Origin of the sequence: Nonomuraea sp. NPDC049684, assembly GCF_044465345.1 — a bacterium.
In the GTDB taxonomy this organism is placed as follows: domain Bacteria; phylum Actinomycetota; class Actinomycetes; order Streptosporangiales; family Streptosporangiaceae; genus Nonomuraea.
In genome coordinates this window covers 1-115,343 of the sequence record NZ_JBITLO010000003.1, presented here as the reverse complement: position 1 = coordinate 115,343, position 115,343 = coordinate 1, and the positions used below count along the sequence as shown (strand labels likewise).

Sequence of the window (115,343 nt, the reverse complement as noted above, 5' to 3'; positions counted from 1 at the left end):
CCATGCTCATGGTGACCACGTCGGCCCGGTCGACGCTGTTCGCGCCCAGGTCGGTCAGGGTGCCCTCGGTCGTCACGTCGCCGGGCCGCAGGTCCGGCAGCACCCTCAGGACGTTCTGCTTGACGGTCTCGAAAATCTCCGCATTGGTCATGGTGCCAGCCATTCGTAGGTTCGGTGGTAGTCCTTCGTCCCGGTGTTCACCAGGAGATCGCGGTCGAAGCGGGCGCGGCCGAGCAGATGCTCGTAGGCGTCCACGTCGACCTGCCTGTCCCGCTCCGGCACGAGGCAGGTCAGGGTCTCGGGCAGCAGCGCCGCGTACTCGTCGAAGGCGAGCTCGCAGCGGCCGTCCAGGTGCTCGCCGATCCGCATCGCGGCCAGCGTGCTCGCCGACTCCTCGTCGATCAGGCCGCTGAAGAACTCCGACGAGCAGCCCGAGCCGTAGGAGTAGAGGCCGACCCGGGCCGGGCCGTCCAGGGTGGCGTGGTCGATCAGGCTGGCCAAGGCCAGGTAGACCGAGCCGGAGCAGAGGTTGCCCACCCGCCTGGGGTAGGCGAGCGAGGGCAGCACCCGCCGCTCGAAGTCCTCCTCGACCGACGCCGTGCCGCCGCCCGACTCGCGCATCAGCTTGCGGTGCGCGGCCTTGACCATCCCGGCGAACGGGGTGTGCATGGCCAGGTGGTCGAAGGTGGTGGCGAAGTCGGCGTCCTCGACCCTGGACCGGTAGCCGGCCAGGCAGCTCGTCAGGCAGTCGAGGTAGGCGAACAGCGAGCGGTCGGAGTCGGCGATGTCGAACGTCGGCCCCGGCCGGGCCGAGTCCATCGTCTCGTAGCTGTGGTTGCCGAACGCCCCCAGATCCAGGTCCAGGACGCGCGGCCGGTCGCTGATCAGCACGGCCGCCGCCCCGGCGCCCATGGCGGGCTCGGCGTAGGCGGCTCGCTCGTCCACCAGCGCCACGTCCGTCGCGATCACCAGCGCCTTCGCGCCGGGCGAGACGCCCGAGGCGACGTACGCGGCGGCGAGCTGGACGGCCGCCGTGGCCGCGTAGCACGCCTGCTTGACCTCCACGACCCGGCAGCTCCTCGGCAGCCCCAGGTACTCGTGCACGTAGGAGGCCACCGACTTGCTGTAGTCGAGGCCGGACTCGGTGGAGGTGATCAGGATCTCGATCCGGTCGTCGCCGGCGATCGGCCGGGCGGCGTTGACGGCGTTGGTCACCGGGTCCTCGAAGGGCAGGCCGACCGAGCGGTTGCGCATCATCAGGTTGCCCAGGCGCTCGGCGTCGAGCCCGCGCCCCTCGAACAGCTCCGGCACCGGGATCTGGGCCAGGCCGCAGTAGACGTTGAGTGCCTCGATTCCGACGTTCACCTCACACGCTCCCACAGGAAGTCGACCAGGGCGTCGATGCTGGGCACGCCGCCGAAGGAGGACAGCGGCTCGCGCACGCCGAGCCGGTCGAGCACGGCCAGGATGATCTCGACCCGGTCCACGGAGTCCGCGCCCAGGTCCTTCAGGTGCGCCCGGCCGTCGATCTCGACGCCGGGCAGGATCTCGTCGATCGTCTTGTGCACGACGCCCTCGACGTGGTCACGCGTCGTCATCGGTGTCTCCCCTCCTGAGAACTCGCAGGGTGCTGACCGCGATCGTGCGGCCCCGGTCCTCCATGACGAGGTTGACGATCTCCTCGTTCTCGTCCTGCGGCGCCGGCCAGCACTCCAGGCTCACCCGCAGCACCGAGTCGGCGTTCGCGTTGCCCAGGTAGCACAGCCGCTGGTCGAGCACGACCCGCCGGAGGAAGTCGGCGACGCCGATCCCCCGGCTGCGCCAGAAGCGCAGCAGCACCCAGTCGACGATCGCGAAGTAGGAGGCGAAGTAGAGCAGGCCCACGCCGTTGAGGTCCCTGGACGGCTCCACCGGGTAGTCGGCGGTGAAAGTGACCGGGTCGTCCGGTTTGCGGGCCAGGAACGTGCCGGTGCTCCTCGCGTGGCCGTAGACCTTCCTCGGCGAGTACGCGCCGGGCAGCGTCGGCAGGTGCTCGTGCCTGAAGTCCACCGGCGACGACTTGACCAGCCCCTCGTTGCTGCCGGGGGCGCTGCGCGAGATCCAGCGGTTGAAGGTCTCGACGTAGATGCAGCCGGGGTCGTCGAAGGCGTAGAAGCGGTCGGGGTCGAGCTCGCCCGCCCGGCCGCCGCCGCGGCCGATCCGGTGCAGGGCCAGCACCGACTCGCTGCCGAAGCCGAACAGCCGGGAGGTGACCTCCAGCTCGTCGCCGAACGTCAGCGCGTTGACGTGCAGGTCGCGGCTGCCCCTGACGTGGAAGTAGTAGAACGACAGGTACGTCGGGTCGCCGGCGGCGTTGCGCGCGTCGAAGGCGTTCGTGCCGCACAGCGCGCTGACCGTGTCCCAGGTCCAGTCGCCGACCTCGCCCATGAACAGCGAGCTGGGCCCGCACATCCCTGGCTTGACCAGCTCGGTCCTGGTCACGGTGCTGTCGTCAATTCTGTTCATCATGGAACTCGCAGATCAGCCGGTTGACGTGGTCGGGGCTGGTGAGCTGCGGGAAGTGACCCGCGTCGGGGATCTCCTCGTACCGGGAGTCGGGGATCAGGGCGTGCAGCAGGTGCGCGGTCTTGGCCGGGATGACGGTGTCGTACCGGCCCTGGACGATCAGCGTGCGCGCCCGGATCTCCGGCAGCCGGTCGCCCAGGTCCGGGCGCTCGGCGAACACGTCCAGGTAGCGCAGGCCGACCTGCGGGGCCATGCTCTCGGCGCGCAGCAGCAGCCGCATCAGGGCCTGCCGCCGCTTGCGCAGCCGCTTGGACCCGCTGCCCTCGATGACCCGGTCGAAGTCCTGGGTGGCCACCACCTCCAGCTTGTCGATGTCGCCGACCCGGTTGCCGATGCGGCAGGAGCTGCCGATCAGGATCAGCGACTCGGTGTCATCGGGGTGGTCGAGCGCGTACGCCAGGGCCACCAGCCCGCCGAACGAGGCCCCGGCCACGTGCGCCGGGCCGCCCGCCACGTCGTGGCAGAGCCGGGCCAGGCCGCCGAGCGACAGGTCGGCGGCGGCCGTGGTCGCGCCGACGCCCGGATGGTGCACGCTCGTCACGCGGTAGCGGTGGGCCAGGCCCTCGAACTGGCGGGCGTAGACGCCGGCGCCGACGTTGAACGGGTGCATGAGCAGCAGGGCCGGTCCGGAGCCGGCGCTGAACAGCTCGACGTCGCCGTCCGCGGTGGTGACGATCTCGTGCTCGACGTCGGGGTTGTGCTCGCGCAGGATCGCCAGGTTGGGATTGTCGGGGTTCCTCCGCCTGCCGGCCTCGGCTTTTCGGGCGTCGGCTTTTCGGGCGTCGGCTCTTCGGGTGTCGGTTTCTTGGGTGTCGGTTTCTTGGGTGTCGGGTTTTTGGGCGTCGGTGCTCAGGAGGGCGCCCAGGCGGGCGGCGGCGTCCTTGGCCTCCTCGACGCTCAGGCCGACCGGCACCGCCAGGCGCACCACGCCTTGGCGGCCGAAGTGCGGAGCGCCCCTGATGCCCGTCTCGCGGAAGATGCGCACGTGGTCGGCGTCCTTCAGCAGCACGCAGTGGCCGCCGGGCGGGCCCTCCAGCGCGACGCCCGCCTCCGACAGGCCCTGCCGGAGCGCCGCCACCGCCTCGGTCCGGGCGCGCACCTGCTCGGCCACCGTCTCGCGGTCCTCCAGGGCGGCCGCCATGATCCGGCGGTTGGCCAGGCCGACGTCCCTGCCCCAGGTCTCCAGCCGCTCGGCGACCCGCTCGCGCAGGGCGTCGTCGCGGGTGGCGAGCAGGCCGCCGAACGGCACCCCGAAGTCCTTGGACAGGCTGATCGTGGCGCTGTCGGCCAGTTCCAGCAGCTCTCCGACGACCTCCCACACGTCCCGGCCGTCCGCGACCGCCACCGCGTTGTCCACCACGCGGGCGCCGTCGATCACCAGCGGGACGCCGTGCCGGGCCGCGGCCTCCTTGACCGCGCGCAGACTCGCCAGTGAGGTCGGCGCGCCGCCGGCCGCGTTGTTGGACACCTCCACGCAGACGAACGACACCGGCTCGTCCCCGGCCAGCTCCGCCTCCAGCGCCTCGACGTCGATCTCGGGGCCGCCGGGCAGCTCGACCGGCTTGAAGCCGTTGTCGGCCAGGCTCAGGAACCAGGTCGGGAACAGGCCGTTGTGCAGCACCCGGCCGCGCCGGCCCGGCCACGACCGGCACAGCAGCGCCTCGGCCGCCCGGCCGGAGCCCGTCGGGACGACGAAGGGGAACGGCAGGCCGTCGATCTCCGTGTCCGGGCGGGCGGCCGAGCGTTCCGTCAGGCGCCGCAGCCGCTCGGCGATCCAGGGGGCGTCCAGCTCGGCCCAGGAGTCGGTGATCAGGTCGGTGGTGACGTGGTGGGCGGGGACCCGGGCCGGCTCGCCGCCGTACCGGGCCAGCAGATCCTCCGCGCCCGGCTTGTCCGCAGCCCGCTTGTCTTCGCCCGGCTTGTCCTCTGCCGGGTCGTCTTCCACCGGGTTTCCGGTGGTGGCGGGGCGCAGGTCCGGGTCGGCGATCATGAGGATGATCTCCGAGACCGGCGTGCGGTCCTCGCCCTCCGGCTGGCACAGGTAGATGGGCACGTTCACCGGCCGGAACTTGTTCTTGAACTGGAAGTTCCCCTCGCCGAAGATGCCCGCGGAACGCAGCTCGTCCAGCGCCTGGCGCACGTCCGGGGCGGCGTTGGCCGACTCCTCCGTCTCGACGCCGAAGCTGGCGCCGAAGCTGAACATCGTGCAGCCCTCCTCCACGAGCTGCTCGATGATCTGGACGATCGCGAACTCCAGCCCGCCGAGCGGCATGCCCTTCGGGTAGAACTCGACGTCCAGCAGGTAGCCGTTCTCCGACGGGATCTTCGTGATGACGACGGCGTTGGCCACCTCGTCGTCCAGGTAGGTGACGAAGACGCGGTGCCTGTCGTCCAGGCGGCCCTCCTCGATCTCCCGCCGGACGACCGACACGTACGGGTTGACCATCTGCTTGCGGCCGGCCCACTCGTCCACCAGCCGGGCCAGCCTGCGGTCCATCGCGGGGTCCTCGCCCGAGCGGTACTCGTCCGTCCGGCACTCGCCCGCCTTGCAGAAGCGCCGCACCATGTAGCGCAGGCGTTCCATCCGGCCGCCCTTCAGCGTGAACGAGCCCAGGTCGTCGAGCCGCTGCACGGCGCCGAACGGCGTCGCGCTGTACGGCTCCCCTGCCACCTCGCGCACCGGGAGCAGGGACAGGAAGTTGGGCCGCAGGCCGCGTCCGCGCGCGTAGGCGGTGTACTCCTCGACCAGCTCCTGGAAGTACTCCTCCGAGCCGGCGTAGCTCCAGGCCAGCAGGTTGCCGCCGTTCTCGGAGACGTGCAGGTAGCCCTCGCGCGCCGAGCCGATGAAGGCCAGCGGCGCGATGTCGCGTCCGGCCAGGCCGCCTTCCTTGGCGTGGCGGCGGTCGATGCCGGCCACCAGGTCCCGCAGGTCCGGGTGCCGGTGCAGGTCCCGCTTCAGCAGCACGGCCGGCTCGCCGTCGCGCGCCCGCGTCTCGAACGGGGCCGGTCCGTCCGGCTGCTCCGGGAGGCGTACGGACTGCGCGCCGCGCTCGTCGCGCAGGTGCGCGGCCAGGTCGGCGAGCGTGGGGTGGTCGAACAGGAGGGTCTTGCGCAGCGCGCCGACCTGCTTCTCCAGGACGCTCACCACACGCAGCATCTCGAACGAGGTCAGGCCGTTGTCGGCGAAGCTGCGGGCGTCGTCGAACGGGCGCTCGGTGATCGCGCCGACCAGCTCCGCGAGCTGGTCCTCCAGGGCGCCCGCCTTCTCCCGGGCCTTGGCCCGCGCCGGGCCGGGCGCCTGCGCCCGCGCCTGCTCGGACGTGCGGGTGCGCTTGGGGGCGGGTTCTGCGGCCTTCTGCGCGGGTTTCGAGGCCGGTCTCCGAGGCGGTTTCGAGGTCGGTTCGGTGGCGCGCGCTGGGGTGGGTTTCGGCTTACGGGCGGGTTTCGGCTCTTGGGCGGGTTTCGGTTCTTGGGTGGGGGCGGAGTCGGTGATGGCTGATTCGACGGCGCGGGCGAGCCGGTCCACCGTGTCGTACTCGTACAGCTCGGCTGCCTGGAGGTCGAGGGAGAAGGCGGTGTTGATCGCCTTGACCAGTTCCATCCGGAAGATGGAGTCGAGTCCGAGCTCCTCGAAGGGGGTGTCCACGTCCACGCCGGCGGGGTCGGCGTCCAGGATCGTGGAGAGCCGTTCGCGCAGCATCTCCTCCACCCCGGCGGGCCCGCCGGCGCTCCCGGCGGGCGCGACCGGCGTCTCCTCCAGCCGCGCGGCCTCCGCCCGCTCGGCGGGGGCGGGGGCGTCCGGCGTCCGGCCGCCCTTGGCGGCGCGCAGGCGCACCTTCCCGTCGCTGGTCCGCCGCACGACCCCGCCGTCCGAAGGCGCGGCGGACGGCACGGCCCCTGACGCGGCTGCCGGGGCGGCGGCCGAGGCGGCGGCGGGAGACGGCTCGGGCGCGGTGAACCAGTGCTCGACGCGGGCGAAGGGCGGGCCGGGCAGCGAGACCCGCACCGGGCGCGGCCCCTGCCACAATCCCTGCCAGTCCACCTCGCTACCGGAGACCCACGCCTCGGCGAGCTCCTCCGGCCCGGTGCCCCACGGCGCCGGGGCGTCCCTGCGGGCGGTGCCCCTGTGCACGCCCGCCGGTTCGCCGCTCAGCGCCCGTACGGCCTGCTCGCGATCAGTGACCACCACGGCGAGCCGTTCGGACAGGTGGCGGCGTCCGTTCTGGAGGGTCCAGGCGATGCGGTCGAGGCCGATCTCCGGATGTTCCCGGATGTATCGGGCGACGTTCCCCGCGTACTCCTCCAGGGCCTCCCGGCGAGAAGCCGACAGCACCAGGACCCGCGGCTCCCCCGCCTTCTCCGGCGGGACCTCCTGCCGGTACGCCTCCAGCACCACGTGCGCGTTCGTGCCGCCGAAGCCGAACGAGCTGACCCCGGCCACCCGGTCCGGCCCGTCCCACGGCGTGAGCCGCGTGTTGATGGTGAACGGGCTGCCCTCCAGCCGCACGTACGGGTTGGGGCGCTCGTAGTGGATCGTCGGCGGCAGCGCCCCGTGGCGCATGCAGAGCAGCACCTTGAGCAGCCCGGCGATGCCGGCCGCCGCCTCCAGGTGGCCGATGTTGGTCTTCACGGTGGCGAGCGCGACGTGCGGGACGTCCGGCGCGGGCCGCCCGCGGTCGGCGTACAACCGGGCGAACGCCTTCTTCATGCCCTCGATCTCGATCGGGTCGCCGAGCCTGGTGCCGGTGCCGTGCGCCTCGATGTAGGTGACGCGGGCGGGGTCGACGTCCGCCTTGCGGTAGGCGTCGACCAGCACGCGCGCCTGCGCCTCGGGATTGGGCGCGGTGAGCGAGCTGGCCCGGCCTCCGTGGTTGACCGCGCTGCCCCTGATCACGGCGAGGATCTGGTCGCCGTCCGCCAGCGCCGTCCGCAGCGGCTTGAGCAGGACGGCTCCGCAGCCCTCGCCCCGGCCGTAGCCGTCGGCGCGCTCGTCGAACGTCTTGCAGACGCCGTCCTCGCTGATCATGCCGGACTTGGCGAAGGCGATGTAGAGCCCCGGGCTGAGCGTCAGGTTGACGCCGCCGGCGATGGCCGCGTCGCACTCGCCGTCCTCGATGGCGCGTACCGCGTGGTGCAGGGCGACGAGCGAGCTGGAGCAGGCGGTGTCGACCGCCTCGCTGGGGCCGCGCAGGTCCAGCAGGTGGGAGACGCGGTTGGCCAGGATGCAGTCGGCCACGCCGCTGGCCGTGTGCGCCTCGACCGGCACGCCGTGCTCGCGCAGCAGGTCGTCGTAGTCGCACGCGGACACGCCCGCGAACAGGCCCGTCCTGGTGCCGGCCAGGTCGGCGGGGCGGTAACCGGCGTCCTCGACGGCCCGCCAGACGGTCTGCAGGAACAGCCGCTGCTGCGGGTCCATCATCGCCGCCTCCTTGGGCGAGATGCCGAACAGCGCGGCGTCGAAGGAGCGCACGTCGTCCAGGAAGCCGGCGCGGACGTTCGCCGTCTCGGGGTTCTCGCGCAGCTCGCGCCGGTCCTCGGGGACCGGGCGGGTCAGGTCGCGGCCTTCGGTCAGGTGGCGCCAGAAGTCGTCCAGGTCGGCGGAGCCGGGCAGCATGCCCGCCATGCCGACGATCGCGATGCCGCCCGTCGCGGGGGTGGCCGTCGCGGGGGTCACCGTCGCGGTCGCAGCCGGGGTGCCGGTCGCGGTCCCGGTCGCTGTGCCGGTCGCTGTGGTCGGTGGGTTGTCTGGGGCGGTCGGGGAGGTCCCGGCGCCGGGCCGTGGGGGCGAGGTCACGGTCTCCGGCGCCGGGCCTGGCTCGGCGTCCTCCTGCCGTCCGGCGGGGGCGGCGAGAGGTTCTGCGGCGGGGGCGGGTGGGGTGGCGGGGGCGGGCGAGCTGTGGGCGGGGGCTGGTGCGGTGTGGGCTGCGGCGATCTCGGCCCGGTGCTCGGCGAGCAGGTGGTCGCAGAAGGTGGCCAGGTCGGTGGCCTCGAAGAGCACGGTCGGCAGCAGGTCGAGCTTGTACCGCTCGTTGACCTGGTCCACCAGCTCGGCCATGGAGATCGAGTCGAACCCCATGTCCATGAGCTCGGCGTCGAGGTCCACGTGCTCCTCGCCCACCAGCAGGAAGCCGGCCGCCGCGCGGCGCAGCTCCGCCCGTACCGCCTCGATCAGATCGTCGTCGGACCCGGTCGTCTCCGTCGCGGACATGGGCTCACTCATCTCCATAACCTCGGATTCGGGGTTCGCGGGCGGCTGGGACCCTTCGGGGGCGGGCTCGGCGGGGCCTTCGACCACGGCGAAGCTCGTCTCGGCTCCGGCCAGCCCTCGGGCGAAGGCGGCGAGCCCGGCGGCGGTGCTCATCGGGACACTGCCCCAGCGGCGTGCGAACAGCCGGCGGGTGGCGTCGTCCACCTTCATGCCGCCGTCCTCCCACAGCGGCCAGCCGACGGCGAGCGTCCTGCCGTGCCCGAGGCGCTCGCGCCGCTCGGCGAAGTGGTTGAGGAAGGCGTTGGCGTAGGCGTAGTCGATCTGCCCGATGTTGCCGGTCTCGGCCGCCACCGACGAGAACAGCGCCAGGAAGTCCAGCGGCTGCCCGCGCAGGGCCTCGTCCAGCAGGACGGTGCCCAGGATCTTGGGCTCCAGCACGGCCCGCGTGTCCTCGGGACGTTTGCGCACGGCCCGCGCGTCCCGGTGGATCCCGGCGGCGTGGATGACGCCGTGGAAGGGGCCGTACCGGTCGCACAGGTCACGCAGGTCAGCGGCCGAGCACACGTCGGCGCGCACGTACACGGCGGGCAGCCCGGCGATCCGGCGCTCGATGTCGCCGCCGGGCTCGGAGCGTCCGGTCAGGACGAGCTTCGCCGCCCCGCGCCCGGCGAGGAAGCGGGCGAACGCCAGCCCGATGGCCCCGGCGCCGCCGGTGATCAGGTACGTGCCGTCCGGCCGGACGTCCAGCGCGGGAGGCGGCGGCTCGTACGGCTCCATGCCCTTCACCAGACGGGCGCCGTCGCGGCAGGCGACCTCGGAGACCCGCTGCTCGGGGGCGGTCCCGGCGGCGGGCGCCCGCAGCTCGGCCGCGACCTGCGCCGGGGTGGCGCCGGTGACGCACACGCCGCTGAACCCCGTGTGCTCCAGGGCCAGCGTCCGCAGGGCGGCGGCCAGGGCGGTGTGGTGCGGCTCGCCCGTCGTGGCGGACACCACCACCCTGAGCGGGCCCCCGTCACGCAGGACGGCGGTGGCCGTGCGCAGCAGGACGTCGAAGGCGGCGGTCCCGGGGAACGGGTCGGAAGGGGCGATCACGACGGCGTCAGGAGCCCGTCCCAGACCGCCGAACCGCCGGGCGGCCTGTTCGGGGGCATCGTCCGGTGGGGAGGCGTCGTCGGGGTGGAGCCGGGTGCCGCCTAGTTCTTCGGCCAGCCGGTCGTCGGCGGTGATCACCAGGAGGGCTTCCGGTTCCCGGGGGCCTTCGGGGAGTGCGGTGGGCGTCCAGCGGGGGCGCAGGTAGGTGCAACGCCCGTCCGCGGCCTCCCCCGCTCCCTGAGCGGACGCCGACCCGGCGGCGAGCTCGGAGCCCGCCCGAGGGGCGGCCGCGTCGGCGTGAGTCGGCTGAAGGGCGGGAGGCCGGGGCGTGCTGCCGGGCTGGTCGCCGGGCCCGCCGGTGGGGGCACCGGCGGTCTGGTCGGTGGGCTTGTGGGCGGGGTCGCCGCTGGTCTGGTTCGTGAGGCGGTCGGCGGGGTGGGACGCGGGCTGGTCGGCGGGGCGGCTGGTGGTCTGGTCGGTGGGGTGGGTGTTGGTTCGGTCGGTGGGGTGGGTGGCGGGCTGAGAGGTGGGGAGCCAGTAGGGGCGGCGGTCGAAGGGGTAGGGCGGGAGGGTCACGCGACGCGGGTGGGGGGTGGGCCAGTTGGCGGCCCAGTCCACCCGGGCGCCTGCGACCCATCCGGCCCCGAGCCCCTCCGCGCCGCCCTCCGGCGAAGCCTGGCCGACGCCAGCCTTCGGTGGAGACTGACCAGCCCCGTCCGAAGGCGGAGTCTGGCCGACGCCGTCCGAAGAGGGAGGCTGGCTGGGGCCGGGCTTCGCCGTCCCCACGAGGACGCCTTCTGCCTCGCCGGTGCCGGCGAACGAACGCAACCGGGCGGCGAGCTCGTCCAAGGTGGTTGCCCGGACGGCGAGCCGTTCGGGCAGCTCGGCGCGGCCGACCTGGGTGGTGTAGGCGAGCTCGGCGAGCCCAGCCCGCCCGCTCGCCGCGACGTCGGCGACCTGGCCCGCCATGGCGCGGAGCTGGTCGCGGGTACGCGCCGAGAGCAGGATCACCTGCTCCCCCGCGCCGTCGGGCAGCGCCGGCGCCCCGCCGGTGGGGACGTACTCCTCCAGGACGACGTGCACGTTGGCCCCGCCGGCCCCGAACGAGCTGACCCCCGCCCGGCGCGGGAACGTCTCGCCGTCCAGGAAGGGCCGCCGCCAGTCGGTCAGCCGGTCCGGCGGCCGGAAGGGGGACGCGGCGAAGTCGATCTTGGAGTTGGGCGTCTCCAGGTTCGCGCAGGGAGCCACCTGGCCGTGCTGGAACTGCAGCAGCACCTTGGTCAGCCCGGCGATGCCCGCCGCACCCTCCAGGTGCCCGATGTTGGCCTTGACGGAGCCGACCATCCGGTCCACGCGGTCCGCGTCCCCGAAGTCCTGGGAACCGAAGGCCCTGGTCAGGCTGGCGATCTCGATGGGGTCGCCGAGCGCGGTGCCGGTGCCGTGGGCCTCGACGTACGAGATGGTCCGCGGGTCCAGCCCGGCCCGCCGGACCGCCTCGGAGACCAGGGCGGCCTGGGCGCTCGGATTGGGCACGGTGTACCCCGCGGTCTTCCCCCCGGCGTTGGCGAAGGCGCCCTTGATGACGCCGTAGATCCGGTCGCCGTCGCGTTCGGCGTCGGCCAGGGGCTTGAGCAGCACCGCCCCGACGCCCTCCCCCGGCACGAACCCGTCCGCCGCCTCGTCGAACACCTTGCAGGCGCCGTCGGCGGAGAGCATGTTCAGCGAGCAGAGCGCCACGAAGTGGGCGGGGTGCAGGATCAGGTTCACGCCGCCCGCGATGGCCTGCGCGCACTCGCCGCGCCGCAGGCTCTCGCAGGCGAGCTGGACCGCGGTCAGCGACGACGAGCAGGCCGAGTCGACGGCGAGGCTCGGCCCGCGCAGGTCGAAGAAGTACGACACCCGGTTGGCGATCGACCAGTACGCCGAGTGCGCCCCCGCGAACCTGCCCTCCGGCCAGCCCTCGGCCGCCGCCATGCGCCCGTAGGAGCCGTACATGGTGCCGACGAAGACGCCGGTGCTCGGCTGCCTGGTGTGCTCGCTCAGGTAGCCGGCGTCTTCGAGCAGGGTCCAGGCGGTCTCCAGGAACAGGCGTTCCTGCGGGTCGGTGATCTCGGCGTCGCGCGGCAGGATGCCGAAGAACGGCGCGTCGAACTGCTCCACGCCCTCGATGAAGCCGCCCCACTTGCTGTAGGTGCGCTGCCTGCGTCCGCGTTTGGGGTCGTACAGGGCGTCCAGGTCGAAGCGGTCCGCCTCGGTGATGCAGTTCGCGCCGTTCGCCAGGTTGCTCCAGAAGGCGTCCAGGTCGGGGGAGGCCGGGTAGCGTCCGGTCACCGCGACCACGGCGATGTCGAGGGCCTGCGCGGCGGGCTCGCGGCGCGGCGCGGGCCGCGCCGGCTGCTCCGGCGAGGGTTCCTGGCCCAGGGCCGCGCGCAGGCGCTCGCCGTGCTCGTTCTCCAGGTACGCGGCCAGCTCCTCGATCGTCAGGTTCTCGAACAGCAGGGTGGACGGCAGCGGCCCGAGATCCTGCTCGAACCGGTGGATGACGTTCTGGCTCACCAGCGAGTCGATGCCGAACGTCTCGAACGTGGCGCGCTCGTCCAGGTCGGTCGTCCCGTACTTGAGCACCTCGGCGAACACCCGCTTGACGTAGCCGCGGGCGCCGGTGCCGGTGGCTGTGGCGGGGGCCGTCTCGCCCACCAGGACGCACTGATCGAGCTCGGCGACGGGCGTGCCGGGGATGCCCAGGGTGCGGGCGGGGGTGAGACCGGCGGCCCGGAACGCCCGCTGCCATTGCGGCGCGCCGAGCAGCGGGCTGTGCGGCAGGCGCAGCTCCTCGTCGGTGAAGCGCCACCAGCCCGGGGTCAGCCCGAACGTGAGGGTCAGGAAGTCGGCCGCCCTGGTCACCTCGTTGACCAGCAGCCGGCCGCCGGGACGCAGCAGCGCGGCGGCGTTGCGCAGCGTCCGGCCGACGTCGGCGGTGGCGTGCAGGACGTTCGTGGCCAGCACGACGTCGTAGGACCCGGGTTCGAAGCCCTGCTCGGCCGGGTCGCGTTCCACGTCGAAGAGGGCGAGGACGAGGTCCGGGCGGCGCGCGCCGAACTCCCGCTCGCCGTGGCGCAGGAACCCGGGCGAGACGTCGGTGTAGGTGTACTCGACGTCCTGACCTTCGAGGGCGTCCAGCACGAAGCCGGTGCTCGCGCCCGTACCGGCGCCGATCTCCAGGACGCGGCGGGGGCCGCCGCGGGCGACCTCCCCGGCCAGCAGCCGGTTGAAGTGGTCCGAGACCGCCTGCCCCTTGTAGACCTGCTCGACCAGGCTCATCGAGCCGCCGGGGAACAGCACCTCCATGGGGTCGCGCTCGCCCGCCAGCACGCCGGGCAGCGCCTCGACGCAGGCGGTCAGCAGCTTGACGTGCGGCTCCAGGTCGGGGAAGCGGGCCAGCACGTCCGCCGGCGACGTCTGCGGCGCGGGCCCGTCCAGCAGGTCGAGCACGGCGGCGTGCAGCCGTCCGCGGTCCGCGCGCACGTCCTCGACGGCCCTGACCCGGTCGGCCGACCGGTGCAGCAGCCCGCGGGCCAGGTCGTCCAGCGCGGCGAACGCCGTCCGCGCCCGTTCCAGCTCCCCGTGCTCGGTGGCGGCGTCCGGGGTGCGGACGCCGATGTGGGCCAGGCCCTTCGGCTCCGCCTTGACGACGAGCGCTTGCCGCGCCCCCGAGCCCAGGACGGACGCCAGCGCCGCCATGCCCTCCTCCGGCTCGATCGAGCCGATGCCCAGCTCGGCGAACCGGCTGTCGTAGCCGCCGCCGGAGACCGCGCCGACGCTGCCCCAGTAGCCCCAGTTGATCACGCTGACGGGCCGGTCGGGCAGGCTCAGCGCGTAGGCGTCCTCGAACGTGCTGGCGGCCGCGTAGTTCGCCTGGCCGCCCACCTCGACGAACGAGGCCGCCGAGGAGAAGTAGGCCAGGAAGTCCAGCGGCAGGCCCGCCAGCGCCTCGGCGAAGACGGCGGCGCCGGCCACCTTGGGCGCGAGCACCTGGGCGAACGCGTCGTCGTCCATGTTGGCGAGCGTCATGTCGCGCAGCACCAGGGCGGCGTGGAAGGCGCCGTGGAGCTCGCCGAACCGCTGCCGCGCCGCCTCGACGGCCCTGCCGAACGCGGCCCGGTCGGCCACGTCGGCCCGCAGGTACACGGCCTGGCCGCCGAGCGACTCGATCTCGGCCAGTTGCTCCCGGATCTCGGGGCTGATCTCGCGCCGCCCGACCAGGGCCAGCCGCGCCCCCGCGGTGGCGGCCAGATGCCTGCTCAGGGTGCGTCCGAGGCCGCCGGTCCCGCCCACGATCAGGTAGGCCCCGCCGTCCCGGTACGGGCTGCGGCCGGCGGTCAGGGGCAGGGGTTCCATGGTGCGGAGGTGGCGGTGGCCGTCGCGGAGGGCGACCAGCTCGTCGGCGCAGCTCTCGGCGCGTACCAGGCGGGCGAGGTCGGCGGTGGGCTGCGGCGCGGCGCCGACGTCGATGACGGCGACGGTCCAGTGCGGGTGCTCGGCGGCCACCGCCCTGGTCAGGCCGATCACGCCGGCCGCGTGCGGGACGATCTCCTCGTCCCCCGTCACCCGCACGGCTCCGGCGACGATCACCTTCACCGTGGGGCTCCAGCCGCCGCGCCCCTGCTCGGAAAGCTGCTTGACCAGGCGGAACACGTCGTGGGTGGTTCGGTCGTCGGCGGGCGGGACGTTCCGGTCGGGCAGGGCGAGGACGTACACGGTGTCGTAGTCGTACCGTCCGTCCGGCGGGGCGGGGGCGGTGAGTGGCGCCAGGCGGCCGTCCTCGTGGATGTCCAGGAGGGCGCGGGCCAGCGGCTCGGCGGCGGGGGTGTGCAGCACGAGCGCCCGCCCGCCACCCGCGCCTGGCCCGGCGGTGGATTCGGTGGCGGGCTGGGTTCGGCGCCAGACGGGGGCGAAGGTCATGCCGTCCGCCGGGCGGGCCGGGCGGCGGGTGCGCAGGACGAGCCCGCGGAACTCGGCCCTGACCTGCCCTGTGGCGTCGGCGAGGCGGACCGTGTACCCGTCCCGGCCCTCGTCGGTCACGTGGGCGTGGGCGGGGCCGGTGATCGGGCCGTCCAGCTCGGCCGACTCCACGCTGAACGGCATCGCGGGCTCACCGTCCTCGGGACGCAGCGCCGCGACGGTCTGGAGCGCGCCGTCCAGCAGCGCCTCCCAGCCCGCGCCGTCGCGCAGGACGCCCAGCGCCTCGCCGTCGCCGACGCGGACCTCGCGCAGCACCCGGAACCCGGTTCCGTAGTGCAGCCCGGCGCGGTCGAAGGAGCGGTAGAGGTCGTCGGCCGGACGGCTGTCCGCGCAACGGGCCTCGACCTCGGCGACGTCCAGCCGCCCGAGTGGGCCGTGGCCGGTCCGCAGGGTGCCGCGGGCGTGCCCGTCCAGCTCGAAGCCGCCGTCGTCGCGCACGAGCACGTCCAGGGGGCGGGCCTCGCGCACCTCGAACGGGCGCAGCCACCGTACCCGCTCGAAGCGCACCGGACCGGACCGGCCGCCGCGCTCGGCGGCGATCGTCAGGAGGGCCACGCCGGGCAGCACGGGCGTGCCGCCGATCCGGTGGTCGGCGACCAACCGGTCGTCGGGGCGGATCCACGTCCCGGGGGTGGGGCCGGTCGGGTGGTCGGCGGGGCGGATCGACGTCCTAGGGGCGGGGCCGGCCGGGTGGTCGGCGGGGCGGATCGACGTCCTAGGGGCGGGGCCGGCCGGGTGGTCGGCGGGGCGGGTCCGTGGCCCGGGGGTGGGGCCGGTGGGGTGGTCGTCGTCGCCGCCTATCCAGTGGCGGCGATCGTCGGCGAACGGGTAGCCCGGCAGTGGCACCCGCCGCCCGCCCGCCGTCAGGTCGTCCCAGGGGAGGTCGTCGCCGCCGGTGTACCGCTCGGCGAGGCGTGCCGCCTCGCCGCGTGCCGGGCGGGCGCCGTCGCGCAGCTGTGCGCGCAGGTCGGCGAGGTCCCCGGCCACGTACGCGCACCGGGCCCCGGCCAGGTGCGGCCTGCCGACGGCGAGCGTGCGGGCGACGTCGCGCACGTCCAGCTCGGGGTGGGCGTCGAGGTGACCGGCCAGGCCGGTGCGCAGCCGGGCCAGTGCCTGCTCGTCCGACGCCGACAGGGGCACGACGACGTCCTCGCGCCCGCCGGCCCGCAGTTGGCGGGAGGGCGGCTCACCGGCCCGCAGTTGGCGGGAGGGCGGCTCGGCGGGCCGCGGTTCGCGGGAGGGCGGCTCGGCGACGACGACGTGGCAGTTCGTCCCGCTGAAGCCGAAGCTGCTCACCGCCGCGACCCGCTCGCCGGAGCGGCCGGGCGTCCAGGGCGACAGCTCCGTGACCACCTCGAGCGCGCCGTCCGCGAAGTCGATCTTCGGGTTGGCCCGGACGAACCCCGGCGACGGCGGCAACTGCCGGTGCCGCAACGCCAGCAGCGTCTTGAGCAGCCCGCCGATTCCGGCCGCCATGGTGGTGTGGCCGACGTTCGCCTTGAGCGAGCCGATGCGGCACGGGCGCTCGCGGTCCGCGCCGAACACCTTCGCCAGCGCCTTGACCTCGATCGGGTCGCCCAGCTCTGTCCCGGTGCCGTGCGTCTCGACGTAGTCCACCGCGCCGGGACGGATCCCGGCCCGCCGGTGCACCTCGGCCAGCAGTTCCGCCTGGGAGGACGCGCTGGGCGCGGTGATGCCGTTGCTCGCGCCGTCGCCGTTGACGCCGCTGGCCCGGATGACGCCGTGGACGTGGTCGCCGTCCGCCAGCGCCCGGTCCAGCCGCTTCAGCACGACCACGCCGACGCCCTCGCCCAGCACGATGCCGTCGGCCGACTCGTCGAAGGGCGCGCAGGTGCCGGTCGGCGAGAGCATCCCGGCCTTGCTGCACCAGATGTGCATCCGCGGGGTGTTCATCACCGCCACCCCACCCGCGACCGCCGCCTCGCACTCGCCGCGCCGGATGCTCTCGCAGGCCAGGTGCACGGCCACCAGCGAGGACGAGCACGCGGTGTCCACGGCCATGGTCGGCCCGCCGAAGTCCAGCAGGTACGCGATCCGCGCGGGCAGCACCGAGGAGGCGTTGCCGAGGAAGGCGTGCCCGGTGTCGTCGCGTCCGGCCGCCGCGAGCAGGCCGGCGTAGTCGCCCGCGCCGCAGCCGACGAAGCAGCCCCACGGCCTGCGGCCGGACCTGGCGGCGTAGCCGGCGTCCTCCAGGGCGTGCCACGCCTCCTGGAGGAACAGCCGCTGCTGCGGGTCCATCGTCTCGGCCTCAAGGGGCGAGATGTTGAAGAAGGCCGCGTCGAAGGCGTCGACGTCGGTGAGCATGGCGGCCCACTTGCTGTACGTCCGGCCCGGCGCCATGCGGTCGGCGTCGTACACCCGCGACACGTCGAACCGCTCGGGGGGCACCTCGCGGATGCTGCACCGGCCGTCCGCCAGGTTCCGCCAGAACGTCCGGAGGTCGGGCGCGTCCGGGAACCGCCCGGCCATGCCGATGACGGCGATGTCCCCCTCCCGGGCGGGCGTCTCCTCCGGGGCCGACGGCTCCTCACGGGTGGAGGGCTCCTCACGGGTGGAGGGCTCCTCACGGGTGGAGGGCTCCTCACGGGTGGAGGGCTCGGCTGAGGGTCGCACCGTCTCCAGGGTGACCGTGCCGGTGCGCGCGGGCGGCTGGGCGGCCGTGGTGTCCGGCTCCGCGCGGTCGCCGTCCAGCGAGGGCAGCCGGACCTGGCCCGCCTCCGGTTCGCCCGGTTCGGGGGTCTCGTCACGCTCGGCGGGAGTGGGTTGCCGCGGTACGAAAGGCCGCTCCTCCGGGACCTGCTGCTCGGGGGCGGGACGCGGCGGGGGCACGGTCACCCCGTCGGCGGCCACGGCCTCCCGCACGGCCTCCACCAGCGCGGGGACGGTCGGATGGTCGTAGACGGCGACGGAGTCCAGGTCGAGCCCGAAACTCCGGTTCAGGTCCCGGACGATCTCCACGGCGCCGATCGAGTCCAGCCCCATCTCGCTGAAGCTCAGCGAGTCGTCCACCTCGTGGGGCTGGAGGTAGAGGTGGCTCATGAGCGTGCCCTCGATGACCCGCCGCACCTCCTCCGCCTCAGGGCCGTCCGCGACGTCCCCTGCTGCGGAGGTTCTTGCCTCGGGGGACCCCTTCTCGACGGAGTCTGCGTCGGTGGACCGCTTCTGGGCGGCGCCCGCCTTCGGGGCTTCGGCCTTCGGGGCGCCCGCCTTCGGGGCTTCGGCCTTCGGGGTGTCGGCTCTGAAGGTGTCCACCTTGGCGAAGTAGTCGTCGACGCGGGCCAGCGACTCCTCCCCCAGCACGCGCTCGTGCATCCCCGCCTCTCCCGCGATGACGCCGGTCAGCCGGTCGAGCACCCGTCCGGCCAGCTCGGACTTGAGCGCCCGCAGGGCGGGCAGCGGCAGCGCGGCGATCGAGCGGGCGTGCCTGAGCGCCGCCTTCAGCACGGCGTCCTGCGGCAGGACGGTCACCCCGGCCCCCCGCCGGGCCAGCTCCTCACCCGTGACGGACCGGCCGGTGTAGAGCATCTCGTGCGCCGCCGACCGGCCGAGCCGCTCCTCCAGGATGTACGTCGCGCCCATCCCGGGCGTGAAGCCGAACTTCATGAAGTTGGCGCTGTAGACGCCCTCGGCCGCCATGATGACGAGGTCGGCGAACAGCCCGAAGGCCAGCCCGCCGCCCGACGCGTGCCCCTGGACGGCGGCGATGACCGGCCGGTCGCACCGCAGCAGCCCCTCGTACAGGAAGGGCACGTCGGTGAAGCGTCCCTCGCCGCCCGCGAGGGTGCGCAGGGCCTCCGGGGTGGCGCCCATGCTGAAGACGTTGCCGCTGCCGGTGAGCACGACCGCCTTGACGTCCTCGCGCCCGGCGATCTCGGCGAACGCGGCCTGGAGGTCGTCGATCAGCTCCCTGGTGAACATGGACGCCCCGGACCCCATCACCACCAGCGCCACCCCTTCGGGCAGCACCTCGAACCGCAGCCCTTCCCCGTCCGGCACGAGCTCCACGACCTGCTCCTCCGGCGTCTCCACGGCGGGCGGCCCGACGGGCGACTCGGCAGGCGACTCGACGGGGGGCTGGGCAGGCGGCTCGGCGGCCGTGGTGGCGCGTTGCCAGCGGCCGAGCCAGCAGCTCTCCTCCTGGAACGGGTAGACCGGCAGCGACACCAGCCGCCCGCCGTCGTGGCACTCGCGCCACGGCACCTCGGCTCCTCCGGCCCAGGCGGCCGCCACCTCTTCCAGCCGTCCGTCCCGGAACAGCCGGACGCACTCCGCCGCCGACGGCGTCCCCTCCTCGCCGCCGGAGCCGGTGGTGCCCCCGGAGCCGGTGAAGACGCCGGGGCCCGGGTTCGCGCCGGCCGCGTACGCCTCCAGCCCGTCCCGCAGCTCGGCCACGTCGTTCACGACGAGCGCCAGCCGCTCGGCCATGCCGGTCCGTCCGACCTGCGAGGTGTAGGCGAGGTCGGCCAGAGACGTGCCGGGCCCGGCCAGGTCGGCGACGGTGTCGTCCAGCGACAGGCCCGGTCCGAGCTGGATCAGCGCGGCCGGGTCCAGGCCGAGGTCGCCCAGCGAGTCGGCGGGGTCGAGCTGGTCGGCGGGGATGCCGAGCAGCGCGGCTACCCGTTCGACGCCGCCCCGGGAGCCCCCCGGAGAGCCTGCCGAGGAGCCTGCCGGGGAGCCGTCCGCCGTGGCGGCGGTCTCGGCCAGGAAGCGGGTCCAGGCGCGGGCGTAGTCGCGCAGCGCCTCGGGCGTACGGGCGGAGAGCACGACCAGGCAGGGCCCGTCCGCGCCCGGCCCGGGAGCGGGCTCGGGCGCCTCCTCGACCAGGACGTGCGCGTTCGTGCCGCCCGCGCCGAACGCGCTGACCCCGGCCCGCCGGGGTGTGCCGTCCGCGCTGGTCCAGGGTTCGAGCGCGCGCTGCACGTGGAAGGGCGTGGCGGCGAAGTCGATCTTCGGGTTGAGCTCGTCGGCGTGCAGGGACGGCACCAGTTGCCCGTGCTGGAGCTGGAGCAGCACCTTGGTCAGCCCGGCGATCCCGGCCGCGCCCTCCAGGTGGCCGATGTTGGACTTGACCGAGCCGATCGCGCAGTCGGCGTCCGCCGGCAGGGCCTGGCGCATGCCCTCGACCTCGATCGGGTCGCCGAGCGAGGTGCCGGTGCCGTGCGCCTCGATGTAGCCGATGCTCGCCGGGTCCCAGCCGGACCTGCGGATCGCCGTGCCGATGAGCTGGGCCTGCGAGCGCGGGCTGGGGACCGTCGCGCCGCTGGTCCGGCCGGTGTGGTTGACGGCGGTGGCGGCGATGACGCCGTAGACGTGGTCGCCGTCCGCCCTGGCCTGCGAGAGCGGCCTGAGCAGCACGGCCCCGACGCCCTCGCCGGGCACGTACCCGCTGCCGCCGGCGCCGAAGGCGCGGCACCGTCCGTCCTCCGACAGCCAGTGTCCCTGGGCGAGTTGCAGGTACTTCTGCGGGTGGACGGTCGCGTTCACGCCGCCGGCCAGGGCGAGGTCGCACTCGCCGCGCCGCAGGCTCTCGACGGCCAGGTGGACGGCGGTCAGCGAGGAGGAGCAGGCGGTGTCCAGCGCGATGCTCGGGCCGTGCAGGTCGAGGGTGTAGGAGACGCGGTTGGCGATGGAGGCGTGCATGGCCGTGGGGGCGACGCCGCCCTCCCCGCCCTCGACGAGCTGGTAGTGGTTCCACATGACGCCCGCGAACACGCCGACGTTCTGCGCCGACAGCGACTCCGGCGGGTGGCCGGCGTCCTCCAGCGCGTGCCAGCAGGTCTGGAGGAACAGCCGTTCCTGCGGGTCCATGCGTTCGGCGTCGCGGCGGGAGATGCCGAAGAAAGCGGGGTCGAAGCGGTCGACGCCGTCGAGGAAGCCGCCCCACTTGCCGTACGTCCTGCCGCGGGCGCCCTTCTCGGGGTCGTAGATCTCGTCGTGGTTCCAGCGGCCGTCCGGGATCTCCTCGATGCAGTCGCGTCCCTCGGCCAGGTTGCGCCAGAAGGCACGCAGGTCGGGGGCCTGCGGGTAACGTCCGGCCAGCCCGACGACCGCGATGGGCTCGTCGCCGCGCACCCCGCCGGGCTCGCCGCCACCCGCCGGCCGCGCCTGCGCGCGGGGCGTGGCGGGCGCGGGCCGCGAGGCCGGGCGGGGCGACGGTTGCGGCGGGGCGGGCGGCAGCAGCGCCGGGATGCGGTCCGCGTCGCCGTGCAGCACCGTCAGGACGTCCTCGGTCCCGCTCAGGGCGCGGTCGAACACGTCGAGGGCGGCCTCGGTGGGCAGCGGGACCATCCCGGTGGCCGTGCGGGCGCGCTCGATCGTCTCCGGCCCGACCCGCATCCCGCCCTCGGCCCAGTACGGCCACGCGACCGCCAGGGTCCGGCCCGGCCGGTCCCGCCGCGCCGCCCGCCGCCGGGCGAACTCCTCCAGGTACGCGTTCGCGAAGGCGTAGTCGGCCTGCCCCGGGTTGGCCAGCGACGCCGACACCGACGAGAACACTACGAAGCAGTCCAGATCGTCGTCCTTGGTGGCGGCGTCCAGGTGGCGCACGCTCAGGGCCTTGGCCGCCACCACGGCCTCGATGTCGGCGGCCCGCTTGCCCGGGTAGAGCCCGTCCCGGTTGACGCCCGCGCAGTGGACGACGCCGTCGATGCGTCCGTGGCGCGCCCGGACCGTGGCGAGGGCGCGCTCGACCTGGTCGAGGTCGGTCAGGTCGGCGGAGATCTCCGCGTTCCTGCTGACGGGCACGGCGGTGGCCTGGTGGCGGCGTTCCAGGTGCTCGGCGAGGAGGCGGCCGATGCCGCCCGTCCCGCCGGCGATCACGTACACGCCGCCCTTCCTGATCGCGACGCGCCCGCCAAGCTCGCCGGGCTCGCCCGGTCTGGACGGTTCGCCAGGCTTGGACGGTTCGCCCGGCTCGGCCGGGAGCCAGCGGCGCACCAGGCGTTCGCCGCGCTCGTAGCGGATCTCGGGCTCGGCGGAGGCGTCCCGCAGCACGTCGGCGGAGGCCGGGACGTCGGCGGAGGCGGTGGAAGGGGCAGGGGCAGTGGCAGTGGCGGCGGCGGGGTCCAGGCGGATGGTGCGGCAGCGGATCAGCGGGGTCTCGGCGGTGATCGTCCTGGCCAGCGCGCCGACGGCCTCGTGGGCGGGGTCGTCGCCGGTGTGGGCGTAGGTGAGGGTGACCGGTCGCTCCGGCTTCGCGGCGAGGACGGCCTTCGCCGTCTCCCAGACGGCCAGGCACGGGTCGGCCGGCTCCCCCGGCGTGGCCCGGAGCACCAGGTGCCGGGAGCCGTCGTACCGGGCGCCGGGGGTGATCTCGCGGTACTCGCCGGGGTCGTCGCCGTCCTCGGGGAGCGGCACCCACACGTCGCGGAAGCAGCGCGTCTCGCCCGGCTCGGGCTCCGGCTCCCCAGGGGTGAGGTCGTAGGCGGAGGACAGGTGGGCGGCGAGGCTGTCGATGTCGCCGTACTCGAACAGCAGGGTCGGGTAGAGCCGCCGCCCGACGATCTTCTCCAGCCGTTCGCTGATGTCCACGAGCGTGACCGAGTCCAGGCCGAGGTCGTAGAAGCCGGTCCCGGTGGGCACCTCGCCGGGCTGGCGGCCGAGCGGCCCGGCGACGAGTTCGCGCAGGCGGCCCACCAGGTCGCCGGAGCCGTTGTGGCCGGTGGCGGACGGCTGCTCCGGGCGTGCCGGGTCGTCGAGCAGCCGCTCGATCAGCCGCGGCGACCTGATGCGCTTGCACGACAGCCCGCCGAACCCGGCGACGAAGCGCCCCCGCTCGTCGTAGAGGCCGAAGTCGTTGGTGATCACGTCGCCGGACGGCGCGATGCTCTCCGGGCGCGGCGCGTACACGTGGAAGGCCGCGCCGAGCCGCCGGGGCGCGCGGAACTCTGCGATGTAGACCGGGATGAACGGCTCCCGCCCCGACGCCTGGGTCTGGCCGAGCCCGGCCAGGGTGGCCGCGTCCAGGCGGGCGGGGTGCAGGTGGAAGCCCTCGTGGCCGGGGGCGGGCGAGTCCTGCCGCAGCTCGGCGAGCAGGTAGCCGTCGCCGTGGTGCAGCCGTCCCGCGCATTTCATCGGGGCGCCGTGACTGATGTCCTCGGCCCTGGCGCGGGCGTACAGGTCCTCCATGTCGCCGTGCCGCCGGGCGCCGCGGCGGAGGGCGTCCAGGTCGATCGGGCCGGGTTCGGGGCCGTTCGGCGTGCCCACCTTGCCGGTGAAGTTCCGCCGCCAGCCGGACAGCGGCGTCCCGTCCCTGCTCCAGCGGCTCTCCGCCCGCACGTCGGAGCCGTCGACGGTGACGCGGATCTCCCGGTCGGCCTCCGGCTTGGTGACGATCGCCTCGGTGAACAGCACCTCGCGCAGGACGATCTCCCCGGGGTCGCGCCCGGTCGCCATCAGCGTGCGGAACACCAGATCGAGGAACGTCACCCCGGGCATGACGGACACGTCGTGCACCCGGTGGTTCCGCATGATGAAGTCGGTGTGCTTCAGCGTGGTGTGACACTCGATCGCGGGCATGGAGTCAGCGCCTCCCCGTGGTGATGTTCAGGTCGAGCAGCGAGCTGGCGTCGTCCGGTGGACCGGGATCGGGGCCGGGGCCGGAGGCGCCGGCCGGGACCGGGTCGCGCGCCGGGTCACGGGCCGGGTCGCCGGCCGGGGCCGGGTCGCGCTCCAGCCACAGTCGCCTGCGCCGGAAGACCGGCGCGGGGGCGGGCTCGCGTTCCGGCCGCACGCCCGGCCGCGGGTCCGGCTCGCTCAGCACGAGGTGCGCGTTGGTGCCGCCGAGCCCGAACGAGCTCACGCCCGCGACCCTGGGCGAGGGCCAGTCCCGCGGCTCGGTGACGGGCTCGAAGGGCGAGGCGGCGAAGTCGAAGCGCGGGTTGGGCCGCTCGCAGGACAACGTCGGCGGGATCCGCCCGTGCTCGACGGCCAGCGCCGCCTTGATCAGGCCAGCGATCCCGGCCGCGCTGAGCGTGTGCCCGATGTTGCTCTTGACGCTGCCGATCGCGCACGTTCCCGGGTCGCCGCCGCCCTCGGCGAACACCCGTGTCAGGGCGCGCAGCTCGATGGGGTCGCCGATGAGCGTGCCGGTGCCGTGCGCCTCGATCAGGCCGATCTCGGCAGGCGTGCGGCCGGCCGCCGCCAGGGCCCGGCGGACCACGTCGGCCTGGGCCTCGGGGTTGGGCGTGGTGACGCCCATGGTGCGGCCGTCGTTGTTCACCGCGACCGCCTCGATGACCGCGTGCACCCGGTCGCCGTCGGCCAGCGCCGCGCGCAGCGGCTTGAGCAGGACGACCCCGCACCCCTCCCCCGGCACGAAACCGTCGGCGCGCTCGTCGAACGTGTGACACCGTCCGGTGGGCGACAGCGCCTTGGCCGCGCTGAGCTGGAGGTAGTCGTTCTCGTCCAGGAGCACCTCCACCCCGCCCGCCAGGGCCACCTCGGCCTCCCCGGCGAGCAGGCTCTGCGCGGCGAGCTGCACGCCGACCAGCGAGGAGGAGCAGGCGCTGTCCACGACGAGGTTGGGGCCGCGCAGGTCGAAGTGGTGGGCGACCCTGGCCGCGATGAAGTTCTGGTCGGAGGCCAGCCCGCCCGGCCGGACGCCGACCCGGCGCCCGTAGTCGGACATGCGGGCTCCGGCGAACACCCCGGCCCGGCGTCCGCGCAGCTCGGCGGGGTCGTAACCGGCGTCGGCCAGGCAGGCGGCGCAGCACTCCAGGAACATGCGGATGGCCGGGTCCAGAGCGCGGGCCTCGTCCTCGCCCAGGCCGAAGTAGTCGTTGTCGAAGTCCTCGATGCCGTCGACGAAGCCGCCCCACTTGCTGATGCTGCGGCCGAGGGCCGGTTCGGGCGAGTACAGCTTCCGGTGGTCCCAGCGGGAGGCGGGCACCTCGCGCACGTCGCACCGGCCCTCGGTGAGGTTCCGCCAGAACGCGGCCACGTCCGGGGCGCCGGGGAACCGGCAGGCCATGCCGATGATCGCGATCCTGCGGTCCTCGGCGACACCGGGAGGGGCAGGCTCGGGGGCGTCCGGGCGGCTGACGGTCGGCGAAGGGGCTGCCGGGCGGTCGGCGTCGGGCTCCGGGACGTCCGGGCGGTCGGCTTCCGGCTCGGGGGCGTCCGGGCGGTCGGCTTCCGGCTCCGGGACGCGCAGGCGGTCGCGGAGTTGCTCCAGCGTCGGGTAGTCGAGCAGCAGCGACGGTTCCAGGCTCTCCCCGAGCCGTTCCTCGATGCGCTGCACCAGCTCGGCCAGCATCACCGACTCGACGCCGAGGTCCCCGAACTCCGCCGTCGGGTCCAGCGCGTCCACGGGGATGCCGATCGTCTCGGAGAACAGCACGGCCAGCCAGTCCGGGCCCCCGGCGTCCCGCGCCGGCCCAGGAGCCGGACGGGCGGCGGCCGGACGGCGGCCGGCCCGCTCGGGCAGCCGGATCAGCGCCGGGACGTCCACGGACGCGCCGGACGGCGGGCACGGCAGCACGGTCGCGCCGCGCGGCAGCCCGATCACCCGGTCCAGCACCCGCAGCCCGTCGCGGTCGCCGAGGGACGCGAGCCCGACGGCCTCGCCGACGTTCGGCTTGCCGCGCGCCCCGCCGGACTCCCGCCACTGCGGCCAGTCGACCGACCGGAACTCGGTCCGCCCGGACCGCCGCCTGACCCCGGTGCAGTAGTCGAGGAAGGCGTTGGCGGCCGCGTAGTCGGCCACCCCGGCGGCCAGCGCGGGCACGGCGGCGCACACGGAGGAGAAGGCGACGAAGAAGGCCGGACGGTCCCCGGCGCAGGCTTCGTCCAGCGCCTCCAGCAGGTCGGCCTTGGGCGCGAGCACGGCCCGCAGGTCGTCCTCGGACTTGTGGGCCAGCGACGGGCGGCCCTGGCTGGAGCGTCCCGCGCAGTGGACGACGCCGCCGATCGGGCCCAGCTCGCGGCGCACGCCGTCCAGGAAGGCGGCCACCCCGGACGGCGGCCCGGTGTGCACGACCACCCGGGCGCCCGCGCGTTCCAGGTCGAGGACGGTGGCGACGGCCTCCTCGCCGGAGCCGTCCCACTGCTCGCGCGGCGGCAGCGGACGCACGCCGAGCAGGGCGAGCCGGCGCGCGCCGCGATCGGCCAGGTGGCGGGCCACCAGCGCGCCCAGCCCCCTGGTGCCGCCGCTCACGACGTAGACGGCCGCGGGATCGAGCCGCGGCTCGGCGTACGGCGCGGACAACTCCCGCAGATCCGGACGGAACCGCTCGCCGTCGCGGTAGCAGACCTCCCCGTACGGCTCGTCGGCCGCCCATTCGGCGCGGATCTGCGCGGCCGTGGGCCGGTCGCTGTCCAGCACCGTGGCCGTCACCGACGGGTACTCGGCGGCGAGCATCCGCACGAACCCCGCCATCCGCGCCCCCGCCAGGCTCGGCGACGCGCCGCCGAGGTCCAGCAGGCCGCTGGTCACGTGCAGGATCCGGAGCGGGCGGCGCCGGGCCAGGGCGTCCCGCAGGACGGCGAGCCGGTCCAGCTCGCCCGCCGGGTCGGCCTCGCCCAGGTCGCGCAGGTCGATCCAGCCGGTGAACTCCTCCGGGACGGGGTCGCCCGCGCCCACGGGCACGACCTGGTCGCCGAGCGAGCGCGCCAGCTCCTCGGAGGCGTCGCCGAACAGGCACACCACGGTCCCGTCGCCGAGCGTCCCGGGGTCGTGGGCGGGCTGCCCGGACGGCGTCCAGATCCGCTCGAAAAGCGGCACTTCGGCTGCGGCCGGTTCCCGGTCGCCCGAGGCGGGTTCGAAGGGCCAGCAGCGCATCCGGTCGAACGGGTACGACGGCAGCCCCACCAGCCGCGCGCCCGGCGTCGGCGTCCAGTCCACGTGGCCGCCGTCCACCCAGTGCCGTCCCAGCTCCAGCAGGTCGCCGGGCCGTCCGGACTGCTGGTCGCCGGGCCGCCCGGACGGCGGGACGCCGGGACGGGTCCGGCCGCGCAGCACGTCGGCGGGCTCCGACCGGGCGAACCGCGCCAGCCGTTCGCACAGCTCAGCAACGTCCGCGACGACGAGGGCGAGCCGTTCGCGCAGCGGTTCCCGTCCGACCCGGAGGGTGTGGGCGACGTCGGCGAGGCTCTCGGGCGTCGCGCGCAGGTGGCCGGCCAGCCGGTCCGCCATGGCGCGCAGCCGCCGCTCGTCGTGGGCCGACAGCACGATGAGCTGCGGCCCGGCGTCGGGCGTGCCGGTCGCGGCGGGCTGGGCGGGCGGGGCCTCCTCGATCACCGCGTGCGCGATCGTCCCGCCGGCGCCGAACGAGCTGAGGCCCGCCCGCCGGGGCGCGCCGCCGGGCCCCGCGGGCCAGTCGGCCGCCTCCCGCTGCACGCGGAAGGGGATCTCGTCCCAGGCGATGTCCGGGTTGAGCTCGTCGGCGTGCAGGGAGGGCACGAGCCGCCGGTGCCGGAGCTGGAGCACGATCTTGGTGAGCCCGGCGATGCCGGCGCCCGACTCGACGTGCCCGAGGTTCGACTTGACCGAGCCGATCGGGATGCTGCCCGGCGCGACCCCCGCCTGCCCGAACACCCGCATCAGGGCGTTGATCTCGATGGGGTCGCCGAGCGCGGTGCCCGCGCCGTGGCATTCCAGGTAGCCGATGTCTGCCGGGTCCACGCCCGCGTCGGCGAGCGCGCGGGCGACGAGCTCGCCCTCCTCGACGGGGCTCGGCACCACCCAGCCGTTCGTCCGGCCCGAGTGCACGACGGCGGTGCCCCTGATCACGGCGTGGATGCGGTCGCCGTCCGCCTTGGCCCTGGACAGCGGCTTGAGCAGGACGACCCCGGCGCCCTCGGCGGGCACGAAGCCGTCGCCGCCCGCGCCGAAGCTGTGGCAGCGCCGGTCACCGGCGGTGAGCCGCATGCGTGCGTGCTGGACGAACTTGTTCGGGTGCAGGTTGAGGTTGACGCCGCCGGCGATCGCCAGCTCGCACTCCCCCTGGCGCAGCGACCGGACCGCGAGGTGCAGCGCGGCCAGCGACGACGAGCACATCGTGTCGACCGACATGCTGGGCCCCTTGAGGTCCAGGTGGTAGGAGACGCGGTTGGCCACGCCGCCGAGGGTCGCGCCGGTGTCCTGGGGCGTGCCGCGCAGGCTCTGCTCGACGCCGAAGAACGGGTACTCGTTGTACATCACGCCCGCGTAGACGGCGACGTTCGAACCGTGGCGGTCGCGCAGGCGGGTGCGCGGGTAGCCCGCGTCCTCCAGGGCCTCCCAGGTGACCTCCAGGAAGACGCGCTCCTGCGGGTCCATGAGGGCCGCGTCGCGCGGGGTGATGCCGAACAGCAGCGGGTCGAAGTCGGTGACGCCGTCGAGGAAGCCGCCCCACATGAGATCCACGGGCCAGCCGTCGCGGGTCCTGTCGGCGGGGACGCGGGAGAGCGAGTGCCGTCCGGCGGCCAGGTTCTCCCAGAACGCGCCCAGGTCGGGGGCGTCGGGGTAGCGCCCGGCGATCCCGATGACGGCGATCGCGCCGTCATCGGCGCTGTCCGGCCCGGCCGAGCGCGGCCCGGTGCGGTCGGCCCGATCGGCCCGGACGGCCCGATCCGGCTGGTCCGGCTGGTCCGACTGGTCCGGTTCGTTCGGCTGGTTCGGTTGGTTCGGCTGGTCAGTTGGGCGCGGGGGCGGGGCGGGGGTTCTGGCGGACAGTGCGGCGGCGACGCCGGCCAGGTCCTTGTGCTCGAAGAAGAGCGTGCGCGACCGCTCGCCCAGGTCCCGCTCCAGCCGCGCGTTGAGCTCCACGATCTGGGACGACGTCAGCCCGTACTGCTCCAGCGGCACCCGCGTCCCCAGCCGGTCGGCGTCGATGCCCGAGACCTCGGCGTAGACGCCCTTGAGGTAGTCCTCCATGTCGTCGGCGGCGGCCTCCGGCGCGACCGGCTCCGCCCGTTCGATCCAGTACGGCTCGGCCTCGAACGGGTAGGACGGCAGCGCGACCCGCACGGGCGGCTCCGGCCAGAACCGGGCCCAGTCGACGTCCTGCCCGGCCACCCAGGCGGCCGCCGCCCCGGCCTCTGAACCGGCCGCTGAACCGGCCGCTGAACCGGCCTCTGCGCCAGCCCGTGTGCCGGTCGGGCGGTCGCCGGAGCCTTCGGTGAGCACGGACGGGTGCGTCCTGCCCGCCGCGAACGCCTCCAGCCCCTCCCGCAGCCCGTCCGCGTCACGGCAGACGACGGCGAGCCGGTGCGCGAGGGCGGCGCGCCCGGTCTGGGTGGTGTAGGCGATCCGGCGCACGTCCCGCTCCCCGGCCTCGGCCAGGCGACGGGCGGCGGTCACCAGCCGTTCCCGGGTCGCGGCGGAGACCAGGACGGCGTGCTCCCGGCCGTCCCCGGCCGCGCTGCCCGGAGTCCCCTCGGGCGCGCTGCCGGGGGTCCTCTCGGCCGCGCTGCCCGAGCTCTCATCCGGCGCGCTGCCCGGGGTCTCCTCGGGAAGGGGCGCGCGGACGACGGCGTGGGCGTGCGTGCCGGTCGCGCCGAAGGCGTTGATCAGCGCCCGCCGCTCGCCGGTCCACGGCTGCGGCTGCTCCGGCACGGTGACCGCGTCGGTGGGCGGCTCGGCGAGCAGGGTGGGCGCCAGCCGTCCGTGCCGGAGCTGCAGCAGCACCTTGGCGAGCTGGGAGGCCCCGGACGCGGCTTCGAGGTGGCCGATGTTCGGCTTGAGCGTGCCCGCCGCGACGGGCTCGGCCCGCTCGCCGAAGACCTCGGCCAGCGCCTCGGCCTCGGCCGCGTCGGCCAGCACCGCGCCGGCCGCCGCGCACTCGACGTAGGAGACGTCGCCGGGCCCGGCCCCGGCCCGCTCCAGGGCGCCGCGCATGGACGCCGCCATGGCCTCGGCGCTCGGCGCGGTGAACCGCCCGGTACGTCCGGTGTGCGCGACCCAGGTGGCCTCGACCACGCCGTGGACGGCGTCCCCCGCCCGGACGGCGTCCGCGACGGGCCGCAGCAGGAAGGAGCCGGCGCCCTCGCCGACGGTCCAGCCGGGCCGGTCGGGGTCGAAGGCGGCGGCGCCGGCCTCGTCGGCCAGCAGGCCCAGCCCGGCCAGCAGCCCGGCGTGGTAGGGGTCGGCGAGCAGGTTGACGCCCGCGACGACGGCCGCGTCGCAGTCGCCCGTACGGATGGCCTGGGCGGCCAGGTGCAGGGCGGTCAGCGTGGACGAGCACGACGTGTCCACGGCGATGCTCGGCCCGGTGAAGCCGAAGAAGTACGAGACGCGGTTGACCATGTCGGACGCGGTCGCCGACACCACGGCCGGGCCGCCCGCGCGCCAGGCGGCGGCGCCCGCGTGCTGGTAGTCGTGCCACATCGAGCCGACGAAGACGCCCACCCTGGGAGCGGTCGCGTGCAGCGAGCCGGGGGTGTGACCGGCGTGCTCCAGGCACTCCCAGACGCTGTGCAGCAGGAGCCTGAGCTGCGGGTCGAGCGTCGCGGCCTCCTTCGGCGAGATGTGGAAGAGCAGGCTGTCGAAGCGGTCGATGTGCTCCAGGTAGCCGCCGGGACGCTCACCCCTGGGGCTCGGGCCCAGGCTGCGGGCGCCGGTGCTGAGGTTGCGCCAGAAGCCGTCCAGGTCGTCGGCGCCGGGGTAGCGTCCGGCCATGCCGATCACGGCCAGCCCGCCCGGCCGCTCGTCGGGCACCGGCTCCCCACGCCGGGCCGCCTCGGTGCGCTGGGCGGCCTCGGTGCGGGGTGCGGGCTCGGTGCGCTGGGTGGGCTCGGTGTGAGGAGTGGGCTCGGGGCGGGGGGTCGGTTTCGGGTCCGGGGTGGCGAAGACGGGGGTGGCGTCGCCGGTCGCGTACTCGGCGGGGCCGCCCAGGAACGCCTGGAGGAAGCGGTGGCCGTCGTCCAGGTCGAACTGGTCGCGCACCTGGTCGAAGGCGACCTCGCCGATGGGGCACAGCCCGATGCCGCAGGCCGCCTGGCCGGTCATCAGGAGCTGGCCGAGGTAGCCCGCCTCCAGGGTCAGGTAGCGCAGGCTCTGCTCGCCGTACAGGGGCTCGATGCCCTTGGTCTGGCCGATGAGGTAGAGGCTGAAGCCGGCGCGGTCGTACAGGTCGCGGTTGTAGACGAAGTGGGCCGTACGGTCGAGCTCGGGGCGGCCGTTCACGAGCTGGAGCGCGTGCTCGACCGGGTTGTAGTAGTAGATCCCCTCGGCGACCCCGCTGATCGCGCCCTTGGCGACGTGCAGGTACGCCTGCACGGCGTAGGTGTCCCCGGCCGACGGGTACAGGTGGCGCGCGCGGTCGCCGAGCCGCCGTTCGCGCAGCAGCCCGAGCAGCCGGCACAGCGACCGGTACGGCAGCGAGCCGGGCGCGAAGTCGCGCACGCTGGCCCGCCAGGCGAAGTGCTCCTCGGGCACGTCCAGGCGGTCGAGGCGGATGAGGCTGGCGTCGGGCTCCAGCGGGCGCAGGTTCCATCGGCCCGCTTTGAACGCCTCCCGGTCCTCGGGCGAGAAGAAGTCGACCTCCCCCGGCCCGTCCGCCTCGCCCCCGGCCCGCACGGGCTGCTCAAGAGGCTGCTCGACGGGCTCACCAGCGGCGGGCTCATAGGTGGCGGGCTCATCGGTGGCGGGCTCATCGGTGGCGGGCTTCTCCGTGGCGGGCTTCTTCGTCGCGGGCTCGCCGGCGGGGGCGCCGACGACGGCGGCGATGCCGGTGACGGTCGGGTTCTCCAGCAGCAGCGCCACCGGCACCCGCCTGCCGTACCGCTTCCGCAGCGCCTTGGAGACCTGGACCATGGTGAAGGAGGTGACGCCCTGGTCCCACAGGTCCTGGCCGGGATCGACCTCCTCGACCCCGATCAGCTCGGCGAACAGCTCGGCGATCTCCGCCACCGTCCGCCCCGCCACCTCGGGCTCGGGCTCGGGCTCGGGTTCCGGCTCGGGCTCCGGCTCGGGGGCGCGGTCGGTGAGCGGCCACGGGAGGGCGTCCCGGTCCAGCTTGCCGTTGGAGGTGGCCGGGAACGTGCTGACGAACGCCACGTGGTTGGGCACCATGTACGCCGGCAACGTCCCGGCCGCGTGCGCCCGCAGCTCCCCGACGTCCGGCTCCGCGCCCTCGGCCATCACGTACGCGACCAGCTTCCGCTCCCCCGACCGGTCGTCGCGGGCCAGGACGACGACGTCCCGCACGCCCGGATGCTGCCGCAGCCGGTGCTCGATCTCGCCCAGCTCCACCCGGAACCCGCGGATCTTCACCTGGTTGTCGGCCCGCCCGAGGAACGTGATGTTGCCGTCGGGCAGCAGCGCGGCCCGGTCGCCGGTCAGGTACATGCGCCCGCCCGCGAACGGGTCCGGCACGAACCGCTCGGCGGTCAGCTCCGGCTGGTTGCGGTAGCCGAGGCTCAGGCACCTGCCGCCGATGAACAGGTCGCCCTCCACCCCTTCGGGGCAGGGCCGCCGGTCCTCGTCGAGGATGTAGTAGAGGGCGTCGTCGATCGGCCGCCCGTACGGGATGCTCCGCCACGACGGGTCGACCTCGCCCACCTCGAACCAGTTCGACCAGACGGTGGCCTCGGTCGCGCCGCCCAGGCTGACCACCCGCGCCCGCGGGAAGGTCGCGCGCACGGCGTCCGGCAGCGGCAGCGGCGTGTAGTCGCCGCTGAGGAAGACCAGCCGCAGGTCGCCGGTGCCCTCCCCGCCCTGCCGCTCGGCGAGCAGCGGGGCGAGCTGGTTGAGCGTGGTGGGCGCGGAGTTCCAGAACGTGATCGGCTCGTCGATGAGCACGTCCAGCAGCAGTTCGGGGTCGCGCTGCTGGCCCTCGTCGGCGATGTAGAGCGAGGCGCCCCGGCCGAGCAGGCCGAAGATGTCGAACACCGACAGGTCGAAGCCGAGCGAGGTGACGCACAGCCCGACGTCGGAGGCGTCGAAGCCGAAGGTGCGGTAGCACCAGTCGAGCAGGTTGAGCAGCGGCCGGTGGCTGACCTCGACGCCCTTGGGCTTGCCGGTGCTGCCCGAGGTGAAGATCACGTACGCGAGGTCGTCCACGGTGCCGGCGAGGGGCGGGTCGCCGCGGTCGTCGCCGCGATCGTCGGGGCCGGTGTCCAGCTCGACGGCGCGCACGCCCTCGGGCACGGCCCAGCCGGGCGTCCCCGCGCAGGTGAGCACCAGACCGGCGGCGGCGTCGTCCAGCATGACGGCGGCCCGCTCGTCGGGCAGGGACGGCTCCACCGGCAGGTAGGCGCCGCCCGCCTTGTGTATACCGAGGACGGCGGCCACCATGTCGGGCCCGCGGCACAGGCGCACGGCGACCACCGTCCCCGGCCCCACGTCCAGCTCCTTCAGCCGCCAGGCGACGGCGTTGGCGCGCCGGTTCAGCTCCCCGTACGTCATGGTGCCGCCGGCGTGCCGCAGCGCGACCGCGTCGGGGCGGGCGGCGGCCTGCCGCTCGAACAGCCGGTGCGCGGGGCGCAGCCGGTCCTCGAAGGCCGCGAACAGCTCGGCGAGGTCGGGGAACTCCGGCTCCAGCGCGTCCCAGTGGTAGTGCAGCCGGTCGCCCTCCCTGATGACGATGCAGTCGAGCGCGACGTCCGGGGTGTAGGTCATCCAGGGCCCGGCCTCGACGCCGTCCGGCAGGGGGTGCTCGGTCAGGTCGAGGGTGCTGGTGTAGACGACGGGGAAGGCGTAGGCGCGGCGGCGGCGTTCCTTCATGACGTGGCCGCGCAGCGTGGCCAGGCCGGTAAGGGCGCCGTTCGCGGCGTCGGCGGCGATCCGGTCCGGGTAGGACTCGGCGTCGGTGACCCAGCTCAGGGCGGTGTGCTCGCCGGGGCGGCGCGGCTCGGACTCGGCGGTCCACCGCACCACGGACACGCTGAACGGATCGGCGAAGCGCCCGCGCAGCGCGCCGGCCAGGGCGGCGAAGACGGTCTCGTCGGACACCGCGGCGACGCTGCCGCTCAGCCGGACGCGGCGCGCGGGCGCAGTGGCCACCTCGGGCCCCGGCGGCAGGTCGCGGAACCGCTCGTCCCAGTAGCCCCCTTCGCGCGGACGTTCCGGGGCGGCCGGGGCCTCGGCGGGCGGGCGCGGCTCGGCGGACGGGTCGGCGTACAGCCGGAACAGCTCGCGCAGCACGATGTGGATGCTCCGGCCGTCCAGCACGGCGAGGTCGACGGCCACGTGCACCGTCTCGCCGCTGACCCGCAGCTCCCAGTGCGGCCAGCGGCCCAGCGGGAACGCCCGCCCGGCCATCTCCCCGGCCAGCTCCCCGAACTCGACGCCGGGGGTCTCGGGGATGCTCCAGTTCTCCGGCGCGTGCGGCCTGACCCGCAGCGTCCCGTCGTGGGTGACCTCCGAGCGCAGCGCGTCGTGCGCGGCCACCAGCCGCAGCCAGGCCCGTTCGAGCCGGTCCCGGTCCAGGTCGCGGACGTGGAAGCTGTGGTGGACCTGGCAGCCGTCGTACGGGTGCGAGCCGCCCGCGCGGGCCACGTAGTACGCCTTCTGCAGCTCGTTGAGCGGCCGGATCTCCTCCTCGCCGGTGTCGGCGGCCAGGGCGCGCAGCGCGTTGGTGAAGCGGGCGAACAGGACCTCCGGCTCGCCGGGCGCGAAGCAGCCGGGCACCAGGTCCCAGCGCACCCGCAGCTCGCCGTCGTGCTCCCACATCTGGTGGTCGAGCGCGACGCCGGAGGTCTGGCTCAGCGCGTACGTCACCGGCGGCACGGCCTCGTCCGGCCGGGCGTCCAGCAGGCTGGTGAAGACGACGGGCAGCGCCGTGCGCTCGCGCAGCTCCCGCATGACGGTCACGCCGGGGACGCCCGCGTGGCCGAGGTCGCTCCACAGCCGCCGGTGCACCTCCTGGACCGCCTCAGGGAGCGGCTCGCCGAGCGTGCTCCCGGCGGCGAACACGGCGGTGCCGGTGAACGGCCCGACCACCTCGTCCACCTCGCGCGGCAGCCAGGCCCGGCCGGTCGTGGTCAGGGCCAGGGAACAGTCCTCTCCCCTGCCGACCGTCTCGGCGAACAGGGTCAGCACCAGCGCGGTCGGCGAGACGTCCAGCTCGGCGGCCCTGGCGCGCAGGGCGCCCCACTGGGCGGCGGTCAGCGAGCCGGTCAGCGCGGAGCGCGGCGACCCGTCGGGCACGCCGGCGGCGGGGCCGGGCGGCAGGTCCGCCAGGCGCTCCCGCCAGTAGTCCAGGTCCTCCTGGTGGCGGGGGCCGCGCCGCTGGGCGTCCAGCGCGAGCAGGCAGTCGCGGACGGACAGCCCGCTCTCCTCCAGCGTGTGGCCGGGGTCGCGGTAGCAGCGCCACCAGTCGCGCAGCAGCACGTCGAGCCCGCGGCCGTCGGTCACGCTCGCGTCGATGCCGAAGTGCACGGTCCCGGGCGTGGTGACCTCGACGGCGAACGGCGGCCAGACGCCGGGCTCGTAACGCCGGTGCGCGAGGCGTTCGCGGGCGCCGGGCTCGTCCACCGGCAGGTCCCAGGAGGGGGCCTGCTCCAGGATCCGCTGGGTGCCGTCCTCGCCCAGTTGCAGGCGCAGGGCGTCGTGGTGGTCGACGACGCGTTGCCAGGCCGCGCGCAGGCGGGCGGGGTCCACGCCGGGCACCTCGAACTCGCGGTAGACCTGGCAGCCGACCGGGTCGGGGGTGGCGTCCTCGTCCGCGCCCATGACGTACGCCTGCTGCAGGGGCGTCAGGGGGAACGGCTCGTGCCGGTCGCCGGGGGCCCGGGTGATCGTCCCGCCGGTCACGGGGGTGTCGTGCTCCGCCGTCCCGGCCAGCTCGGCGATCCGCGCGGCCAGCTCGGCCGGCGTCGCGCAGCCGCCCAGCCGCTCCACGGGGAAGTCCAGCGAGAACTCCCGCTGGATCTCGAACCACACCCGTACCGCGGAGATCGAGTCGAGTCCGCTGTCCTTGAGTGAAGCGTCGGGGGTCAGCTCCGCACCGCCGGGCAGCACCTCGGCCAGCAGGCGGATGACCGTCTCCGTCACGCGCTCGTCGTGCTCCATGGGCCTCCTCCCTCACTGCGACGCTAGTGAGGACGGCGCGCGCTGCCTGCTCAAGACTGAGCAGGCAGCGCAAGGCGATCGGCCGTAACTTTCTGACCATGCCTGGTTCCTGGATAGCGGGCGGCGAGCCCAGAGCCGACGCCCGCATCAGACTGTTCTGCTTCGCGCACGCGGGAGGCGGGTCGGCGCTGTTCCGCAAATGGGACGAGCACCTGTCGCCGGACGTCGACGTCTGCCCGGTGGTGCTGCCGGGGCGCGAGTCGCGCCTGCGCGAGCGGCCCTACAACCGCATGGAGGAGCTCGTCGGGCCGCTGTCGGAGGCCGTCGAGCCGTACACCGACCGGCCGTTCGCGCTGTTCGGGCACAGCATGGGGGCCGTGGTGGCCTGGGAGACGGCCCGCCGCTTCCCGCCCGCGGTGCTGTTCGTGTCCGGACGCCGCGCGCCGCACCTGCCGACCCGCCGCCGCCGCTTCACCGACCTGTCGGAGGACGAGCTGCTGAGCGAGCTGGGCAAGCTGAACGGCACGCCGTCGGAGGTGATGGACCAGCGCAGCCTGCTGGAGGTGTTCCTGCCGGGCCTGCGCGCCGACTTCGAGCTGAACGAGTCGTACTCGCCGCTGCCCGGCCCGCGTCCGGACTGCCCGATCTCGGCGCTGACCGGCGACGCCGATCCGGAGGTCGACCCGGACGAGATCAGCGCCTGGGCCGAGGCCACCGGCGGCGGTTTCACGCTGCGCGTGTTCGGCGGCGACCACTTCTACCTCAAGGGCCCGCGGCCCGAGGTGCTGACGGCGGTCCAGGAGGACCTGAACCGCCATCTGCTCAACGTCTAGCCGTCCTTCAGCGGCTAACCGTCCTCAGTGTCTAACCGTCCTTGGCCAGGTCGCGCAGCCGGGCTTCGAGCAGCCCGGCTGCGGCCTCCATCAGCCGGTCGGCGATGACGTCCACGTGCCTGGCCCGCCAGTCGGCCAGCTCCGTGCCCGCCACCCACCGGTTGAACGCGCCCATCGCCGGCCCGCAGTGGACCTGGTAGTCCACCTGCCGTCCGGCCTCGCCGCGCAGCGCCAGCCTGATCGTGTGCACGAAGTACCAGCGGAAGACGAGCGCCATCCGGTGCTTGGGGTCGCGCTCGGCGCGGGCCAGCTCGGCCGGCCGGCGCGCGGCCAGGAAGGCCCGGGTCTCCTCCCACACCTCCTCGAAGGAGCGGCGGAAGAATTTGTCCTGGATCGTCCGCCTGGTCCGCTCGTCGATCTCCTCCAGCGAGCCGTACTGGCGGTAGAGCTGGTAGAGCTTGTTGGCGCGGGCCGGGAACAGCGTGCCCTTCCTGGCGACCTGCACCTGCGCGCCCATCTCGAACATGTCGCCGGCCGGGGCGTAGGCGGTGTCCTGCACGTCGAGCCCGGCCAGCAGGTCCTTGACGGCGTCGGACGTCCCGGCCTGCGGGGTGCACTGGTTGACGCTGCCGGTGACGATGAAGTCGGCGCCGAGCACGAACGCGGCGGCGGCGGCCTCCGGTGCGCCGATGCCGCCGGACGCGCCGACCCTGATCCGCCGGGCGTAGCCGTGGGCGGCCATCTCCTCGTCGCGCAGCCGCAGGATCGCCGGCATCAGCGCGTACGGCGAGCGCCCGTCGGTGTGCCCTGCCGAGTCGGCCTCGACGCAGACGTCCGCGCTGACCGGCAGCTCCGCGGCGACCTCCGCCTCGGCCGCGCTCAGCGCCCCCTCCCGGACGAGCCGGTCCAGGACGGCCTGCGGGGCGGGCCGCATGAACGCGGCGGCGACCTCGGGCCTGGAGACCTTGGCCACCACGTGCCGGACGGCGACCGGCCGCCCGGCCGGGTCGCGGTGCGCGCCGCTGTAGCGGTAGCGGACGAGGGGCGCGGTGATGTGCGGGTAGGCGGCGGCCTCGACGTACCGCACGTCGCGGCGGAGCAGCAGGTCCACCGTCTCGCGTTCCAGACCGTCCTCGTCGAAGCCGTAGAGCAGGTTCACGCCGTAGGCGCCGTCCGGGCCGAGGGCGGACTGGACGGTGTCGAGCGCTTCGGAGATCTGGTCCAGGGTGAGGCCGCCGGCGCCGAGGAAGCCCATCAGCCCGGCCCGGCCCATCCTGATCACCAGCTCGGCCGAGGCGATGCCCTTGAACATCGACCCGGCCAGGTAGGCGTGGCGGACGCGGTAGTCGGCGCGGAACTCGGCCGAGCCGAGCGCGATCCCGGCCTCCCGGACGGCGGCCGACTCGACCGGCTCCCGGACGGCGGGCGACTCGACCGGTTCCCGGACGGGTGGCCTGGCCGCCGGCTCGCGGGCGGCGGGCGTCTCCGCCGGCTCCTGGGCGACGGGCGTCTCCGCCGGCTCGGGCGGGTGGCGGCGGGTGACCGTCCACAGTTTGGTGAGCACGTCGCCGGGGCCGATCTCCTCCAGCTCGGACACGCCCTGGTCCATCAGGTAGCGCAGGCCGTCCACCCACCGCACCGGGTTGCAGATCTGGCGGCGCAGCAGCTCGGCCGCCTCGCCGGCCCGGTACGGGCGTCCGGTCACGTTGGAGATGACGGGCACCCGCGGCTCCTCGATGCGCACGCCGTCCAGCGCCTCGGCGAAGGCGTCGGCGGCCGGTTCCATGTAGCGCGAGTGCGAGGGCACGCTCACGCTCAGCGGCACCCACTTGCCGGGGCCGCCGCGGCTGAGCGCGTCCAGCTCGTCCTTGGGCCCGGCCAGGACGACCTGTTCCGGGGAGTTGTAGTTGGCGATGTCGACGCCGGTGCCCGCCAGCAGCTCCTCCAGCCGTTCCCGGTCGGCGCCGAGCACGGCGGCCATGGCGCCGCCGCCCGCTGCCGACATCAGCTCGCCGCGCCGCTTGACCAGGCCGAGCGCGGTCTCGAAGTCGAAGCAGCCGGCCGCGAACAGCGCCGCGTACTCGCCCAGGCTGTGCCCGGCCAGGTAGTCGGGCCGGCCGCCCTCCTCCTGCCGGGCGAGGAAGCTCAGCGCGTTGACCGTGAACAGGGCGGGCTGCACGTAGCGGGTCTCCCGCAGCCGCCTGGGATCGTCGCACAGCTCGGCGACGGAGTAGCCGAGGATCTCGTCGGCGCGGGCGCACAGGTCGGGGTACCGCTCCAGGACGCCCGCGCCCATGCCCTTGCGCTGCGACCCCTGACCGGGGAAAACCCACACGACGGACATCAGGCGCGTTCCTCTCTAGCGTTCCCAGGGGAATCTCTTCTCGGTCGCGTAGTCGACGAGCCTGCGTCGCACCTCGGGGCTGGACATGAGCCGGCCGAACTCCTTGACCGCCACCTGCTCGGTCTCGTCCGACAGGATCCACAGCTCGCGGAAGTAGCGCTTCATGTCCGTGACGATCGACCGGTCCAGCTTGGTCAGCCGGTAGGCCAGCCGCCGCACGAGCGCCTCCGGGTCGTCCGACACCTCGTCCACCAGGTGGAAGGCGGCGGCCTCCGCGGCGCTCACCGGCTGGGTGCTCAGCGTCATCGCGTACGCCTTCTGAAAGCCCGTGCGCCGGATCAGGAACGGCAGCACGCAGCACGGCAGCAGCCCCCACAACGCCTCGGGCAGGCTGAAGGTGCTGCGCTCGCTGGCGAAGACGAAGTCGCTGGCCGCGGCCAGGCCGACGCCGCCGCCGGCCACCCGGCCGTCCACCCGGGCCACCACCGTCACGGGCGTCTCGGTGAAGCGGCGCAGCAGGCCGTAGAAGGCCCGGCCGCCGTCGGCGACGTCGCTGCCGGCCGCCTCCTCCAGGTCCATGCCGGTGCAGAAGACGCCGTCGCCGCCCTCCAGCAGCAGGATGCGGCAGCCGGGCGCGCGCTCGGCCTCGTCCAGGGCGGCGCCCAGCTCGTCGATGGCGCGGTCGTCGATCGTCCGGCCGCGCAGCCGGTGCCGCAGGGTCGCCGAGGTCAGCTCCATCTGTACTCCCGGTGGAAGTCCGCGATGCGGTCCAGCACCAGCAGGCCGCGACCGCCGAAGGCGTCCTCGTACAGGTCGCCGTACGGTTTGGGGTCGAGCACGGCGTCCCGCACCCCGAAGGCGCGGTCGGCGCTCAGCTCGGTCAGCGCGTCCAGCTCCGCGACGCCGATCTCGCGCCGCTCGTCCAGCGCCCGGCCGATGCCGCTGCGGCCCTGGGCCGGGATCACGCCGCTGTAGAACTCCGACGCGCAGCCCGACCCGTACGAGAACAGCCCCGCCCGTTTCGGCGCGTCGAACGCGCCGTGGTCGATGAGCGAGCACAGCGCCAGGTAGAGCGCGGCCGAGTAGGTGTTGCCCACCCGCACGCCGTAGGCCAGCGACGGCGCGACCCGCGCCGCGAAGTCGGCCTCGATCTCCCGCGCCCCCATGCCCTTGAGCTTGCGCAGCAACATCCGGTGCGCGCCCTTCACCATCCCGGCGAACGGCGTGTGCAGCGCCAGGTAGTCGAAGGTGTCCACGATGTCGGCCCCGGCCACCCGCCGCCCGTAGGCCGCGAAGCACTCCTCGGCGCAGCGCATGTACGCCAGCAGCGACAGGTCCGGGTCGACCGCGTCGGTGTCGTGGCGCGGCCGGGCCGTGTCCATCACCTCGAAGGTGTGGTAGCCGCTGGCGCCGGGGTCGAGCCGCAGCACCCGCGCGTCCTCGCCGACCAGCATCGCCACCGCGCCGGCGCCCTCGGAGGGCTCCCAGTAGGTGGACTTGGCGGTGCCGCTGGCCGCGTCGGTGGCGATGGCCAGCGCCTTCACGCCGGGGATGGGGCTCGCGCCGACGACGGCGGCGGCGCACTGGAGCGCGGCCGTCCCGCCGTAGCAGGCGTGCTTGACCTCGAACGAGCGGCACGCCGGGTTCAGCCCGAGGTGGTGGTGGATGTAGGTGCTGATCGGCTTGCCGAAGTCGAGCCCCGACTCGGTGCCCACGACCAGCAGCTCGATCCGGTCCTTCTCCTCCGGGGCGAGCGCGTCGAGCAGCGGGCGGGCGGCGTTGACCGCGTTGGTGACCGGGTCCTCGCAGGGCAGGTTGACCGAGCGCTGCTCCATCATCAGGTTGCCGAAGCGGTTCACGTCCAGGCCGCGCGCGTCGAACAGCGCGCGGACGTCCGTGTACGCCCTGCCGACGTACGCGTTGATCGCCTCGATCCCGAGAGCCATGGCCTAGGGCACCATCAGGACGTCGTGGATGCTGGTGGGCACGAACAGCCGGTCCCACTGCCCGCCGCCGTGCCGTTCGGGGACCCGTTCCACGTCGTAGACCTCCTTGCGCATGCCCTCGCCGCGGTCCACCTCCCGCACGGCCTGGTAGTCGTCCAGCTCGCGCAGGTGGATGAGGGCGTGCAGGCGGTCCTGGCGGCCCCACGTCTGCTCGTAGATGAAGGCGGTGGCGCGGCCTTCGAGGTTGGCGTTGAGGTAGCGCGACCAGTCGTAGAGGAACTGCCGGCCCTCCTCGCGCAGCTCGTAGCGGGCGTCGGCGGTGCGCAGCACGATCGCCCCGGCGGTCGCCGAGTTGAGCTGCTCCCGCTGCGTGGTCTGGTACGTCGCGGGCGGCACGAACGTGCCCGGCACGTCGTGCACGTCGTCGCTGAACCCGTGCTGCGGGCACATGACGGTCTCCTGGAGACTGCCGTGGACGAACATCTTCTCCCAGTTGCCGCCGCCCTTCTTGGGCAGCCGGTCCTTGAGCGAGATCTGCTGGAACGCCTCGTCGTGGTCCACCATCTCGATGAGCTTGCTGTACTTCTCGGGGGACTTCATGTGCACGAACCAGTGCAGCCGCTCGCGTACGCCGAAGACCTCCTCGTAGCAGAAGGTCGTGGCGACGCCGGCCTGGGCGCGGTTCATGTAGTCGAGCAGGTCCACGCTGAAGTCGCGGCCCTCGCGGGCCATGCCGTACTCCAGCATCCCCACGCGGTGGATGATCAGGCCCGCGTTGCCCGAGTGCAGCAACTGGTCGGGGGGCAGGGTGGTCTGATACTGCGCCGGCTTCGTCATGCCCCGAATGTCGCCCACGGGCGCGGGAAGCTCCGCTCAATATTGAGCAGGCCCCCGGGGGTGTCCGCCGCGGGCGGGCTCAATATTGAGCAGCAGGACGACGGCCCGATCGGCCTAGCCTCTCCTGTGCCTGACATGCCTCTGGGAGCCCACGAACTGCTGGTCTTCATGCTGCAGCTGGGCCTGCTCCTCGGTCTCGCCGTCCTGCTCGGCCGGCTGGCCGTGCGCCTGCGCATGCCCGCCATCGTCGGCGAGCTGACCGTGGGCGTGCTGCTCGGCCCGTCGCTGCTGAACCACCTCGCCCCCGCCCTGAAGTTCACCCAGCTCCACCTGCTGGACGCGGTGGGCCAGGTCGGCGTCCTGCTGCTGGTCGCCATCACCGGCATCCAGCTCGACTTCGGGCTGGTCCGCCGGCGCGGCGCGACGGCCGTCAAGGTGAGCGTCGCCGGTCTGGTCGTGCCGCTGGCGCTCGGCGTGGGCGCCGGTTTCCTGCTGCCCGCCTCCCTGCTCGTCGAGGGCACCAGCGTGACCGTCTTCGCGCTGTTCCTGGGCGTGGCGACGTGCGTCAGCGCCATCCCCGTGATCGCCAAGACGCTGACGGACATGAAGCTGCTGCACCGCGACGTCGGCCAGCTCTGCCTGACCGCGGGGATGGTGGACGACGCCTTCGGCTGGTTCATGCTCTCGGTCGTCTCGGCCATGGCGACCACCGGCGTGCGCACCGGGCAGATCGTGCTGTCGCTGGTCTACCTGGCCGCGCTGGTGCCGTTCGCGCTGTGGGTGGGCCGGCCGCTGGTCCGCTGGACGATGCGGGCGGCCACCCGCTCGGCCGAGCCGGGCCCGGCCGTGGCCGCCGCCGTGGTGCTGGTGCTGCTGGCCGCCGCCGGCACGCACGCGCTCGGCCTGGAGGCCATCTTGGGGGCGTTCGTCTGCGGCGCGCTCATCGGGCGGTCCGGCCACGCCGACGCCGCGTGGCTGGCCCCGCTGCGCACGGTCGTCCTCAGCGTGCTCGCTCCCCTGTTCTTCGCGACGGCCGGCCTGCGCATGGACCTCACGCTGCTGTCCAGGCCGGACGTGCTGGCGGCGGCCGGGGTCGTGCTGGGGGTGGCGATCGTCGGCAAGTTCCTGGGCGCGTACCTGGGGGCGCTGCTGAGCCGGATGGGCGCGTGGGAGGCGTTCGCGCTGGGCGCGGGCATGAACGCGCGCGGCGTCATCGAGGTGATCGTGGCGATGGTCGGCCTGCGCATCGGCATCATCGACACGGCGATGTACACGATCGTGATCGTCGTCGCGATCGTCACCTCGCTCATGGCGCCGCCGATCCTGCGCGTCGCGATGAGACGCGTCGAGCTCACCGCCGAGGAACGCCTGCGCCGGGCCGAGCAGGAGCAGCTCGTCGAGCCCGGCCGCCGGGGCTGACGACCCTATCGGGGGACGACGATCGCCGTGGCCAGCAGCCCGGGGGCGGCCGTCCAGCGGCCCGCGAACTCCGCCAGGGGGGCGTCCGGCGGCAGCAGCCGGGCTCGGAAGCGGCCGTCGAGGGAGAAGGCGAGGGAGCCGTCGTGGAACCCCAGCCACTCGCCGGTCAGCGGGAACCACGCCTTGTAGACCGACTCCTTGGCGCTGAACAGCAGCCGGTCCCAGCAGGTGCCGGGGCGCAGGGCGCGCAGCTCGCGGACCATCGCGGCCTCCTCCGGCCTGGCCACCATGCGGAAGACGCCTTCGGGGAGCGGTTCGTGGGGTTCCGCGTCGATGCCGATGCTGCGCACGTCGCCGGCGTCGGCCACGGCCGCCGCGCGGAACCCGGCGCAGTGCGTCATGCTGCCCACCGCGCCCGCCGGCCAGCGCGGCGCGCCGCGCCGGCCGGGGACGATGGGCGCGGGCGGGATGCCGAGCGCCGCCAGCGCCTCGCGGGCGCAGTGGCGGACGGTGGCGAACTCGCGCCGGCGTTTGGCGACCGCCTTCCTGACGGCGTGCCGCTCCTCGGGGAAGAGCCGCACACCGGGCGGGTCGCCGTAGGCGGTGGAGACGGCGACGTTGTCCGGGACGAGCGTCTCGATCATCGAGTGTCCCTCCTCCTGGGCCTGCGGGTGCCCCTGCGTCTACCCACAGGCCGCCGTCGTCACCGCTCGGCGGCGAGCGGTTCGAGCACGAGGACGGGGATCCGGCGCTCGGTCCTGGCCTGGTAGCCGGCGTAGTCGGGGTAGGCCGCCACCGCCCGCCGCCACCAGGCGTCCTTCTCCTCCCCCGACACCTCGCGCGCCCGGTACACGCCGGTCGCCGTGCCGTCCTGGAGCTCGACGACGGGCTCGGCGAGCACGCTCGCATACCACTGCGGGTTGACCGGGGCGCCGCCCAGGGACGCGACGGCCGCGTAGCGCCCCTCGTGCTCGACCCGCATGACCGGCGTCCTGCGCAGTTTGCCGGTCTTCGCGCCCCGGTAGGTCATCAGCACGACGGGCCGGTCCTTGATCGTGACGCCGTCGGTCGTGCCGGTGCGCATGATCTGCTCGACGTGCTCGCGGACCCAGTCCGCGGCACTGGGCTCGTACTCGCCGGTCGGTCCCTGACCGGCCCGCCGCGCCGCGTCGTGCCGCCGGCCGGGGCGCCTGTCCACGTTGTCGGTGAGGGTGTTGATCAGGGCGGGCAGGCCGGCCACCGTCTCGGCCGGCAGCCCGGCCACGGTCTCCTCGGCCAGGTCGCACCAGAGCCGCTTCACCTGGTCGGCCAGCGCCCGGCCGCTGTCGGTGAGCTCGACCACGCTGGCCCGCCTGTCGGACGGCGCCGGCGTGCGGCGGATGTGGCCGGAGGCCTCCAGCTTGCGGGTCATGAGCGTCACGCTGGGCGGCTCGCAGCCGAGCGCCTCGCTGAGCTGCGCCTGGATCCTCGGCCCGGTGCGGGCGAGTTCGAGCAGGAGCGCCTCCTGCCCGGGATGCAGGCCGAGCGGCGCCAGCAGGGCGGCGGCCCTGGCGCGGTGGCGCAGGCTCAGCAGGCGGATCGCCTGGTTGACGGCGTCGGCTTGCGCGAAGTCCATGATCGCTCCTTGACGGAAATTAGTTATCTGCATAATAGTTATCCGCGTAACCAAATCCTACACGGCCGGGCACCGCCCGCAGAAGCCGGGATCACGTAGAGCCCCCGACGCGGCGCGTCCACCGGGCCAAGCGGACAAGAACGGAACACCTCATGACGAGCATCGGCGCCGCCGCCCGGCGGGCTGCCCCGCGGACCATCCCGTCCTGGCTGATCCTGGCACTGGCCTGCGCCGGCCAGTTCATGGTCATCCTGGACGCCTCCATCGTGAACGTCACCCTCCCCGCGATCCGCGCGGAGCTGGGCTTCTCCCCCACCGGGCTCGCCTGGGCGGTGAACGGCTACCTGCTCGCCTTCGCCGGCTTCATGCTCCTGGGCGGCCGGGCCGCCGACCTGTTCGGCCCGCGCCGGACGCTGGTCGCCGGGCTGCTGCTGTTCTCCGCCGCCAGCCTGGCCGCCGGCCTGGCGACCGCGGCGGAGGTCCTGGTCGCGGCCCGCGTGGCCCAGGGCGCCGGAGCCGCCATGATGGCCCCCGCCACGCTGGCCGTGATCAACACGTACTTCACCGAGCCGGGCGCGCGGGCCAGGGCGTTCGGCGCCTGGTCGGCCGCGGGCGGCGTCGGCGGGATGATCGGCGCGGTGGCCGGCGGCGCCATCACCACCGGGCTGTCGTGGCGCTGGGTCTTCCTGATCAACGTGCCGGTCGGCGCGCTGCTGATCGCCGTGGCCCTCGCGGCGCTGGTCACCGTGCGCGGCGCGCGGCGCGAGCCGCTCGACCTGGCCGGCGCGGTCACCGGCACCGCCGGGCTGGCGGCGCTGGTCTACGGCGTCATGCAGAGCGCCGAGCACGCCTGGTCGTCCGGACGGGTGCTCGTGCCCGTGCTCGCCGGCCTGCTGCTGCTGGCCGCCTTCGTCGTGGTCGAGGCGCGCTTCGCCGGGCGGCCCATGCTGCCCCTGCGGCTGCTCCGGATCCGGGGCGTGGCCGTCGGGAACGGCATGCTGCTGCTGTTCGGCGGGATCACCATCGCGATGTGGTACTTCACGTCGCTGCTCCTGCAGAACGTCCTGGGCTTCAGCGCGCTGCTGGCGGGGCTCGGGCAGACGCCGGCGGCGGTGACGTTCATGCTGGTCGCACGGGCGTCGGCGGCCCTGCTGCCGCGGGCCGGCGCGCGTGCGCTGACGCTCGGCGGCGGCGCGCTCCTCGTGGCCGGGTTCGGCTGGCTGTCGCCGGCGCAGGCCGGCAGCGGCTACCTCACCGGCGTCCTCGGGCCCACGCTGCTCGTCGCGGCCGGCATCGGGCTGACCTTCCCCACCCTCATGGCCGCGGCGACCGCCGAGGCGCCCGAAGGCGCGGCGGGCGTCGTCGGGGGCCTGGCGAACACCACGAGCCAGGTGGGCTCGGCGATCGGCCTGGCGGTCCTCGCGACGGCCGCGGGCTCTTCCGAAGCGCTCGCCGACGGCTACGGCCTGGTCTTCCTCATCGCGGCCGGGCTCGGCCTGGCCCTCGCGGCGGGCGGCTTCCTGCTGCCGCGCCGCGCCTGATCCACCACCACCCCTTCCAGCAAGGAGACCTCCATGTCCATCGCCTTCGACCCGATCGCCGTGGGCGGCACGAAGCTGGCCAACCGGGTCGTCATGGCCCCGATGACCCGCAGCCGCGCCCGCGGCGGGCTGGTGACGAGCCTGACGGCGCAGTACTACGCCCAGCGCGCCTCCGCCGGGCTGATCGTCACGGAGGGCGTCCAGCCGTCGGTGATCGGCCAGGGCTATCCCTTCACGCCCGGCCTGCACAGCGCCGCGCAGGTCGCCGCCTGGCGCGAGGTCACCGGCGCGGTGCACGCGGCGGGCGGGAAGATCTTCGCCCAGCTCCTGCACACCGGCCGGATCGGCCATCCGATGCTGCTGCCCGAGGGGGCGGTCCCCGTCGCGCCGTCGCCGGTGGCCGCGCGCGGGCGGCTGTTCACCCCCGACGGCGTCAAGGAGTTCGTCACCCCGCGCGAGCTGACCGAGCCCGAGATCGAGCAGACCGTCGCCGACTTCGCGGACGCCGCCCGCAACGCCGTCGAGGCGGGTTTCGACGGCGTGGAGGTGCACGGCGCCAACGGCTACCTGATCCACCAGTTCCTCGCCCCGGGCAGCAACCGGCGCGCCGACGGCTGGGGCGGCTCGGCGGCCGGGCACGCCCGGTTCGCCGTGGCGGTCGTCTCCGCCGTGGCCGGCGCGATCGGCGGCGACCGCACCGCGCTGCGGATCTCCCCCGGGATGCCGAACAACGACATGCACGAGCCCCGCCCGCTGCCGGTCTACGAGGAGCTGCTGGGCCGGACGTCCGGGCTGGGGCTGGCGTACCTGCACGTCATGGAGGCCGCCGACCGGGAGCTGACGCGCGCCCTGCGGCGGCTCTTCCCCGGCCCGCTCGTCCTGAACCCGCACACCGGCGACCGCCCGACCGGCCCGGAGGACCTCGCGCTGATCGAGGACGGCACCGCGGACCTGATCGCCTTCGGCCGGCTCTTCCTCGCCAACCCCGACCTGCCCCGCCGGCTGGCGACCGGCGCGCCGCTCAACGCCCCGGACCCGGCCACCTTCTACGGCGGCGACGCCGCGGGCTACACCGACTACCCGGCCCTGCCCGCCTGACCGGCCGGTCGCGGGCCGCGGGCCGGTTCGGGGGACGCCATCCTTTTTGATCTTCAAGGATGGCGTCGGCCGGATTTTCGGTCGGCCGATAAAGCGGCCCCATCCGGAGAAGGCGGTCGGAGGCGGTGTCAAGGAAGGTCCGCGCGCCACGTCCCGGCGGCGATTGGCCCGGACCCGCGCGAACAGGACGCGACCAGCCTCGATGCGCACCTCCACCCGCCGAAGTCACCGAAACGTGATCGGCGCGCTTTTTCCCGACGCGGAGCCGCTTATTCTGCCGTCCGCGAATGATTCAACGGAAAACAATTCCCGGCTCATTCGAAGCGGGCGGACCGCCGGAAATTCGCCGCCGTCCGCCTGCTATTTGAATGGATCGGGAAAAGCGCATTGTCCGATCGGTCATTTCCCGGAATTCACCGGTCGGAGTTGCGGAACCGGCGTGGAACGATCCATATGCGAGCGGCCGCGGGAGATGCCAGCATCGTCAGATGACCCGAGAGGTGGAATCGATGACCGAGCCCGCGATCCGTCCCAACGAGACGACGGTTCCGGTGCTGCCCTGCCCTTCCCCCGAGCAGACCCTGGAGTTCTTCGAGGCGCTCGGGTTCACCGTCACCCACCGGCAGACCCGGCCCTACGTCTATCTGGCGATGCGCTGGAGCGGGTTCGACCTGCATTTCGGGCCCGCCCCGAAGGACCTCGACCCCGCCCGGCAGGCGACCGGGGCGTGCCTGGTCCTGGTCGACGCCGTGGCGCCGTACCACGCCGCGCTGGTCGCGGCCATGCGCCGGGCCTACGGCAAGGTGCTGAGCTCGGGCCTGCCGCGGATCACCCGCTACCGGCCCGGCGCGTCCAGGTTCACGCTGATGGACCCGTCCGGGAACTCGATCATGTTCATCCAGCGGGACGAGCCGGCCGAGCTGGAGTACGGCGGCTCCACGAAGCTGACGGGCCTGGCCAAGGCGCTGGACAACGCCCGGATCCTGCGCGAGTTCAAGAACGACGACCTGCAGGCCTACCGGGCGCTCAAGTCGGCCGTGCGCAGGCACGGCCCGCAGGCTCCGGCGGCCGAGCGGGCCATCGCCCTGTGCCACCTCGCCGACCTGGCCACGGCGCTCGGCGAGCCGGCCGAGCCGTGGCTGGCCGACCTGCGCGGCACCGAGCTCACCCCCGACGACAGGCGGCGCGTCGAGTCCGAGCTCGGCCACCTCGCCGACCTGCGCGAATGGCTCGGGCCGAGCTGACGACGGACGGCCCGGCGACGGACGGCCGGACGACGGGCGGCCCGGCGACGGACGGCCCGGCGACGGACGGCCGGACGACGGGCGGCCCGGCGACGGACGGCCCGGCGACGGGCGGCCGGACGACGGGCGGCCCGGCGGCGGACGGCCGGGCCGCGGCGGGCGTCAGGAGGCGGGGGTGTTGTGCATGATCTTGACCATCCGCACCTTGCCGTTGGGCTCAGGGGTGATGCTGTCCACCGTGCGCGCGGTCACCTCGAAGTCCGTGGCGACGGCGGCCACGGCGTCGCGCACCCGCCGGGCCAGGTCGGCGGGGGCCGACGGCGAGGGCACCAGCAGGATCTCCACCGCGCCCGGCCGGTACTGGAGCACCTGCACGCCGCGCACGCCCGCCGTCGGCATCACGACCGGGTTGGTCAGGAAGTTGGCGTGCACGGTACGCCCGTCGGCGGCCACGACGCGGTCCTCGGTCCGCCCCTGGATCCGGCGGATGATCGGGGTGTGGAAGGCGCGGCACGGGCAGTCGTCCGGCTCGATGAGCACGCGGTCGCCGAGCCGGTAGCGGATCAGCGGCATCGCCTCGGCGTGCAGCCGGGTCACCAGGACCTCGCCCTCGCCGTCGGCCAGCGACACGCCGCCGTCGTCGTGCAGCACCTCCACCACCACGTCGGCCGAGCGCAGGTGCATCGCGCCCTCGGGGCAGGTGCGGCCGATCGTGTACGCCTCCACCGAGGCGTACACCTCGTGGCCGCGCGCCCCGAAGTAGTCCAGCACGTGCCGGCGGGCCTCGGGGGTGAGCGTCTCACCGGCGAAGATGACGGTGTGCACGCCCCGGTAGGCGATCTTCCTGCGGCGCAACTCGTCCACCAGGGTGACGATGCAGCCGGGGAAGCCCCACAGGAACGTCGGCCGGCCGCGCAGGAACGCCTCGACCTGCTCGTCCAGGGGCCGGCTGGTGTTGACGTGGACCGTACGGGCCAGGCCGAGCCGCTGGAGCCGGTGCGGCCGGAACTCGCCCACCCGGAAGTAGCCGATCCGGTCCCAGGGACGCAGGCCCGAGGCCAGCAGGTCCTGGAGGTAGGTGGCGCGCAGGTAGCCGAGGTCGCCCTCGGAGTAGAAGGGACGGATGGGCACGCCGGAGGAGCCGCTGGTGGGCGCCTCGCGGGTGTTGTCGGGGGTGAACCCGGCGGCCATCAGCTCGGCGGGCGGCAGGTCCCGCAGCGTCGCCCGGTCCAGCATCGGCAGGGCGGCCAGGTCGGCGGCGGTGGACAGCGCCGCCACGGCGTCGGCCGGGAACACGCGGCGGTAGTACGGCACGTTGGCGTGCGCGTGCCGGACGAGCCCCGTCAGCAGCCGGTCCTGCACGACCTGGAGCCGGGCCGGGTCCATCCGGTCCCGCGAGCGCGCCAGGTACAGGTTCCGCACCACCGGCACCACCGGGATCGTGCTGGGCAAGCCCTTCATGAGGTCTCCTTCTTCAGCGTGGCCAGCATGACGCCGCCCTTGACCACCTCGCCCGCGCAGTACGCCAGCAGCGCGCCGAACGCCGCCGCGGCGGGCACCAGGAACCAGCCGGCGGCGGCGACCACCGCGAACTGCAGGCACGCGGCCACCGCGGCCAGCCGCCGTCCCCGGTCGTCGGTGTTCTCCACCAGCAGGAACGCGGGCAGCACGGCCACCGTCAGGGCGGCCTCGGCCAGCAGCGCCGCGCCGGTCGCCACCATGCCGCGCTGGCCGCCCGCCAGCACCACGCCGAGCACGACCACCGCCAGGGCGCCGGCCGGCACGGCGGGCGCGAGGATGCGCCGCGCCATCCGGCGGGCGCCGGCCTCGCCCGTGCCCTCGATCCAGACCGCCACCCGCGGCTGGAGGATGCGCAGCAGGTACGACACGCCCATCACGACCACCGACAGCGCCACCGACCACACGTAGAAGACGCTGGTCTTCTGCGCGTCGTCCAGGTGCGCGAAGTACGCGAACGTCACCGACGTGGCCGCGACGGCGGTCACCTCGCCCACGCTGAGCAGCGCCGCCGCGCGCACGGCCGGCCGGTAGGCGCCCTTGTCCGCCCTGCCGGCGCGCCCGCGGATCAGCCCGGCCGCCAGCACGGCGTTCAGCACCGCCAGCACGCCGACGTGCAGGGCCAGCAGCGCGTTGGCCCGCATCCCGGTCAGGGCCACCAGCCCCACGCCGGACGCCTGCGCGACGGCGAGCGTCAGGTAGGCGAACACGTCGGCCCGCGCCCGCCCGCGCAGCCGGTTCAGCGCCGCCATGACCGCGCAGCAGCCCAGCCCGCAGGCGTAGGCGGCGGCGGCCGCGTACCGGGCGGGCGCGCCGCCGGGGTCGGCCGCCGCCAGGGCCAGCCACACGGGCACGGCCAGCGCGAACGGCGTGGCCGCCAGCAGCATGAACAGCGGCCGCAACGTCTGCCCGCCGCGCCGCGGCACCAGCGCGAGCGCGGCCTTCTCGATGCCGCTGGACGTCAGCGCCAGCAGCCAGCCCGACACGCCGTTGGCGGTGGCGTACAGGGCGAACTCGTCGGCGCCCCAGAGGCCGAGCAGCACCAGGTTGGCGGTCCACAGGGCGGCGCGGAACGCGCCGCGCCCGGCGAACAGGGCCGCCGTCACCGCCACGAGGCGTGGCGGCGGCCTGCGGCGCAGGCTCACGGTCACGGGCCGGCCTGTGCCGACTCGACGAACCTGCCCTTGCCGCCGGGGGTGAGCGTGACCCGGTCGGCCTGCTCGAAGCGCACCTCGACCGGGCCGCCCACCTGCTTGGCCAGCCCGTCCCGGTAGGCCGCGGCCACCTCGTCGAAGTCCCGTCCCGCCTCGGGGACCAGGTGGACGGTGACGTTGCCGTCGGCGTCCTGGCGGACCATGCTCTCGGCCACGCCCGGCGTCCACATGGCCAGCGACAGGAACGTGGCCGTGTAGACGCGGTGGCCGCCGGGGAAGGTGATGTAGTCGTCGGACCGGCCGCCGGTCACCCGCATGCGCGCGAACCGGTTGCCGCAGCCGCACTCCCCCGGCACGATCATGCCGCGGTCGCCCAGGCGGTAGCGGATCAGCGGCATCGCCCGTTCCCTGAAGTGGGTCACCACGACCGCGCCGTCCTGGCCGTCGGGCACCGGCGCGCCGTCGTCGTCCACGATCTCCAGGCGGACGCGGTCCTCGTCCACGTGCATCGCGCCCCGGTCGCACTGGGTGGAGACGGTCAGCACCTCGTAGGCCGAGTACTCGTCGTACACCGGGACGCCGAAGCCGTTCTGCAGCAGCTCGCGCACCTCGTCGGTGAGCAGTTCGGAGTCGGTCATGACCATGCGCAGCGTGCGCCGCAGCTCGGCCACCTGGGCCGGGGTGGCGGCGCGCAGCAGCCCGCGCAGCACCACCGGATAGCCCATGATCAGGTGCGGGCGCACCTTCAGCACGTCGGCCAGGATCTTCGCGTCGCCCTGCCCGGCGCCGATGACGGTGCGCGGGAACAGGCCGAGCCGCTGGAACCAGCGCAGCGGGCGGGGGAACGGCTTGATGTGCGCGATCCGCCACCACGGCCGGTAGCCCGACAGCAGGAAGCGGCGGAAGATGGTCGCGCCGTGGTAGCCGTAGGCGGCCACGTCGTGCCGGACCTCCAGGACGCGTCCCGTGGTCCCGCTCGTACGGTCCAGCCGGTACTCCTTGGCGCTCAGGCCGGGCGCGTGGAAGCGGGACAGGTCGCCGTCCAGCACGGCGGCCTTGTCCAGGATCGGCAGCTTCGCCAGGTCGGCCAGGCTGTGCAGGGGCACGTCGTAGCGCGGGTCGGCGTAGTGCGGCACGTGCGCGCGGGCGAAGGCCAGCAGGTCGCGCAGGCCGTCGAGGGTGAGCCGGTCGGTCTCGGCGCGCGGGCGGCGGATGGCGCGGAAGGCGTCCACGACATGCCGCACCTCCCGCACGGCGACGCCCAGTCCATGACTCACAGGCCGTCCCCGATCTCGAAGCGGAGCAGCCCGGTGGCCTCGGCCAGCGCGCCGGCCAGGGCGTCCCGGCCGGAGGCGGCGGCGGTCAGGTAGCCGAGCTTGGCGCCCGCCCGCGTGTAGCGCTCGACGTGGTCGCCGGGGGCGGCGGCCAGCACCAGGTCGACGACGCCGGGCAGCGCCCTGACCTGCTCCTCGCCGTCCACCCGGACCAGCTTCCCGTCGCGTTCCGCGTTGAGCACGCGGACCGCGCCGTACCGGGTCGCCGCCGGGGTCAGGGACGGCGTCTCGCCCATGGCCGACAGCACGTACTGCTCGACCACGTCCACGCCGTGGACCAGTCCCAGCAGCTCGGCCAGGCCGTTGCCGCCCAGGCGGGCGCCCATCTCGACGAGCACGACCTCGCCCGTCCCGGTGACCAGCACGTCGGCGCTGAGCGGCCCTTCGCGCAGCCCGGTCTCGGCGCACACGGCGTCGAGCATCGGCCGGACGGCGTCGGTGACGTGGGCGGGGCCCGGCATGGTGTGCTGGACGGTGATGAACAGCGGCGGCGGGGTCAGCTCCCGTTCGGCCAGGCCGATCAGCGCCACCTTGCCGCCGATCACGAACGCCTCGGCCGTGTAGTGGGCGCCCTCCAGGAACTCCTCGGCCACGACGCGGCCCGACAGCGACCACTCCCTGGCCAGCCCCACGGCCTCGGGCAGCTCGTCCGGCGCGCGGCACAGCGACACGCCGCGGCTGCCGGAGGAGTCCACCGGCTTGACCATGAGCGGGAAGCCCAGGCCGGGGGCGTCGCGCAGCACCTCCTCCGCGGCGCCGCTCACGTGGCGGGGGCCGGGCAGTCCCAGCCGGGCGCACATCGCGCGGAACCAGCCCTTGTCGACCGAGCCGCGCACCGCGCCCTCCGACAGCCCGCACGGCAGGCCCAGCCGGGCGGCCAGGGCGAGCTGCGAGGGCAGGTTGACGTCGCTGGCCGGGGAGACCACGCCGGCCAGGTCGTCGCGCTCGGCCAGGGCCCGCGCGACCCGCGGCACGTCGCGGGTGCTGAGGTCGAGGAACTCGTCGGCGTGCGCGACGCCGGGGGCGTCGGCCCGCATGTCCACGCAGATCGTGCGCACGCCGAGGCGGGCCGCGGCGCGGATGGTGCTGATGGCGCCGTCCGCGCCGCCGAGGACCGCGATGGCGCGGCGGGCGCCGGTCACGTGAGCCTCCCGGCGAGCAGGTCAGCGGAATCGACCGGCACGTTGGCCTCCCGTACGAGGAACAGCGGCGGACGGGCCTGACCGCGAGAGATGTGCAGAAGCGTGCGGGCCATCATGGTCAGCCCGAACAGGGCGGCGGCCAGCGCCAGCCCGAACAGCAGCGCGCTGCCGGTGATCCCGGCCAGCAGCGCCACGGGCAGGCCGATCAGGCCCGCCCACACCGCGGCCGCGATGGGCCGCGTCGAGAAGCCGAAGAACAGGTCCAGCGAGTGCCTGGCCAGCCCGCGCACGGTCACCTTGGACGAGCCGTGCACCCGCGGCCGGTGCGCGGTCGGCACGGTCGTCCAGGCGCGCGTCAGGCGCGGCAGCGTGGCCAGGAAGTACGGCGTGCCGAGCCGCAGGTCCACGATCCGGCGCGCGATCTCCGTGCGGACCAGGCGGAACGTCGTGGCGCGCGGCGGGATCTCGATGCCCAGCAGCCGCCGTGCCAGCCAGTCGTGCACGATCGAGGCCGTCCGCCGCGGCCAGGGGTCCTTGCGGTCCACCCGGATGCCGAACACCGCGTCGTACCCGTCGGCCGCGCGCTCGATCAGCCGCTTGGCCTCGGTGGGCGGGAACTGCAGGTCGGCGTCCAGGTGCAGCACCCAGGGGTTCCGGGCGTACCGATATCCGGCCGAGAAGGCGGCTTCCACGCCGAAATTCTTGGACAACGATATGAACGACACGCGATTGTCACTCTCGGCGATCGCGCGAATGCGCGCGAGCGTGTCGTCCGTACTGCCGTCGTCGACGAAGAGTATTTCGAGTTCCCCCTGGTCACCCAGCGCGTCTGCGATTTCGCGATAGGTGTCAGGGATGTTGTCGGCCTCGTTCAGGCACGGAACGACCACGGTGAGTGCCAGGCCGTCCGGCGGAACCGGAAGCGGATGCTCATTCATGGAACGGTCTTCACCACGTGTATCAACCCCGGTTCACCCTGTGACAGGGCCCGGGCATTCCCACCCGGCTACGACCCCGGTTGCGGAATATATCCATACGTGTCAGACAAAAGCTAGGTATTGATTTCTTTACGGCCGGTTTGTTAGGAAGATCTCCGACGCGGGGCCGCTGGGTCATGCGCATTGTCAGGGGGCATTCATGTTTGTGCTCGGCATCAGCCAGGTCCACGACTCGGCGGCGGCCCTGGTGGCCGACGGGAAGATCGTGGCCTTCGCCGAGGAGGAGCGGTTCACCAGGGTCAAGCACGACGGCCGGTTTCCCGCGCAGGCCGTGCGCTACTGCCTGGAGGAGGCCGGCATCACGCTGGCCGACGTCGACCACGTCGCCTACTACTGGCAGGCGCCCCGTGAGACGTTGCACGCGCTCGGCCACTTCGCCCGGCACCTGCCCCACACGCTGGCCGTCTTCCGCAACGACGCCGGCGACTACGGCGACAAGGCCAGCGGCCTGCTGGAGACGCTGTCCGACCAGAAGGGCCAGGCCCACCCGGACGACTACAACGTGGGCGGCGCGCTGCTGCTGCACCTGCGGCGCGGGTTCACGCTGGAGAAGATCCTGCGCGAGTCGCAGAACTTCCGGGGCCGGACGAAGTTCAAGGTCCACCTGATGGACCACCACCGCGCCCACGCCGCCAGCGCCTTCTTCATCTCGCCGTACCAGGAGTCGGCGATCATCACCTGGGACGGCATCGGCAGCGACGGCACCTCCACCTACCTCGGGCTGGGCAAGGGCGGCCGGATCCACGACATCCGCCGGGTCAAGTTCCCGCACTCGCTGGGCGCCATGTACGCCGGCGTCACCGGCTACCTCGGCTTCAACCCCACCCGGGACGAGGGCAAGGTCATGGGCCTGGCCGCGTACGGCACCGACCGCTACGTGGACGACTTCGCCGACCTGGTCCGCCTTGGCCCCGACGGCCACTTCGAGCTGGACCTGAGCTGGTTCCGGCACCACGCCACCGGCAAGCACCAGATGTCGGCCAAGTTCCTGGAGCGCTTCGGCCCGGCCAGGCCGCGCGAGCGCGCCATCCCCAACCAGCACTACGCCGACGTCGCGTACGCGCTGCAGGCCACGCTGGAGCGCACCGGCCTGCACGTGGCGCGCTGGCTGCAGGCCAAGACCGGGCAGACCCGCCTGGTCACCGCCGGCGGCGTCGCGCTGAACAGCGTCATGAACGGCCGCATCCTGCTGGAGACGCCGTTCGAGGACTTCTTCGCCCAGCCCGCCGCCGCCGACGACGGCTCGGCGCTGGGTGCGGCGCTGCTGCTGGGCGTGGAGAAGTACGGCATGCGCCGCCCGCGCGACGAGGAGTACATCTTCCTCGGCCCGCAGTTCGGCGAGGAGGAGATGGAACGGGCGCTCCAGGACGCCGGCCTCGACTACCGGCGCACCGAGGACATCAACGACACGACGGCGCGGGCGCTGGCCGACGGCAAGATCGTCGGCTGGTTCCAGGGCCGCATGGAGTGCGGGCCGCGCGCGCTCGGCAACCGCTCGATCCTGGCCGACCCGCGCCGCGCCGACGCCAAGGACCGGCTGAACGAGAAGGTCAAGCACCGCGAGCCGTTCCGCCCCTTCGCGCCCTCCTGCCTGGCCGAGCACGCCGGCGAGTACTTCGCCAGCGGCTACCCCTCGCCCGTGATGCTGCTCGTGTTCGACGTGCTGGAGCACCAGCGGGACAAGGTGCCGGCGATCACGCACGAGGACGGCACCGCCCGCGTCCAGACGGTCTCGGCGGCCGACAACCCGCGCTACCACGCGATGATCTCCCGCTTCGCGGAGCTGACCGGCGTGCCCATGGTGGTCAACACCTCGTTCAACGACAACGAGGAGCCCATCGTGTGCACCCCCGAGGACGCCGTGCGCTGCTACCTCAAGACCGACATGGACGCCCTGGCCCTGGGACCGTTCTTCACCGAGAAGGACGTTCGTTGAGGCGTTGGCTGTGGCTGGCGCCCGCCGTCCTGGGCGCCGGGGCGGCCACCATGATCATGGTGATCCTGCCGCCCGACCGTACTCTGGACAACCCGCTCGAAGCCCTGTGGAAGGTCAGCCCGCTGGTGTTCGCGGTGCTGGCCGTGGCCGGGTTCCCCCGGCGTCCGGGGCTGGGCATGGCGCTGATGTGCGCGCTGGTCGTCGGCTACATGGGCGTGCTCGACACGGTCAACGTGCTGCACATCTTCTCCTACGCCGAGTCCGCCGACCAGAAGGCCGCCTTCCCCGAGCTCTACCAGTTCATGCTCTTCATGAACTCCTTCACCGTGCTGGCCGTGCTGTTCGCCTACCGGCTGGGCGGGGCGCGCTCCGACCGCGTGCTGAAGGTCGGGCTCGCCAGCGTCCTGATCGTGATCTCCGGGCTGAACGACCTGTCGATGTGGCTGCTCGGCGACTGGCCGCAGGGCCGGCCCGGCACGCTGACGTGGGCCTCGCACATCGCGGTGTTCGTCGGCGGGCCGCCGAGCGTCGCCGTGGCAGTGATCTTCTTCCTCGTCCACCTCGTCCTGGCCGGGGTCGTGCTGGCGCTGCCCGTGCGGCGGTGGCTGGACCGGCTCGTCCCCGCAGCCGCATGAACGCCGACTTAGTCGTCGTCGGCTCCGGCCTGTTCGGGCTGACCGTGGCCGAGCGGTGCGCGTCCGAGCTGGGGATGCGCGTGCTGGTGCTGGAGCGCAGGGACCACGTCGGCGGCAACTCCTACAGCGAGCGCGAGCCGCAGACCGGCATCGAGGTCCACCGGTACGGGTCCCACCTGTTCCACACCTCCAACGCGCGCGTGTGGGAGTACGCCCAGAGGTTCACGTCGTTCACGCCGTACGAACACCGGGTCTATTCGGTGCACAAGGGGCAGGTCTACCCGATGCCCATCAACCTGGGCACGATCTGCGCCTTCTTCGGCCGCCACCTCAGCCCCGACGAGGCCCGCGACCTGGTCGCCCGGCAGGCCGCCGAGGTGACCAGCGCCGGCAACCTGGAGGAGAAGGCGATCTCGCTGATCGGCCGGCCGCTGTACGAGGCGTTCATCCGGGGCTACACCGCCAAGCAGTGGCAGACGGCCCCGGCCGAGCTGCCCGCCGAGATCATCGGCCGGCTGCCGGTGCGCTACACCTTCGACGGCCGCTACTTCGACGACCTCTACCAGGGCCTGCCCACCGACGGGTACGCCGCCTGGCTGGAGCGCATGGCCGACCATCCCAACATCGAGATCCGGCTCGGCGCCGACTTCTTCGACCTGCGGGAGAGCCTGGCCGGTGCGGTGCCCGTCGTCTACACCGGGCCGCTGGACCGCTACTTCGGCTACGCCGAGGGCGAGCTGGGCTGGCGGACGCTCGACTTCGAGACGTCCGTGCTGCCGACCGGCGACTTCCAGGGCACGTCGGTGATCAACTACGCCGACGAGGACCTGCCGTGGACGCGCGTCCACGAGTTCCGCCACCTGCATCCCGAACGCACCTGGTACCCGTCCGACGCCACCGTCGTCATGCGGGAGTACTCGCGCTTCGCCGGCCGGGCCGACGAGCCGTACTACCCGATCAACACGCCGCAGGACCGCGCCCGGCTGCGCCGGTACCGCGACCTGACCAAGGGCGAGCGGGACGTCTGGTTCGGCGGCCGCCTGGGCACCTACCAGTACCTCGACATGCACATGGCCATCGCCGCCGCCCTGACCCTCTACGAGAACCGCCTGCGCCCCCGCTTCGCCGCGTAGGGCGCCTTCGGCGGACCAGCGGCCGGACGGTTGTGCCGGACGGTTGTGCCGGACGGTTGTGCCGGACGGTTTGTGCCGGACGGTTGTGCCGGGCCAGGGGGCGGGCCACACTTCTGGCATGCAGGTAATCGTCCGCCTCGACGGCGAGACGCCGACCGCCCCCGCCCTCTCCTCCCTGGAGCGCCAGCTCCGCGGCGACAGCGCCTTCCGGGGCATGGAGATCCGGCCGCTGCCCGGCCCGCCCGAGCCCGGGTCGATGAACGGCGCCGCCGACGCCCTCATGCTGACGGCCTCGGCCGTGTCCGGCGGGCTGGGAGTCTCGATCGTCCAGGCGCTGGCCGGGTGGCTCAGGACGCGGCGTCACAGCTTCACGGTCAAGGTCAGCCATGGCGAGCGCACGCTGGAGCTGACCGTGGAGGCGGCCAAGGACCCGGCGAAGGTGATGGAGGTGGCCCGGCGGCTGGCCGAGATGCTGGAGCCTCCCGCCCCATGAGCCCCTGGCCCGACCCGGCCCGCTGCCGGGCCGTCCTCGTCGGCACGACGACGTACACCGACCAGGTCATGTGGCCGGCCCTGCCGGCGGTGCGGGCCAACGTCACGGACCTGGCCGAGGTGCTCACCGGGCCGCGCTCGTGGGGGCTGCGGCGCGACCACTGCGCGCAGCTCATCGACCCGGCCAGCTCCGACCACGTCCTCGACCTCATCCACGACGCGGCGACCGAGGCCGCCGACACCGTCTTCATCTACTACTCCGGCCACGGCGAGAAGACCGAGAACGACCTGCTGCTGCCGATCGCCACCACCCGTCCCGACCGGCTGCGCATCGGCGGCGTGCGGTTCTCCGTCATCCGGGAGATCATCCGCGAGCGCCGCGCGCCCCGCGCCGTCGTAGTGCTCGACTGCTGCTACAGCGGCATGGCGCACGGGATGAGCGGGCCGGCCCTGCGCGGGCTGATCGACACGACCAGCGCGTACGTCCTGACCTCCTCGGCCAGGGACACCCTGTCGCTCGCGCCACCCGGCGAGCGCCACACCGCCTTCACCGGCGAGCTGCTCAGGATCCTCCAGGACGGTGTTCCCGCCGGGCCCGCCGACCTGTCCATCGGGGACGTCACCCGCGCGCTGCGCTACCGCCTGCTCGACCGGCGGCTGCCGCTGCCCGAGTACAGCCAGGCCGGCGCGGCCGACGAGCTGCCGTTCGTGCGCAACAGGCCGGCGCCGCCCCGGACGCCGCCCCGGGCCGCCCCCGCCCCGCCGCCGGGGATCCACCTGGCCGGGGCCGCCCGCCGGACGGGCCGGGCGGTCGGCATCTGCTTCGGCGCGGCCAACTCCGTCGTCACGGTCGTCGAGGGCGGCGAGCCGGTCGTCATCCCCGGCTCCGAGGGCACGCGGGCCACGCCGTCTGTGGTGGCCTTCGCCAAGGACGGCGAGGTCGTCGTCGGGGAGGCCGCCAAGCGGCAGACCGTCACCAACCCGGAACGGACCGTGCGCTCGATCGTCCTGGAACTGGGCACCGAGTGGTCGGTGGCGATCGACGGCTCACGGTACTCCGCGCCCCGGATAGGCGCGCTCGTGCTGGGCAGGCTGAAGCAGGACGCCGAGGCGTACCTCGGCGAGCGGGTCACCGACGCGGTGATCACCGTCCCGGCCTACTTCGACGACGCCCAGCGCCAGGCCGTCACCGAGGCCGGCACGCTGGCCGGGCTCAACGTGCTGCGCCTGATCAACGAGCCCACCGCGGCGGCGCTGGCGTACGGGCTCGACGCGGAGGAGAACCGCTCGATCCTGGTCTTCGACCTCGGCGGGCGCAGCTACGACGTGTCCGTGCTGCACATCGGGGACGGTTACATCGAGGTGCTGGCGACCCACGGTGACATCCGGCTCGGCGGCGACGACTGGGACCAGCGGATCGTGGACGAGCTGGCCAGACGGTTCAGGGAGAGCCACGGCGTCGACCTGACCGGCGACAGGATGGCGCTGCAGCGGCTGCGCGAGGCCGCGGAGCGGGCGAAGATCGAGCTGACCGCCGCGCGGCAGGCGCACGTCAACCTGCCCTACCTCACCGCGGGCCGGCAAGGCCCGCTCCACCTGGACACGACGCTGACCCGGCGGGAGTTCCAGAGCCTGACCGCCGACCTGCTCGGCCGGCTGCGGGGGCCGTTCCGGGGCGCGCTCCAGGACTCCGGCCTCAAGGTGACCGACCTCGCGCACGTGGTGCTGGCCGGGGGCGCGAGCCGGATGCCCGCCGTGACGGCGCTGGTCACCGAGCTGTCCGGCGGCATGCCCCCGCTCATGGGGCTGAGCCCCGAGGAGGTCGCCTCCATCGGCGCGGCGCGGCAGGCGAGCGTGCTCAAGGCGGACCTGATCCCGGTGACGCTCGGCCTGCGGGGCAAGGGCGGTGTGCTGCGGAAGGTCATCGAGCGCGACAGCCCGGTCCCGGTCGAGCGGACGGTCACGTTCACCACCACCGCCGACGACCAGTCGACCCTGCGGGTCGAGGTCTTCGAGGGCGAGCAGGCCACGGCCGCGCTCAACGCGGTGCTGGGGACGTACATGGTGGGCGGCATCCCCGCCGCCCGGCGCGGGGAGCCGCGGATCGAGGTGACGTTCGGCGTGGACGCCGGCCTGACCTTCACCGTCACGGCCCGGGAGGCGGCAACCGGCGTCCCCCTCCCAGTGACCCGCCACCCCAGCTGACCAACCGGCCCGCGTCCTGAGGGAGTGGGCCGGTCGCCGGTTCGTCAGGGGGTGGCCTGCCAGGAGGCGCGGACGAGGGCGCGTTCGGTGGCGGCCAGGTGGGTGGCCGCCGCGAGCCAGGCCCGTGCGTACCCGTCCGGTCCGGCCTCGGCCAGCCTGCCGAACACGTCGCGTTCCCGCCGGTCGGCCTCGTCGGCGAGCGCCATGGCCAGGTCGGCGGCCGTGCGGAACCCGGCGCGGCGCAGGGATGCGGCCTGCCCCCGGGCGTCGCCGCCGCGCGCGGACTCGGCGACCGCCCTGCGTCCGCCGGAGACGGCCAGCTCGATCAGCCGGCGCACCCGCCAGAGCGGCGCGCCGTCCAGCGGGTCCGCCTGGGCGTACGCGTCCTGGCCGGGCGAGGTGCAGGCGTCGGCGGGCGGGGGGCAGGCGTCGGCGGGTGGCAGGTGGGAGCCCTGGAGGCGGTCGTAGCCGAGGTCGGCCCGGCCCTGCCACTCCGGGGGCAGCCTGAGCGTCGCCTCCTCGCCCGCGACCGGCCCCACGGCGAGCGGGACGAGCGTCGCCGCCCGGCCGGGCTCCACCCTGGCCACCACGCGCACCCGCAGGCCGGGCCGCGAGGCGAGCCGCCGCAGGTTCTCGACGTACGCGAGATCGGGATGACGGTTCGCCGGAACCAGCCGGACCACCGGCCCCTCACCGCCGCCCTCTGTTCCCACCGCTCCCCCGGCCTCCGCCGCTCGCGCTGTTCCCACCGCTCCCCCGGCCTCCGCCGGTTGCGGTGTTTCCGCCGCTCCTCCGGGTTCGGCCGGTTGCGGTGGGGTGGCGGGCGGGAGGTGGCGGGCCAGGACGTGGTCGCCCGCCGCGCCGACGATCACCAGGTCGCAGCCGACCGGCTCCCGTACCTGCTCGGCCGACTCCTCCTCGCTCCACGCCCCCGCCGACAGCCGGGCCCCCACCGCTTCGGACAGCGGCCGGGTGAACAGCGCGCCGAGCGGCCCGTCCGTCCAGGACAGGCCGGCGACCGGGGTGGCCCGTACGCCCTTGCCCGCGCCGAGGCGGCCGTCCGGGGAGACGGTGGCCCCGGCGATCAGCAGTCCGCCGCGGGCCAGTTGCGCGTGGCTCATCATGGCCGCCCCGATGGCGACGGTCGCGGTGGCCGCGCCACGGGCGCGGGCGGCGCCGCCGGGCTTGACGTCGGCGACCGAGAACCAGCGTCCGTCGTCGGTGACGAGGTGGGTGACCACCCCGCCGTAGCCGGTGCTGCTGATCACCGGCTCGCGGAAGACGCCGTACACCTTCAGGCCGCCGTTCGGACGGTAGCCGCGCCGTACGGTGCCGACCAGCGCCGGGTCGGGATCGGACGCCGCCAGCCGGCCCACGGTGAGCAGCAGCTCCCGCAGGGCGGAGACCAGGTCGGCGAGGCGGTGGCTGTCGTACCGGGCACGGGCGGCGCGCAGCCCGCGCACCACCCGCAGCGTGGCGGCCTCGGCCTTGGGCAGCCCGGCCAGGCGGGCGGTGTGAGCGGCTCTGAGCAGCTCGGCCTGCGGCACCGCGCCCGCGCCCGGCACCCCCGCCGACAGCACGGCCGCCGCCGCCCGCCACAACCCAGCAGCCGCCGCCACCTGCGCCGCCCCGGGCACCACCGCAACCGGAACGCCCTCCTCCTCCGAGCCCCGCCCCGATCCGGCACCCGCCTGCCCGGCCCCTGAGCCGGACCCTGACGCCGCGCCCGCCTGCCCGGCCCCTGAGCCGGGCCCCGACGCGGCACCCGCCTGGCCGGTGGCCGGTCGCCCGTCGAGGGCTGCGGCCGGGTGGGCGGGATGTCCGTCGGTGGGGGGTGTGTCCGGTTGGCTCGGGGGTGAGGGGGGTGGGGCCGGCTCGCCGTCCAAGGGCAGGGGGTCGGCCAGGGGGCAGGCGGTGAGGACGGCGGCGCGGTGGAGGCAGCGGGGGGCGAGGAGGCAGGAGCAGCGGGCCTGCCCCTCCTCCGCGATCACCCCCGACGCCCCCGGCGACAGCGTGACCACCGCGTCCTCGCCGCACGTGACCACCACGTCGGCGCCGTCGGCCACCCGGTCGAGGGCGGCGTACTGGTCGACGGCCGCGTCCAGCTTCTTGCGCAACCTGCCGGTCAGGCCGTCGACGGCGGCGGCCACCACGTGCGGCGCGGCGGGCGGGAGCGTTGCAGAGGTGTTCACCGGACTTCTCCCCGGAGGCGGTCCCCCACCCAGCGGGCGAGGGCGAGCGGGCTGAGCGCGGCGACCGGCATGCCGGCCGCGACGAGCTGCTGGGCGATGGGCAGCGAGTAACGGGGCACGCCCTGGTCGTCGAGCGCCGCGCAGCCCAGCAGGTGGACGCCGGACCCGGCCAGCGAGCGCACCTCGGCGAGCAGGCCGCCCACCGGGTAGCCCTCCTCGAAGTCGCTGACGACGACCACGAGCGTACGGCTCGGCACGGTGACCAGCGTCCGGGCGTGCGCGAGCCCGGCGGCGATGTGCGTGCCGCCGCCGACCCGCACTTCGAGCAGCAGGGACAGCGGGTCCTCCACCCGGTCGGTCAGGTCGATCACCTGGGTGGAGAACGTCAGGAAGTGCGTCGAGAGCGTCGGCACGCCCGCGAGGACGGCGGCCGTCAGCGCGGACCACACGACCGACGCCTCCATCGACCCCGACACGTCGACCACGAGGATCAGCCGCCAGTCGGCCTCCTTCCTGGCCCGCGTGCTGAACACCGGCCGTTCCGGCACCACCACGAGCCGTCCGTCGTCCAGGCGGCGGGTGTGGGCCAGGTTGGCGCGCAGCGTGCGCGGCAGGTCGAGCCGGCCGCCGGGCCTTCTGGTCGGACGCGGGTTGGCCAGGCCGGTCAGCGCGGGTCGCAGCCGGGTCGCCAGCTCGCGGGTCAGCTCGGCGACCAGGCGGCGGACGAGCGGCCTGAGCTTGGCGACCTGCTGCTCGGGCAGCCCGCCGGCCAGGGACAGCACGGACGTCAGCAGCTCGACGGACGGCCGCACGGCGGCGGGGTCCAGCTCGGCTAGCACGTCGTGCCGTCCGGCGTCGGCGGCTCTGGCCAGCACTTCCTCGCGTACGTCGCCGCCGAACAGGGACTCCAGCTCGTCGGCCCATTCGCGGGCCGTGGGGAACGGGTCGCCCTGGCCTCCGGTGTCGCCGTGCTGCCCGAAGTCGTCGGCGCCCTCGCCGCGGCCGGCGCCGTAGAGCTCGTCCAGGGCGCGGGCGTACGGGCGGGCGCCCGCGGGCAGCCGTTCGCGCTCCCGGCCGAGCAGCAACCGCCACCGGTCGGCCGGGCCGATCCCCGTCCCGCCCGCAACCCGTCGCCCGGACACCGCAGGAACCGGGTCGTCGGGCGAGGTCGGGGCGTCGGGCGGGGTCGGGGCGCCGGGCAAAGGCGGGTCGTCGGGTGGAACCGGGGCGTCGGGTGGGGGGAGGAGGCCGAGGGTGTGCAGGGCCGTCAGGCCGGCCAGGTCGGCGGCGGTCCAGGCGGCCAGCAGGTCGGGCGGCGCGTCCAGCGTCAGGTCCGGACGGTCCCCGAGCCGCTCGGACACCGCCGCCAGCAGCCGGCCGCGCGCCGCAGGGGCGAGCGTGTCGAACCCGCCGCGCAGGGCGGGCAGCCGGTCGAGGAACTCCTTGTCCGCCAGCTCGTCCACCCGGTCCATGAGCGGGCCGAGCGCGGCGGGCGCCGCCTGGAGCAGCGGTCCGGCGGCCGTGAGCACGCCGCTCAGCAGCAGGCTCAGCCGACGGCGGCCGTCCGGGGTGGTGGCGGTGTCGATCCAGCCGGCCGCCCGCGCGCCCAGCAGCTCGGGGCCGTCCAGGTCGAGCAGCACGCGGGCGGCCAGCGCGGCCCCCTGGACGAGCGGCGCCCCGGTACTCGCGAGCGCGCCCAGCGCGTCGTCCAGCCGCAGGCCCAGCCGGTCCTCCCCGGCCCGCGTGGCGAGCGCGACCAGCGCGACCGCGTCCTCGGGCCGGTCGCTGCCGGCGAGTCCGGGCAGCGACCGGACCGCGGCCTCCAGCAGCGTGACGGCCAGCTCGCCGGCCTGCTCGCGCCCTTCCGGCGTGGTGCCGGGAAGGTGCTCGCGGCGCAGCGCCTCCAGCAGGTCGAGGGCGTCGAGCAGCTCGGGGAGGGTGGCCGTGGCGGGCAGCATGCCGGCGGCGTCGGCCAGCCGCTGCCCGACCAGCTCCGGCAGGTCGCAGCGGGCGGCGGCGCGCAGCCCGTCGAGGACGGCGCGGCAGGTGGGGCCGCCGTCCGCGGACTCGCGCCGGTAGGTCTCCCGCAACGTGCCCGCCGCGGCCTGGGCCGGGGTCACGCCCCGGACGCCGGCCAGGTCGAGCAGCGCGGGGACGGCGGGCGTCCAGTGCAGGCGCCATTTGGTGGTGAGCGCGGTGGCGTCGCCGGTGCCCGCGACCTGGATCGGCTCGCCGTAGCCGATGCCGCACACGTCCAGCCGGCGCAGCAGCACCTCCCGGCGCGCGTCCAGGTCGGAGCGGAGCGGGTCGAGGCGCACCTCGCGCGGGTCGGGGTCGTCCGGGCAGGGCAGCCTGAGCGCGGCCAGCTCCTCCTCGACGGCGGGGCCGAGCCCCGAGCGGGGGGTGCCGGGGGCGGTGCGGCCCCTGGCCGTCCCGACGAGCACCGCGTCGAGCGCCTTGGCCAGCGCGCGCCCGCGGCCCAGGGGTTCGCCCTGGCCGAGGACGGTCGTCACCGCCTCCAGCAGCTCGCCGCGGCCGGGTGCGGGCAGGTCGCGCAGGCGGGCGAGGTCGCACGCCAGGCGCAGCGTCTCGACGGCCTCGCCGGTGCCCGCCGTGTGCCCGGCGGCCCGCAGCTCCCGGCACAGGTCGGTGATCGCGCGGGCGGCGCCGTCCCTGACCCGGTCCGGTACGCCGTCCGCCTCGAACACCGCCTGCTGCCAGCGCGGGTCGCGGATCCCGGCCGGGTAGCCGGACCGGGAGTCGAGCAGGTCGAAGGCGTACGGAACCAGCGAGGTGACGGCCTGCGCCCCGGCGGAGGCCGTGGGAGCGGAGCCAGTGGGAGCGGGGGCGGGTTCGGTGGTCTCGGCGGCGAGCAGGGCGGGGGCGTGGAAGGCGCCCACGACCGCGGCGACCCGGCGTCCACCGGCGGCGGCGGCCGACACCACGCGCCGCATGTACGCCTCCCGCGCCAGATCCCTGGCCTGGACGCCCCCGCCCGCCGCCGCGTCGCGCCGCAGCGCCCAGCCGACGCCGAGCGCCGCCCGGCGGACGGCCTCCGGCTCGCAGCCCGGCGCCAGGACCTCGACGGCCCGGTCCCACATGTCGTCGCCCGCCCGCCCGGTGCCCGAGGCGGCCAGCGCGTCGGCGAAGCGGGGCGCGTCGCCGGCCTCGGCCTCGGGCCCGGCGGCCTGCCGGCCCGGGTCCGACAGCGGGAGGTCGCAGCACAGCACCTCCACGCCGCGCTTGGCCGCCCACCGGATCGCCACCAGCTCGGGGGAGAAGTCGGCGAACGGGTAGAAGCCGAGCCCGTCCGCGCCGTTCCCGGCCAGGGCGACGGGGGCGAGGGTGGCCGGGTCGGCCAGGTGGGGCAGCCACCGCTGGAAGTCGGCGGGCAGCTCGACGCACACCGTCTCCGGGTCGGCCGCCTCCAGCAGCTCGGGCAGCACCACGGCCAGGGCCGGGCTGTGGTGCCGCACCCCCACCAGGTACGGCCGGGTCGCGGCGGCCAGCCCGGCCACCGCCACCCGCGGATCGGCCGGGTCGGCCGGGTCGGCTGGGTCGGGGTGCCGGAGGGGGGCGGCCGGGTCCGGCGTGTGGGGCGTCAACGGAGGTTCTCCCGCAGGTCCCAGAGGCGGCGCCACATGGCCGAGCCGTCCTCGGCGCGCCGCCGCACCGGCCCGTCCCAGTAGCCGAGCAGCCGTCCGTGGTCGGCGGGGTCGTCCTTGCGCACGACGCCCAGCAGGTGGCCGGGCACCAGGTCGAGGACGTCGCCACCCGGCAGGTACGCCGCCGCGACGCCGAGCGAGGCCGCCACCTGCACCGCCTCGGCGGTGGACATCACGGTGCCCGGCCGCTCCACGTCCCAGCCCTCGCCCGACCGCCCGGTGCGCAGGTCGCGGAAGACCGTGACCAGCGCCTCCAGCACCGCGTCGTCCACGGCGAACCCGGCGCCGGCGCGCTGGACGACCGCCGTGGCCTGCCGCCGCACCAGGGACGTCTCGGCCGCCGCGTCGGAGATGGGATCGACGGTCTCGAAGTTGAAGCGCCGCTTGAGCGCGGCCGACATCTCCGACACGCCGCGGTCACGCAGGTTGGCCGTGGCGATCACCGTGAACCCGGGGACGGCGGCCACCTGCGCGTCGCCGGTCCCGGCCAGCTCGGGGACGCTGACCCGCCGGTCGGACAGGATGGACACCAGCGCGTCCTGCACCTCGGGCAGGCAGCGGGTGATCTCCTCGACCCGGGCCACCCGCCCCGAGCGCATGGCGGTCAGCACCGGGGAGTCCACCAGCGCGCCCCGGCTCGGCCCCTGGGCCAGCAGCAGCGCGTAGTTCCAGCCGTAGCGGAAGGCGTCCTCGGTGGTGCCGGCGGTGCCCTGGACGGTGAGCGCGCTGGTGCCGCAGACCGCCGCGGCCAGCAGCTCCGACAACATCGACTTGGCCGTGCCGGGCTCGCCGACCAGCAGCAGGCCGCGCTCGCCGGCGAGCGTCACGACGCAGCGCTCGACCAGCGCGCGCTCGCCCACGAACTTGGGTGCCACCTTGAGCCTGGCGGGAAGGCCGTCGCGGGCGGGGCGGGAGGCGGGCAGGGAGAGGGTCTCCTCGCCGCTGCCGCAGATGAAGGTCACGACGGCGCGCGGCGTCAGCAGCCAGCCGGGCGGGCGGGGGCCGGCGTCGTGGGCGGCGAGGAAGGCCAGTTCGGTGGCGTGCCGCTGCTCGGCGGAGACCACCTGCGTGGCGGGGGTCGCCTCGTCGGTGAGGGTCATGGGTTTCGTGTCCTTCGTGTGGTGATGACAGGGTCAGCGGCGGCGGCCGCGTCTGACGTCGAGCTGCTCGAAGCGGGGCACGTCGCCGTCCTGGACGCGCCGCCAGGCCCTGGCGTACAGGTCGGCCACGGGTTCGCCGGGCAGCAGGAGGCCGTCGAGGCCCGCGTTCGGGCTGAACATCGGCAGCTTCCACTGCTCCAGCGGGAGCCGCGGCGTGCGCTCCTCCGACCAGCCGCCGGTCAGGAACAGCGAGCGTCCGGCGCGGGCGCGCACGGCCTGGACGACCAGGTCGGTGCGGCTCAGCTCGGCCCGCGCGGCCTTGAGCCGGGCCGGCTTCCAGCCGGTCCACCGGGCGGTGTTGCGGTCGGTGGGGTCGGGCATGGCCAGCAGCATCAGGTAGACGGCGGCGGCGTCCTCGCCCAGGCCGTGCGCCTTGGCCACGTCCACCACCAGGTCGGGCACCGAGCGGGTGGGATCCTGCGGCCACCAGGCGCCGTCGGCGTCCCGCTCGCCCTGGGCGGGGTCGCCGGGGTCGGCCAGCAGCGCCGCGAAGCGCGGGTCGAGGGCGATGCGCAGCGCGCACACGGCGGGGAACGAGCCGTTGAGCCCGATCAGGGCCCGCAGGTAGGGGTCGTCACCGGCCGCGTCGAGCAGGTGGGGGCGGAGCGCGGGCGAGGGCTGGCTGTCGTAGGTGGCCATGACGACCGCGCCGTACCGCTCGTAGCCGTCGCCGACCTCGGTCGGCGTGCCCGCGACCTTCTTGAACGCGGGCAGCCCGACGTACTCGTCGAGGTCGATCAGCAGCCCGGGGTGGGCGAGCCGGTCGCGGACCGCCGACAGGGCGGCGGGCAGCCCGGCGCGCAGCGGGTCCCCGGCCGGCAGCCGGTGGGCCAGCCAGGCGGCCGTGGCCACGGCCGTGACCAGCGACCGCCCGCCGAACCCGGCGCCCTGGCCGACGGGGTGGACGCGGTCGCCGCGCACCTCCCACTCCAGGTCCACGCTCAGCGCGGGCGCGGCGGCGGGGTCGAGCACCGCGCGCAGGGCCTGCGCCGGGTCGTCCGCGGCGGTGCGCAGCGTGCGGGCGGCCTCGCCGAGCAGCCATTCGGGCAGGGCGAGCCGCTGCCCGACGTGCTCGTTCCAGACCCGCGCGGCGGCGGCCGCGTCGGGGCCGTCGGTCCACAGGCGGGCCGGGTCGGCCGGCAGCAGCGCCGCCGTGACGGCCTGCCGGACGCCCGCCCCGAGGGCGCGCAGCTCGTCCTTGGCGACGGCGGCCTCGGCCACCTTCACGCCGATCGTCGCGCGGGCCTCCTTGTCGAGGAAGGTCCGCTCGTAGGTGTCCACCTGCGGGAACCCGGCCACGACCAGCCGCGCGGCGGTCTGGGAGACCCCGGTGAGCCGGGCGAACTCCGTGGCGGCGGCCTCGTGCCAGGGGGCCGGGCCGCGCGCGGCCAGCTCGGTGAGGAACGTCTCCAGCCAGCCCGCCTCCCGGTCCCCGCCGACGGGCGAGGAGTCGCGGACGGTGTAGGGCGCGGGCACCTCGAACACCCCGGCGGGGTCGTGGCACAGCGCCGTCCATTCGAGGCCGTCGACGTCCGTCTCGCGCAGGTCGAGGAAGGCGACGAACGCGCCGCCGCCCAGCGGCAGCACGCCGGAGAGCGAGCCGGCCGCCGGGGTGCCGTCCGCGGCGACCATGTGCTCGCGCCGGAGCGTCACCGTCATGCGGCGCCAGCGGGACGAGCCGGCCGCGACCGGCAGGCCGCCGTCGCGCAGCTCGCCCAGCAGGACGCCCAGCGCGTCGCGGTGCTCGGCCGGGGTGGTCGGCGCCGCGCACCGGTACGCCACGGCGGCGCAGTGGTCGAGCAGGCGCTCCCACCGCAGGCCGGAGGCCGGCAGTCCGGGCAGGCGGAGGTGGTTGGCCACCTGCGGGCGGTCCTGTCCGGCGGTCACGGCCCCGCCCACCGCGCGGACCTGCCGGAAGGCGGCGTCGGCGTTGTGGCGGTGGTAGCCGCGGCCGTCGCCGAGGCCGTTGAGCGCGTCGTCCAGCAGCTCGTCGGCGGGGCCGGACGGGCCCAGCTCGGCGGCCGGGTCGCCGGCCAGCGCGCGGTTGAGGTTGGCCACGACGGTGCGCACCGCGTCCTGCTGGGCGGCGGCGAAGCCGACGATCCCGGCCACGCCCTTCACCAGCGCCTCGTGGGTGATGCCCGGCAGCAGCGCGCGGACGGCCGCCGCCAGGTCGGCGCCCTGGGGCGTGGCCGCTTCGAGCAGGGCCGCGGCGGTCTCGCGGTCTGCGCGGCGCAGCGTCGCCGAGCCTTCGAGGTCGCGGGGGCGCAGGCAGTACCAGTAGCGCTCGGGCGGCAGGATGGGCGTGCCCGCGCCGAACGCGCCCGGCTTGGCGTCGGTCCGGTACTCGGCCAGGACGACGCCGTCGGCGTCCACGAGGCTGATCCGGTAGCTGCCGCGCACGACGGCGCAGGCCCGCTCCGCGCCCGGGAACGTCAGCACGCGCACCGGCACGCCGGCGTCCGGCGGCAGCGTCACCGAGATCCCGGACAGGTCCTCGGCGCGGTGGGAGCCGTCGGGCAGCCTGACCACGCGCAGGCCGTACAGGCCGTCCACGGGGGCGCCGACCGGGGTGGGCTCGTCGGAGGGGGCGGGCAGCAGCCAGCCCTCGGCGGGCCGGACGTACGGGGTGTCGGCGAGGAAGCCGGGCAGCGACTTCCTGCCGACGCCGCCGCCGGCGGGGTCGAACTCGTACCAGCCGGTGTCCTGCTCCGACCAGGTCCACGTCCAGAAGGACGTGCCGTCGGTGAGCACGGGCCGCTCGTCGGGGACGGCCGTGTCACCGGCGTGCAGCAGGCCGTGCCCGGTGGTGCGGCCGCCGCCGGGCACGGGCAGGCTGACCGGGTCGTCGCCCTGGTAGTAGTCCAGCCGCGTGCCCCGGCTCCGGTCCTTGCCGTCCAGGTCGCGCACCCGGTCGGCGGAGGTGTGCCAGTAGCCGCGCAGCCCGTTGCCACGGTCGCGGGAGTCCCAGTAGACGAGCAGCTCGCCGTCCACGTGGTGGAAGCCGGGATCGCTCCAGGTGTCGTCCTTGGGGACGCGCAGGTCGTGGGTGAGCAGGACGCCGTCGGCCGAGAGCACCCGGGCCTGCGCGGCGCCCGCGACGACCAGGTTGGGCCAGGCGTCGCTGACGACGAGGTCTTCGACGTCCTTCTCCGGCACGAGCTGGGTGGCGGCCTGCTCGAAGGCGGGCCAGCCCAGCTCGTCGATGACGCCGGACCGCAGGGCGCGGGCCAGCACCCCGGCCACGTCGGCGTCGGTCACCGCCTGGCGCACCTCGTCCTCGGCCAGGGCCAGGGCCTCGCCGGGCAGCCAGGACAGGCGGCGCAGGGCGTCGGGCAGGTTGGGCAGGCCGGCGGCGGCCGAACGGCGGGCGACCAGGCGTACCCACTCGGCCAGCAGCGGACGCCCGCCCGGCGAGGCGGCCAGGGCGCGGACGGTGGCCCTGCCCGCGTCGTCGGCGTCGAGGTGGTCGGCGCCGCGCCGGAAGGCGGTGTGGAAGCGGCCGTCGGCGGCCAGGGCGAGCAGGTCGCGCCGGTCGTCGTGCTCGGCCCAGTGCGCCAGCCGGAGCCGGGCGCCGTCGCCGGGGTCGGCCAGCGGGATGCCGAGGGCCAGCAGCAGGTCGATCAGGTCGGCTTCGTCGTCGACCGCGATCGTCGTGCCGGTGGCGGTCAGCTCGGCGCGCAGCCGGTCGGCCATGCGCTCGATCAGGGCGTGCAGCGCGGGCAGGCGCGGCGCGACGCCCCACGCCTGCTGCCGCGCGGCGAGGAACCTGCGCAGCCAGCCGGCGGCGCCGTCGGCCGGGCGTTCCGCCTCGGGCACGTCGGCGTGCAGGCCGGCGGTCGCGCCCGCGCTCTCCAGGATGTCGAGCCAGATGCCCGGCAGCTCCCGGTCGTGGCTGTCGGGGATGGCGTTCAGCAGCGTGCCCCGCAGCTCCGGCCGCTGCCTGGCCAGCGCCGCGACGGCCGGGGCGTGAGACTTCCACCAGCCGGTCGGGGCCTGCATGGCGGCCGGCAGCGCCAGCACCTCGGCCAGGTAGTCCTGCTCGGCCTTCTCGGCGTCCACACCGGCGGCCCTGGCCAGCCTGCGGATGTCGGCGGCCATCTGCGCCGAGGGGGCCAGCCCGCCGGCGGTCCTGCGCACGCACAGCCGCGCGTACCTGGTCAGGGCCTCCCCGGCGGGCAGGCGGGCGGTCAGCTCCTTGGCGTACCCGGACAGCGCCTTGACCGGTAGCGCCCCGGCCAGCGCGAACTCCAGGAACACCGCGTCGAGCCGGTCGTCGTCCACGGCGAGGCCGTGCTGGGCCTCGGCCCGGCGGGCGGCGGAGAAGAGCTGCCCGGCGTACTGGGCGTTGTCGGCCGCGGCGAACACGCGGGCGGCCTGCTCGTAGAAGGTCGGCAGGAAGTGCGGGACGGCCGCGGCGAGCTGCCCGGCCAGGCGCTGGTAGGCGTCGAGCGCCATCTTGGGCTTGGTCCTGGCCTGCCGGGCGACGCGCTCCAGCTCCGGCACGACGGCCAGGGCGTGGTGCCCGTCCTGCGGGTGGTGGACCAGCACCCATTCGGGGAAGCCGAGCGAGCGCCGCAGGCCCAATCCGACCATCGCGGCCTCGCCCTCAGGCACCAGGCCGAGGAAGCCGCCCACCGCGTCCTCGGCGCCGCTCAGCTCCTCGGTGACCAGGCGCACGATCACCCGGTCGTCGAGGCCGGGGTGCCGGTAGGCGCGGGCGACCAGCGGCACGGCCCGCTCCCCCGCGCCCTCGGTGCCGGGCGGCAGCACCGCTCCGGCGTCGAGCAGCTCCCGCGCCTCGGCGTTCTCCCCGATGTTGCCGGTCATGCGTTCTTCCCCTCTTCGACCTGCCGGCCGGCGTGCAGCGCGGCGGCCATCCTCATGCCTTCCGACCAGGCGACCGGGCCGACCTCGCGCAGCGTGAGCGTCCTGCCGTCCTGGTCGCGCCAGGTGAGATCGCCCGTGGACGTCTCGCTGTCCCAGTAGGGCTCGCCGATCCAGACGGCGGCCTCGGTGAGCCGGCCGGCGTCGCGCACCTGGCAGGTGGCGAAGCCGCCGGAGACGCGGTAGCCGAGCTGGGTGGCGCGGGCCGCCACGCCGAACCTGGAGGCGTACGTGCCGCCCGCGAAGTCCTTCACCTGGCGCGCCCCTTCGGCCTGGTCGGCGGGCTTGCGCCAGATGGCCCGGTGGATCTGCTCGACCTTCTGCGTGATGCCCAGCTCGGCGGCGAACTCGCGCAGGTCGTCGAGGTCGGGCAGGAGCACCGGGTGCGGCAGCGTCACCGTGCGCGGGGCCAGCCTGACGGTCTCGCCGTCGAGGTTGACCATGCGCAGCTCGCCGGAGGAGGTCGCGTCGCGCAGGAAGCCCACCTCGTCGGGGTCGTCGCCGACGACCGCCACGTCACGCAGCGCCGTCTGCCACGCCTCGTCCGGCCACACCCGGGCGATCAGCTCGGTCGGCACGGGCAGCGAGGACACCATCCAGGCGTCCACGTGCGCCACGCAGGACGCGGCGTGCCGGTCGAGCCATTCGGCGAAGCGGCGCAGCCGGTCCGCCTCGGGGTGCTCGCGCACCGCCTTCGGCAGCGTCTTCAGCTGCCGTCCGGCCGAGCGGCCGGACGTGGCCCTGGCCGTGACCCGGCCCTCTATCAGGGCGACCTCGTACGCGTCGCCCGCCGCCAGCCAACCCAATTGCCGCCGCCTCTCCTCGCGCAGCCATGGCATGAAGCCACGCCGTCAAGCCATGGGAATGTGTCGCGGCGCGGATCTCCCGCCGCCACGTTGCGCGGAACGTTACTGGCGATCACTGACAAATGCCTACCGGCCGCCCGGAAGAGCGTCCGTACCGCCTGAGGACCGTCCGTACCGCCTGGAGAGCGTCCGTACTGCCTGGAGAGCGTCCGTACCGCCTAAAGAGCGGGGAAGGATCGGCGCGCGCAGGCTACGGGCGCGGGCGGCGGGGGTAGGCCATCCCGGGCCGGGCGCGCCGACGGGGAACGGGCGCGCGGCTCGCTCGACGGGGGGATGGCCGGTGAAAGTCGTCGTCGATCTGACGCGTTGCCAGGGGTACGGGCAGTGTGCCTTCCTCGCGCCCGACGTCTTCACCATGCGCGAGGAGTCCCTGCTGTACGACCTCGATCCCGGCGACGAGCGGCGCGAGCACGTGCTGCGGGCGGCGGCGGCCTGCCCCGTCCAGGCCATCCACCTCGACTGGACGGCCACCCGGCTCACGCCGGAGCCGCCCGGCCCGCCGGCGCGCGGGCTGACCGACGGGCGCATCGTCATCGTCGGCGCGTCCCTGGCCGGGGCGCGGGCGGCCGGCGTGCTCAGGCGGGAGGGCTTCACCGGGTCGCTGACGGTGATCGGCGACGAGCCCGCCGAGCCGTACGACCGGCCGCCGCTGTCCAAGCAGGTGCTCATGGGACAGGTGGCGCCCGACCACGTCATGCTGCCCCACCTGCGCGAGGTCGAGGCCGAATGGTTGTGGGGCACCCGGGCGACCGGCCTGGACGTGGCCGGCAAGCGCGTCCTGCTGGCCGACGGCCGCGAGGTCGGCTTCGACCGGGTGCTGCTGGCCACCGGCACCCGCGCCCGGCCCTGGCCGCACGAGGAGGAGGCCCGGCTGGAGGGCGTGCACACGCTGCGCTCGATGCGGGACGCCGCCGGCCTGCGGCAGGCGCTGGCCGCCCGCCCCAACCGGGTGCTCATCCTGGGCGCCGGGTTCACCGGCAGCGAGATCGCCTCGGTCTGCCGCGAGCTGGACCTGCCCGTGACGGTCGTCGAACGCGGCCCGGCCCCGCTGGTCAACGCCCTCGGCGGCGTGATCGGCGACGTCGCCGCCCAGCTCCACCGGGAGCACGGCGTGGACCTGCGGTGCAACACCACGGTCACCTCGCTGGAGGGCGACGGGCAGGGGCGGCTGCGCGGCGCCCGACTGTCGGACGGCAGCACGATCGAGGCCGAGGTCGCCGTCGTCGCGCTCGGCTCGGTGCGCAACGTCGAGTGGCTGCTCGACTCGGGGCTGGCCGCCGGGGTGTGGGGCGTGGCCTGCGACGCCGGGTGCCGCGCCGTGGACACCAACGGCCTGGTGACCGACGACGTCTTCGTCGCCGGCGACATCGCCCGCTTCCCGCACCCGCTGTACCAGTACCAGTTCATGACGCTGGAGCACTGGGGGAACGCCGTCACCCAGGCCGAGATCGCGGCGCACAACATGGTCAGCGACCAGACCCACCGCTGGCCGCACCTGTCGGTGCCGGTGTTCTGGTCCAGCCAGTTCGGGGTCAACATCAAGTCGGTGGGCGTGCCCACCTTCGCCGACGAGCTCGTCGTCACCCAGGGCTCGACGGACGAGCGCCGCTTCGTCGCCGTCTACGGCTACCGGGGCCGGATCACCGCCGCGGTCACCTTCGACCAGGGCATGTGGCTGGAGTTCTACCAGCGGCTGATCGAGCGGGCCACGCCCTTCCCGCCCGCCTTCCGGCACGTGGACATGCGCGGGGAGGCGCGGCCCGTACCGGCCCGGGTGCCCGAGCGGCTGGTCGCGGCCGAGGGGGCGACGGTCGTGGTGACCGGCCACGACCCGGCCGAGCGGCGCGCCTCGCTGCGGCACGAGCCGCAGAGCTGACCCGGCAGGAACTCAGGACAGGAGTGCAGGACATGACCTCGGACGCCGCCTTCCAGCGCATCCTCGACCCGGCCGGCCGCCCCGACCCCTATCCGTTCCTCGGGGAGCTGCGCCGCAACCCGGTGACGCGGCTGGCGGACGGCTCGTACGTCGTCAGCACGTACCGGGAGATCGTCGAGCTGCTGCACGACCCGCGGGTCAGCTCCGACCGGCGCAACCTGGCCGACGCGCCCGAGGAGCCGGAGCACGCGCCCGCCTTCATCAGGCTCGACCCGCCCGAGCACGACCGGCTGCGCCGCCTGACCATGCGCCACTTCGGCCCGCCGCACTCGCCGGGCGTCGTGGACGGGCTGCGCCCGATGATGCTGGCCACCACCACCGAGCTGATCGACGCCCTGGCCGCCAAGAACCGGGCCGACGTCGTGGACGAGGTCGCCTACCCGCTGCCGATCGCCGTCATCTGCCGGCTGCTCGGCGTGCCGGCCGAGGACGAGCAGCAGTTCCACGCCTGGGCCGACCAGATCGTCGAGACGCTCGGGCCGGGCGAGGAGAACCGCGCCGAGCGGGCCCGCGAGCGCCAGGCGGTGTCGCAGAACCTGGAACGCTACCTCGCCGGGCTGGCCGAGGCGCGGCGGCGGGAGCCGGGCGACGACATGCTGTCCGGGTTCGTCACCTACGAGGGCCCGGACGGCCGCATGACGCCCGAGGAGGTCGTCGCCACCTCCCTGCTGCTGCTCATCGCCGGGCACGAGACCACGATCAACCTCATCGCCAACGGCATGCTCACCGTGCTGCGCGACCCCATGCTGCTGGAACGCCTGCGCGCCGACCCCGACCTGATCATCACCACGGTCGAGGAGCTGCTGCGCTTCGAGCCGCCCGTGCAGCTCGTCTCCTCCCGGGTCACCCTCGACGACGTGGTCGTCGGCGGCGTGACCATCCCGGCCGGCTCGCCCGTCGTGCTGGCGCTGGCGGCGGGCAGCCGCGACCCGGCCCACGTCCGCGAGCCGGACCGGTTCGACCCGTGCCGCCGACCGAACGAGCACCTGGGGTTCGGGGGCGGCGTCCACTACTGCTTCGGCGCGCCGCTGGCCCGGCTGGAGGCGCAGGTCGTGCTGGGTGAGCTGGTGCGCCGGGTGCGCAATCCGCGGCTGGTCGCCGACCCGCCGCCGTACCGCCCGAGCCCGGTGCTCCGCGGCCCCCGGCACCTCCTGATCGACTACGACGGCATCGCCCCCGCCTGACCGGGCCACGGCTGAGGCGGGAAGACAGGGCCCGCCGTCCGCTTCTCCCCCTTCCCCCGGTGACGTTGATCTGTGACTTCGTGTGCAGTTGAATGAGCGGGTGCGTGCTGGGCGGGTGGTGTCTCCTGTTCTGGTTGGGCGGGAGAAGGAGCTCGCCCGGCTTGTCGCGCTGGTCGCCGGGGCGCCCGCCGTGGCCGTCGTCGAGGGCGAGGCCGGCATCGGCAAGTCCAGGCTGACGGCCGAGCTGCTCGGCGGTCCCGCGGTGGCGGGGCTGCGGGTGCTGAGCGGGGCCTGCGTGCAGATCAGGGAGCCGTTCCCGCTGGGACCGCTCGTCGAGGCGTTACGCGGGCGGGCGTCCGAGCTGGACGGCGCGGCGCTGTCACCGGTCGCCGGGGCGCTGCGCGAGCTGCTGCCCGAGCTGGCCGGGGTGCTGCCGGAGACGCCGCCGCCGCTCGACGACCGGGCGGCCGAGCGCCATCGGGTCTTCCGCGGGCTCGCCGAGGTGCTGACCGCGCTCGGCCCCGCCGTCCTGGCGGTGGAGGACCTGCACTGGGCCGACGGGCAGACGGTCGAGTTCCTGACGTACCTGATGTCCGTGCTGCCCGGCACGTTGCGGGTGGTGCTGACGTACCGGAGCGAGGAGGCGTCCGGGGCGGTGCGGGCGATCACGGCCCGCGCCCCCGACACGATCACGGCCGAGCACCTGGTGCTGCCGCCGCTCGACGCCGCCCAGACCCGGGTCATGGCCTCGGCGATCCTCGGGGCCGAGGAGGTGACGGCCGAGTTCGCCGAGCACCTGTGCGGGCGGGCCTCCGGCCTGCCGCTGGCCGTGCAGGAGCTGCTGGCGCTGCTGCGCGACCGCGGCACGCTGATCCGGTGGGAGGGCGGCTGGGCGCGGCGGGCCCTGGAGGAGCTCGACGTGCCGAGCGGCGTGCGCGCCTCGGTGCAGGAACGGGTGGCGCGGCTCTCCCCCGGCGCCAAGGCGGTGGCAGAGCGCGCCGCCGTGCTCCAGCTCCCGGTGCCCGTCGCCCTGCTGTCGGGGCCCGACGTCGGGGCGATCGACGAGGTGCTCGGCTCCGGGCTGTTCGCCGACACCGGCGGCCTGGTCGGGTTCCGTCACGTGCTGGCGGCGCAGGCGGTCTACGAGGCGATCCCGCTCGGCCGCCGGCAGGCCCTGCACGCCGCCGCCGCCGACACCGTACGCGAGCTGCGCCCGGTGCCGCTGGGCCGCCTGGCCCACCACCTGCGCCAGGCCGGCCGGGCCGGGCAGTGGGTGCAGGCCGCGATCGAGGCGGCCGAGCAGGCGTCTCGGCTGGGCGACGACGCCGAGGCCGCCCGCCTGCTGGAGGACGTCCTGCGCGGCGCCGACCTGCCCGCCGCCCGGCGGGCCGAGCTGACGGTGAAGCTGGGCTGGGCCGCGCTGGAGCTGCTGCGCCCGCCGCCGGTCGCCGACCTGGTCACCGGCGCGCTGGAGCAGGACGTGCCGCCCCCGCTGCGCGGCCACCTGCGCCTGCTGCTCGCGCTGCACCTGGAGCGCACCCGCACCGACGGCGCCCGCATCGGCGAGGCGTTCGCGCGGGCCGCCGACGACCTGGCCGGCGAGCCGGGGCTGGCGGCGTGGGCCATGGCCGGGGTCGGCCGCCCGCCCAGCGGCCTGCCGCCGGAGGAGAGCAGGTCGTGGCTGGAGCGGGCGCTCGCGACCCTGCCCGCGGTCGCCGACCCGGCCATGCGGATGCTGGTGCTCGGCAAGATCGCGATGATCTTCGTGGTGATGGGCGACCCGCGCTGGGCCGTGCTCGCCGACGACCTGCTGCGCGAGACCGGCGGACGGCGGCTGCTGCGCCGCGAGGTCAACGCCTACCGTTCCATCGGGGGCGCGTCCCTGTTCAGCGGGCACCACCGGCGGGGCCGCCGCCTGCTGACCGCGGCGGTCGAGGAGGGCGCCGAGCCCGACCTGCGCGAGCGGCTGGAACTGCGCTGCCTGGTGAACCTGGCCGCGGCCGACTACTTCGAGGGCTCCTGGCAGGGCCTGCCGGCCAGGCTCCAGGAGCTGCGCGACCAGTTCGGCGACGAGCCGCACGAGCGCATCCTCGTCGACATCGTGACCGCCTGCCTGGCCGCGGTGCAGGGCCGCCAGGAGGCCGCGCTGCCGTCGCTGCTGGACGCCGCCGCCGAGGCCCGTACCCGGGGGCAGTACGACGACCTGGTGCTGCCGCTGGCGATGTCGCTGCGGCTGAGCGCCGCGCGGGGCGAGCCGGAGGCGGCGATCGAGGCGGCCGTCGAGGCGGGCCGTCACTGGGAGGCCGGCGAGCTGTGGCCCGTGGCGGTCCGCGCGCTGCCCGCGCTGACCGAGGCGCTGCTCGTGGCGGGCCGTCCGCAGGAGGCCGCCGACGTCGTCGCGCGGCATGCCGCCCGGCTGGCCGGGCGCGACGCGCCGCTGGCCGGGCCCGCGCTGGCGCAGGCCCGCGGCCTGCTGGCGGCCGCCGGGGAGCAGTGGGCGCGGGCCGCGGCCGAGTTCACCGCCGCCGCCGACGCCTTCGAGGCGGTCCCGGCGCGGTACGAGGCCGCGCAGGCGAGCGAGCAGGCCGCCGCCTGCCTGTTCGCCCTCGACGACCCCGAGGCCGCCGTCCGGCTCGGCCGGGCCGTCGCGGTGTACGCCGAGCTCGGGGCGCGCTGGGACCTCGACCGCGCGACCGGGCTGGGCCGCAGGTGGGGCGTCCGCCCGGCGGCGCAGAGCGCGCCCGCTCAGGCGGGGAACGACCACGCCCTGTCGGCCCGGCAGGAGCAGGTGGCCCGGCTGGCGGCCGAGGGGCTGACCAACCAGGAGATCGCCAGGGAGCTGTTCCTGTCGCCGAAGACGGTGGACAAGCACGTCAGCGCGGCCATGCGCAAGGTGGGGGCGCGGTCGCGGACGGAGCTGGCCCGCCACCTCCTCCCCAGCGACTGACCCCCAAGATGGGGATTTTTCCCCATAGGGCACCCCATACCCCACCCCATACGTCTGCCGCGACACTTTCGGCATGTCCGACACCATCCAAGACCCCGACCGGCCGGACCCGGACGACCCGGCCCCCTCCGTCCCCTCCCCGCACGAGGAGACCCCGGAGCCCCCCCGCCCGCCGGACGGCTTCGAACCCGTCTGACACCTCCCGGTCGGTCAACCCCTTCCGCACCCTCACGGACGGTTCCTTCCTTACCGGGCCATGAGCCCACCGCCGCCGTCCGAACCCCTCCCCCCGCCAGAAAGGCCACCATGGCACTGCCCCGCCCCCCGCTGGCGCGCCGGACAGGCGTCCTGCTGACCGCGGTCACCGCGCTCGCCGGCGTGCTGACCGCCGCGCCGGCGACCGCCGCGACGCCGGACACCCCCGCACCCGCCGCACCCGCCGCCCCCGCGCAGACCGCGCAGGCCGCCAAGGACGTCGCCCTGTCCGGGGTGCGCGCCCGGAAGGTCGTCGTCACGCTGATCACGGGTGACAAGGTCCAGCTCACCCGGTCCGCCACCGGCCGGTACCGCGTCGAGGCCGCCCCCGGCACGCGCCAGGACGGCCGCCGCATCAACCTGTTCACCCAGTTCGCCCCGGACGGCGTCTTCGTGCTGCCGGACGACGCCGTCTCCGCCGTCCAGGCGGGCCTGGTGGACAGGCGGCTGTTCGACGTCAAGTACCTGGCCGAGAACGGCTACTCCGACGAGGTGGCCAAGCGGCTGCCGGTCATCGTCCAGTACCCCGGCGACCAGCCGGAGGCCGCGGTCAGGCGCTCGGCCGCCGCCGTCCCCGCCAGCGAGCCCACCCGGACGCTGGAGAGCATCCACGCCTCCGCCCTCGACGTCGCCAAGGCCGAGGCGGGCGCGTTCTGGGAGGCCGTGCGCGGCGGGCGGCCCGCCGGCGAGGGCCTGGCCAAGTCACCCGGCACGCTGCGCGGCGGCATCGCCAAGCTGTGGCTGGACGCCAAGGTCAAGGCCGACCTGGACGTGAGCGTCCCGCAGATCGGCGCCCCCAAGGCGTGGGAACGCGGCCAGGACGGGACCGGCGTGAAGATCGCCGTCCTGGACACCGGCGCCGACACCGGCCACCCCGACCTGGCCGGCCGGATCGCCGACAGCAAGTCGTTCGTCCCCGACCAGCCCGTCCAGGACGGGCACGGCCACGGCACCCACGTCGCCTCGACCATCGCCGGCACCGGCGCGGCCTCGGGCGGCAGGTACAAGGGCGTCGCCCCGGGCGCGCAGCTCGTCGTCGGCAAGGTGCTCGACAACACCGGCTCCGGCCAGGAGTCGTGGATCATCGAGGGCATGGAGTGGGCCGCGCGCAGCGGCGCCAAGGCCGTCAGCATGAGCCTCGGCGGCCCGCCCAGCGACGGCACCGACCCGCTCAGCCAGGCCGTGAACGACCTGACCGCCGAGACCGGCACGCTGTTCGTGGTCGCCGCGGGCAACCTGTACGAGGCCGAGACGATCAGCATGCCCGGCGCGGCCGACGCCGCGCTGACCGTGGCCGCGGTGGACAAGAGCGACAAGCTCGCCGCGTTCTCCAGCCGCGGGCCGCGCCCCGGCGGCGGGCTCAAGCCCGACATCGCCGCGCCCGGCGTGGACATCGTGGCCGCGCGGTCGGCCGGCACCGCCATGGGCTCCCCGGTGGACGACCACTACACCGGCGCCTCCGGCACCTCCATGGCCACGCCGCACGTGGCCGGCGCGGTCGCGATCATGGCGCAGCGGCACCCGGACTGGACGGCCCAGCAGCTCAAGTCCGCCCTGATGTCCACCTCCGCGGACGACGGCTTCACCGTCTACGAGCAGGGCGCCGGCCGGGTGGACCTGGACCGCGCGACCCGCCAGCAGGTGTTCGCGACCAGCGGCGGCGTGGACTTCGGCCTGGTGGAGACCGGCAGCGCGCCGAAGACCGGCGAGATCTCCTACCGCAACCTGGGCGACCGGCCCGTCACGCTGACGCTGAAGGCTGCGATGGGCGCCGCCAAGCCGGTCCTGGCCGACGCGACGCTGACCGTCCCCGCCGGCGGCGCCGCCGCCACCACCGTCACCCTCGACCCGGCCGGGCTGCCCGTCGGCACCTACAGCGGGGCAGTGACGGCCGAGGCGGACGGCGTCCGGCTCACCACGCCGCTCGGCGCGGTGCGGGACGTCCCCAAGTACGACCTGACCATCCACACCGTCGACCGGGACGGCAAGCCGCGCACCCCGTCGGCCATGAGCGTCCTGGACGTCGACGGCAACAAGGGCGAGCTCGGCCCCAACCGCATCGACGACGTGGGCCTGGTGGTGAGCCGCGTCCCGGCCGGCACCGTCAGCCTGCTGCAGGTGCTCGACTGGGTGGACGCCGACGACCGCGCCAACCGGGCCTGGCTGTTCGAGCCCGAGCTGACCGTCACCGGCGACATGGAGATCACCCTCGACGCCCGCAAGGCCACCGAGATCAGCTTCGACGCGCCGAAGACCGCGCAGCCGCTGAACAACTCCTACGACGTCTTCTTCCAGCGTTCCCTGCCCAACGGCAAGGTCTTCGGCGGCACGCTGCTGTCCGGCCGCCCGCTCGGCGGCTGGGAGAAGGTGTGGGCGCTGCCGACGAAGAAGGTCACCAAGGGCGGCTTCCGCTTCGCCGGCCAGTGGGAGCTGGGCGTGCCCGAGGTCACCATGACCATGCGCACGCCTAAGCGCACGACCCTGCACCCGGTCTCCCGGGTCCACACGATCGACTCCGGCGAGATCCACCCCGGGTACGTCCCGTTCGAGGGCACCAAGGACCTGCGGGTGGTCGACGCCGGCAAGGGCCGTCCCGAGGACCTCGCGGGCAAGGACCTGCGCGGCGCGCTCGTGCTGATCGACGCCGAGCCCGCCGAGGGCGTCTTCGGTACGGCGTGCGGCCTGCAGATCGAGCGGGTGGGCCCGATCAGGGACGCGGGCGCCGCCGGCGTCCTGGCCTTCAACGAGAAGGCCGCCGCCTGCCCGATCCCGCTGCCGATCTCGCAGAAGCCGTTCAGCGGCCCGTTCCAGCCGGTCAACATCCCCGTGGCCTACGTCTCCAACGCCGAGGGGCTGAAGATCCGCGCGGAGGCCGGCCGGGGCAGGGTGACCGTCCGGGTCGAGGGCACGCCGAACACGCCGTACTCGTACGTGTTCCGGCCGTCCGTGGACGGGCGCGTCCCCGCCTCGATGCGGTACGAGGTGACCGAGCGCCAGCTCCACCAGGTCGACCTCGACGTGCACGCCGGGCCGTACACGAAGTACATGAACTGGCGGGCCTCGTGGCGGACCGACGACATCTCCTACACGACGACCAACACCAACATCCTGCAGTGGTCGGCCCCGCTGCCCGAGCGCAGGACGCAGTGGGTCTGGCCGCTGGACCCCAAGGTCGTGAGCGAGGCGGGCCTGTCCGCGCTCGTCGCGTCCGCGCCCGGCGAGGAGGTCCAGGAGACCCGCTACCGGCACGAGGTGTTCGACCGGCCGGGCACCACCGTCCAGAAGTGGTTCGCCACCCCGAGCACGCCGGGCGCCTCGACGGCCTCCGACAAGCTGTACGCGCTCGGCGGCCCCGCGGACGCGCCCCCGCTCAGGCAGCTCGTGATCGGCGTGCCGTGCGCGATCTGCGTACACGACGGCAACCTGTGGGTGACGCCGTCCATGGTCAACGGGGTCGGGGAGCGGCGTGACGACGGCGTCGCGTTCGGCGACCTGATGCCCCAGTACGAGCTGCACCTGTACCGCGACGGCAAGGAACTGCCGAACGCCCCCCTGCCGGGCTTCGACACGCTGCCGCGCTACCCGCTGCCCAAGGAGCCGGGCACCTACCGGCTGACGGCGAAGAACGCCCTGTCGGACATCGAGTGGACGTTCACCGCCCCGCCGTCCAAGGAGCAGCTCAGGCCGGGCGCCAACTGCTACGCCTGGTTCGTCGACGGGCTGGTCGAGCAGTGCCGCACCACCCCCGCGGTCTACGTCAGCTACGACCTCGGTGACACGCTGTCCGTCGGCAACACGGTCGCGGCCGGGCGCCGGCACACGTTCGAGCTGGAGGCCTACCACGGGCCGTCGGCGGCGAGGATGCCGGCGATCGCGGGCGTGCGGCTGTGGACCAGCACCGACGACGGCGCCACCTGGCAGCCCGCCGACCTCAGGCGCGGCCGGGACGGCGTCTACACCGCCGGTGCGAAGTACCCGGCCTACCGCGCCACCAAGGGCGCGGTGAGCCTGAAGGTGGAGGCGTGGGACGCGGCGGGCAACCGCCTCAGGCAGACCACCCTGCGCGCGTTCAACCTCCGCTGACCCCGGTGACCGCGGCCGCCCGCCCGGCGGCCGCGGTCACCCGCCGGGAGCCTCCCGGCGCGGTCACCAGTCCAGCGTGACGGGCGAGCCGGGCCGTACGCCTCCGAGCAGGCCCTCGACCAGCCCGGCCAGCCCCGGCGGGAAGACCCGCTCGGTGGTGCGGCCGAGCTCGCCCGCGCTCCACCACCGGTGCCCGAGCCCGTCGTCAGCGGGCTCGGGCACCTCCATGCCCGGAACCCGGGCGAAGAAGTACGTGTGCACGGTGTGGAACCGGCGTCCCCCCACCGCCCACTCCCCCGCATTGACCGCCACCGGCCCCCCAACTCCGCAGCGCCAACCACGAACCCGGTCTCCTCCCCCACCTCCCGGCAGGCCGTGCGTGGTGGGTGCTCGTCTGTCGATCCGCTCTTGGCGGTACGGTGAGCACCCGGCGGCGTACGGCCACCGGGACGGAGAGCGAAGGGAACCCCGCGCCATGAACGCCACCGGACGGGACAAGGGCCCGGCGGCGGCCTGGCGGCGGGCCCGCGACCGGCACGGCTGGCTCGACCACCTGTCCCGCGCCGTGCTGCGCTACGACAAGGCCGACGGCGGCCGGTTGTCGGCGGCCCTCACCTACTACTCCTTCTTCGCCACCTTCGCCCTGGCCCTGCTCGCGTTCGGCATCCTCGGCCACGTCATGGACGACCCGACGGTCCTCGCCACGGTCCAGCACTACCTGAGCGAGAACTTCCCGCGCCTCGACGTCCAGGCGTTACGGGAGGCCGGGGGCACGGCCGGCGCGGTGGCCTTCGTCGCGCTGCCGATGACCGGGCTGTTCTGGATGGACACCCTGCGCTCGGCCACCCGGGCGATCTGGGGGCTGGAGGAGTATCCGGGGCGGTTCTTCCTGCGCCAGCTCATCGACCTGGGCGTGATGGCCGGGCTCGGGATGCTGCTCGCCCTGTCGCTCGCCGTCGCCTTCGCCGCCGAGCGGCTGCTGACCTGGCTGGCCGTGCTCACCGTGGGCGTCGAGGCCCTTCCGGCCCAGTGGGTGCTCACCGCGGCCGGGATCGCGCTCGGCCTGGGCGTGAACACGCTGCTGGCCATGGCGCTGCTGACCGCGCCGCCCCGGTTGCGGGTGCCGCTGCGCCGCGTGATCGGCCCGGCGCTGGTCATCACCGCCGGGCTGGAGATCCTCAAGACGATCGGCCAGGTCTACGTCAACCTCACCGCGGCCAATCCCGCCTACCGGGTGGTGGCGGGCGCGGCGGGCATGCTGCTGTTCCTGAAGGTGCTCAACCAGCTCATCCTGTTCGCCACCGCCCTGACGGCGACCGCCACGTCGGGCCACGTCAAGGATCTGGCCGTGCGGCGGGCCCGTTGACAGGCTAACCAACCAAGCGCATGCTCGTTTCGGCGAGGGGGCCGACCGGCTCTCCCCTGTCGAAGGGATCATCGATGCGACCAGCCTCAGCGGCCTCCGACGACCTCACCCCCCGCGGGCGCAGCCGCCGCACCCTGCTCGTCGCGGGCGGCATCCTGGTCACCGGCGCCGCGCTCGGCCAGGATCCGGCCTACGCCGAGGCCGACTACGACGTGGTGGTGGTCGGCTCGGGGGCCGCCGGGATGACCGCCGCCCTCACCGCCGCCAAACGCGGCCTGAGCACCGTCGTGCTGGAGAAGGCGCCGACGTTCGGCGGGTCGGCGGCGCGGTCGGGGGCGGGCATCTGGATCCCGTGCAACGAGGTGATCCTGGCCGCCGGGGTGCCGGACACGCCCGCCAAGGCCGCCGCCTACCTGGCGCGCGTGGTGGGCGACACCGTCCCGGCCGCGCGACAGCAGGCGTTCCTGAACGCGGGGCCGCAGATGATCTCGTTCGTGACGCGCAACAGCCCGCTGCGCTTCCGGTTCATGGAGGGGTACTCCGACTACTACCCGGAGTTCCCGGGCGGGATGCCGGGCGGGCGCTCGATCGAGCCCGACCAGTTCGACGGCAACCTCCTCGGCCCGGAGCTGGCCCGGCTGAACCCGCCGTACATGGCGACCCCGGCGGGCATGGTCGTCTTCAGCGCCGACTACAAGTGGCTGACGCTCGCCCTGGTCAACCCGAAGGGCGCGGAGGTGTCGGCGGCGTGCCTGCTGCGGGGCACGCAGGCGGCGCTGCGCGGCGAGAAGCCGCTGACGATGGGCCAGGCGCTGGCCGCCGGGCTGCGCGCCGGGCTGCTGAACGCCGGGGTGCCGGTGTGGCTGAACACCCCGCTGCTCGGCCTGCACGTCGTGGGCGGCCGGGCCGCGGGCGTGGTCACCCCGGCCGGGGTGGTCAGGGGCAGGCGCGGGGTGATCGTCGCATCGGGCGGGTTCGAGCACAGCGCGGCGATGCGCGCCGAGTTCCAGCGCCAGCCCATCGGGACGAGCTGGACCGTCGGCGCCAAGGAGAACACCGGCGACGGCATCGAGGCCGGCGAGCAGGCCGGCGGCGCGCTGGACCTGATGGACGACGCCTGGTCGGGCCCGGTGATCCCGCTGCCCGGCGAGCCGTACTTCTGCCTGGCCGAGCGGACCCTGCCGGGCTGCGTCATCGTCAACGGCGCCGGCCGGCGCTTCGTCAACGAGGCCGCGCCCTACAGCGACGTCGTGCACGTCATGTACGACCGCAACACCCCGTCCGACCCGCACATCCCCGCCTGGCTGATCGTCGACCAGCAGTACCGCAACAAGTACCTGTTCAAGGACATCGCGCCGCTGCTGCCCTTCCCCGACTCCTGGTACGACAGCGGCGCCCTGTTCAGAGCCCCGACGATCGAGCAGCTCGCCCGCAAGATCGGGGTGCCGGAGGCCGCCCTGCGCGCCACGGTCACCCGCTTCAACGGCTTCGCCCTGGCCGGACGGGACGCCGACTTCCACCGCGGCGACAGCGCCTACGACCACTACTACGCCGACCCGTACGTCCGGCCGAACCCGTGCCTGGCGCCGCTCTGGCTGCCGCCGTTCTACGCCTTCAAGATCGTCCCTGGTGACCTGGGCACGAAGGGCGGCCTGCGCACCGACGCCCGCGCCCGCGTCCTGCGCGCCGACGGCTCGGTGATCCCCGGCCTGTACGCCGCCGGGAACGCCAGCGGCGCCGTCATGGGCCACAGTTACGCGGGCTCGGGCTCGACCATCGGACCGGCCATGACCTTCGGCTACGTGGCCGCCAACGACCTGGCCGGCGGCTGACCGTCAGTCGGCCGTGTAGCTGATCGACCGGACGTCGTAGCCCCTCGCCGCGGAGCCGTGGACGTGCATGAACATCGCGCCGCCCTCGTAGGACCAGGCGCACGCGTAGCCCTTCGGCTCCTTGGCGCAGCCCTGGAAGTGGTGGGTGACGCCGCGCGGGTCGTACCTGACCCGGAACAGCGTCCGCACCGCGCCCTCGGCGCCGACCTCCAGCGCGGCGTACCGGTCGCCGCGCTTCCAGGCGTCGAACAGGTGCCCGGCCGCGGCGGACGGCCGCACGACGTGCCGGGACAGGTAGACCTTGGTGACCTTGGAGCCGGTCACGGTCATCGCGATGCCGTTGAGGCCGCCGGGCACGCGCACGCTGGTGTGCACGTACCGGCACACGCCGCGCGAGCAGCCGTCGAAGCGGTCGGGCGCGCGGTAGGCGTAACCGAAGATCGTGCGCACCGCGGCGGGGGTGGCGACCCCGGCCGCGGCGGCGCGGTCGCCGGCCAGCCACGCGCGGAACAGCTTGCCCGCCACCGTGCCGGGCGCGGGCGCGGCGGCGAGCGCGGGGACGGCGGGAAGGCCGAGCGTCAGCGTGGCGGTCGCCGCGAGGGCGGCGCCGCCGAGAACCAGTCGTCTGGACACGCCCCGACGTTAGGACCCGCCCCTTGCGCGGGGATTGCTCCCGGCTTGCAACCCTCACCACCGGCGTACCGGGGTGACAGCTCAGCGTGACGACGTGTTCACGGATGACAAGCGGGGATCGTACAGTGTCAGGATGACGGTCGAGATCACGTGGTCGCGGCGGCGCGCGGCGACCGGCCGGGGCTCGCCGTCGCCCGCGCCCATGACCTAGCCGTCATCCTCACGGACGAGAAGGACCACCCCCATGGCTCAGATCAGTCCCCCCAGCCCGCCCGAGGCCGGCAGCGGCCGGCCCAGCCTGAAGCGGGTGATGGGCCCCGGCCTGCTGCTGCTGTTCATCGTCGGCGACATCCTCGGCACCGGCATCTACGCCCTGACCGGCCAGGTCGCCGGCGAGGTGGGCGGCGCGGCCTGGCTGCCCTTCACGATCGCCTTCGTCGTCGCGCTGATCACCGCCTGCTCCTACCTTGAGCTGGTCACCAAGTATCCGGAGGCCGCGGGCGCCGCCCTCTACGTGCACAAGGCGTTCGGCAAGCACGCGCTGACGTTCCTGGTGTGCTTCGCGGTGATGTGCTCGGGCATCACGTCGGCGTCGGCGGCCTCGCGGGCCTTCGCCGCCAACCTGGCCACCGGGTTCGGCCTCGACGCGGGCAACGGCGTCATCCTGCTGATCGCCGTGGGGTTCATGCTGCTGATCCTGGCCGTCAACCTGCGCGGCGTCGGCGAGAGCGTCAAGCTCAACGTCGTGCTCACCGCGGTCGAGCTGTCGGGGCTGCTGATGGTGATCGTGCTCAGCGGGTACTTCATCTCCGGCGGCCACGCCGACTTCTCCCGCGTCGTCGCCTTCGAGACGCCCGCCGACAAGGGCGTGTTCCTGGCCGTCAGCGCCGCGACGTCGCTGGCCTTCTTCGCCATGGTCGGCTTCGAGGACTCCGTCAACATGGCCGAGGAGACCAAGAACCCGACCCGGATCTTCCCGCGCATGATGTTCGCGGGCATCGGCATCACCGGGGTGATCTACGTGCTGGTGTCGGTCTGCGCGGTCGCCGTCGTCCCGGTCGGGCAGCTCGCCGCCAGCGAGACGCCGCTGGTCACGGTGGTGCAGACGGCGGCTCCCGGCGTGCCGATCGCCTCGCTGCTGCCGTTCATCTCGATGTTCGCCGTCGCCAACTCGGCGCTGATCAACATGCTGATGGCCAGCCGGCTGCTGTACGGCATGAGCAAGCAGGGCGTGCTGCCGCCGTTCCTGTCGGCGGTGCACGCCACCCGGCGCACGCCGCACGCCGCGATCCTGTTCACCACGGTGATCGCCATCGCCCTCATCACGTTCGTCTCGCTGGTCCCCGACAGCCCGGTCGTGGCGCTGCTGGGCGGCACGACCTCGCTGCTGCTGCTGGCCGTCTTCGCGGCGGTCAACGTGGCGGTCCTGGTCCTGCGCCGGGACGTCACCGGCGCCGAGCACTTCAACGCGGGCCGCGTGCTGCCCGTGGTGGGCACGGTCACCTGCCTCTACCTGGTGCTGCCGTGGTCCTCCGGCCGTCCGGCGGGCCAGTACGAGATCGCCGGGATCCTGCTGGTGATCGGCGCGATCCTGTGGGCGGCGTCCTGGTCGTCGGCCAGGCGCCGGGCCGCCCGACGACCGTGAGCACTGCGAACTCGAGCCCGGAACCTTAAGCCCGGCGGAAGCAGAACGTAAGCCTGCTCCGGCACTCTGGGAACCACACAGAGCGGAACCGGAAAGGACACAGAGAAATGCGCAAGGTCAAGCTGCAGCTCCAGATCACCGCGGACGGCTTCGTGGGCGGCCCCGGCGGCGAGATGGACTGGGTCACCTTCCCCTGGACCGACGACATCAACGCCCACGTGGCGGCGCTCTGGGAGCCGGTCGACACCATCGTGCTGGGCCGCAAGCTGGCCGAGGGGTTCATCCCGGCCTGGGAGTCGCGGCCGGCGGGCGAGACCGAGGAGGGCATCGACAAGATGATCAACACTCCGAAGGTCGTCATCTCCCGCAGCCTCACCGAGTCGCCCTGGAAGAACGCCGTCGTGGCGGGCGGCGACCCGGCCGAGACCGTCAACGAGCTGAAGGCGAAGCCCGGCGGCGACGTGATGGTGGCCGGCGGCGCCTCGATCGGCCGGCAGCTGATTTCGCAGGGGCTGATCGACGAGCTGCACCTGTTCGTCAACCCGGTGGCGATCGGGGCCGGGCTGCCGCTGTTCCCGGCGGGCGAGGGTTACCAGCGGCTGCGCCTGGCCGGCGCGCGCGCGTTCGACTGCGGCGTGGTGGGCCTGCACTACGAGCCGGAACGTTCCTGACCGGTCCGCCCTCCACTGTGGCGGCCGTGAACCGCGGAAGGCGAATGGGAGCACGTGCCCGGGAATGGCCTCCCGGGCACTTCGCTTTTTGGTCAGAACGCCGCTGACCAGGAGATAGTCCGGCCGTCAATGACGGTAAAGCGAAGGCCCGGGAGAATCGGCGGTCAGTCCACCTCGACGGCGGCCTGGGCGAACTGGGCGGAGTAGAGGCGGGCGTAGGCGCCGTCCGCCGCCAGGAGGGCCTCGTGGGTGCCCTGCTCGACGATACGGCCCTCCTCCATGACCAGAATGAGGCTGGCGTCGCGGATCGTGGACAGGCGGTGGGCGATCACGAAACTGGTCCGGCCCTCGCGCAGCGAGCTCATCGCCCGCTGGATGAGCACTTCGGTCCGCGTGTCGACCGAGCTGGTGGCCTCGTCCAGGATGAGGATCGCCGGCTCGGACAGGAACGCGCGGGCGATCGTGATGAGCTGCTTCTCACCCGCGCTGACCGTGGCCCCCTCCTCGTCGATCACCGTGTCGTAGCCGTCGGGCAGCGTGTGGGCGATGCGGTCGACGTGGGCGGCGCGGGCGGCGGCCTCGATGCGCTCGCGGGTGGCGCCCTCGGCCCCGTAGCCGATGTTCTCGGCGATCGTGCCGCCGAACAGCCAGGTGTCCTGGAGCACCATGCCGATGTCGGCGCGCAGCTCCTCCCTGGACATCTCGGCCGTGTCGACGCCGTCGAGGGTGATGCGGCCGCCGGTCACCTCGTAGAACCGCATGATGAGGTTGACCAGGGTCGTCTTGCCCGCTCCCGTGGGGCCGACGATGGCCACGGTCTGGCCGGGCTCCACGGTCAGCGACAGGTTCTCGATCAGCGGCCGGTCGGGGGCGTAGCGGAAGGAGACGTTCTCGAACGCCACGCGTCCCCGCAGCTCGGCGGGACGGGCGGGCTCGGCCGGCTCGGCCGACTGCTCGGGGGCCTCCAGCAGCTCGAACACCCGCTCGGCCGAGGCGACGCCCGACTGGACGAGGTTCGCCATGCCGGCCACCTGGGTCAGCGGCTGGCTGAACTGCCGGGAGTACTGGATGAACGCCTGGACGTCGCCCAGCGAGATCGAGCCCGACGCCACCTTGAACCCGCCCACGACGGCGACCAACACGTAGTTGACGTTGCCGATGAACATCATCGCCGGCTGGATGACGCCGGAGATGAACTGGGCGCGGAAGCTGGAGGCGTACAGGGCCTGGTTGTGCTCCTCGAAGGTGGCGGCGGCCTCCTGCTGGCGGCCGAAGACCTTGACCAGGGTGTGGCCGCCGTACATCTCCTCGATGTGGCCGTTGAGCTTGCCGGTGGACGACCACTGCTTGACGAACTGCGGCTGCGACCGCTTGCCGACGACGGCGGTGACGTAGACCGACACGGGCACCGTGACCAGGGCGATGAGCGCCAGGACCGGCGAGATCCAGAACATCACCACCAGGACGCCCACCACGGTCAGCACCGAGGAGATGAGCTGGCTCATGGTCTGCTGGAGGGTCTGGGCGATGTTGTCGGTGTCGTTGGTGGCGCGGCTGAGGATCTCGCCGCGCGGCTGGCCGTCGAAGTAGCTGAGCGGCAGCCGCGCCAGCTTGGCCTCGATCCGCTCGCGCAGCCGGGACGCCGCCCGCTGGACGACGGTCGTCGTCAGCCGGAACTGCGCGATGCCGAGCAGCGCCGCCACCACGTAGATGGCCAGCACCCAGCCCAGGACGTGGGCCAGGGCGGTGAAGTCGATGCCCTGGCCGGGCACGACGTTCATCGAGGCCACCATGTCGGCGAAGTTGCCCTCGCCCCTGGCGCGCAGGCCCGCCACGGCCTGCTCCTTGGTGAGCCCGGCGGGCAGCCGGGCGCCGATGATGCCGGAGAAGATCAGGTCGGTGGCGTGGCCGAGGATCTTGGGCCCGGTGACGGTGAGCGCGACGCTGGCCGTGCCGAGCGCCAGCACGACGCCGAGCATCGCGCGTTCGGGCCGCAGCAGGCGCAGCAGCTTGCGCAGCGTGCCGCCGAAGTCGAGCGCCTTCTCGGCCGGCCCGGCCATCATCCTGCCCGGCCCGAAGGCGGGCTGCGGGCGGCGCGCGGGAGCCTGGGCGGTCATGCCGCGGCCTCCTGTTCGGTGAGCTGGGACAGCACGATCTCGCGGTAGGTCGGGCAGGTCTCCATGAGCTCGGCGTGGTCGCCGCTGCCCACCACCCGGCCCTCGTCGAGCACGAGGATGCGGTCGGCGTCGCGGATCGTGTTCACCCGCTGGGCGACGATGACGATCGTGGCGTCGGCGATCTCCTTGGCCAGGGCGGCCCGCAGGCGGGCGTCGGTGGCGTAGTCGAGGGCGGAGAAGGAGTCGTCGAACAGGTAGATCTCGGGCCGGTGCACCAGGGTCCTGGCGATGGCCAGGCGCTGGCGCTGGCCGCCGGAGACGTTCGTGCCGCCCTGGGAGATCGGCTCGTCCAGGCCGCCGGGCATCGCCTCGACGAACTCGCGGGCCTGGGCGATCTCCAGGGCCCGCCACAGCTCCTCGTCGGTGGCGCCGGGCCGGCCGTAGCGCAGGTTGGAGGCGACGGTGCCGGAGAACAGGTAGGGCGACTGCGGGACCAGGCCGACCGCGCGGGACAGCGCCGCCGGGTCGAGGTCGCGGACGTTGACGCCGTCCACCAGCACGTCGCCGGCGGTCGCGTCGAACAGCCGGGGGACGAGGTTGAGCAGCGTGGTCTTGCCGCTGCCGGTGCTGCCGATGATCGCGGTGGTCCGGCCGGGCCGCGCGGCGAAGCTCACCCCGCACAGCACCGGGTCCTCGGCGCCCGGGTAGCGGAAGTCGACGGACCGCAGCTCCAGCTCGCCCCGGTGGCCGTCGGGGGTGACGGGGTCCGCGGGCGGGTGGACGGTGGGGTCGGTGCCGAGCACGTCCTCGATGCGCTCGGCGCAGACCTCGGCGCGCGGGATCATCATGAACATGAACATGGCCATCATCACCGACATCAGGATCTGCATCAGGTAGGAGATGACCGCGGTCAGCGCGCCGACCTGCATGGTGCCGTCGGCGATGCGGTGGCCGCCGAACCAGATGACGGCGACGCTGGAGACGTTCACGACCAGCATGACCGAGGGGAACATCAGCGCCATCAGCCGGCCGACCCGCAGCGAGACGTCGGTGAGCCGGTCGTTGGCCACGCCGAAGCGCTCGCGCTCGTGCCGGTCGCGGACGAACGCCCGGATGACCCGGATGCCGGTGATCTGCTCGCGCAGCACCTGGTTGATCCGGTCGATGCGCTCCTGCATGGTGCGGAACAGCGGCCGCATCCGCCAGACGACCAGGCCGACGATGACGATCATCACCGGCAGCACGACGAGCAGCAGCGACGACAGCGCGGTGTCCTGGCGCAGCGCCAGGACGATGCCGCCGACGCACATGATCGGCGCGGCCACCATCATCGTGAACGTCATCAGCACGAGCAGCTGCACCTGCTGGACGTCGTTGGTGGTCCGGGTGATCAGCGACGGCGCCCCGAACCTGTTCACCTCCTGCGCCGAGAAGCCCTGCACGCGGTGGAAGATCGCGGCGCGCAGGTCGCGGCCCAGGGCCATCGACGTCCTGGCGCCGTAGTAGACGGCCACGATCGAGCAGACGATCTGGACGAACGTCACGCCGAGCATCACCAGCCCGACGCGCATGATGTAACCGGTGTCGCCGGTGATGACGCCGTGGTCGATGATGTCGGCGTTGAGTGTGGGCAGATAGAGCGTGGCCAGTGTCTGCACGAACTGGAAGAGGACCACGAGGGTGATCTCCTTCCCGTACGGCCTGAGCTGGACCCGCAGCAGGCGGAGCAGCATCAACGGACGCTTTCTGTGGAGGGGGTGCGGTAGGAGGGCAGCAGCAGCCCGTCGAGCAGGACGGAGACGAGTTCGTCGTCGTCCATGTCGCCGAAGTCGTCCGACAGGCCGAAACCGCGGTGGACGCTCACCGAGACGAGCATGAGCAGCAGTTGCGCCGTGGCCATGGGCGAGCGGCGCAGATGGTCGCGGTCGGGCTCGACGAGGGCGGCGAGCGCGGCGGTGATGCGGGCGCGGCTGTCCATCATGTGCTCGCGGAACTCGGCGTCCTCGGCCATGAGCTCGCGGGGCACGGTGAAGAGGTTGACGTTGGCCTTCATGCCGGCCCGCAGCAGCGCCGCCACCTCGCGCAGCCGGTCGCGCAGCCCGGCGGTGGCGCCGATGGCGGCGAGCGCGTCCTCGGCCGGTCGGGGGTCGAACGCGCTCATCAGGGCCGCGCGCAGCAGCGTGGCCTTGTCGGGGAAGACGCCGAAGATCGTGCCCTCGGCCACGCCCGCGGCCTCGGCGATCTGGCGGGTGCTGACGGCGGTGCCGTGCGCGCGCAGCAGGGGGACGGTGGCCTCGATGAGGGCGGCACGGCGGTCTTCGGGCGCCATCGCGGGCACCCGTCGCCTCTTGGTCATGCGGACGAGCGTAATGAGTGAGTACTCGCTCGTTCAAATCATTATTTGCCGGACATGTATGTCGGGGCGGGTCACTCCGTCCTGTCGGCGGCCAGGTTCTTGAGCCACACGCCGGCGCCCCGCAGGAGAACGTCCAGCTCACGGCGGAGTTCGGCGTTCTCGCGGCGCAGCCGGAGCAGTTCGTCCCGCTCGGTCAGGGAGAGGACGCCGGTTGCCTCCGGCTGGACCGGCCGCGGGTGGTGGCGGGCCTCGGGAGCCGGGTCGTGCGTGCGGAACGCGTCCTCCCAGGGGCCGAGGACACCGGCGGCGGCCGGAGCGGGCCCGGCCGCCGGGGCCGCGGGGGTCGCCGGGGTTGCCGGGGACGCAGCGGGGGTCGCGGCGGCGACAGGGGCCGGGGCGGCGGCGGCCTTGGCCTTCGGCAGCGTGAGGGTGACCAGCGCGGCGACCACCGCGACGCCGCAGCCGATGAGCAGGGCGGTGCGGAAGCCGGTCTCCGAGGGCAGCGTGTGGCCGCCGACCGTCACGGTGAGCTGGGCCAGGACGACGCCGATCACGGCGGCGCAGACCGAGGTACCGATGGAGCGCATCAGGGTGTTGAAGCTGTTGGCGGAGGCGGTCTCGCTCCTCGGCACCGCGCCCATGATGAGGGCGGGCATCGCACCGTACGCCAGGCCGACCCCGGCGCTGCCGACGCAGCCGGCGATCATCAGGCCCCAGCTCCAGCCCATGAGGCCGAGCGCGGTGCCGTAGCCGGCCGCGATGACCAGCGCGCCGACGAACAGGCTGGTCCTGGGCCCGCGGGCGGCCGACAGCCGGGCGCCGAGCGAGGAGACCGCCATCATCGTCAGCCCGGACGGCGCCATCCAGAGCCCGGCGGCCAGCATCGACTGGCCCAGGCCGTAGCCGAGCGCCGCGGGCAGCTGCAGGATCTGCATGAGGACCAGCGACTGGGCGTACATGGCGAAGCCGACGAGGATCGAGGCCACGTTGGTGAGCAGCACCTGCGGGCGGGCGGTGGTGCGCAGGTCCACGAGGGGGTCGCGGACGCGCAGCTCCCACAGCCCCCACAGCAGGGCGAGCACCACCGCGCCGCCGAGCAGCCCGAGGGTGGTGCCGCTCGACCAGCCCCAGTCGCCGCCCTTCGACACGCCGAGCAGCAGGCAGACCAGCGCCGCGCCCAGGCCGAGCGCGCCGACCAGGTCGAGCCGGGCCCGGACGGCGGCGGCGGGCGTGGCCGGGACCAGCAGCCAGATCAGCACCGCGACCAGCACGCTCAGCGCGGCCGAGCCCCAGAACAGCACCCGCCAGTCGGCGTACTCGGCGACCGCGGCCGAGATCGGCAGCCCGAGCGCGCCGCCGATGCCCATGGACGAGCTCATCAGCGCGATGGCCGGGCCGACGCGCTGGGGCGGCAGCAGGTCGCGCAGCGCGCTGACGCCGAGCGGGATCATGCCGACGCCCAGCCCCTGGAGGCCGCGTCCGGCGATCATGGGGATCAGTGAGCCGGACAGCGCGCACACCACCGACCCGGCGATGAGCGGCACCGAGCAGACGAGCATCATGGTGCGCTTGCCGTAGAGGTCGCCGAGCTTGCCGATCACGGGGGTGGCGACCGCGCCGACCAGCAGCGTCACGGTGATCACCCATGACGTGTCGGCGGCACCGGCGTGCAGCAGCCGCGGGAGCTGGCCGATGAGCGGCACCACCAGCGTCTGCATGAGCGAGCCGACGATGCCGGCGACCGCGAGCACGCTGACGATCCCGCCGCCGGAGCGCGGGCTGGGCGCGGAATGCACCATTTATCCCCCTATTGTCCGAATGCACCCTACACAGGATGTGCCCCCTGCACAACCTGTGCGCCCTGCACATTGAGCGGTCCGCACAAGCCGGACTGCCCCCGGAAGGCGCGCCGTCGTGACCCGGGCCGCCGGGAGGACGGCCGCGAGTCGCGGGTTGCCGCGAGGTCAGCCGCGGTCGCGGGCGCCGCCGTCGAGGACCTGGTCGATGTGGGCGGCGAGTTCGACGTCGCGCTCGGTGACCCCGCCGGCCTCGCCGGTCGAGAGGCGGAAGCGGATGCCCTCCGCCGTCCGCTCGATCTCGGCCTGGTGCCCCAGCGTGGCGCCCTCGTTGTGCACCGCCTCGCTCAGCCAGCCGTAGCTGTCGGGCGTGATCGGCACGTCCTTGACCAGGGCGTCGCCGTCCCGCCGCCAGCCCTCCAGCGCCGCCAGGGCGGTGTCGATGTCCTCGTCGGTCAGGCGCTCGGCCATGTTGCCCCCCAAGTCGTCGGCTTCCCGACGCTCGGCTACCACCGATGAGCCGCTTCACACCCGCCGCGCCCCCGTTCGCGGTCCCGCCGCGCCCGGCGGCGCCGGGTTTCGGACGTCCGGCGGCGCGCCGCCCAGCGGCCGGATCTGACACTCGGAGCGCACGCCTGCGCCGTTTCTGACATAGGGGTTGACGCCGCCGGGACGCCCGGCCACCGCCGCCGAGCCCCTGACAGGCCGGTAATCACAAGATCGTTTATATAAATGCTTGAATTACCGCATTTATGACCTGACTTACTACGCATTTCGGGCAAGTCATTTCTGTCAGGACACACAAACTGTTTGCCGAAACACAGTGAAATGTGATCAGTTTACGGACGTGAGAGATTTTCTCATTGTCGGGGGCGGCGTCGCGGGCGCCTGCGCGGGGTTCTTCCTCGCCAGGTCGGGCACCGTGACCCTGCTCGAAGCCGAGCAGGTCCCCGGCCACCACTCGACCGGACGGTCGGCGGCGCTCTTCTCCGAGTACTTCGGCAACCGGGCCGTCCGGGCTCTCACCGCGGCGAGCAGGGACTTCCTCGCCGCGCCCCCGCCGGGTTTCGCCGACGTCCCGCTGCTGAGCCCGCGCGGCGTGCTGGCGCTGTGCCCGCCCGGCGGCGAGAAGCCGTTCGACGAGGCGCTGGCCGAAGGGCGGCGGGCCCCGACGCCGGCCGTGGAGATCGACCTCGCGCAGGCCCAGGCGCACTGCCCGATCCTGCGTCCGGGCCGGTTCAGCAGGGCGATGCTCAAGCCCGGCGCGATGGACATCGACGTCGACGCCCTCCACCAGGGCTTCCTGCGCGGCATCAGGGCGCGGGGCGGCCAGGTGGTCACCTCCGCCCGGGTCCGGGCGCTGTCGCGCGCGGGCGGCGTCTGGCGGGCGGTCACCGACGCGGGCGAGCACGCCGCGCCGATCCTGGTCAACGCGGCAGGGGCGTGGGCCGACGAGGTCGCCGGGCTGGCCGGGGTGCGGCCGGTGGGCCTGCGCCCGCTGCGCAGGACCGCGTTCCTGGTGGACCTGCCCGAGGGGACGGACGCCCGGTCCTGGCCGATGGTCACCGACGTGGCCGACACCTTCTACGTCAAGCCCGAGTCCGGGCGGCTGCTGGTCTCCCCTGCCGACGCCACGCCCGTCCCGCCCTGCGACGCCCGCCCCGACGACCTGGACGTCGCCGTCGGCGTGCGGCGCGTCCAGGAGGCCACGACGCTGGAGATCCGCAGCGTCCGGCACGCCTGGGCGGGGCTGCGCAGCGAGGTGGCCGACGGGACGCCGGTGATCGGGCCGGACCCCGGCGCGCCGGGGTTCGTCTGGCTGGCCGCCCTGGGCGGCTACGGGGTCCAGACGTCGCCCGAGGCGGGCCGGCTCGCCGCCGCCGCGGCGACGGACGGGGCCGCCGAACCGGCGTACGCGCCGGGCCGGCTCCGGAACGACTTGGAACGCCTATGAGGAAGGCGACGGGGGCGTGTGGGGCAAGGGGGCCGGTCGCCGTTCGTACATTCCTGACAGAGAGGTGGAGATGACCGGCAACACCCGCGGCTTCACCGGCCGGGCGGTCGACTTCGGCCCGTTCCGTCCCGTCCCGGCGTTGATCGAGGAGCAGACCGACCGGTGCCCCGAGCGGCCGGCGGTCACCTACGACGGCAGGACCCTCACCTACAGGCAACTGGACGACCTGGTCAACGGCCTGGCGGCGACGCTGGCCGGGCACGGCGTGGGCAAGGGCGACGTGGTCGCGGCCCTGCTGGTCAACTCGCTGGAGCTGCCGGTCGCGTACCTGGCGCTGATGAAGCTGGGCGCGGCGTTCGTGCCGCTCGACCCGTCGTGGCCGGTCGAGCGCGTGCGCGACACGCTGGACGTGCTGCCGGACGGCCCGATCCTGTGCGCGGGCGGCGAGCCGCTGCCGCCGGGCGCCGCCGATCGGGCGGTCGTCGTCGGGATCGACGCGATCGTCCCGACCTCCGAGCGGCCGGCGGTCGAGCTGGGCCCGGACGACCTGGCGTACGGCTACTTCACCTCCGGCACCACCGGCACCCCCAAGTGCGCGATGAACCGGCACGGCGGCCTGGCCAACCGGCTGCGCTTCATGACCCGCTACTTCGCCGCGACCGGCGACGACGTCGTGCTGCAGAACAGCAGGCACACCTCCGACTCCGCGCTGTGGCAGCTGTTCTGGCCGTTGACCACCGGCGGGCGCACCGTGCTGCCCGTGCAGGGCGACTTCCTCAACCTCCGGCACACCATCGACCTGATCGCCCGGTACGGCATCACCACCGCCGACTTCGTCTCCAGCGTCTTCAACGCCCTGGTCGCCATCGTGGACGGCGACGCCGCCGCCCTGCGCTCGCTGTCGTCCCTGCGCCGGCTCGTCGTCGGCAGCGAGGCGGTCAGCCCGCGCGCGGTACACCGCCTGATGGCCCTGCTGCCCGGCCTCGACCTGACCAACGGCTACGGCCCCACCGAGGCGTCGATCGGGATGGTCTTCCACCGGGTGTCGGCGGCCGACGGCGACGCGGTCCCGCTGGGCCGTCCGATCGACAACTGCTACGCGGTCGTGGTGGACGACGACCTGCGCCCGGTCCCGCCCGGCACGACCGGCGAGATCGCGATCGGCGGCGTCTGCCTGGGCGCGGGCTACCTGGGCGACCCGGCCGCGACGGCCAGGGCGTTCGTCGGCAACCCGTTCCCCGGCGAGATCCCGGGCGAGCGCCTCTACCTCACGGGCGACCTCGGCCACCTGGACGACGACGGCCGCCTGTTCTTCGCCGGCCGCAAGGACTTCCAGGTCAAGATCCACGGCGTGCGCATCGAGCTGGGCGAGATCGCCGCGGCGGCCCAGCGCTGCCCCGGCGTGCTGCAGGCCGAGGTGCTGGTGGCCGAGCAGGCGGGCGTCAAGGCGCTGGCGCTGTTCGCCTCCGGCAGGGGCCTGACCGAGGCCGCGCTGGCCGCCGAGCTGCGCCGCACGCTGCCGCGGACCAGCGTCCCGCGCTACTTCTTCCCGCTGGCCGAGATGCCGCTGCACGACAACGGCAAGGTGGACCGCGGCCGGCTCCAGGAGATCCTCGACGGCCGGCTGGCCGAGGACACCGCCCTGCTGGCCGAGAGCGCGCCGACCGCGTGCCTGGGCGACCAGGTGCTGCGGGCGATGCGCTCGGCCCTCGGCTGGCCGGGCCTGACCGCCGAGACGCACTTCGCCGAGTCGGGCGGCGACTCCATCCAGGCCCTGTCCGTGGTCCACATGATCACCGCCGAGACCGGCGTCCGCGTGGACGTCAAGGACCTGTACGACCACCCGACGGCCGGCGCGCTGGCCCGGCTGATCGAGCGGCGGCGGCAGGACCACGAGGCCATCGAGGAGGAGTCGGTGCTGATGGCGCGCGACTCCGTGGTGCCCGACGGGGAGCCCATCCGGCGGGCGTCCAGGCCGGAGCGGCTGCGTACGGTGCTGGTCACCGGGGCCACCGGGTTCGTCGGCAGCCGCCTGGTGCACGAGCTGCTGAGCCGCGGCGGGCTGCGGGTGTGCTGCCTGGCGCGGGCGGCCGACGACGAGGCGGCCACGGCCCGGGTCGTGGCGGCGCTCGCCGAGCGGGGGCTGTGGGAGCCGCGCTTCGCCGACCGGCTGGAGGGCTACGCGGGCGACCTGGCCTTACCCGGCCTCGGGCTGGACGGCTCCACCTGGGAGCATCTGGCCCGAGCCTGCGACCTGGTGCTGCACAACGGCGCGATGGTGAACTTCCTGTTCGACTACCGCGCCCACCGTCAGGCCAACGTGCGCGGCACGATCGAGCTGGTGCGGCTGGCGATGGCCCACCATCCGGTGCCGCTGCACTACGTCTCGACGCTGGGCGCGCTGCAGACGGAGGCGCTCCACAGGGGCGAGCGCGTCCCGGAGGACTGCGACCCGGCGCTGGCCAGGGCGCCGGGCGGCGGCTACAGCCGGTCGAAGTGGATCGCCGAGCGCTACCTGGCCGAGGCCAGGCGCCGGGGCGCGCTGGTGACCGTGCTGCGGCTGGGCGAGATCATGCCGAGCGCCGACAACGGCTATCCGAACCCGGTCGCCTTCACCCACCTGCTGCTGTCGGCGTTCCTGCGGCTCGGCGTGCGTCCCGACGTCGCCACGCGCACCGACTACACGCCGGTCGACTACGTCGCCGCGCGGGTCGGGGCGGCGGTGGCCGACCCGGAGGTCTGGGGCCGTACGCTGCACGTCTTCCGCGCCGAGAGCGTCAGCATCGACGACGTGCCGGCGCGGGCGGGCGTGCCGGTCACGCCGATCCCGTGCGGCGACTTCGCGCGGCTCGTGCGCGAGACCGGCCGGGCGAGCGGGGACCGCGAGCTGATCACGCTCGCCTCCCTGCTGCCCGCCGCGGCGGACGAGGAGGAGCTGCGCCGGGCGTTCGGCGGGCTGCTCACCGACAACCCCGCGCTGTTCCGCAAGGACGAGTGCCACAGGCTCGAACAGCGATGGCGGCTCGGCGAGGGCACCCTCGACGGCCCGATCGCCGCCTACCACGCCCGCCTGGCGGGCACGGCCGGGCAGCGGGTGCCCACCGGTTGATCAGGAAAGGTCAGGAATGCGCTACCGCAAGATGGGAAACCTCGGCTGGGAGGTCAGCGAGGTCGGCTACGGCATGTGGGGCATCGGCGGCGGCCCCGGCGGCTTCACCGGCTGGGACTACGACGTCGCCCCCCGGTGCCTCGACCAGGCCGTCGAACTGGGCTGCACCTTCTTCGACACCGCCTGGGTGTACGGCCGCGGCGTCAGCGAGCAGCTGCTCGGCGCGCTGCTGCGCCGCCACCCCGGCCACCGGCTGTACGTGGCCACGAAGATCCCGCCGAAGAACCGCGAATGGCCCCCCGGACCGGACGACACCCTCGACGACGCCTACCCCGCCGAGTACATCCGCGAGTACACCCACCGCAGCCTGGAGAATCTGGGCGTCTCGCGCATCGACCTCATGCAGTTCCACACCTGGGAGGACCGCTGGGCCCGGGACGAGCGGTGGCAGGAGGCGATCAGGGACCTCAAGAGCGAGGGCCTGATCGACGCGGTCGGCATCAGCGTCAACCGGTGGGAGCCGGCCAACTGCTTCGCCGCGCTCGACACCGGCCTGATCGACGTCATCCAGGTGATCTACAACATCTTCGACCAGGCGCCCGAGGACGAGCTGTTCGACCGGGCGCTGCGCGAGGGCGTGGGCATCATCGCCCGGGTGCCGTTCGACGAGGGCACGCTCACCGGCACCCTGACCGCGGACAGCACGTGGCCGCCGGAGGACTGGCGCAGCACGTACTTCGGGCCGGAGAACCTGGGGCCGAGCGTCGAGCGGGCCGAACGGCTCAAGGCGGCGCTGCCGGAGGGGCTCTCGCTGCCGGAGGTCGCGCTGCGGTTCGTGCTGCACCACCCGGCGGTCAGCACGGTGATCCCGGGGATGCGCAGGCCGGCGCACGTGCAGGCCAACCTCGGCGTCTCCGACGGGCGGCCGCTCGACCCGGACTTGCTGAGCGAGCTGCGGCGGCACCGCTGGGACCGGGTGCCGGCGTGGTGGTCGGGGTGAGCGGGCCGCTGGTCGCCATGTGGGCGCACTCGCGCTCGGCCTCGACGGCGTTCCTGCGCATGATGATCGAGCGGGGCGACGTGGCCGTCCTGCACGAGCCGTTCCTGGCGCTGACCGAGGAGGGCTCGCTGACGCTGCCCGCGCCGGACGGCGGCGAGGTGACCGCCCGCTCGGAGAAGGACCTGCTGGCGCGGCTGGCCGAGCTGGCGCGGGCGCGGCCGGTGTTCGTCAAGGAGGTGCTCGACTACGAGTACCCGCACCTGTTCAAGCATCCGGAGGACCTGGCGGGGATCGTCCACACGTTCATCGTGCGCGACCCGCGGCCGACCATCGCCTCGCACTACGCGATCAAACCGGCGGTGACCTGCGACGAGATCGGCTACGAGCGGCTGTTCCTGCTGCACGAGCTGGTCCGGGAGGCGACCGGCCGGCGGCCGCTGGTGATCCGCACCGAACGGCTGATCCGCGAGCCGGCGGCGGTCGTCGAGGAGTTCTGCGCCTACACCGGCCTGCCCTTCCTGCCCGGCTCGCTCACCTGGGCCGCCGGCGACCGCCCGGAGTGGGGGCGGACCCGCCGCTGGCACCTGGACGCGAGCGGCAGCGCCGGGTTCGAGGACCGCGGCAACGTCTACGCCGCGACCGTGGACAACCATCCGGCCCTGCGGGCCTTCTACGACCACCATCTCCCCTTCTACCAGCGCCTCGTCCAGGACGAATAGGGAGTATCCATGTCAGAGTCACCGGGCCGGCTGTTCGCGCGGGCCTACGCCGAGGACCCCGGCCACGCGGAAGTGACCTTCGACTACACCATCACCGAGGCGCACGAGCCGACCAAGGACCGGCCCCGCCTGACCGTGCGCAACCTGCTCAAGGTCGTCCCCGTCGAGGGCGACCGGGCCCGGTTCTGGACGGAGTCGCCGCCCGGCGAGGAGGAGCGGCGGTCGGTGCGCGACTCCGACGTGCGCCGCGAGGCGGCCTTCAGGTTCGGCATGTCGGAGGCCAAGGTGCATCCGATCCGGGCGTGGGTGCAGATCCCCGACGGCCTGGCCGCCGACCCGGACGCCCTGGCCACCTTCCTCGACTACCGCCTGCTGGTCCGGCTGGCCACGGCCGAGAACCTGGCCCTGACCACCGCCCTGCTCGGCCATCCGGAGATCGCCCGGCTGCCGTACGACGACTACGTCCACGGCGTGCTGTCGGCCTGCGACGAGGTCGAGCAGTCGGGCGCGACCCCGCACGCGATGATCGTCAACCCGCGCGACTACTACCACCGGCTGATCGGCCGGGGCGGGCTGCTGGCCGAGCTGGCCGAGGGCAACGGCATGAAGGTCAGCCGCAACCGGTGGGTCGCCCCCGGGGACGCCCTGGTCGGCGACATCTCCGTGGCGGCCCGGCTGCTGGACGCGGGCCGCTCGGTGATCCGGGTGGCCGAGCCGCCGCCCGGCACGTTCGCCCGGCCGGGCGTGGCGGTCTGCGCGGAGGTGTACGAGGGCGTCGCGGTGCATCTGCCGGGGTTGTTCTACCTGATCACCCCTGCCGGGGAAAACACCGTATTTCCCACTTCCTAGCAATCAAGTAGAACGAGAACGACGAAAGGCGGTGACCGTGTCGGACACGAGCCAGGAATACCGGCGCAATGGTTGGTGGCGCGACGAGACCTTTCTGGACGACTTACGCCGCAACATCGAGGCGTCCCCCGGCAAGGCGGCACTGATCAGCCGGCGCGTCGCCGACGGTGTCACCGACGTCGTGACGTACGCCGAGCTGGGCGCGATGACCGACCGCATCGCGCACGGCCTGGTCCGGCTGGGCGTGCGGCCGGGCGACTTCGTCGCCATCCAGCTCCCCAACCGCAGGGAGACGCTGCCCCTCGCGCTGGCGTGCATGAAGATCGGCGCGCGCATCGCCCCGCAGATGCCCATCTACCGGCACCGCGAGCTGGACTTCATGATCCGGCTGACCGAGGCGAAGCTGTTCGTCACCACGAGCCGGATCGGCCACCTGGACACGGCCGAGACCGGCATGACCCTGGCCCGGGAGATCCCGAGCCTGGAGCACGTGATCGTCGTCGGCGGCGGCGGGCCGCCCGGCTCGCTCGACTTCGACGAGCTGCTGCTCACCCCGGAACCGGGCGACCCGGCCGACGTGGAGGGCCGCGAGCTGGGCCCCGACGACCCGTTCCTCATCCTGTTCACCTCGGGCACGACCGGCGAGCCCAAGGGCGCGCTGCACAGCCAGAACACCCTGTACGCCGACATCAAGGGCTACGGGGAGGCGTTCGGGCTGGACCCGAGCCTGGTCATCATGACGGCCCAGACGTCGATGCACTACGTGGGCCTGGTGATGGCGTACCTGACGGCGCTGACGCTGGGCGGCACCGCGGTCACGGCCGACGCCTGGGACGCCGGCGTCTACCTCGACCTGATGGCCGACCACGGCGTCACCATGTACTACGGCTCGCCGCCGTTCGCCCGGGAGATCAGCGAGGAGCAGGCGGCCCGGCCGCGCGAGCTGCCCACCCTGAGCGTGTTCGTCTCCGGCTCGGCCCCCGTCCCGCCGCACCTGGTGGAGCGGGTCACCGAGACGCTGGGCGTGCGCGTGTACGCGCTGTGGGGCATGACCGAGAACGGCGGCGTCACCATGACCCGCCCGCAGGACCCGCCCGAGCGGGCCGGCGAGAGCGACGGCACGGTCATCTCCGGCATGGAGGTGCGCATCGTCGACGAGGAGAACAAGCCGGTCGAGAAGGGCGAGATCGGCGCCCTCCAGGTGCGCGGCGCGGCCCAGTGCCTCGGCTACTACCTGCGCGACGAGATCTACGCCAAGTCGATCACCCCGGACGGCTGGTTCGACACCGGCGACCTGGCCCGCGACGACGGCTACGGCGGCGTGCGCATCTCCGGCAGGACCAAGGACGTCATCATCGCCAACATGTGCCTCAAGCTGCCGGTCAGCGACATCGAGGCGCTGCTCGGACGGCATCCGGCGATCCGCGACATCGCCCTCATCGGCATCCCGGACCCGGCGCTGGTCGAGCAGGTGTGCGCCGTCGTCACGCCGTCGGGCGAGCCGCCCACGCTGGAGGAGCTGCGCGGCTACCTCAAGGAGGCCGGCGTGAACGACTGGTTCTGGCCCGAGCGCCTGGAGATCGTCGAGGAGATGCCGCGGACCGTCACCGGCAAGATCCGCAAGGTCGAGCTGCGGGAGCGGTTCGGCGCGGCGTCGGACTGAGGTGGCCGGTTCACGGGCGCTCCCGCTCGCCGTCCTGTGCGGGAGCGCCTTCCTCGGCGCGATCGACGTGCAGCTCGCGAACATCGCCTTCCCCGACATCCTGCGCAGCTTCCCGGACAGCAGCCTGCCCGAGCTGTCGTGGGTGTTCAACGGCTACGCGATCGTGTTCACCGCGGCGCTGCTGCCGGCCGGCGGCCTGGCCGACCGGTTCGGCGCGCGGCGGGTGTTCCTGACCGGCCTGGCGGTGTTCGTGGTCGGCGCCGCCCTGTGCGCGGTCGCGCCGTCGGCCGGCGCGCTGATCGCCGCCCGGGTCGTGCAGGGCGTGGGCGGCGGGGTGATCACGCCGCTCACGCTCGCGCTGATCCTGCCGTACTACCCGCCGGAACGCCGGGGCACGGCGATCGGGCTGTGGAGCGCGGCGCAGTCGGTGGCGACGGCGTCGGGGCCGTCGCTGGGCGGCATGCTGGTCGGCGTCTGGGACTGGCGGACGGTGTTCTTCCTGCACCTGCCGGTCGGGGCGGCCGTGCTGGCGGGCGCCTGGCGGATCGTGCCCAAGGGGGCCGGCGAGGCGGCCACGTCCAGGCTGCCGGACATCGCCGGGCTGTTGCTGCTGGTGGGGGCCATCGGGCTGCCCTCGCTGGCGATCGTGCAGAGCGACGCGTGGGGGCCGGGCAGCCCCGGCACGATCGCGGCGCTGGTCGCGGGCGTCGTCGTGGCCGTGCTGTTCGTCCGGCGGGCGCGCACGCACCCCGCGCCGATCGTGGACCTCGGCGCGCTGCGGGCGCGCGGCACGCAGCGGGCCAACCTCGCGATGTTCCTGGTCGGGCTGGTGATGTTCGCGCTGCCGCTGGCCAACATCCTGTTCCTGACCGGGATCTGGGGGTACTCCGTGGCCGCCGCGGGGCTCGCCGTCACGCCGGGCGCGCTCGCCCAGGTGCTGACCGCGCCGCTCGCCGGGCGGCTGGCCGCCAGGACGGGCCATCGCCCGCTCGCCCTGTGCGGGGCGGCGCTGCTGGCGCTGTCCACGGCGTACCTGGCGTTCGCGGCGGGGGGCGAGCCGGCGTACCTGGCGGTGGTGCTGCCCGCGGTGGTGCTGTCGGGGGTCGCGGTGGCCGTGCTGATCACGTCGCTGAGCGGCGCGGCGGTGGCCGAGATCCCGCCCGCGCGGCTGGCCACCGGCACCGCCCTGTCGGTGACCTCGCGGGCCGTCGGGGCCGTCATCGGCGTCTCGGCGCTGGTGCTGGTGCTGTCGGGCGACCGGCTCGGGGCGGTCGGGGCGTACCAGGGGGTGTGGCTGACGATGCTCGGCCTGTGCGCGCCGGTCGCCCTGGCCGCCGCCGGCCTGCGCGCCCCGCGCGCCGAACCGGCGGCGCGCGGCGCCTGAACGCGTACGGGCCCGCCTCCCCGTGCCCGAGGCGGGCACGAACGGTCCGCGCCGCCTAGGACGCGCAGTCGAGCACGGCGCCCGCCCTCGGCGTCACCGTCCCGTAGTAGTGGACCTTCTCGCAGGGGACGGTGTTGCCGGAGACCACGACGTCGGTGATCGCGGCGGCGTCGCCCCGGATGCCGAGGGCGTCGCGCGTGCCGGTGCCGCTCACCTGGTTGCCGGTGATCTCGACGGTCTGCAGCGGGGCTCCCGCCACCGACTTCACGTAGATCCCGCCCTCGCACCCCTCGACCGTGTTGTCGGCGATGCGTACGTTCTGGGCGTTGACCGTGGCGATGCCGTCGTAGCGGGTGTTGCGCACGATGTTGCCCTGGATGCGCACGTTGGTGTGCCGGTGGGCGGGGTCGGAGGTGTGCGAGCCGGTGAACTGGCCCCAGCCGAGCTGTGAGCCCGAGGCGTCGCAGGTGTTGCCGGTCAGCAGGATGTCGGTGCACGGCGTCAGGTCGCTCGCGCCGCCCCAGGTGTTGCCGCCGGCCGGCAGGTCGAGCTGGACCGCCTCGCCGTGCCACAGCCCCTGGTCGGGGTCGCGGATCCAGCCCATCAGGCTGCAGCCCCGGACCGTGCCGCGCCGTACGGCGTTGAGCTCGATGCCGTGCCACCACTTGACGTTCCACATGGTGACGTTCTCGATCAGCACGTCGGAGGCGTGGATCATGGTGATGCCGTTCATGGCGGGCGCCTGGTCGAGCACGCCGCTCTGGACGAAGTCCCACACCGGGTCCCAGCTGCCGCCGGTGACGGCGATGTTCGTGGCGCCGGAGTAGCCGCCGGCGGTCGCGCTCACGGCGTTGAGGACCATCGTGTGCTTGACGCCCGTGGCGGGGAAGCGGGCCACGATCCTGACGTCCGTGGCGTCCAGATGGGTGTTGCTGTGCACGATGAGCGGTTCGGTGAGCAGGTAGGTGGCCTTGGGCACCTTGGCGATGTACCGGCCGGCAGCGTCCTTGGCGCCCTTGCCGTCCCTGGCGGCGTCGAGGAGCTTCTGGATCTCCGAGCCGCTGACTAGGCGACCGAGGCCGACGCCTGCGCCCGTGCCGGGGTGACGAGCGGGCGACCGGCCAGCAGGGCCGCCGCGCCCCCGAGTAACGTCCTTCTGGTGATCATGGTCTTGAACTGTCCACGCCGGGCGCGGGGGTGTCAAGAGAGGGGTCAGTCGGGGGCGTAGGCAAGGACGTGGTCGTGCAGCAGGCGGCCGGCCCGCGGGTCGTCCCGCTCGAACGCCTCAATCAGCGGTTCGTGGTCGGCCGCGTTCTCGTGCGGCCGCATCCGGAACAGCCGGATCGACACGTGCGTCCAGACCTCGACGCCGAGCGACTCCCACACCGACACCAGCAGCGCGTTGCCGGAGGCCGCCACGATCTCCCGGTGGAAGGCGACGCCGTGGCGCACCTGGTCGTCGAGGGAGCCGGCGGCCGCGGCGGCGTGCAGGCGGTCCACGTGGGCGCGCAGCGCCGCCGCCGGAGGCCGGCCGAGGCGGGTGGCGGTCTCCTCCAGGCCGGCCCGGACCTGGTAGACCTCGCGGAGGTCGTCGAGGGTGAAGCCGCGCACCCGCGCGCCGCGGTTGGGGGCCGACTCGACCAGCCGGAGCGCCTCCAGCTCGCGCAGCGCCTCGCGTACGGGGGCCTGGCTGACCTGGAGCTCGGCGGCCAGGCGGCGCTCGACGATGCGCTCGCCGGGCTCCCATCGGCCGCTGATCAGGCCGTCGAGCAGCACTTTCCTGATCTCCTCGCGCAACGGCGGCCGCACCACGGGCTCCACAGATAATCCTTTCATCGGATGATCGATCATATGGTGTTTAATGGAAGCATGGAGAAAGACCTGGATCCACAGGAGACCGCCGAATGGCTCGAATCGCTTGAGGCGGTCCGGCGGGCGGCCGGTCCCGATCGGGCCGATTACCTGCTGCGCAGGCTCGCCACGAGCACGCGCTATCTCAACACGGTGCCCACCGCCGAGGAGCCCGCCTACCCCGGCGACCTGGAGCTCGAAGAACGCGTCGCGGCCTACGACCGGTGGAACGCCGCCGTCATGGTCAGCCGGGGCAGCAAGCTCGGCCTCGGCGGCCACCTGGCCACCTACGCCTCGGCCGCCTGGCTGTACGAGGTCGGCTTCAACCACTTCTTCCACGGCACGGACGACCAGGTCTTCTTCCAGGGGCACGCCTCCCCCGGCGTCTACGCGCGGGCCTTCCTCGAAGGGCGTCTGAGCGAGGAGCAGCTCGACCTGTTCCGGCGCGAGACGCAGGGCGGGCTGCCGTCGTACCCGCACCCGAGGGCGATGTCGGGTTTCTGGCAGTTCCCGACCGTGTCGATGGGCATCGGCCCGCTCAACGCGGTCTACCAGGCGCGCTTCAACCGCTACCTGCACAACCGCGGCATCAAGGACACCTCGCACAGCCATGTCTGGGCCTTCCTGGGTGACGGCGAGATGGACGAGCCGGAGTCCACCGCGGCGCTGACGCTGGCCGCCAGGGAGGGGCTGGACAACCTCACCTTCGTGATCAACTGTAACCTCCAGCGGCTCGACGGCCCGGTACGCGGCAACACCCGGATCGTCCAGGAGCTGGAGAGCGTCTTCAGGGGCGCGGGCTGGCACGTCGTCAAGGCGCTGTGGGGCGCCGAGTGGGACGGCCTGCTCGGCTCCGACGAGCTCGTGGCCAGGCTCGGCGAGGTGCCGGACGGCCAGTTCCAGACGTTCGCCGCCTCCGACGGCGCCTACATCAGGCAGCACCTGTTCCAGGGGCTCGACGTGCCCTGCTCCGACGACGACCTGCGGCGCATCGTCGGCGGCTCGCGGGCCGGGCACGAGCCGCGCAAGGTGTACGCCGCCTACCACCGGGCGCTGCAGAACCGGGGCGCGCCCACGGTGGTCCTCGTCCAGACGGTCAAGGGCTGGACGCTGGGCGCGGGCGTCGAGGCGCGCAACGCCAACCACCAGATGAAGAAGCTCACCCTCGACGAGTTCCGCGTCATGCGCGACCGGCTCGGCCTGCCGGTCCCCGACTCGGCGCTGGCCGGGGAGCTGCCGCCGTACCTGCACCCGGGGCCCGGCTCGGCCGAGGCCGAGTACGTCGCCGAGCGCCGCCGGGAGCTGGGCGGCCCGATCCCCCGCCGCACGGTCGCCGCCCGGCCGCTGCCGCAGCCGGGCGAGCGGCCGTTCGCGGCCCTGGCCAAGGGCTCGACGCAGCCGATCGCCACCACGATGGCGTTCGTCCGGCTGGTCAAGGACCTGATGAAGGAGCCGGAGACCGGGCGGCGCTGGGTGCCGATCGTGCCCGACGAGGCCAGGACGTTCGGCATGGAGTCGCTGTTCCCCACGGCGAAGATCTACTCGCCGCTCGGCCAGCGGTACGAGTCCGTCGACCGGGAGCTGCTGCTGGCCTACAAGGAGGCGGTGGACGGGCAGATCCTCATCGAGGGCATCACCGAGGCCGGGTCGATGGCCTCCTTCACCGCGGCGGCCACCAGCTACGCCACCCACGGCGAGCCGATGGTGCCGTTCTACATCTTCTACTCGATGTTCGGCTGGCAGCGGACGGGCGACCAGATGTGGGCCCTGGCCGACCAGCTCGGCCGCGGCTTCCTGCTCGGCGCGACCGCCGGGCGCACCACCATGACGGGCGAGGGCCTGCAGCACGCCGACGGCCACTCCCAGCTCCTGGCCTCGGCCAACCCCGCCTGCCTGGCCTACGACCCGGCCTTCGCCTACGAGGTCGGCGTCATCGTCCGCGACGGGCTCAGGCGCATGTACGGCGAGGCCGCCGAGGACGTGTTCTACTACCTGACCCTCTACAACGAGCCGCTGCCCCAGCCCGCGATGCCCGAGGGCGTCGAGGAGGGCATCGTCAAGGGCATCTACCGCTACTCCGCCGGCGGCGGCGCCGCGCACCTGCTGGCCAGCGGCACCGCGATCCACTGGGCGCTGGAGGCCCAGCGGCTGCTGGCCGACGAGTACGGCGTGGGCGTGGACGTCTGGTCGGTCACCTCGTGGAGCGAGCTGCGGCGCGAGGCCATGTCGGCGACCGGGGTGCCGTACCTGCGGCAGGCGCTGGCCGGGACCGAGGGGCCGGTGATCGCGGTCAGCGACTGGATGCGGGCCGTGCCCGACCAGATCAGGCCGTGGATCGACCGGCCGTGGACCTCGCTCGGCACCGACGGGTTCGGGCTCTCCGACACCCGGGAGGCCGTGCGCAGGCACTTCGGGGTCGATCCGCGGTCGATCGCGGACGCCGTGCTGAAGGCGGTGGAGGAGTAGCAGCGGGGGCGACTCGTCCCGGCGTAACCGTATTTATCGAGGAATCTCCCTAAGTTAGGGCCTGGTGCACCAACCGTGTTCTGCTGATCCCGGGGGGAGACGGGTGAGAACACGGTTGCGCCGGTCGCTGCGTACGCGCCTGGCACTGCTCGCCGGCATCGCCATGCTGCTGCTGAACGTCGTCGTCAGCGGCTTCGTCATGTTCGGCATCCACGACGACGTCGCCGACGTGCGCGCCAGCGACGTGTCCGGCCGGGCCCTGCGCGTGCTCCTCATGGTCAAGCGCAACCAGCTCCCCCAGGTGCTGGAACCCCTCGGCCTCGACGGCATCCAGGTCGTCGACCCGGCCGGACGGGCCGTCGCCTGGACGCCCAACCTGGCCGACGCCCCCCGCCAGACCGCCCACATCCCCCGCGACCAGGCCAACTACGTCAGCAGGAGCTGCGACCTGCCGGCCTTCCCCGGCCGGTGCGAGCTCGTGGTCGCCCTGCGCGCCTACCAGCCCGAGGGCACCTGGATCATCTACGCCTTCGACCCCGCGGTCCCCTGGTTCGTCAGCCCGCAGGTCGTGCTGTTCCAGATCGTGGTGTCGGCGCTGCTGGTCGGGCTGACCTTCTTCGGGGTGTCGCGGGTCGTGGCCAGGACGCTGGCCCCCGTCAGCGCCATCACCAAGCGGCTCGCCGAGATCACCGCCGACGGCGGCGGCCTGCGGGTGCCCGTCCCGGACACCGACGACGAGATCAGAGCCCTGGCCGAGACCGCCAACCAGACGCTGGACCGGCTGGAGACGGCGCGGGCCCGCCTGGAGGCCGCGATGGAGCAGCAGCGCAGGTTCGCCGGTGACGCCTCGCACGACCTGCGCAGCCCGATCACCGCCATGCGCACGCAGGTCGAGGAGGCCATGCTGCACCCGGAGGAGACCGACTGGCGGGAGACCAGCACCCAGGTGCTGGCCAGCCTCGACCGGCTGCAGGCCATCGTCACCGACCTGCTCACGCTGACCAAGCTGGACGCCGGGGCGCCGAGCGAGCGTGAGCCGGTGGACCTGGGCGAGCTGGTGGCCGCCGAGACCGCCAGGCCGCGGGCCAAGCGCGTGGTCGCCGGCCCGGAGGCGGGCGTCGTCGTCATGGGCGACCGGCTCCAGCTCACCCGGCTGCTGACGAACCTGCTGGACAACGCCGAGCGGCACGCCGAGACGCAGGTCACCGTGACCGTCCGGCAGGAGGACGGCCGGGCCGTGCTGGAGGTCCTGGACGACGGCGGAGGCATCGAACCGGCCAAGCGCGAGCTCGTCTTCCAGCGCTTCATCCGCCTGGACGACTCCCGCAACCGCGACGCCGGCGGCACCGGCCTCGGGCTGCCGATCGCCCGCGAGATCGCGACCGCGCACCACGGCACGCTGACCATCGAGGACTCCCCCAAGGGCGCCCGCTTCGTCCTCCGCCTCCCCCTCGCCTGACCTCCCCGGAGTGGGTGGCGCTTCCTAGTGCTTGCCGTGGCCGCGGGCGAGGCCCTTGCCGTGCTTGGCCTTGGCGGCCTGATGGCCGACCTTCCGGCCCTTGCCGGCGGTGGCGGCCGAGGTGGCGCCGGAAGTGGCGGACCTGGCGCCGGTCACGGCGCGCCGCTGGGACGGCGGCTGGGCGAGGGGCTGGACGGGCGGGCGGCGGGAGCCGCCGTGCTCTACCGCGCGGTCGGCGGCGTCCTTCGAGGTCCGGTCGCGCGTGACGGCCACGGCGTGCATGATGCCCCCCTGCTCGGGGGCCTGGTTCGGCGCCGGGTCGGCGTAGGAGGGCGTGCGGGGGGCGGCGGGCGGGCCGCCGTCGCCGTTCCAGGACGTCGTGAGCAGCACGCTGGTGACCAGCGCGGCCAGGGCGGTGAGCTGCCGCCAGCGCTGCGGCCTGCCCGGCTGCGGGATCGACACCGAGAACGGCAGCAGCTCGCGGTGCGCGCGCAGGCCGCGCGCGGCGTCGGGCATGGTCCGGCGCGCCGCGTGGCTGCGCTCGCCGGTGCCGCGTCCCGCGCGGTCCCACCCCGGGATCCGCCGCCTGGCGTCCGGCCGCGCCCCGGCGACGGCCCCCACGTCCCGGACACCCGCCGGAACGGCGACGCCCTCCGTGGCGGGGGCGCCCTCCGGGACGGGGACGGCCTCCGGGATGGGGACGGCCTCCGGGACGCGAGCAGCCTCCGGGACGGGGACGGCCTCCGGGGCGGGGGCGGCCTCCGGGGCGGGGGCGGCTTCCGGGGCGGGGGCGCCGGGGAAGAGGGTGGGGGGAAGGAGGTCGCCGGTGCGGGGCAGGGGGGCGGCCAGGGGGATGGCGGCGGTGTCGTGGGGTTCCTCGTCGCGCAGCGCGGCCACCCGGGTCAGGCGCCGCCGGGCCTCCTCGCCGTCGATCCGGCGGGCGGGGTCCTTGGTCAGGAGACCGGCGATGACCGGCGCGAGCGGCCCGGCCAGGTGGAACGGCGCGGGCTCGGAGGTCAGCACCGCGGTCAGGGCGGCCAAATGGCCGCTGTGCGGGAAGGGCGACTGGCCCTCGACGGCCGCGTACAGGGTGGCGCCGAGGGACCACAGGTCGGCCTGCGGGGTCGCGTGGCCGCCGCGCAGGCGTTCCGGGGCGATGTAGGCGGGCGTGCCCACCACCATGCCCGACTGGGTGATGTTGGCCTGGTCGTCGAGGGTGGTGGCCAGGCCGAAGTCGGTGAGCAGGGCGTGCCGGTCGCCGTTCAGCAGGATGTTGCCGGGCTTGACGTCGCGGTGCACGATGCCGTCGGCGTGCGCCGCGCTCAGCGCCTCCAGCACCTGCAGCCCGAGGCGCGCCGCGTCGGGCGGGGACAGCGGCCCGCGTTCGGCGATCACGTCGGCCAGGCTGCGCGAGGGCACGAGCTGGAGCACGATCCACGGCCGTTCGTCGGCCACCACCACGTCGTAGACGGCGGCGATGTGCGGGTGGCTCAGCCGGGCGGCCAGCCGCGCCTCCCGCATCGTCCGTCCGAGCAGGCGTTCCCGCTCGGCCCCCAGGGTGTGCCCGAGGGTGACCTCCTTGACCGCGACCTGCCGGTCGAGCAGCTCGTCGTGGGCCTGCCAGACCCGGCCCATGCCACCGCGGCCCAGTTCGGACAGCAGCCGGTAGCGTCCGGCCAGCAACCAGCCCGCACAGTGCGAAAGTGACATGCCGCCCTGCCTACCCGATCATCCCGCCCTCATGCAACGGCCGCACAGGCTTCGAGTCGATCCTGTGAGGGAGGGCGGGCCGGGCGGCGGCTCGGGTCAGCCGTTGGTGGGGAAGCCGAGGTTCACGCCGCCGTGGGACGGATCCAGCCAGCGCGACGTCACCACCTTGCCCCGCGTGTAGAAATGCACCCCCTCGGCGCCGTGCACATGCGTGTCACCGAACAGAGACGACTTCCACCCGCCGAAACTGTAGAACGCCATCGGCACCGGGATCGGCACGTTGATCCCCACCATCCCCACCTCGACCTCGTTCTGGAACCG

At 74.2% G+C, this 115,343-nt stretch carries 61 protein-coding genes (1 of these 61 running past the window's edge); 28 read left to right on the top strand and 33 right to left on the bottom strand.

What is annotated here, in order from left to right:
- The 6 genes in view from ACIBST_RS10845 to ACIBST_RS10820 are tightly spaced (at most 4 nt apart) and all read right to left on the bottom strand, a layout consistent with a single transcriptional unit that may run on beyond the window.
- On the bottom strand, positions 1-151 hold the 5' portion of the coding sequence (locus ACIBST_RS10845) for a phosphopantetheine-binding protein (protein WP_358298245.1). Its footprint begins 89 nt before the window's first position; the window shows 151 of its 240 coding nt (coding positions 1-151); the start codon lies at positions 149-151; its stop codon lies beyond the left edge, outside the window.
- On the bottom strand, positions 148-1,365 hold the full coding sequence (locus ACIBST_RS10840) for a hydroxymethylglutaryl-CoA synthase family protein (protein WP_397170830.1): 1,218 nt from the start codon (positions 1,363-1,365) through the stop codon (positions 148-150). The genes ACIBST_RS10845 and ACIBST_RS10840 overlap by 4 nt, the downstream gene beginning before the upstream one ends.
- Complete coding sequence (locus ACIBST_RS10835; protein WP_397170829.1) at positions 1,362-1,598, bottom strand: phosphopantetheine-binding protein; 237 nt, start codon at positions 1,596-1,598, stop codon at positions 1,362-1,364. The genes ACIBST_RS10840 and ACIBST_RS10835 overlap by 4 nt, the downstream gene beginning before the upstream one ends.
- The gene (locus tag ACIBST_RS10830; protein WP_397170827.1) at positions 1,585-2,508 is read right to left on the bottom strand and encodes an LnmK family bifunctional acyltransferase/decarboxylase; all 924 of its coding nucleotides are present in this window, start codon (positions 2,506-2,508) and stop codon (positions 1,585-1,587) included. Before ACIBST_RS10830 ends, ACIBST_RS10835 begins: the two co-directional genes overlap by 14 nt.
- Complete coding sequence (locus ACIBST_RS10825) at positions 2,492-23,425, bottom strand: SDR family NAD(P)-dependent oxidoreductase (RefSeq protein ID WP_397170826.1); 20,934 nt, start codon at positions 23,423-23,425, stop codon at positions 2,492-2,494. The genes ACIBST_RS10830 and ACIBST_RS10825 overlap by 17 nt, the downstream gene beginning before the upstream one ends.
- A 4-nt stretch (positions 23,426-23,429) precedes the next feature.
- The gene (locus tag ACIBST_RS10820) at positions 23,430-35,843 is read right to left on the bottom strand and encodes an amino acid adenylation domain-containing protein (RefSeq protein WP_397170824.1); all 12,414 of its coding nucleotides are present in this window, start codon (positions 35,841-35,843) and stop codon (positions 23,430-23,432) included.
- Between the two features lie 98 nt (positions 35,844-35,941).
- On the opposite strand from ACIBST_RS10820, the gene ACIBST_RS10815 reads away from it, so the two are divergent.
- A complete protein-coding gene (locus ACIBST_RS10815; protein ID WP_397170823.1) occupies positions 35,942-36,676 on the top strand; it encodes a thioesterase II family protein in 735 nt (244 codons plus the stop codon).
- Between the two features lie 31 nt (positions 36,677-36,707).
- Here ACIBST_RS10815 and fabD read toward each other — a convergent pair whose 3' ends face one another.
- From fabD to ACIBST_RS10795, 4 genes are read right to left on the bottom strand one after another with little or no spacing between them, the layout of a single operon-like run.
- Positions 36,708-39,020 carry an ACP S-malonyltransferase gene (fabD, locus tag ACIBST_RS10810; protein ID WP_397170822.1) on the bottom strand — a complete coding sequence of 771 codons (2,313 nt, stop codon included), beginning with the start codon at positions 39,018-39,020 and terminating at the stop codon, positions 36,708-36,710.
- A gap of 15 nt (positions 39,021-39,035) precedes the next feature.
- Entirely contained in the window at positions 39,036-39,758 is a 723-nt protein-coding gene (locus ACIBST_RS10805) for an enoyl-CoA hydratase-related protein (protein ID WP_397170821.1), read from the bottom strand.
- Positions 39,749-40,966 carry a hydroxymethylglutaryl-CoA synthase family protein gene (locus ACIBST_RS10800; protein WP_397170820.1) on the bottom strand — a complete coding sequence of 406 codons (1,218 nt, stop codon included), beginning with the start codon at positions 40,964-40,966 and terminating at the stop codon, positions 39,749-39,751. The genes ACIBST_RS10805 and ACIBST_RS10800 overlap by 10 nt, the downstream gene beginning before the upstream one ends.
- A gap of 3 nt (positions 40,967-40,969) precedes the next feature.
- On the bottom strand, positions 40,970-41,803 hold the full coding sequence (locus tag ACIBST_RS10795) for a DUF6039 family protein (protein WP_397170818.1): 834 nt from the start codon (positions 41,801-41,803) through the stop codon (positions 40,970-40,972).
- 135 nt (positions 41,804-41,938) lie between these two features.
- On the opposite strand from ACIBST_RS10795, the gene ACIBST_RS10790 reads away from it, so the two are divergent.
- Positions 41,939-43,222, top strand: a complete 1,284-nt coding sequence (locus ACIBST_RS10790; protein WP_397170816.1) for a cation:proton antiporter — start codon at positions 41,939-41,941, stop codon at positions 43,220-43,222.
- A gap of 5 nt (positions 43,223-43,227) precedes the next feature.
- On the opposite strand, the gene ACIBST_RS10785 is transcribed toward ACIBST_RS10790, so the two are convergent.
- Complete coding sequence (locus ACIBST_RS10785; protein WP_397170815.1) at positions 43,228-43,866, bottom strand: 4'-phosphopantetheinyl transferase; 639 nt, start codon at positions 43,864-43,866, stop codon at positions 43,228-43,230.
- Between the two features lie 59 nt (positions 43,867-43,925).
- Positions 43,926-44,837: a nitroreductase/quinone reductase family protein gene (locus ACIBST_RS10780; protein WP_397170813.1), complete on the bottom strand. Its 912-nt coding sequence runs from the start codon at positions 44,835-44,837 to the stop codon at positions 43,926-43,928.
- A gap of 152 nt (positions 44,838-44,989) precedes the next feature.
- Here ACIBST_RS10780 and ACIBST_RS10775 point away from each other — a divergent pair, with 152 nt between their 5' ends.
- The 3 genes from ACIBST_RS10775 to ACIBST_RS10765 all read left to right on the top strand — a co-directional run bounded on the left by ACIBST_RS10775 (position 44,990) and on the right by ACIBST_RS10765 (position 48,720).
- On the top strand, positions 44,990-46,378 hold the full coding sequence (locus ACIBST_RS10775; RefSeq protein ID WP_397170811.1) for an MFS transporter: 1,389 nt from the start codon (positions 44,990-44,992) through the stop codon (positions 46,376-46,378).
- A 33-nt stretch (positions 46,379-46,411) separates the two neighbouring features.
- Positions 46,412-47,476 carry an alkene reductase gene (locus ACIBST_RS10770; protein ID WP_397170809.1) on the top strand — a complete coding sequence of 355 codons (1,065 nt, stop codon included), beginning with the start codon at positions 46,412-46,414 and terminating at the stop codon, positions 47,474-47,476.
- A gap of 488 nt (positions 47,477-47,964) precedes the next feature.
- Positions 47,965-48,720 (top strand): glyoxalase, encoded by a 756-nt coding sequence (locus ACIBST_RS10765; RefSeq protein ID WP_397170808.1) that lies wholly within the window; start codon positions 47,965-47,967, stop codon positions 48,718-48,720.
- A gap of 162 nt (positions 48,721-48,882) precedes the next feature.
- Here ACIBST_RS10765 and ACIBST_RS10760 read toward each other — a convergent pair whose 3' ends face one another.
- The 5 genes from ACIBST_RS10760 to ACIBST_RS10740 are packed head-to-tail and all read right to left on the bottom strand — an operon-like array spanning position 48,883 to position 54,806.
- Positions 48,883-50,181: a phenylacetate--CoA ligase family protein gene (locus ACIBST_RS10760; protein ID WP_397170807.1), complete on the bottom strand. Its 1,299-nt coding sequence runs from the start codon at positions 50,179-50,181 to the stop codon at positions 48,883-48,885.
- On the bottom strand, positions 50,178-51,389 hold the full coding sequence (locus ACIBST_RS10755) for a hypothetical protein (protein WP_397170806.1): 1,212 nt from the start codon (positions 51,387-51,389) through the stop codon (positions 50,178-50,180). The genes ACIBST_RS10760 and ACIBST_RS10755 overlap by 4 nt, the downstream gene beginning before the upstream one ends.
- Positions 51,386-52,669 (bottom strand): phenylacetate--CoA ligase family protein, encoded by a 1,284-nt coding sequence (locus ACIBST_RS10750; protein ID WP_397170805.1) that lies wholly within the window; start codon positions 52,667-52,669, stop codon positions 51,386-51,388. Before ACIBST_RS10750 ends, ACIBST_RS10755 begins: the two co-directional genes overlap by 4 nt.
- The gene (locus tag ACIBST_RS10745; RefSeq protein WP_397170804.1) at positions 52,666-53,868 is read right to left on the bottom strand and encodes an ATP-grasp domain-containing protein; all 1,203 of its coding nucleotides are present in this window, start codon (positions 53,866-53,868) and stop codon (positions 52,666-52,668) included. Before ACIBST_RS10745 ends, ACIBST_RS10750 begins: the two co-directional genes overlap by 4 nt.
- The gene (locus tag ACIBST_RS10740; protein WP_397170802.1) at positions 53,865-54,806 is read right to left on the bottom strand and encodes a glycosyltransferase family 2 protein; all 942 of its coding nucleotides are present in this window, start codon (positions 54,804-54,806) and stop codon (positions 53,865-53,867) included. Before ACIBST_RS10740 ends, ACIBST_RS10745 begins: the two co-directional genes overlap by 4 nt.
- A gap of 199 nt (positions 54,807-55,005) precedes the next feature.
- On the opposite strand from ACIBST_RS10740, the gene ACIBST_RS10735 reads away from it, so the two are divergent.
- The 5 genes from ACIBST_RS10735 to ACIBST_RS10715 all read left to right on the top strand — a co-directional run bounded on the left by ACIBST_RS10735 (position 55,006) and on the right by ACIBST_RS10715 (position 61,267).
- Positions 55,006-56,802: a carbamoyltransferase gene (locus ACIBST_RS10735; protein ID WP_397170801.1), complete on the top strand. Its 1,797-nt coding sequence runs from the start codon at positions 55,006-55,008 to the stop codon at positions 56,800-56,802.
- On the top strand, positions 56,799-57,437 hold the full coding sequence (locus ACIBST_RS10730) for a hypothetical protein (protein WP_397170799.1): 639 nt from the start codon (positions 56,799-56,801) through the stop codon (positions 57,435-57,437). Before ACIBST_RS10735 ends, ACIBST_RS10730 begins: the two co-directional genes overlap by 4 nt.
- Entirely contained in the window at positions 57,434-58,570 is a 1,137-nt protein-coding gene (glf, locus tag ACIBST_RS10725; RefSeq protein ID WP_397170797.1) for a UDP-galactopyranose mutase, read from the top strand. The genes ACIBST_RS10730 and glf overlap by 4 nt, the downstream gene beginning before the upstream one ends.
- Before the next feature lie 118 nt (positions 58,571-58,688).
- Positions 58,689-59,063 carry a hypothetical protein gene (locus ACIBST_RS10720; RefSeq protein WP_397170796.1) on the top strand — a complete coding sequence of 125 codons (375 nt, stop codon included), beginning with the start codon at positions 58,689-58,691 and terminating at the stop codon, positions 59,061-59,063.
- Entirely contained in the window at positions 59,060-61,267 is a 2,208-nt protein-coding gene (locus ACIBST_RS10715) for an Hsp70 family protein (protein ID WP_397170795.1), read from the top strand. Before ACIBST_RS10720 ends, ACIBST_RS10715 begins: the two co-directional genes overlap by 4 nt.
- A gap of 44 nt (positions 61,268-61,311) precedes the next feature.
- Here ACIBST_RS10715 and ACIBST_RS10710 read toward each other — a convergent pair whose 3' ends face one another.
- The 5 genes from ACIBST_RS10710 to ACIBST_RS10690 are packed head-to-tail and all read right to left on the bottom strand — an operon-like array spanning position 61,312 to position 74,010.
- Entirely contained in the window at positions 61,312-63,459 is a 2,148-nt protein-coding gene (locus ACIBST_RS10710; protein WP_397170794.1) for a hypothetical protein, read from the bottom strand.
- Positions 63,456-67,064 carry a DUF5682 family protein gene (locus tag ACIBST_RS10705; RefSeq protein WP_397170792.1) on the bottom strand — a complete coding sequence of 1,203 codons (3,609 nt, stop codon included), beginning with the start codon at positions 67,062-67,064 and terminating at the stop codon, positions 63,456-63,458. The genes ACIBST_RS10710 and ACIBST_RS10705 overlap by 4 nt, the downstream gene beginning before the upstream one ends.
- The gene (locus ACIBST_RS10700) at positions 67,061-68,224 is read right to left on the bottom strand and encodes an AAA family ATPase (RefSeq protein ID WP_397170790.1); all 1,164 of its coding nucleotides are present in this window, start codon (positions 68,222-68,224) and stop codon (positions 67,061-67,063) included. The genes ACIBST_RS10705 and ACIBST_RS10700 overlap by 4 nt, the downstream gene beginning before the upstream one ends.
- A 33-nt stretch (positions 68,225-68,257) precedes the next feature.
- Complete coding sequence (locus tag ACIBST_RS10695; protein WP_397170788.1) at positions 68,258-73,114, bottom strand: DNA-binding protein; 4,857 nt, start codon at positions 73,112-73,114, stop codon at positions 68,258-68,260.
- The gene (locus tag ACIBST_RS10690; RefSeq protein WP_397170787.1) at positions 73,111-74,010 is read right to left on the bottom strand and encodes a DUF4132 domain-containing protein; all 900 of its coding nucleotides are present in this window, start codon (positions 74,008-74,010) and stop codon (positions 73,111-73,113) included. Before ACIBST_RS10690 ends, ACIBST_RS10695 begins: the two co-directional genes overlap by 4 nt.
- A gap of 307 nt (positions 74,011-74,317) precedes the next feature.
- Here ACIBST_RS10690 and ACIBST_RS10685 point away from each other — a divergent pair, with 307 nt between their 5' ends.
- The 5 genes from ACIBST_RS10685 (at position 74,318) to ACIBST_RS10665 (ending at position 84,442) form a co-directional block, all read left to right on the top strand.
- The gene (locus tag ACIBST_RS10685; protein ID WP_397170786.1) at positions 74,318-75,913 is read left to right on the top strand and encodes an FAD-dependent oxidoreductase; all 1,596 of its coding nucleotides are present in this window, start codon (positions 74,318-74,320) and stop codon (positions 75,911-75,913) included.
- 32 nt (positions 75,914-75,945) lie between these two features.
- Entirely contained in the window at positions 75,946-77,157 is a 1,212-nt protein-coding gene (locus tag ACIBST_RS10680; RefSeq protein WP_397170785.1) for a cytochrome P450, read from the top strand.
- Positions 77,158-77,272: 115 nt separating this feature from the next.
- Entirely contained in the window at positions 77,273-80,104 is a 2,832-nt protein-coding gene (locus tag ACIBST_RS10675; RefSeq protein WP_397170783.1) for an ATP-binding protein, read from the top strand.
- A gap of 73 nt (positions 80,105-80,177) precedes the next feature.
- Entirely contained in the window at positions 80,178-80,300 is a 123-nt protein-coding gene (locus ACIBST_RS10670; RefSeq protein ID WP_397170782.1) for a hypothetical protein, read from the top strand.
- 110 nt (positions 80,301-80,410) lie between these two features.
- Positions 80,411-84,442: a S8 family serine peptidase gene (locus tag ACIBST_RS10665; protein WP_397170781.1), complete on the top strand. Its 4,032-nt coding sequence runs from the start codon at positions 80,411-80,413 to the stop codon at positions 84,440-84,442.
- Between the two features lie 63 nt (positions 84,443-84,505).
- Here ACIBST_RS10665 and ACIBST_RS10660 read toward each other — a convergent pair whose 3' ends face one another.
- Positions 84,506-84,727 (bottom strand): hypothetical protein, encoded by a 222-nt coding sequence (locus ACIBST_RS10660; RefSeq protein WP_397170780.1) that lies wholly within the window; start codon positions 84,725-84,727, stop codon positions 84,506-84,508.
- A 190-nt stretch (positions 84,728-84,917) separates the two neighbouring features.
- On the opposite strand from ACIBST_RS10660, the gene ACIBST_RS10655 reads away from it, so the two are divergent.
- The gene (locus ACIBST_RS10655) at positions 84,918-85,808 is read left to right on the top strand and encodes a YihY/virulence factor BrkB family protein (protein ID WP_397170778.1); all 891 of its coding nucleotides are present in this window, start codon (positions 84,918-84,920) and stop codon (positions 85,806-85,808) included.
- A gap of 74 nt (positions 85,809-85,882) precedes the next feature.
- Positions 85,883-87,640 carry a 3-oxosteroid 1-dehydrogenase gene (kstD, locus tag ACIBST_RS10650; protein ID WP_397170777.1) on the top strand — a complete coding sequence of 586 codons (1,758 nt, stop codon included), beginning with the start codon at positions 85,883-85,885 and terminating at the stop codon, positions 87,638-87,640.
- A 3-nt stretch (positions 87,641-87,643) separates the two neighbouring features.
- On the opposite strand, the gene ACIBST_RS10645 is transcribed toward kstD, so the two are convergent.
- Positions 87,644-88,273, bottom strand: a complete 630-nt coding sequence (locus ACIBST_RS10645) for a hypothetical protein (RefSeq protein WP_397170775.1) — start codon at positions 88,271-88,273, stop codon at positions 87,644-87,646.
- Between the two features lie 244 nt (positions 88,274-88,517).
- Between ACIBST_RS10645 and ACIBST_RS10640 the strand changes: the two genes are divergently transcribed.
- Positions 88,518-89,918 carry an APC family permease gene (locus ACIBST_RS10640; protein ID WP_397170773.1) on the top strand — a complete coding sequence of 467 codons (1,401 nt, stop codon included), beginning with the start codon at positions 88,518-88,520 and terminating at the stop codon, positions 89,916-89,918.
- A gap of 107 nt (positions 89,919-90,025) precedes the next feature.
- Positions 90,026-90,589, top strand: a complete 564-nt coding sequence (locus ACIBST_RS10635) for a dihydrofolate reductase family protein (protein ID WP_397170771.1) — start codon at positions 90,026-90,028, stop codon at positions 90,587-90,589.
- Between the two features lie 164 nt (positions 90,590-90,753).
- On the opposite strand, the gene ACIBST_RS10630 is transcribed toward ACIBST_RS10635, so the two are convergent.
- From ACIBST_RS10630 to ACIBST_RS10610, 5 genes are all read right to left on the bottom strand, one after another.
- Entirely contained in the window at positions 90,754-92,706 is a 1,953-nt protein-coding gene (locus ACIBST_RS10630; protein WP_397170769.1) for an ABC transporter ATP-binding protein, read from the bottom strand.
- Positions 92,703-94,439, bottom strand: a complete 1,737-nt coding sequence (locus tag ACIBST_RS10625; protein WP_397170768.1) for an ABC transporter ATP-binding protein — start codon at positions 94,437-94,439, stop codon at positions 92,703-92,705. Before ACIBST_RS10625 ends, ACIBST_RS10630 begins: the two co-directional genes overlap by 4 nt.
- On the bottom strand, positions 94,439-95,062 hold the full coding sequence (locus ACIBST_RS10620; RefSeq protein ID WP_397170766.1) for a TetR/AcrR family transcriptional regulator: 624 nt from the start codon (positions 95,060-95,062) through the stop codon (positions 94,439-94,441). Before ACIBST_RS10620 ends, ACIBST_RS10625 begins: the two co-directional genes overlap by 1 nt.
- Before the next feature lie 71 nt (positions 95,063-95,133).
- Entirely contained in the window at positions 95,134-96,861 is a 1,728-nt protein-coding gene (locus ACIBST_RS10615) for an MFS transporter (protein WP_397170765.1), read from the bottom strand.
- Between the two features lie 165 nt (positions 96,862-97,026).
- Positions 97,027-97,329, bottom strand: a complete 303-nt coding sequence (locus ACIBST_RS10610) for a 4a-hydroxytetrahydrobiopterin dehydratase (protein ID WP_358298325.1) — start codon at positions 97,327-97,329, stop codon at positions 97,027-97,029.
- A 376-nt stretch (positions 97,330-97,705) separates the two neighbouring features.
- Here ACIBST_RS10610 and ACIBST_RS10605 point away from each other — a divergent pair, with 376 nt between their 5' ends.
- From ACIBST_RS10605 to ACIBST_RS10575, 7 genes are all read left to right on the top strand, one after another.
- On the top strand, positions 97,706-98,812 hold the full coding sequence (locus ACIBST_RS10605; protein WP_397170764.1) for an NAD(P)/FAD-dependent oxidoreductase: 1,107 nt from the start codon (positions 97,706-97,708) through the stop codon (positions 98,810-98,812).
- Positions 98,813-98,882: 70 nt separating this feature from the next.
- On the top strand, positions 98,883-101,921 hold the full coding sequence (locus ACIBST_RS10600) for an amino acid adenylation domain-containing protein (protein WP_397170762.1): 3,039 nt from the start codon (positions 98,883-98,885) through the stop codon (positions 101,919-101,921).
- Positions 101,922-101,937: 16 nt separating this feature from the next.
- A complete protein-coding gene (locus ACIBST_RS10595; protein ID WP_397170760.1) occupies positions 101,938-102,921 on the top strand; it encodes an aldo/keto reductase in 984 nt (327 codons plus the stop codon).
- A complete protein-coding gene (locus ACIBST_RS10590; protein WP_397170758.1) occupies positions 102,906-103,640 on the top strand; it encodes a sulfotransferase family protein in 735 nt (244 codons plus the stop codon). Before ACIBST_RS10595 ends, ACIBST_RS10590 begins: the two co-directional genes overlap by 16 nt.
- A 9-nt stretch (positions 103,641-103,649) precedes the next feature.
- A complete protein-coding gene (locus ACIBST_RS10585) occupies positions 103,650-104,489 on the top strand; it encodes a family 3 encapsulin nanocompartment shell protein (protein ID WP_397170756.1) in 840 nt (279 codons plus the stop codon).
- 37 nt (positions 104,490-104,526) lie between these two features.
- Complete coding sequence (locus tag ACIBST_RS10580) at positions 104,527-106,152, top strand: AMP-binding protein (RefSeq protein ID WP_397170755.1); 1,626 nt, start codon at positions 104,527-104,529, stop codon at positions 106,150-106,152.
- 1 nt (position 106,153) lies between these two features.
- A complete protein-coding gene (locus ACIBST_RS10575; RefSeq protein WP_397170753.1) occupies positions 106,154-107,536 on the top strand; it encodes a DHA2 family efflux MFS transporter permease subunit in 1,383 nt (460 codons plus the stop codon).
- 55 nt (positions 107,537-107,591) lie between these two features.
- On the opposite strand, the gene ACIBST_RS10570 is transcribed toward ACIBST_RS10575, so the two are convergent.
- Positions 107,592-108,515, bottom strand: coding sequence for a right-handed parallel beta-helix repeat-containing protein (locus tag ACIBST_RS10570; RefSeq protein ID WP_397170752.1), 924 nt, complete (start codon positions 108,513-108,515; stop codon positions 107,592-107,594).
- A gap of 233 nt (positions 108,516-108,748) precedes the next feature.
- Positions 108,749-109,387: a GntR family transcriptional regulator gene (locus tag ACIBST_RS10565; RefSeq protein WP_397170750.1), complete on the bottom strand. Its 639-nt coding sequence runs from the start codon at positions 109,385-109,387 to the stop codon at positions 108,749-108,751.
- Positions 109,388-109,405: 18 nt separating this feature from the next.
- On the opposite strand from ACIBST_RS10565, the gene aceE reads away from it, so the two are divergent.
- Positions 109,406-111,853: a pyruvate dehydrogenase (acetyl-transferring), homodimeric type gene (gene aceE / locus ACIBST_RS10560; protein ID WP_397170749.1), complete on the top strand. Its 2,448-nt coding sequence runs from the start codon at positions 109,406-109,408 to the stop codon at positions 111,851-111,853.
- A 103-nt stretch (positions 111,854-111,956) separates the two neighbouring features.
- Entirely contained in the window at positions 111,957-113,312 is a 1,356-nt protein-coding gene (locus ACIBST_RS10555) for a sensor histidine kinase (protein ID WP_397170747.1), read from the top strand.
- A gap of 24 nt (positions 113,313-113,336) precedes the next feature.
- Here the strand turns inward: ACIBST_RS10555 and ACIBST_RS10550 are convergent, their stop codons facing one another.
- Positions 113,337-115,022, bottom strand: a complete 1,686-nt coding sequence (locus ACIBST_RS10550; protein WP_397170745.1) for a protein kinase — start codon at positions 115,020-115,022, stop codon at positions 113,337-113,339.
- Between the two features lie 96 nt (positions 115,023-115,118).
- Positions 115,119-115,343: aldehyde dehydrogenase family protein (locus ACIBST_RS10545; protein ID WP_397170743.1), on the bottom strand; the 225-nt coding region annotated here is incomplete at its 5' end.

What these genes read in the sequence shown, in the direction of transcription:
- ACIBST_RS10835 (WP_397170829.1), bottom strand. Translation starts at nt 1,598, where the DNA reads ATGACGACGCGTGACCACGTCGAGGGCGTCGTGCACAAGACGATCGAC.
- ACIBST_RS10830 (WP_397170827.1), bottom strand. Translation starts at nt 2,508, where the DNA reads ATGATGAACAGAATTGACGACAGCACCGTGACCAGGACCGAGCTGGTC.
- ACIBST_RS10825 (WP_397170826.1), bottom strand. Translation starts at nt 23,425, where the DNA reads ATGCCCGCGATCGAGTGTCACACCACGCTGAAGCACACCGACTTCATC.
- ACIBST_RS10820 (WP_397170824.1), bottom strand. Translation starts at nt 35,843, where the DNA reads ATGGAGCACGACGAGCGCGTGACGGAGACGGTCATCCGCCTGCTGGCC.
- ACIBST_RS10815 (WP_397170823.1), top strand. Translation starts at nt 35,942, where the DNA reads ATGCCTGGTTCCTGGATAGCGGGCGGCGAGCCCAGAGCCGACGCCCGC.
- fabD (WP_397170822.1), bottom strand. Translation starts at nt 39,020, where the DNA reads ATGTCCGTCGTGTGGGTTTTCCCCGGTCAGGGGTCGCAGCGCAAGGGC.
- ACIBST_RS10805 (WP_397170821.1), bottom strand. Translation starts at nt 39,758, where the DNA reads ATGGAGCTGACCTCGGCGACCCTGCGGCACCGGCTGCGCGGCCGGACG.
- ACIBST_RS10800 (WP_397170820.1), bottom strand. Translation starts at nt 40,966, where the DNA reads ATGGCTCTCGGGATCGAGGCGATCAACGCGTACGTCGGCAGGGCGTAC.
- ACIBST_RS10795 (WP_397170818.1), bottom strand. Translation starts at nt 41,803, where the DNA reads ATGACGAAGCCGGCGCAGTATCAGACCACCCTGCCCCCCGACCAGTTG.
- ACIBST_RS10790 (WP_397170816.1), top strand. Translation starts at nt 41,939, where the DNA reads ATGCCTCTGGGAGCCCACGAACTGCTGGTCTTCATGCTGCAGCTGGGC.
- ACIBST_RS10785 (WP_397170815.1), bottom strand. Translation starts at nt 43,866, where the DNA reads ATGATCGAGACGCTCGTCCCGGACAACGTCGCCGTCTCCACCGCCTAC.
- ACIBST_RS10780 (WP_397170813.1), bottom strand. Translation starts at nt 44,837, where the DNA reads ATGGACTTCGCGCAAGCCGACGCCGTCAACCAGGCGATCCGCCTGCTG.
- ACIBST_RS10775 (WP_397170811.1), top strand. Translation starts at nt 44,990, where the DNA reads ATGACGAGCATCGGCGCCGCCGCCCGGCGGGCTGCCCCGCGGACCATC.
- ACIBST_RS10770 (WP_397170809.1), top strand. Translation starts at nt 46,412, where the DNA reads ATGTCCATCGCCTTCGACCCGATCGCCGTGGGCGGCACGAAGCTGGCC.
- ACIBST_RS10765 (WP_397170808.1), top strand. Translation starts at nt 47,965, where the DNA reads ATGACCCGAGAGGTGGAATCGATGACCGAGCCCGCGATCCGTCCCAAC.
- ACIBST_RS10760 (WP_397170807.1), bottom strand. Translation starts at nt 50,181, where the DNA reads ATGAAGGGCTTGCCCAGCACGATCCCGGTGGTGCCGGTGGTGCGGAAC.
- ACIBST_RS10740 (WP_397170802.1), bottom strand. Translation starts at nt 54,806, where the DNA reads ATGAATGAGCATCCGCTTCCGGTTCCGCCGGACGGCCTGGCACTCACC.
- ACIBST_RS10735 (WP_397170801.1), top strand. Translation starts at nt 55,006, where the DNA reads ATGTTTGTGCTCGGCATCAGCCAGGTCCACGACTCGGCGGCGGCCCTG.
- glf (WP_397170797.1), top strand. Translation starts at nt 57,434, where the DNA reads ATGAACGCCGACTTAGTCGTCGTCGGCTCCGGCCTGTTCGGGCTGACC.
- ACIBST_RS10720 (WP_397170796.1), top strand. Translation starts at nt 58,689, where the DNA reads ATGCAGGTAATCGTCCGCCTCGACGGCGAGACGCCGACCGCCCCCGCC.
- ACIBST_RS10715 (WP_397170795.1), top strand. Translation starts at nt 59,060, where the DNA reads ATGAGCCCCTGGCCCGACCCGGCCCGCTGCCGGGCCGTCCTCGTCGGC.
- ACIBST_RS10700 (WP_397170790.1), bottom strand. Translation starts at nt 68,224, where the DNA reads ATGACCCTCACCGACGAGGCGACCCCCGCCACGCAGGTGGTCTCCGCC.
- ACIBST_RS10695 (WP_397170788.1), bottom strand. Translation starts at nt 73,114, where the DNA reads ATGACCGGCAACATCGGGGAGAACGCCGAGGCGCGGGAGCTGCTCGAC.
- ACIBST_RS10690 (WP_397170787.1), bottom strand. Translation starts at nt 74,010, where the DNA reads ATGCCATGGCTGCGCGAGGAGAGGCGGCGGCAATTGGGTTGGCTGGCG.
- ACIBST_RS10680 (WP_397170785.1), top strand. Translation starts at nt 75,946, where the DNA reads ATGACCTCGGACGCCGCCTTCCAGCGCATCCTCGACCCGGCCGGCCGC.
- ACIBST_RS10670 (WP_397170782.1), top strand. Translation starts at nt 80,178, where the DNA reads ATGTCCGACACCATCCAAGACCCCGACCGGCCGGACCCGGACGACCCG.
- ACIBST_RS10665 (WP_397170781.1), top strand. Translation starts at nt 80,411, where the DNA reads ATGGCACTGCCCCGCCCCCCGCTGGCGCGCCGGACAGGCGTCCTGCTG.
- ACIBST_RS10655 (WP_397170778.1), top strand. Translation starts at nt 84,918, where the DNA reads ATGAACGCCACCGGACGGGACAAGGGCCCGGCGGCGGCCTGGCGGCGG.
- kstD (WP_397170777.1), top strand. Translation starts at nt 85,883, where the DNA reads ATGCGACCAGCCTCAGCGGCCTCCGACGACCTCACCCCCCGCGGGCGC.
- ACIBST_RS10640 (WP_397170773.1), top strand. Translation starts at nt 88,518, where the DNA reads ATGGCTCAGATCAGTCCCCCCAGCCCGCCCGAGGCCGGCAGCGGCCGG.
- ACIBST_RS10635 (WP_397170771.1), top strand. Translation starts at nt 90,026, where the DNA reads ATGCGCAAGGTCAAGCTGCAGCTCCAGATCACCGCGGACGGCTTCGTG.
- ACIBST_RS10630 (WP_397170769.1), bottom strand. Translation starts at nt 92,706, where the DNA reads ATGACCGCCCAGGCTCCCGCGCGCCGCCCGCAGCCCGCCTTCGGGCCG.
- ACIBST_RS10625 (WP_397170768.1), bottom strand. Translation starts at nt 94,439, where the DNA reads ATGCTGCTCCGCCTGCTGCGGGTCCAGCTCAGGCCGTACGGGAAGGAG.
- ACIBST_RS10620 (WP_397170766.1), bottom strand. Translation starts at nt 95,062, where the DNA reads ATGACCAAGAGGCGACGGGTGCCCGCGATGGCGCCCGAAGACCGCCGT.
- ACIBST_RS10615 (WP_397170765.1), bottom strand. Translation starts at nt 96,861, where the DNA reads ATGGTGCATTCCGCGCCCAGCCCGCGCTCCGGCGGCGGGATCGTCAGC.
- ACIBST_RS10610 (WP_358298325.1), bottom strand. Translation starts at nt 97,329, where the DNA reads ATGGCCGAGCGCCTGACCGACGAGGACATCGACACCGCCCTGGCGGCG.
- ACIBST_RS10600 (WP_397170762.1), top strand. Translation starts at nt 98,883, where the DNA reads ATGACCGGCAACACCCGCGGCTTCACCGGCCGGGCGGTCGACTTCGGC.
- ACIBST_RS10595 (WP_397170760.1), top strand. Translation starts at nt 101,938, where the DNA reads ATGCGCTACCGCAAGATGGGAAACCTCGGCTGGGAGGTCAGCGAGGTC.
- ACIBST_RS10585 (WP_397170756.1), top strand. Translation starts at nt 103,650, where the DNA reads ATGTCAGAGTCACCGGGCCGGCTGTTCGCGCGGGCCTACGCCGAGGAC.
- ACIBST_RS10565 (WP_397170750.1), bottom strand. Translation starts at nt 109,387, where the DNA reads ATGATCGATCATCCGATGAAAGGATTATCTGTGGAGCCCGTGGTGCGG.
- aceE (WP_397170749.1), top strand. Translation starts at nt 109,406, where the DNA reads ATGGAGAAAGACCTGGATCCACAGGAGACCGCCGAATGGCTCGAATCG.
- ACIBST_RS10550 (WP_397170745.1), bottom strand. Translation starts at nt 115,022, where the DNA reads ATGTCACTTTCGCACTGTGCGGGCTGGTTGCTGGCCGGACGCTACCGG.